Source organism: Varibaculum vaginae (assembly GCF_900604285.1).
Lineage (GTDB): Bacteria > Actinomycetota > Actinomycetes > Actinomycetales > Actinomycetaceae > Varibaculum > Varibaculum vaginae.
On the sequence record NZ_UWNY01000002.1, the window covers coordinates 288,358 to 403,700 of the forward strand.

At 51.2% G+C, this 115,343-nt stretch carries 94 protein-coding genes, 1 tRNA gene and 3 pseudogenes (2 of these 98 only partly in view); 77 read left to right on the forward strand and 21 right to left on the reverse strand.

The genetic code is table 11. From position 1 onward, the window contains the following. The 12 genes from EFB02_RS07075 to EFB02_RS07130 all read left to right on the forward strand — a co-directional run. Positions 1 to 532, forward strand: the 3' portion of a protein-coding gene (locus EFB02_RS07075) for a phosphatidate cytidylyltransferase (RefSeq protein WP_147471052.1). Its footprint begins 314 nt before the window's first position; the window shows 532 of its 846 coding nt (coding positions 315–846); the start codon falls outside the window, past its left edge; the stop codon is at positions 530 to 532. A gap of 112 nt (positions 533 to 644) precedes the next feature. Then, positions 645 to 1,850: a dual-specificity RNA methyltransferase RlmN gene (gene rlmN, locus EFB02_RS07080; protein ID WP_122821047.1), complete on the forward strand. Its 1,206-nt coding sequence runs from the start codon at positions 645 to 647 to the stop codon at positions 1,848 to 1,850. Further along, positions 1,847 to 2,398: a DivIVA domain-containing protein gene (locus EFB02_RS07085; protein ID WP_122820891.1), complete on the forward strand. Its 552-nt coding sequence runs from the start codon at positions 1,847 to 1,849 to the stop codon at positions 2,396 to 2,398. Before rlmN ends, EFB02_RS07085 begins: the two co-directional genes overlap by 4 nt. A gap of 52 nt (positions 2,399 to 2,450) precedes the next feature. Beyond that, entirely contained in the window at positions 2,451 to 3,668 is a 1,218-nt protein-coding gene (gene dxr, locus EFB02_RS07090) for a 1-deoxy-D-xylulose-5-phosphate reductoisomerase (RefSeq protein WP_122821048.1), read from the forward strand. Between the two features lie 9 nt (positions 3,669 to 3,677). Further along, complete coding sequence (locus tag EFB02_RS07095; RefSeq protein WP_122820892.1) at positions 3,678 to 4,967, forward strand: M50 family metallopeptidase; 1,290 nt, start codon at positions 3,678 to 3,680, stop codon at positions 4,965 to 4,967. Positions 4,968 to 5,120: 153 nt separating this feature from the next. Next, positions 5,121 to 6,251 (forward strand): flavodoxin-dependent (E)-4-hydroxy-3-methylbut-2-enyl-diphosphate synthase, encoded by a 1,131-nt coding sequence (ispG, locus tag EFB02_RS07100; RefSeq protein ID WP_122820893.1) that lies wholly within the window; start codon positions 5,121 to 5,123, stop codon positions 6,249 to 6,251. Positions 6,252 to 6,488: 237 nt separating this feature from the next. Next, positions 6,489 to 8,372 (forward strand): proline--tRNA ligase, encoded by a 1,884-nt coding sequence (locus tag EFB02_RS07105; RefSeq protein WP_122820894.1) that lies wholly within the window; start codon positions 6,489 to 6,491, stop codon positions 8,370 to 8,372. 2 nt (positions 8,373 to 8,374) lie between these two features. Next, entirely contained in the window at positions 8,375 to 8,866 is a 492-nt protein-coding gene (def, locus tag EFB02_RS07110; protein ID WP_122820895.1) for a peptide deformylase, read from the forward strand. A gap of 445 nt (positions 8,867 to 9,311) precedes the next feature. Next, positions 9,312 to 9,809 carry a DUF3145 domain-containing protein gene (locus EFB02_RS07115; protein ID WP_122820896.1) on the forward strand — a complete coding sequence of 166 codons (498 nt, stop codon included), beginning with the start codon at positions 9,312 to 9,314 and terminating at the stop codon, positions 9,807 to 9,809. Position 9,810: 1 nt separating this feature from the next. Next, entirely contained in the window at positions 9,811 to 10,239 is a 429-nt protein-coding gene (locus tag EFB02_RS07120) for an acyl carrier protein (RefSeq protein WP_160115396.1), read from the forward strand. A gap of 425 nt (positions 10,240 to 10,664) precedes the next feature. Further along, positions 10,665 to 11,252 (forward strand): hypothetical protein, encoded by a 588-nt coding sequence (locus EFB02_RS07125; protein WP_122820898.1) that lies wholly within the window; start codon positions 10,665 to 10,667, stop codon positions 11,250 to 11,252. 244 nt (positions 11,253 to 11,496) lie between these two features. Further along, complete coding sequence (locus EFB02_RS07130; protein WP_122820899.1) at positions 11,497 to 12,405, forward strand: hypothetical protein; 909 nt, start codon at positions 11,497 to 11,499, stop codon at positions 12,403 to 12,405. Between the two features lie 68 nt (positions 12,406 to 12,473). Here EFB02_RS07130 and EFB02_RS07135 read toward each other — a convergent pair whose 3' ends face one another. After that, entirely contained in the window at positions 12,474 to 12,803 is a 330-nt protein-coding gene (locus tag EFB02_RS07135; protein ID WP_147471053.1) for a DUF4298 domain-containing protein, read from the reverse strand. Between the two features lie 184 nt (positions 12,804 to 12,987). Continuing rightward, on the reverse strand, positions 12,988 to 15,735 hold the full coding sequence (gene aceE / locus EFB02_RS07140) for a pyruvate dehydrogenase (acetyl-transferring), homodimeric type (RefSeq protein WP_122821049.1): 2,748 nt from the start codon (positions 15,733 to 15,735) through the stop codon (positions 12,988 to 12,990). A gap of 307 nt (positions 15,736 to 16,042) precedes the next feature. Between aceE and EFB02_RS07145 the strand changes: the two genes are divergently transcribed. Further along, positions 16,043 to 16,471, forward strand: a complete 429-nt coding sequence (locus tag EFB02_RS07145) for a DUF3052 domain-containing protein (protein WP_234992776.1) — start codon at positions 16,043 to 16,045, stop codon at positions 16,469 to 16,471. Positions 16,472 to 16,870: 399 nt separating this feature from the next. Here EFB02_RS07145 and EFB02_RS07150 read toward each other — a convergent pair. Continuing rightward, a tRNA-Val gene (locus EFB02_RS07150) sits at positions 16,871 to 16,944 on the reverse strand. 249 nt (positions 16,945 to 17,193) lie between these two features. Between EFB02_RS07150 and hflX the strand changes: the two genes are divergently transcribed. The 3 genes from hflX (at position 17,194) to EFB02_RS07165 (ending at position 21,824) form a co-directional block, all read left to right on the forward strand. Continuing rightward, positions 17,194 to 18,699 (forward strand): GTPase HflX, encoded by a 1,506-nt coding sequence (gene hflX, locus EFB02_RS07155; RefSeq protein WP_234992777.1) that lies wholly within the window; start codon positions 17,194 to 17,196, stop codon positions 18,697 to 18,699. Further along, positions 18,700 to 20,706, forward strand: coding sequence for an ATP-dependent DNA helicase (locus EFB02_RS07160; protein ID WP_122820902.1), 2,007 nt, complete (start codon positions 18,700 to 18,702; stop codon positions 20,704 to 20,706). Positions 20,707 to 20,831: 125 nt separating this feature from the next. Continuing rightward, a complete protein-coding gene (locus EFB02_RS07165) occupies positions 20,832 to 21,824 on the forward strand; it encodes an L-lactate dehydrogenase (protein WP_122820903.1) in 993 nt (330 codons plus the stop codon). Between the two features lie 22 nt (positions 21,825 to 21,846). On the opposite strand, the gene EFB02_RS07170 is transcribed toward EFB02_RS07165, so the two are convergent. From EFB02_RS07170 to EFB02_RS07190, 5 genes are all read right to left on the reverse strand, one after another. Further along, the gene (locus EFB02_RS07170) at positions 21,847 to 23,661 is read right to left on the reverse strand and encodes a GAF domain-containing sensor histidine kinase (protein WP_234992778.1); all 1,815 of its coding nucleotides are present in this window, start codon (positions 23,659 to 23,661) and stop codon (positions 21,847 to 21,849) included. Then, positions 23,651 to 25,462 carry a thiol reductant ABC exporter subunit CydC gene (gene cydC, locus EFB02_RS07175; protein ID WP_122820904.1) on the reverse strand — a complete coding sequence of 604 codons (1,812 nt, stop codon included), beginning with the start codon at positions 25,460 to 25,462 and terminating at the stop codon, positions 23,651 to 23,653. Before cydC ends, EFB02_RS07170 begins: the two co-directional genes overlap by 11 nt. 1 nt (position 25,463) lies before the next feature. Beyond that, complete coding sequence (gene cydD, locus EFB02_RS07180) at positions 25,464 to 27,245, reverse strand: thiol reductant ABC exporter subunit CydD (RefSeq protein WP_200831573.1); 1,782 nt, start codon at positions 27,243 to 27,245, stop codon at positions 25,464 to 25,466. A 556-nt stretch (positions 27,246 to 27,801) separates the two neighbouring features. Then, on the reverse strand, positions 27,802 to 28,938 hold the full coding sequence (cydB, locus tag EFB02_RS07185) for a cytochrome d ubiquinol oxidase subunit II (RefSeq protein ID WP_122820905.1): 1,137 nt from the start codon (positions 28,936 to 28,938) through the stop codon (positions 27,802 to 27,804). Positions 28,939 to 28,959: 21 nt separating this feature from the next. Then, on the reverse strand, positions 28,960 to 30,495 hold the full coding sequence (locus EFB02_RS07190; protein ID WP_122820906.1) for a cytochrome ubiquinol oxidase subunit I: 1,536 nt from the start codon (positions 30,493 to 30,495) through the stop codon (positions 28,960 to 28,962). Between the two features lie 360 nt (positions 30,496 to 30,855). Between EFB02_RS07190 and EFB02_RS07195 the strand changes: the two genes are divergently transcribed. The 3 genes from EFB02_RS07195 to EFB02_RS07205 all read left to right on the forward strand — a co-directional run bounded on the left by EFB02_RS07195 (position 30,856) and on the right by EFB02_RS07205 (position 35,312). Further along, positions 30,856 to 33,333 (forward strand): Rne/Rng family ribonuclease, encoded by a 2,478-nt coding sequence (locus EFB02_RS07195; RefSeq protein ID WP_438947139.1) that lies wholly within the window; start codon positions 30,856 to 30,858, stop codon positions 33,331 to 33,333. A gap of 183 nt (positions 33,334 to 33,516) precedes the next feature. Then, positions 33,517 to 35,088 (forward strand): sodium-dependent transporter, encoded by a 1,572-nt coding sequence (locus tag EFB02_RS07200; protein WP_122820907.1) that lies wholly within the window; start codon positions 33,517 to 33,519, stop codon positions 35,086 to 35,088. A gap of 2 nt (positions 35,089 to 35,090) precedes the next feature. Continuing rightward, entirely contained in the window at positions 35,091 to 35,312 is a 222-nt protein-coding gene (locus EFB02_RS07205) for a methionine/alanine import family NSS transporter small subunit (protein WP_122820908.1), read from the forward strand. A gap of 212 nt (positions 35,313 to 35,524) precedes the next feature. Here the strand turns inward: EFB02_RS07205 and EFB02_RS08900 are convergent. After that, positions 35,525 to 35,982 (reverse strand): annotated as a pseudogene (locus tag EFB02_RS08900) (TrmH family RNA methyltransferase); the annotation flags it as partial. 425 nt (positions 35,983 to 36,407) lie between these two features. Between EFB02_RS08900 and EFB02_RS07215 the strand changes: the two are divergent. Beyond that, entirely contained in the window at positions 36,408 to 37,040 is a 633-nt protein-coding gene (locus EFB02_RS07215) for a hypothetical protein (RefSeq protein WP_122820909.1), read from the forward strand. A 45-nt stretch (positions 37,041 to 37,085) separates the two neighbouring features. Then, positions 37,086 to 38,207 carry a quinone-dependent dihydroorotate dehydrogenase gene (locus EFB02_RS07220; protein ID WP_234992779.1) on the forward strand — a complete coding sequence of 374 codons (1,122 nt, stop codon included), beginning with the start codon at positions 37,086 to 37,088 and terminating at the stop codon, positions 38,205 to 38,207. A gap of 6 nt (positions 38,208 to 38,213) precedes the next feature. On the opposite strand, the gene EFB02_RS07225 is transcribed toward EFB02_RS07220, so the two are convergent. After that, the gene (locus tag EFB02_RS07225) at positions 38,214 to 38,843 is read right to left on the reverse strand and encodes a DUF3043 domain-containing protein (RefSeq protein ID WP_122820911.1); all 630 of its coding nucleotides are present in this window, start codon (positions 38,841 to 38,843) and stop codon (positions 38,214 to 38,216) included. 116 nt (positions 38,844 to 38,959) lie between these two features. On the opposite strand from EFB02_RS07225, the gene EFB02_RS07230 reads away from it, so the two are divergent. From EFB02_RS07230 to EFB02_RS07250, 5 genes are all read left to right on the forward strand, one after another. Further along, a complete protein-coding gene (locus EFB02_RS07230; protein WP_122820912.1) occupies positions 38,960 to 40,309 on the forward strand; it encodes a M20/M25/M40 family metallo-hydrolase in 1,350 nt (449 codons plus the stop codon). Beyond that, the gene (locus EFB02_RS07235; RefSeq protein WP_122820913.1) at positions 40,310 to 41,308 is read left to right on the forward strand and encodes a glycerate kinase; all 999 of its coding nucleotides are present in this window, start codon (positions 40,310 to 40,312) and stop codon (positions 41,306 to 41,308) included. A 71-nt stretch (positions 41,309 to 41,379) separates the two neighbouring features. Continuing rightward, the gene (locus tag EFB02_RS07240) at positions 41,380 to 41,739 is read left to right on the forward strand and encodes a HesB/IscA family protein (RefSeq protein WP_122820914.1); all 360 of its coding nucleotides are present in this window, start codon (positions 41,380 to 41,382) and stop codon (positions 41,737 to 41,739) included. 21 nt (positions 41,740 to 41,760) lie between these two features. Then, positions 41,761 to 42,645 (forward strand): FKBP-type peptidyl-prolyl cis-trans isomerase, encoded by an 885-nt coding sequence (locus tag EFB02_RS07245; protein WP_200831574.1) that lies wholly within the window; start codon positions 41,761 to 41,763, stop codon positions 42,643 to 42,645. A 20-nt stretch (positions 42,646 to 42,665) separates the two neighbouring features. Next, positions 42,666 to 43,652 carry an FKBP-type peptidyl-prolyl cis-trans isomerase gene (locus EFB02_RS07250; RefSeq protein WP_122820915.1) on the forward strand — a complete coding sequence of 329 codons (987 nt, stop codon included), beginning with the start codon at positions 42,666 to 42,668 and terminating at the stop codon, positions 43,650 to 43,652. Between the two features lie 290 nt (positions 43,653 to 43,942). On the opposite strand, the gene EFB02_RS07255 is transcribed toward EFB02_RS07250, so the two are convergent. Further along, positions 43,943 to 44,569 (reverse strand): superoxide dismutase, encoded by a 627-nt coding sequence (locus tag EFB02_RS07255; RefSeq protein WP_122820916.1) that lies wholly within the window; start codon positions 44,567 to 44,569, stop codon positions 43,943 to 43,945. A 264-nt stretch (positions 44,570 to 44,833) separates the two neighbouring features. Here EFB02_RS07255 and EFB02_RS07260 point away from each other — a divergent pair, with 264 nt between their 5' ends. Then, positions 44,834 to 45,223: a response regulator gene (locus tag EFB02_RS07260; protein WP_122820917.1), complete on the forward strand. Its 390-nt coding sequence runs from the start codon at positions 44,834 to 44,836 to the stop codon at positions 45,221 to 45,223. Positions 45,224 to 45,271: 48 nt separating this feature from the next. Here EFB02_RS07260 and EFB02_RS07265 read toward each other — a convergent pair whose 3' ends face one another. Both EFB02_RS07265 and EFB02_RS07270 read right to left on the reverse strand, forming a co-directional pair. Beyond that, positions 45,272 to 47,092, reverse strand: coding sequence for a DEDD exonuclease domain-containing protein (locus EFB02_RS07265; protein ID WP_122820918.1), 1,821 nt, complete (start codon positions 47,090 to 47,092; stop codon positions 45,272 to 45,274). Next, positions 47,089 to 47,490 (reverse strand): hypothetical protein, encoded by a 402-nt coding sequence (locus EFB02_RS07270; RefSeq protein ID WP_122820919.1) that lies wholly within the window; start codon positions 47,488 to 47,490, stop codon positions 47,089 to 47,091. Before EFB02_RS07270 ends, EFB02_RS07265 begins: the two co-directional genes overlap by 4 nt. Positions 47,491 to 47,552: 62 nt before the next feature. Between EFB02_RS07270 and EFB02_RS07275 the strand changes: the two genes are divergently transcribed. From EFB02_RS07275 to EFB02_RS07285, 3 genes are all read left to right on the forward strand, one after another. Then, entirely contained in the window at positions 47,553 to 48,359 is an 807-nt protein-coding gene (locus tag EFB02_RS07275) for a lysophospholipid acyltransferase family protein (RefSeq protein WP_122820920.1), read from the forward strand. A gap of 214 nt (positions 48,360 to 48,573) precedes the next feature. Further along, complete coding sequence (locus EFB02_RS07280) at positions 48,574 to 49,785, forward strand: pyrophosphate--fructose-6-phosphate 1-phosphotransferase (RefSeq protein ID WP_122820921.1); 1,212 nt, start codon at positions 48,574 to 48,576, stop codon at positions 49,783 to 49,785. Between the two features lie 273 nt (positions 49,786 to 50,058). After that, positions 50,059 to 51,456, forward strand: a complete 1,398-nt coding sequence (locus EFB02_RS07285) for a class II 3-deoxy-7-phosphoheptulonate synthase (RefSeq protein ID WP_234992780.1) — start codon at positions 50,059 to 50,061, stop codon at positions 51,454 to 51,456. Between the two features lie 70 nt (positions 51,457 to 51,526). Here the strand turns inward: EFB02_RS07285 and pknB are convergent, their stop codons facing one another. Next, a complete protein-coding gene (gene pknB, locus EFB02_RS07290) occupies positions 51,527 to 53,650 on the reverse strand; it encodes a Stk1 family PASTA domain-containing Ser/Thr kinase (protein WP_122820923.1) in 2,124 nt (707 codons plus the stop codon). 84 nt (positions 53,651 to 53,734) lie between these two features. On the opposite strand from pknB, the gene EFB02_RS07295 reads away from it, so the two are divergent. Continuing rightward, entirely contained in the window at positions 53,735 to 54,076 is a 342-nt protein-coding gene (locus EFB02_RS07295; RefSeq protein ID WP_122820924.1) for an Rv2175c family DNA-binding protein, read from the forward strand. 10 nt (positions 54,077 to 54,086) lie between these two features. On the opposite strand, the gene EFB02_RS07300 is transcribed toward EFB02_RS07295, so the two are convergent. Further along, a complete protein-coding gene (locus EFB02_RS07300) occupies positions 54,087 to 55,157 on the reverse strand; it encodes a polyprenyl synthetase family protein (RefSeq protein ID WP_122820925.1) in 1,071 nt (356 codons plus the stop codon). Positions 55,158 to 55,290: 133 nt separating this feature from the next. On the opposite strand from EFB02_RS07300, the gene EFB02_RS07305 reads away from it, so the two are divergent. The 5 genes from EFB02_RS07305 (at position 55,291) to EFB02_RS07325 (ending at position 61,937) form a co-directional block, all read left to right on the forward strand. After that, positions 55,291 to 57,177: an RNA polymerase sigma factor gene (locus tag EFB02_RS07305; protein WP_438947140.1), complete on the forward strand. Its 1,887-nt coding sequence runs from the start codon at positions 55,291 to 55,293 to the stop codon at positions 57,175 to 57,177. A 127-nt stretch (positions 57,178 to 57,304) separates the two neighbouring features. Further along, on the forward strand, positions 57,305 to 57,538 hold the full coding sequence (locus EFB02_RS07310) for a DUF7455 domain-containing protein (RefSeq protein WP_122820926.1): 234 nt from the start codon (positions 57,305 to 57,307) through the stop codon (positions 57,536 to 57,538). A gap of 139 nt (positions 57,539 to 57,677) precedes the next feature. Further along, positions 57,678 to 59,804 (forward strand): DNA gyrase/topoisomerase IV subunit B, encoded by a 2,127-nt coding sequence (locus tag EFB02_RS07315; protein WP_122820927.1) that lies wholly within the window; start codon positions 57,678 to 57,680, stop codon positions 59,802 to 59,804. Positions 59,805 to 59,844: 40 nt separating this feature from the next. Then, entirely contained in the window at positions 59,845 to 60,933 is a 1,089-nt protein-coding gene (locus EFB02_RS07320; RefSeq protein WP_122820928.1) for a GNAT family N-acetyltransferase, read from the forward strand. Next, entirely contained in the window at positions 60,933 to 61,937 is a 1,005-nt protein-coding gene (locus tag EFB02_RS07325; RefSeq protein WP_122820929.1) for a hypothetical protein, read from the forward strand. The genes EFB02_RS07320 and EFB02_RS07325 overlap by 1 nt, the downstream gene beginning before the upstream one ends. A gap of 36 nt (positions 61,938 to 61,973) precedes the next feature. On the opposite strand, the gene EFB02_RS07330 is transcribed toward EFB02_RS07325, so the two are convergent. Next, positions 61,974 to 64,343, reverse strand: coding sequence for a DNA gyrase/topoisomerase IV subunit A (locus EFB02_RS07330; RefSeq protein WP_234992794.1), 2,370 nt, complete (start codon positions 64,341 to 64,343; stop codon positions 61,974 to 61,976). Positions 64,344 to 64,620: 277 nt separating this feature from the next. Between EFB02_RS07330 and EFB02_RS07335 the strand changes: the two genes are divergently transcribed. Next, positions 64,621 to 65,790 (forward strand): alkaline phosphatase family protein, encoded by a 1,170-nt coding sequence (locus EFB02_RS07335; RefSeq protein WP_122820930.1) that lies wholly within the window; start codon positions 64,621 to 64,623, stop codon positions 65,788 to 65,790. A 24-nt stretch (positions 65,791 to 65,814) separates the two neighbouring features. Here EFB02_RS07335 and sepH read toward each other — a convergent pair whose 3' ends face one another. Further along, positions 65,815 to 67,035: a septation protein SepH gene (sepH, locus tag EFB02_RS07340; RefSeq protein ID WP_122820931.1), complete on the reverse strand. Its 1,221-nt coding sequence runs from the start codon at positions 67,033 to 67,035 to the stop codon at positions 65,815 to 65,817. A gap of 168 nt (positions 67,036 to 67,203) precedes the next feature. On the opposite strand from sepH, the gene EFB02_RS07345 reads away from it, so the two are divergent. The 4 genes from EFB02_RS07345 to EFB02_RS07360 are packed head-to-tail and all read left to right on the forward strand — an operon-like array spanning position 67,204 to position 69,330. After that, complete coding sequence (locus tag EFB02_RS07345) at positions 67,204 to 67,506, forward strand: DUF4193 domain-containing protein (RefSeq protein ID WP_122820932.1); 303 nt, start codon at positions 67,204 to 67,206, stop codon at positions 67,504 to 67,506. A 9-nt stretch (positions 67,507 to 67,515) separates the two neighbouring features. Then, the gene (locus EFB02_RS07350) at positions 67,516 to 68,247 is read left to right on the forward strand and encodes a DUF3710 domain-containing protein (RefSeq protein WP_122820933.1); all 732 of its coding nucleotides are present in this window, start codon (positions 67,516 to 67,518) and stop codon (positions 68,245 to 68,247) included. Continuing rightward, entirely contained in the window at positions 68,247 to 68,603 is a 357-nt protein-coding gene (locus EFB02_RS07355) for a single stranded DNA-binding domain-containing protein (protein WP_122820934.1), read from the forward strand. Before EFB02_RS07350 ends, EFB02_RS07355 begins: the two co-directional genes overlap by 1 nt. Continuing rightward, complete coding sequence (locus EFB02_RS07360; RefSeq protein WP_122820935.1) at positions 68,593 to 69,330, forward strand: DUF3159 domain-containing protein; 738 nt, start codon at positions 68,593 to 68,595, stop codon at positions 69,328 to 69,330. The genes EFB02_RS07355 and EFB02_RS07360 overlap by 11 nt, the downstream gene beginning before the upstream one ends. A gap of 12 nt (positions 69,331 to 69,342) precedes the next feature. On the opposite strand, the gene EFB02_RS07365 is transcribed toward EFB02_RS07360, so the two are convergent. Together EFB02_RS07365 and EFB02_RS07370 are read right to left on the reverse strand one after the other, a co-directional pair. Continuing rightward, a complete protein-coding gene (locus tag EFB02_RS07365) occupies positions 69,343 to 70,044 on the reverse strand; it encodes a potassium channel family protein (RefSeq protein ID WP_122820936.1) in 702 nt (233 codons plus the stop codon). Continuing rightward, positions 70,045 to 70,710: a potassium channel family protein gene (locus EFB02_RS07370; RefSeq protein WP_122820937.1), complete on the reverse strand. Its 666-nt coding sequence runs from the start codon at positions 70,708 to 70,710 to the stop codon at positions 70,045 to 70,047. It abuts the gene before it with no gap. Between the two features lie 90 nt (positions 70,711 to 70,800). Here EFB02_RS07370 and EFB02_RS07375 point away from each other — a divergent pair, with 90 nt between their 5' ends. The 4 genes from EFB02_RS07375 to EFB02_RS07385 all read left to right on the forward strand — a co-directional run bounded on the left by EFB02_RS07375 (position 70,801) and on the right by EFB02_RS07385 (position 74,961). Beyond that, positions 70,801 to 72,969 carry an APC family permease gene (locus EFB02_RS07375; protein WP_122820938.1) on the forward strand — a complete coding sequence of 723 codons (2,169 nt, stop codon included), beginning with the start codon at positions 70,801 to 70,803 and terminating at the stop codon, positions 72,967 to 72,969. 17 nt (positions 72,970 to 72,986) lie between these two features. Further along, positions 72,987 to 74,456 carry a class I SAM-dependent RNA methyltransferase gene (locus EFB02_RS07380; RefSeq protein ID WP_122820939.1) on the forward strand — a complete coding sequence of 490 codons (1,470 nt, stop codon included), beginning with the start codon at positions 72,987 to 72,989 and terminating at the stop codon, positions 74,454 to 74,456. A gap of 152 nt (positions 74,457 to 74,608) precedes the next feature. Continuing rightward, a complete protein-coding gene (locus tag EFB02_RS08725; RefSeq protein ID WP_160115397.1) occupies positions 74,609 to 74,776 on the forward strand; it encodes a hypothetical protein in 168 nt (55 codons plus the stop codon). A 5-nt stretch (positions 74,777 to 74,781) separates the two neighbouring features. Then, positions 74,782 to 74,961 (forward strand): hypothetical protein, encoded by a 180-nt coding sequence (locus EFB02_RS07385; protein WP_122820940.1) that lies wholly within the window; start codon positions 74,782 to 74,784, stop codon positions 74,959 to 74,961. A 178-nt stretch (positions 74,962 to 75,139) separates the two neighbouring features. Here EFB02_RS07385 and EFB02_RS07390 read toward each other — a convergent pair. Further along, positions 75,140 to 75,988 (reverse strand): annotated as a pseudogene (locus EFB02_RS07390) (IS1249 family transposase); the annotation flags it as partial. 473 nt (positions 75,989 to 76,461) lie between these two features. Here EFB02_RS07390 and EFB02_RS07395 point away from each other — a divergent pair. The 10 genes from EFB02_RS07395 (at position 76,462) to acnA (ending at position 88,869) form a co-directional block, all read left to right on the forward strand. Continuing rightward, positions 76,462 to 77,094: a helix-turn-helix domain-containing protein gene (locus EFB02_RS07395; RefSeq protein WP_122820941.1), complete on the forward strand. Its 633-nt coding sequence runs from the start codon at positions 76,462 to 76,464 to the stop codon at positions 77,092 to 77,094. A 766-nt stretch (positions 77,095 to 77,860) separates the two neighbouring features. Continuing rightward, positions 77,861 to 78,208, forward strand: a complete 348-nt coding sequence (locus EFB02_RS07400; RefSeq protein ID WP_200831575.1) for an MBL fold metallo-hydrolase — start codon at positions 77,861 to 77,863, stop codon at positions 78,206 to 78,208. A gap of 86 nt (positions 78,209 to 78,294) precedes the next feature. After that, positions 78,295 to 79,233: an alpha/beta hydrolase gene (locus EFB02_RS07405; protein WP_122820942.1), complete on the forward strand. Its 939-nt coding sequence runs from the start codon at positions 78,295 to 78,297 to the stop codon at positions 79,231 to 79,233. Positions 79,234 to 80,362: 1,129 nt separating this feature from the next. Continuing rightward, the gene (locus EFB02_RS07415; protein ID WP_122820943.1) at positions 80,363 to 80,965 is read left to right on the forward strand and encodes a DUF4097 family beta strand repeat-containing protein; all 603 of its coding nucleotides are present in this window, start codon (positions 80,363 to 80,365) and stop codon (positions 80,963 to 80,965) included. A gap of 368 nt (positions 80,966 to 81,333) precedes the next feature. After that, entirely contained in the window at positions 81,334 to 81,813 is a 480-nt protein-coding gene (locus EFB02_RS07420; protein ID WP_122820944.1) for an ABC transporter permease, read from the forward strand. A 274-nt stretch (positions 81,814 to 82,087) separates the two neighbouring features. Next, the gene (locus EFB02_RS07425) at positions 82,088 to 83,038 is read left to right on the forward strand and encodes a metal ABC transporter substrate-binding protein (RefSeq protein ID WP_122820945.1); all 951 of its coding nucleotides are present in this window, start codon (positions 82,088 to 82,090) and stop codon (positions 83,036 to 83,038) included. After that, positions 83,031 to 83,696 (forward strand): metal ABC transporter ATP-binding protein, encoded by a 666-nt coding sequence (locus EFB02_RS07430; RefSeq protein WP_122820946.1) that lies wholly within the window; start codon positions 83,031 to 83,033, stop codon positions 83,694 to 83,696. Before EFB02_RS07425 ends, EFB02_RS07430 begins: the two co-directional genes overlap by 8 nt. Continuing rightward, the gene (locus EFB02_RS07435) at positions 83,693 to 84,484 is read left to right on the forward strand and encodes a metal ABC transporter permease (RefSeq protein ID WP_122820947.1); all 792 of its coding nucleotides are present in this window, start codon (positions 83,693 to 83,695) and stop codon (positions 84,482 to 84,484) included. Before EFB02_RS07430 ends, EFB02_RS07435 begins: the two co-directional genes overlap by 4 nt. 9 nt (positions 84,485 to 84,493) lie before the next feature. Continuing rightward, the gene (locus tag EFB02_RS07440) at positions 84,494 to 85,876 is read left to right on the forward strand and encodes a hypothetical protein (RefSeq protein WP_122820948.1); all 1,383 of its coding nucleotides are present in this window, start codon (positions 84,494 to 84,496) and stop codon (positions 85,874 to 85,876) included. Between the two features lie 290 nt (positions 85,877 to 86,166). Beyond that, positions 86,167 to 88,869 carry an aconitate hydratase AcnA gene (gene acnA, locus EFB02_RS07445; protein ID WP_122820949.1) on the forward strand — a complete coding sequence of 901 codons (2,703 nt, stop codon included), beginning with the start codon at positions 86,167 to 86,169 and terminating at the stop codon, positions 88,867 to 88,869. A 399-nt stretch (positions 88,870 to 89,268) separates the two neighbouring features. Here the strand turns inward: acnA and EFB02_RS07450 are convergent, their stop codons facing one another. Next, on the reverse strand, positions 89,269 to 91,068 hold the full coding sequence (locus EFB02_RS07450; RefSeq protein WP_122820950.1) for a chloride channel protein: 1,800 nt from the start codon (positions 91,066 to 91,068) through the stop codon (positions 89,269 to 89,271). A 96-nt stretch (positions 91,069 to 91,164) separates the two neighbouring features. On the opposite strand from EFB02_RS07450, the gene dxs reads away from it, so the two are divergent. From dxs to EFB02_RS07565, 22 genes and pseudogenes are all read left to right on the forward strand, one after another. After that, complete coding sequence (dxs, locus tag EFB02_RS07455) at positions 91,165 to 93,036, forward strand: 1-deoxy-D-xylulose-5-phosphate synthase (protein WP_234992781.1); 1,872 nt, start codon at positions 91,165 to 91,167, stop codon at positions 93,034 to 93,036. 204 nt (positions 93,037 to 93,240) lie between these two features. Further along, positions 93,241 to 95,712: an HAD-IIA family hydrolase gene (locus EFB02_RS08865; RefSeq protein ID WP_147471054.1), complete on the forward strand. Its 2,472-nt coding sequence runs from the start codon at positions 93,241 to 93,243 to the stop codon at positions 95,710 to 95,712. Continuing rightward, entirely contained in the window at positions 95,702 to 95,899 is a 198-nt protein-coding gene (locus tag EFB02_RS07470) for a hypothetical protein (RefSeq protein ID WP_122820954.1), read from the forward strand. The genes EFB02_RS08865 and EFB02_RS07470 overlap by 11 nt, the downstream gene beginning before the upstream one ends. A gap of 2 nt (positions 95,900 to 95,901) precedes the next feature. Then, positions 95,902 to 96,768: a TlyA family RNA methyltransferase gene (locus EFB02_RS07475; RefSeq protein WP_122820955.1), complete on the forward strand. Its 867-nt coding sequence runs from the start codon at positions 95,902 to 95,904 to the stop codon at positions 96,766 to 96,768. Then, on the forward strand, positions 96,761 to 97,594 hold the full coding sequence (locus EFB02_RS07480; protein ID WP_122820956.1) for an NAD kinase: 834 nt from the start codon (positions 96,761 to 96,763) through the stop codon (positions 97,592 to 97,594). Before EFB02_RS07475 ends, EFB02_RS07480 begins: the two co-directional genes overlap by 8 nt. A 3-nt stretch (positions 97,595 to 97,597) precedes the next feature. Beyond that, positions 97,598 to 99,283 carry a DNA repair protein RecN gene (recN, locus tag EFB02_RS07485; RefSeq protein WP_122820957.1) on the forward strand — a complete coding sequence of 562 codons (1,686 nt, stop codon included), beginning with the start codon at positions 97,598 to 97,600 and terminating at the stop codon, positions 99,281 to 99,283. Positions 99,284 to 99,292: 9 nt separating this feature from the next. Beyond that, positions 99,293 to 100,489: a putative cytokinetic ring protein SteA gene (gene steA, locus EFB02_RS07490; protein ID WP_122820958.1), complete on the forward strand. Its 1,197-nt coding sequence runs from the start codon at positions 99,293 to 99,295 to the stop codon at positions 100,487 to 100,489. 16 nt (positions 100,490 to 100,505) lie between these two features. Beyond that, entirely contained in the window at positions 100,506 to 101,429 is a 924-nt protein-coding gene (locus EFB02_RS07495) for a copper transporter (protein WP_122820959.1), read from the forward strand. 2 nt (positions 101,430 to 101,431) lie between these two features. Further along, positions 101,432 to 102,343, forward strand: a complete 912-nt coding sequence (locus EFB02_RS07500; protein ID WP_122820960.1) for a hypothetical protein — start codon at positions 101,432 to 101,434, stop codon at positions 102,341 to 102,343. Then, on the forward strand, positions 102,340 to 104,004 hold the full coding sequence (gene murJ / locus EFB02_RS07505; RefSeq protein WP_122820961.1) for a murein biosynthesis integral membrane protein MurJ: 1,665 nt from the start codon (positions 102,340 to 102,342) through the stop codon (positions 104,002 to 104,004). The genes EFB02_RS07500 and murJ overlap by 4 nt, the downstream gene beginning before the upstream one ends. A gap of 32 nt (positions 104,005 to 104,036) precedes the next feature. Further along, a complete protein-coding gene (locus tag EFB02_RS07510; RefSeq protein ID WP_122820962.1) occupies positions 104,037 to 104,705 on the forward strand; it encodes an NUDIX domain-containing protein in 669 nt (222 codons plus the stop codon). A gap of 188 nt (positions 104,706 to 104,893) precedes the next feature. Further along, entirely contained in the window at positions 104,894 to 105,586 is a 693-nt protein-coding gene (locus EFB02_RS07515; protein ID WP_234992782.1) for a helix-turn-helix transcriptional regulator, read from the forward strand. Between the two features lie 37 nt (positions 105,587 to 105,623). Then, the gene (gene sufB, locus EFB02_RS07520) at positions 105,624 to 107,078 is read left to right on the forward strand and encodes a Fe-S cluster assembly protein SufB (protein ID WP_122820964.1); all 1,455 of its coding nucleotides are present in this window, start codon (positions 105,624 to 105,626) and stop codon (positions 107,076 to 107,078) included. Next, positions 107,078 to 108,259, forward strand: a complete 1,182-nt coding sequence (gene sufD / locus EFB02_RS07525; protein WP_122820965.1) for a Fe-S cluster assembly protein SufD — start codon at positions 107,078 to 107,080, stop codon at positions 108,257 to 108,259. The genes sufB and sufD overlap by 1 nt, the downstream gene beginning before the upstream one ends. Next, complete coding sequence (locus EFB02_RS07530; protein WP_122820966.1) at positions 108,256 to 108,600, forward strand: non-heme iron oxygenase ferredoxin subunit; 345 nt, start codon at positions 108,256 to 108,258, stop codon at positions 108,598 to 108,600. The genes sufD and EFB02_RS07530 overlap by 4 nt, the downstream gene beginning before the upstream one ends. After that, a complete protein-coding gene (gene sufC / locus EFB02_RS07535; protein ID WP_122820967.1) occupies positions 108,601 to 109,347 on the forward strand; it encodes a Fe-S cluster assembly ATPase SufC in 747 nt (248 codons plus the stop codon). Between the two features lie 45 nt (positions 109,348 to 109,392). Then, positions 109,393 to 110,661, forward strand: a complete 1,269-nt coding sequence (locus EFB02_RS07540) for a SufS family cysteine desulfurase (RefSeq protein ID WP_122820968.1) — start codon at positions 109,393 to 109,395, stop codon at positions 110,659 to 110,661. Further along, entirely contained in the window at positions 110,661 to 111,122 is a 462-nt protein-coding gene (gene sufU / locus EFB02_RS07545) for a Fe-S cluster assembly sulfur transfer protein SufU (RefSeq protein ID WP_122820969.1), read from the forward strand. Before EFB02_RS07540 ends, sufU begins: the two co-directional genes overlap by 1 nt. A gap of 175 nt (positions 111,123 to 111,297) precedes the next feature. Beyond that, a pseudogene (locus EFB02_RS07550) lies at positions 111,298 to 111,669 on the forward strand (metal-sulfur cluster assembly factor); the annotation flags it as partial. Positions 111,670 to 111,712: 43 nt separating this feature from the next. Further along, positions 111,713 to 112,942 carry an arginine deiminase gene (locus EFB02_RS07555; protein WP_122820971.1) on the forward strand — a complete coding sequence of 410 codons (1,230 nt, stop codon included), beginning with the start codon at positions 111,713 to 111,715 and terminating at the stop codon, positions 112,940 to 112,942. A gap of 50 nt (positions 112,943 to 112,992) precedes the next feature. Then, positions 112,993 to 113,991: an ornithine carbamoyltransferase gene (gene argF, locus EFB02_RS07560; RefSeq protein ID WP_122820972.1), complete on the forward strand. Its 999-nt coding sequence runs from the start codon at positions 112,993 to 112,995 to the stop codon at positions 113,989 to 113,991. Positions 113,992 to 114,064: 73 nt separating this feature from the next. Next, positions 114,065 to 115,343: the 5' portion of a MurT ligase domain-containing protein gene (locus tag EFB02_RS07565; RefSeq protein ID WP_122820973.1), read on the forward strand. It continues 17 nt past the right edge of the window; 1,279 of the gene's 1,296 nt are visible here — the first part of the coding sequence; its start codon is at positions 114,065 to 114,067; the stop codon falls past the right edge of the window.

Genomic DNA, 115,343 nt, shown 5'->3' on the forward strand with positions numbered 1-115,343 from the left:
GATTACCTGCGCGATTTGGCGCTTAAGCGTGGGGCCGTCTAAGTTTGCTACCCGCGATCTTTTAGCTACCTGCTTTGTCGCTATCTATTTGCCGTTCTTAGCTTCTTTCGTAGTGATTATGCTGCATAATCCACATTATCCGGCGCCGATTATTCTCTGGATTGTGATCACTATATGTAATGATATAGGCGGTTATGTGGCGGGGGTGCTTAAAGGAAAGCACCCGATGGCTCCGGCAGTATCTCCCGCGAAAAGCTGGGAAGGGTTTGCAGGCTCCCTGGTGATGTGTACGTTGGCTGCTACTATCGCGGTATGGGCTACAGGAACTCCGCTGTGGGCAATTGCGGCGCTAGGGATATTAACCCCCATTCTTGCCACTTGCGGCGATCTGGGGGAGTCCCTGATTAAGCGAGATTTGCAGCTTAAAGATATGGGTCACTTGCTGCCTGGTCACGGCGGGGTAATGGATCGCTTAGATTCACTGCTGCTCACGGTGCCATTGTTCTTTGTAGTCTCACTATTTATCTTTTAAGGACGGGGCAAAAATGGCGAAACCACAAGCCCCGGAAGCGGAGAAAAATACGGTTAAAACTGGGGGAAAGGAATACTTCCTCCCCAAGAGTGCTGCCAGTGATAAAGAATTGATGCGCCGGGCTCGTCCTCGCCGCGATCCTGCCCAGGTAATGCCCACCGATCAAGTACCCGAGGGCGCCAGTAGCCCGGATGCACGTCCCGTACTGCGCTTTCAAGCAACTAGGCGGGTAAAACCGCAGGAACATTTGGCGGATTTTAATCTGGCGGGACGTAAACAACTGCTAAAAGATGCTGGCTTCCCAGCTTTTCGTGCTGACCAGTTATCCCGGCATTATTTCACTCATCTGACTACTGATCCGCAGCAAATGTCAGATTTACCCGCCAATGGACGAGAAAAGCTAACTGAACTGGCTTTCCCCTCTTTGGTTCAGCAAGTAATATCTCATAGCGGTGACCGGGGAATGACTCGCAAATACCTGTGGCGTCTATTTGATGGCGCTGAAGTAGAGTCGGTGTTGATGCGGTATCCTTCCCGCGCTACTCTCTGTATTTCTTGTGAAGTGGGATGCGGCATGGCCTGTCCGTTTTGCGCGACTGGGCAAATGGGGCTGACTCGTAACCTTTCCACCGCGGAAATCGTGGAACAGGTGCGTTTGGCACGAAAGGCCTGTCAGGAGGGCGAGCTTGGCGGAACTCCCTGTAACCTTTCCAACGTGGTGTTTATGGGAATGGGGGAACCCATGGTGAATTATCGCGCAGTTCTAGGCGCGGTACGCCGGTTAATCGCCGATCCTCCGGAGGGGTTTGGCATGTCGGCGCGGGGAATCACGGTTTCGACTGTGGGGCTGGTGCCGGGAATTAAGAAGCTGACGGAAGAAAAAATCCCTCTCACCTTGGCTATTTCTTTACATGCTCCCGATGACGAATTACGTGATCAGCTGATTCCTTTGAATTCTCGGTTCAAGGTCAGTGAACTCTTGGATGCCGCCTACCAGTATTTTCAAGTTACCGGCAGGCGCGTTTCCATTGAATATGCTCTGATTAAAAACATGAATGATCAAGTTTGGCGGGCGGGCTTGTTGGCGGATTTACTGAATGCTCGCGGGCGTGGTTGGGCGCATGTGAACCCGATTCCTCTAAATCCCACTCCGGGATCTATCTGGACGGCGAGTGAATCCCGCGCTCAAGCAGAATTTGTGGATACTCTGGAGAGTAAAGGTATAACTACCACTATCCGTGATACTCGCGGACAGGACATTGACGGAGCGTGTGGCCAATTGGCGACCAAATCTCGGAAGGAGAGGGCTGGCAAATGAGTGAGAACAGCTTTCCGCGAGCCGGTTATTTTACGCGGGGGTACGATCCAGCACAGGTTGACGAGTTTTTCACTAAGGCTCGTAAGGCCTACGAGGGTGGGGTGCCTGCGGAAAAATTCTCGGCTGCCCAGGTGCGGGGTGCCCATTTTGACCTGGTGCGGCGGGGCTATCAGACGAGCGCTATTGATCAAGCGATGGATCGTCTAGAGGCAGCGTTCGTGCGCCGTGACCGTGCGGATAACGTGGCGGTTAACGGTTCCCAAGCTTGGATGGAGCGGGTGGCGCAGCGGGCAACTACTCTGTATCCCCGGATGCTCCGTCCTCGGGGTAAACGTTTTGCCCATCCGGATGGAAAAGGCTATGACGCTGCTCAGGTGGATGAGCTTCTAGACCAGCTGGCACAGTATTTTGACTCTGATGAGGGGATGACTTCTGCTCAGATTCGTAGCGCCACTTTCAAGACCGCCAAGAATGAAAAAGCCTATAAAGAGGGCGTTGTTGATGCTTATCTTTCGCGGGCAGTAGAAGTATTGCTGGCGGTAGAATAGCCGCTGGTGGGCGCGCAGATACCGTCAAAATAATGCTGGTGATTTGGGAGGGATAGTGCGGGACGTTTTTATCTTGGGATCCACCGGATCTATCGGCACCCAAGCCTTAGCAGTAATTACTCAAAATCTGGAGCGTTTTCGCGTTCGCGGTTTGAGCGCTGGGGGATCTAACCTAGCTTTACTGGCGCGCCAAGCTGCGAGCTTCCGTCCACAGATAGTGGCAATTTCCCAAGATAAGAGGGAGGAATTCGCTGCTACACTAGCTGCGGAACTTCCTGGCGGTGAAAAATATAGTCCCGAGATTTTGTCTGGGGGAGATGCGAGTGCCCTCCTGGCGGGGAGAGCCAGTCACGAGGCGGTAGTGCTCAATGGAATTACCGGTGGGGTGGGTCTAGCTCCTACTTTGGCTGCTCTAGAAAGCGGAGCCACCTTAGCGCTGGCAAATAAGGAATCTTTGATTGTCGGCGGTGCCCTGGTGAAAGCTGCCTGCCGACGCCCTGGCCAGATTGTGCCGGTGGATTCAGAACACTCGGCGATTGCCCAGGCTTTGGCTTCTGGCGTGCATCATAAGGGACTGACCAGTGTAAACCAGGATGGGCGCAGTGAAGTTAGCCAGATTATTCTCACTGCCTCTGGCGGGCCGTTTCGGGGGCAGAAACGGGCAGACTTAGCAGAAGTTAACGCGCAGCAGGCTCTTAATCACCCCACCTGGTCGATGGGGCCAGTAGTCACTATTAATTCTTCAACTTTGGTGAACAAGGGGTTAGAGCTGATAGAGGCGCATTTGCTGTTTGATGTTGCTCCCGAAAATATTGTGCCGGTGATTCACCCCCAGTCGATTATTCATTCCGGGGTTACCTGGCGGGATGGGGCTACTATTTTGCAGGCCTCCCCACCGGATATGCGTCTACCGATTGCCTTGGGGTTAGATTGGCCGGTGCGCCTGGAAAAAACAGTCATGCCCCTGGATTTCACCAAGACCCAGCAGTGGCAGTTTGAGCCGGTAGATCATGAGACTTTCCCGGCGATAAAACTAGCGCGGCAGGCAGTGGCAGCTTCGGCTACTCACCCGGCGGTCTATAACGCCGCCAATGAAGTGTTCGTAGCGGCCTTCCTGAAAGGAAACCTACCTTACCTGAAAATAGTGGATTCTCTGGCGCAAGTATTATCTGAACATGTCGGTATTGATAATCCGGATTTAACGCAAATCATGAACGTACAAACTTGGGCGAAAACTAGGGCTCAGGAAATTGTCATAAACACTAGGTAGGCTACCCCCATGGCGTTTTTGCTGGGAATAATAATTTTGGTTATTGGGCTACTTATCTCTATTGGCCTGCACGAATGTGGGCATCTATTGCCCGCTAAGAAATTTGGGGCGCTAGTTCCCCAGTTCATGATTGGTTTTGGGCCCACCCTGTTTTCGCGCAAACGTGGGGAAACCGAGTACGGGGTAAAAGCCGTACTCCTGGGGGGTTACTGTCGGATCCTGGGAATGTATGGACCGGGTGACCCTGATCAATTTGGATACAAACTTGACGGCAAGAAACTCTCGGTACGCCAGGCACGTGCACTGGATCCGCAACAAGCAGACAGCTTGGTTCCTACTTGGTCGCAGGAAGCCCGGGATACCTCGCTAGCTGAAATTCCCCGGGAGCAACGTTCCCGAGCTTTTTATAACCTGCCGGTGCGCCACCGCCTGGTAGTTATGTTCGGCGGGCCAGTTATGAATCTATTCCTAGCGTTCGTACTGATGGGGGTAGCGATGCTGGGAATTGGGATTGCCACTCCCACCACCACCGTCGATAAAGCAGTGTGCCTAAAAGCCGGTCAAGTAGTCGATTGTTCCCAAACAGGAGCTCAGCCTTCTCCGGGAGCTAAAGCCGGGATTAAATCCGGGGATGTTCTACTTGCCTGGAACGGTAAGAAAATCAACAGTTGGGAAGACCTGCGAAAATATGCGCAGGCTACTCGGGGAGATGCTACCGTTTCGGTGCGGCGCGGAGGAGAAGTAATTGACCTTCAGCTTTCCGGGGTGGAGGGGAAAGCCGGCCTCTATGCGCGTTCGGAGCGTCAAAGCACTGGACTTGCCACCTATGGGCAAACCATGTGGCAAATGTTTTACCAAACCGCAGCAGTAGTATTAAAACTACCGGTTGCCGTATGGGACGTAGGGGTTGCGGTATTTACCGACTCCCCGCGAGATAGCTCTGGGATTATGTCGGTGCTAGGGGTAGGGCGCATCGCCGGGGAAATCGGTTCCGCTCCGGCTACCCAAATAACTCTAGCTGACCGCGCGGGAGGAATGCTTTCTCTGCTGGCTTCGTTAAATATGGCGCTGTTTGTATTTAATCTGATTCCGCTACCGCCCTTAGATGGGGGACATATTGCCGGTGCCTGTTGGCAAGGAATCAAGAATGGCTATGCGCGGCTGCGTTCTCGCCCTGCGCCGGGGCCAATCGATGCTGCGAAAGCTGTACCACTCACCTATGTGGTGGCAGGACTGTTGATTGCGATGACAGTGCTGCTGATGGTCGCAGATATCGTTGATCCGATTAGCTTGCCATAGCCTCTTGCGATATTGCTAGGGTTTTTGATCCTAGCTGCATCCAGATGCCCTATAAAGACCGTGGTATTAGCGCAGGTAGAGGGGGAAGGGTTGGGGAAAGTAGGGGTTTAGCGGCTCAGGCGTCATAATAGGAACGTGAGTGTTGAACTAGGAATGCCGGAAGTAAAACCGATGGGTTTCCCGCGGAAAAAAACCCGCAAGATTCATTGCGGAAACGTAGCCATCGGGGGAGATGCCCCAATCAGTGTGCAGTCCATGTGCACCACCAAAACCACCGATATTGGTGCCACCTTACAGCAGATTGCGGCGTTAACGGCGGCCGGTTGCGATATTGTCCGGGTGGCCTGTCCCAGTGCCGATGATGCCCAGGCGCTGCCGATAATCGCCGAAAAATCTACTATTCCGGTGGTTGCTGACATTCATTTTCAACCCAAATATGTGTTTGCCGCGATTGAAGGCGGGTGCGCCGGCGTGCGGGTTAACCCCGGAAATATCCGCAAATTCGATGACCAAGTTGAAGAAATCACCAAATGTGCCCGTAAACATGGCACCGCTCTGCGGATTGGAATTAATGCGGGTTCGCTCGATCCGCGGGTAATGGCGCGTCACGGAAAAGCTACCCCGGAAGCGTTAGCAGAATCTGCGGTTAACGAGGCACGCCTATTCGAGCAATACGATTTTCATGATTTTGCAATTTCAGTAAAACATCATGACCCGATAACCATGATTCGTGCCTATGAAATACTCAGTGAAATGGGGGATTGGCCGCTGCACCTCGGGGTTACTGAAGCCGGGCCCCAATTCCAAGGCACTATCAAATCAGCGACCGCTTTCGGTGCCTTGCTACGTCAAGGAATCGGGGATACCATCCGGGTTTCCCTGTCTGCCGATCCGGTGGAAGAAATAAAAGTTGGCGTTGAAATTTTGCAGTCGATGGGGCTAAAAGAACGCACCCTGGAGATTGTTTCCTGTCCCTCTTGTGGGCGATCACAGGTAGACGTTTGTACCCTAGCCAATCAGGTTACAGATGCCCTTAAAGACGAAATCAAAGTACCGTTGCGAGTAGCGGTCATGGGATGCATTGTAAATGGCCCTGGTGAGGCGCGTGAGGCTGATCTCGGGGTAGCCAGTGGTAACGGCAAAGGCAAGATTTTTATCAAAGGCAAAGTGATAAAGACGGTTCCCGAGGAGGAAATCGTGTCCACCCTGATTGCGGAGGCACATCGCCAAGCCGAGCTGCTAGGTCTAGAAGAAGGCTCCGGCGAAGTCGAGGTAACCGTATAGTCTCGTTAGGCAGGAGCGGGAAAGCCTAAGGGTTCAGTAATGCGCGTGAGCAGATTTTGCCTCACGCCCCGAAATCCGGAAAATGCCTTGGCATTTTCACGGATTTAACGCCCGGAGCCTTCCCCTCGGCATAAATCTGCTCACGCGCTTAATAGCATTCCCCTCTCGTGTCTTTTCCCACTCCTGTAGGGACGGCGCGGTTTAGGTTCCTTTGGATCATCTACTAAACTGGCAAACGTGGCTTACAATATGTCGACTTATTTTGTTAGGACTTTGCGGGAAGATCCGGTAGACGCCGAGGTGGATTCCCATAAACTACTGGTGCGCGCGGGCTATATTCGCCGTGCCGCGCCCGGGATTTACACCTGGACCCCGTTGGGATTGCGCACGATTCGGCGGGTAGAAGCGGTGGTGCGCGAAGAAATGGATCGGATTGGAGCCCTAGAAGTGGCTTTCCCGGTACTTTTGCCACGCGAACCTTATGAAGCGACCAACCGTTGGGAAGAGTTCGGGTCTTCCCTGTTTAAACTGCAAGACCGCAAGGGGGCTGACTATCTGTTAGCACCCACTCACGAAGAAATGTTCACCCTTTTGGTGAAAGACTTTTATTCTTCTTACAAGGATTTGCCGGTCGTCCTTTACCAGATTAAGGAAAAATATCGGGACGAGGCGCGTCCTCGGGCAGGCCTGATTCGCGGACGCGAATTCATTATGAAGGATGCCTATTCTTTCAATATCGACGATGAAGGGCTAGAGGCTTCCTATCAGCAACAGCGTCGCGCTTATCAGCGGATTTACTCGCGGCTGGGGCTCGAGTTTGTGATTTGTTCCGCGATGGCGGGTGCTATGGGAGGCTCCCGCTCGGAAGAATTTATTTTCCCCTGCGCCATTGGGGAAGATACTTTTGTGCGTTCGGAAGGTGGCTATGCCGCCAATGTGGAGGCCGTGACCACCATTGCTCCGGAGCCGCAAGATTATTCGCAGGTTCCCGCCGCAATTGAACGTAAAACCCCCGGTGCACACACTATTGAAGCGGTAGTAGATTACTCGAATGAGCATTTTCCGCGCGAAGATGGTCGCGCCTGGACTAAAGCGGATACTTTGAAAGCCTTCATGGTTGCCGCCACCTATGCGGATGGCAAACGAGAAGTACTGCTGCTGGGAGTACCCGGGGATCGTGAAATCGATATGCGCCGTCTCGAGGCCTCTTTGGGAGCTGACGTAGAGATGGCTACCCCGGAAGATATGGCTGCTTACCCCAATATTGTTCCCGGATTTACTGGCCCGACCTGCGCCGGCCCCGACCATCCCGATAGGAAACTAGACGAGGACGGAAATATCTCCGGAAGCCCCCGCCTGCTCCTGGATCCGCGAGTAGTGGAAGGCACTGAATGGATCGCGGGTGCCGGCAAAGAAGACACCCACCTTTATCACCTGGTGGCCGGTAGAGATTTCCATGCCGACGGGTTTATTGAAGCCGCCGAAGTTCGGGATGGGGATCCGGCTCCCGATGGTTCTGGAACTCTACAGACTGCCCGGGGAATCGAAATTGGGCATATATTCGCCCTCGGAAAGAAATACTCTAAAGCCCTGGGGCTTAACGTGCTGGATCAAAATGGGAAATCCCAAGTAGTGACCATGGGATCCTATGGGATTGGGGTCTCCCGGGTAATGGCGGCCATTGCCGAAGAATATCATGATGAGCTTGGGCTAAAATGGCCAACCAATGTGGCTCCCTTCCAGGTACACGTATTGGTAACCGGTAAAGGGGCAGAACTTTTTGAGGCTGCGCAGACGCTGGGAGACCAGCTCACCGCGGCTGGGGTCGATACTTTGATTGATGACCGCAAGAAAGTATCTGCCGGGGTAAAATTCAAGGACGCGGAACTACTTGGTATGCCCTGGTTGGTAGTAATCGGGCGGGGAATGCAATCTGGAACCGTGGAAGTTCGTTGCCGTGCCACTGGTGAGCGTCAAGAAATCGCCTTTGCGGACGCCTTCCAATTCCTAAGCGACAAGGTGCGCAGAGATCTTGAGGAAGCAGATGCGCGGGCAGAAGCATTTTCACCCGCCAGCTTGGTGGCAGGCGATTCTGATCAGCTGGTGCGTGGAGAGGAATAAAAGTGGCTTTTAGAGATATCAGAGTAATTGGTGACCCGATATTACGTACCCCCTGCGAACCGGTGGGTGAAATCGATGAACATATAAAACAGCTAGTAGAAGATCTGCTGGAAACTGTGGATGCCGATGGACGCGCCGGGCTTGCCGCCAACCAAATTGGGGTGGGGCTACGCGCTTTCTCCTGGAACATTGACGGGGAAATTGACTATATTTTGAATCCGCGTTTAGTGGCGGTATCAGAGGACGAATATCAAGACGGTGATGAAGGCTGTCTGTCGGTGCCGGGATTCTACTTCCCTTGCCAGCGTGCCTGGTATGCGCGTGCCGAAGGAATTGACTTGGATGGCAAGCCGAAGGTGGTTGAGGGCGAAGAGCTGATGGGACGTTGCATCCAGCATGAATGTGATCACTTGGATGGGCATCTCTACCTTGATCGCCTGGATCGGTTAACGCGTCGGAAAGCTTTCAAAAAGATCCGCGAAAAAGGCCTGTAGCTACTTAAAGTTCAGTTTCCTTTTGGGTCGAGGTCGGGGAAAGTACTCGGGGGACCCCGGTGAGCCTTGCTGCGCTCGTCTCAAGCCCCCTCTCGCATCTTTCCCCGACCTCGCCCATGCTAAGAGCCTGGTGGTTTTAAGTTAGCGCGAGGGCTGGGTTTATCCTCCTGCCCAAAACTCGAAAAATACCCGAGCCTTTTCGAGTTTTACGCCCGCCTAGCCTGCTCGGACAAATATAGCCCCCACGCCTTGGACATCCCCTCCTCACAAAACAACAGATGTAACATTAGCCTCAGTGGTCACAACATTGCCGGTCAGGGGCTTTTAGGCTTGTTGAAACTCGCTATCGAGGGCAAAATGGATAGTGAGACACCGCGTGTCATCACTCTTTGAGGCGCATAGGCCGTTGGGGAAGACGAACCTTGCGAACACTAAAGGAGAAGCGATGAACAAGGATTACACCCGCGGTGTACTTTTCGTACACTCATGCCCTCGTGCGCTTTCTAGTCACGTGGAATGGGCAGTTGGCGCAGTTCTAGATCAACGCGTCAACTTAGAGTGGACAGAACAACCTGCGCAACCGGGAATGTTCCGCTCGGAATTATCCTGGGTCGGGCAGATTGGTACTGGCGCAAAACTCGCCTCCGCCTTGCGCGGCTGGGAACACTTGCGTTTCGAGGTAACTGAGGACGCCTCGGTGAACAATAACGGGGGACGCTGGTCATATACCCCCGATCTGGGAATCTTCCATGCCCAGACTGATGTGGTGGGAAATGTGGTGGTGCCCGAGGATCGGGTGCGTGCTGCCCTTGCTCAAGGAAGCCAAGAAGAGCTGCGACGTTTGCTGGACTTGGCGCTGGGAACCGCCTGGGATGAGGAGCTCGAGCCTTTCCGCTACGCGGGAGCGGGCGCGCCAGTGCGCTGGTTGCACCGGGTGGGATGAGATGGCTTTAGATGCTGATGCGCTAGCCGCGCTCGCTGATTTTGGTAAAAACCTGCCTGGTGGCTTGGAGGGCGAAAGTGGGGGAGAGGGCGAATGTGCTCCTGCCTCGGAATCTGAGGCGGTTTCTGAGGAAAGTGGGGATAGTGACGCAGGTGCGTCCTCGGGAGAAATTCCTTTCGCCTGGGAAAACTTTAGCGGCGACCCGGCAGTTATAGTCTGTCTTTTAGAGGCTGTTGCCTCGGAGATTGAATGCGACCCTGAGAGTTTGCTGCCAGAGACGGAGCTGAGAGCGCAGCTAGATTTCGATGATCTGTCACTATATGCGGTAGTGGCGCGGCTCGAGGGGGAGCTGGGCGAAAAACGCTCCGACACCCAGATCACGGAATGTAAAACTTTGGGTGAGTTGGCGCGCCTTTATCAAAATCAATAAAAACAAAACTGTGAATTCGGTGCCGGGAATTTATTACTTTTTTAAATGAATAAAATTTGGCATTTGGGCGTGTCGGAGCTTTAATGTGGATAAATCTGAGCTAATTTTAAAAATACAATAACCTAACATCCTTCCGGCGAGAGGAAAGATTTTCCTCTCGCCGGATTATTTTTTGTATTTCTCGCTTTGTTTTTAAGGCTTACGTTTTGCCCCAGTCTTCCCCCCCCCTAGATTCTCGGGCTGTTAGTTGGCGGTGGTGGTAGCTAACTATTGCTGCGCATAATTGCTAGTAATATCATTCTTAGAGCTATATAATAAATACGTGTATCTTTTGTCTGGGGGTATCACTTCGTACCTGGCATTTCACCGATGCGCCACATATAGGAAAGTGAGAAGTTCATTGACTACAAGTGAAAGGAAAGATGATGAATACTCACAAGGTTTTGATTGCTGTTGCTAGCCTAGGTTTGGCGTTTGGTATGTCCGGGTGTGCCTCTAGTGCTCCTAAGGCGGCGGGTGCTCCGGTACACAAGATGCCCACTGTTTCTCAGATGGATAAGGAGCATCAGGTGTTGCTTTCTGAGCGGCGTTCTAAGGCGGCTAAGTCGTATGCGGCCAAGGTGAAGGCGGAAAAGGAGGCTGCGGCTAAGGCTGAGTCCGGTGAGGGAGAAGCCGGGGCTGGTCCCTCTGCTGGCACTCAGGCAAGCGGTGGCTACCAAGCTGGCGGTGGATATTCTGGCGGTGGATATTCTGGTGGCGGATACTCTGGTGGCGGATACTCTGGCGGTGGTTACTCTGGCGGGGGATACTCTGGCGGGGGGTATTCCGGCGGAGGATACTCTGGCGGGAGATATTCCGGCGGGGGTTACTCCGGCGGGGGTGGCGGAGGTGCCTGGGATTGGGCGTCAAGCTACGACCCCTGGTTTGACGATGTGAAACGCAACGAAGCAAATACTCCCCCTGATAGGCCGGGGACTTGCACCATGATTGGTGACGAGGTGTTCTGCAAATAGTTCTAACTTAATGTTTAATGCTTTCAGCCCTAGCAATCTGCTAGGGCTGAAAGCATATTTGCGGGTTGCATAACCAAGGCCTGCAGCCGCGAACCGTCGCCACAGGGGGGGCTTGGTACGCGAGCTATTCTTTTCTCTGCCTTGGCAACCTCTAACTGCTCTTTTGTGCGAAAAGACCCGTGTACGCATAGCAAGTATTGGAGGAAGGTCCTCCGGAAAGATTGCGTTAAGAAAGAGGGTAGTAATGGCTAAAAAGAAAGTCATTAATTCTTTACTGACGGGCGCTCTTGCGGCTACGGTGGGGCTTTGTTCCCTGGCGGCTCCGGGAGCTGCGTTTGCTGGCGACCCGGAAACTGGTGGTGGCACCGGTGCTCTAGATGGTAAGGGCGGGGATGCTTCCGCCTATGTGCTAGTCGCCGGGGACAACTATGCTCGGAGAGAAGACCCGATGCAGGGTTGGGGGCAGGCCTCCACTAACTATTGGGTTGACCAGATCGCTGGCCGTTTGGGCGGGTCGATGAACCGGGCGGATGTGCAAAAATACGCCGATACAGCCTGCAACACCGCTATGAGTAAGGCGATTGCGCGTTCTAATGGTCAGGCTAAGAAAGCCCGCGTAGTCGGCCTCTATATGACTCTTGGTAAGGCCGGGGGGCAATGGATTTCTTGGAACGTTGCCGGGTCTTTGTTTGTTGACCGTTGGGACCCCACCTGGAATAAGGCTAACGCTTGGAACAAATTCACCGGTTACACGAGTAAATATCTTAACAAGGTTTATGATGCGGGTTTGACTGAAGCGAAGAGAGTTGCGGCAGCTAGCCCGTTGGGGGCTAGGTCGGTTTGTATCGCGTTAAACGAGTTCGAGCCGGAAGGATACAAGCTGAAAGTTGCTACCGCCGCCCAGGGGGCGCCAGGGGTTGCAGGAGGCACCCAGGGGCTTTATGACCAGGTTCGTACCACTGCGGAAGGGTCTGGGCCGGTCGAAGACCTGAAAGCCTCGCTGGTGCTTAACTGGGATGGATTCTATGGGGGCAAACCCAAATCCGTCACCAAAACGATGGATATTAAGAGCGTGGGCACCGCTAACAGCCCCACTTTCACCCCGAAAGACTTCGGCTGGAACAGCTGGGCAGCAGGCAATACGCTTCGCTAAATTAAATAAATGTAGGAACGGCTAGGAACTATCCATCGGTACTGATACGTCAAGGTGGATAGCTATCTTTAATCAGCTTTTATCTGCTCAGAATGCACCATTTCTGATAAACGCTCGCGGAGGGCTTCGGCGTCGCCGAGGGCGTCGTAGACGGCGTCCTCGGAAAGGACGCCGCGCGGCAAATCTTCCGGCAAAAGCCCCTGGTTGTCGGCTTCTAAATCCTCCCACCAGTCTTTCCCGGAATAATACTTATCTAAGGCGCGATAATCATCCCACATCTGCTCGTAGGTATCGAGGGCGCCCTCGACAGTTGCAATCGCGTCATTTAGGCGCACCAGCGCCGCCTCCATCTGAGAAACCCGTTTCCCTGTCTTTGCAGAAGCTTCGGCTTTTTCCATAGCGTTATCCTCCCACACCCTGCCGCTTCCTGCTTATTGAGACTCATACGGGATGGTGGTACCAGTGCATCAGAAACAAGGAGTAAGTCGCAGAAAACCGGGGTTGTTCATGTCGGTAAAATAGCAAAAAGTTGGGGGTGCTCACCGTGCGGTGAGCACCCCCGGATGCGATTGGTGTCAGCTATTACTGTTCGCCAGAAGAACCGGCATTCGGATTCAACAGGTCATAGCGCTTTACTGCTTGAGAAACCACTGAACGATCCGGGAGAATCCCGTCCTCATTCAAAGCCTCCAAAGCCTGAACCACCAGGGACTCCGCGTCGATCAAGAAGTGGCGACGTGCGGCGGCACGCGTATCGGAATACCCGAAATCAGAGGCACCCAAGACCTTATAGCGTCCCGGTACCCAAGGGCGAATCATATCGGGAACCAGATGGTCATAATCTGAAGTCGCAACAACCGGCGCGTTCGCATGGCGCAGCCGCTGAGTAACGTAGGGTAGGTGATAGTCTTCATCCGCATGAATCAGGTTATGGCGATCGCATTCCATGCCATTTCGGCGCAGCTCATGCCAGCTGGTCACCGACCAGACCGCAGCATCAACCCCCCAATCCTGCAACAAAAGATTTTGCGCCTGCAACGCCCAAGGAACCGAAATCCCTGAAGCCAGTAACTCTACCTTCGGGCCGCCATTTTCATAGTGGCCAGTCAAGGCATACATGCCACGCAAAATTCCCTCAACATCAACTCCCTCGGGTTCTGCCGGCTGTTGAATCGCCTCGTTATAAACCGTCAGATAGTACATGACGTTCTGGTCACGGCCATCGGAGCCATCCCCATACATTCGTTGTAGCCCGTCACGAATAATATGCCGCAGTTCGTAAGCGTAAGCCGGATCATATTGCACAAATGCCGGGTTAGTAGCAGCAATAACCGGGGAATGTCCATCAGCATGCTGCAAACCCTCACCGGTCAAAGTGGTACGTCCCGCGGTTCCACCAATGACAAAACCCCGCGCCAGTTGATCTCCTGCCGCCCAGAACTGGTCACCCGTCCTCTGGAAACCAAACATCGAATAGAACAGGTAGAAGGGAATCATCGGTTCCCCGTTAGACATATAGGAAGTACCCGCAACCTGGAAAGCAGCCGCCGCACCAGCCTCGTTAATCCCGGGATGTAGAATCTGGCCATCCCGCCCCTCCGAATAATGCAGCATCAAATTTTCATCGACAGCGGTGTAATTCATGCCCAGGGTGTTATAAATCTTCGCCGAGGGGAACATCGAGTCCATCCCGAAAGTGCGCGCTTCGTCCGGAACAATCGGTACAATCCGTTTGCCGAACTCCTCATCTTTCAAAAACTCTTTCATTAGGCGCACCAGCGCCATGGTGGTAGCAACTTTCTGCTTGCCGGAACCGCCTTTGAGTACGTCATAAACTGTAGGATCAGGCAAAGAAATCTGCATCTGATTGCGTTCTTTAGGACGCGAAGGTAAGAACCCGCCCAACTTTTCCCGCCGTTCAAACATATATTGCAAAGAAGGATGATCCTGTGGGGGACGGTAATAGGGAGGTAGCTGCGGATCTTTCTCCAGTTCCTCATCTGTAATTGGAATATGCAACCGATCCCGCAGCGCCTTCAAATCTTTCAAAGTCAGCTTCTTCATCTGGTGAGTAGAGTTGCGCCCCGCGAAAGTCTCACCCAGCACATACCCCTTAATAGTGTGCGCCAAGATTACAGTCGGCTGCCCCTTATGCGTCATCGCTGCATGATAGGCAGCATAAACCTTGCGGTAATCGTGACCGCCTCGCCGCAAATCCCAAATCTCTTCGTCGGTCCAATCCTCCACCATTTTCGCGGTGCGGGGATCGCGTCCGAAGAAATGTTTGCGTACGTAAGCGCCATCATTGGCTTTGAAAGTCTGGTAGTCGCCATCCAGGCATTCAGTCATAACTTTCAGTAGTGCATGGTCGTGATCCTTGGCCAGCAAGCGATCCCAACCGCGCCCCCAAATCACTTTGATAACGTTCCATCCGGCGCCCCGGAAAAATGACTCTAGTTCTTGAATGATCTGTCCATTACCGCGCACCGGGCCATCCAAACGCTGCAGGTTGCAGTTGACCACAAAAGTAAGATTGTCGAGCTTTTGCTGTCCCGCCAGCTGCAGCATCCCCCGCGATTCTGGTTCATCCATTTCCCCATCACCCAGGAAAGCCCAAGTGTGCTGGTCAGAGCAGTCTTTTATGCCTCGGTTAGTTAGATAAGTATCAAACCAAGCTTGAGTAATCGCCTCGGCCGGTCCTAACCCCATCGAAACCGTGGGGTATTCCCAAAACTCTGGCAGGTGGCGAGGATGCGGATAAGAAGGAAGGCCGTGCGGTGCCTGCGATAGTTCCTGGCGGAAACCATCCATATCTTCCTCAGATAGACGTCCCTCTAAAAATGCACGGGCGTAAATACCAGGGGAGGCATGGCCTTGGAAGAAAATGTGGTCGCCCCCACCTGGGTGCGACTTACCTCGGAAGAAATGGTTAAAACCCACTTCGTAAAGAGTGGAAATCGAGGCATAGGAAGAAATATGGCCCCCCACGTGAACCCCTGGGCGTTGCGCTCGAGTCACCTGTACTGCCGCATTCCAACGCATCCAGCGGCGATAGTCGCGTTCGATACGTTCATCGCCAGGGAAAGTCGGTTCATCATGCGGCTTAATTGTGTTAGTAAAAGGTGTATTCAGGTTAGCTGGCACTGCCACGTTTTGCTCACCCGCAGCAGACAGCATCCGAAACAAAAGATCACGAGTGCGCTCCGGACCGCGTTCTTTAATCAGATAATCCAATGAATCCAGCCATTCGCGGGTTTCTTGGGGATCAGGATCCGGTAGGGCAGTAGCTAACTGGTGTATAGAATCCAGTGATGCTTTATTTTCGCTCATAGGTTTCGTTGCTCCTCCAACAGAAAAGACCATACGCACCCAATTGTTATCTATTTCCGTCGCTTTCGCTACTGTTCCCCACAAACGCAAATAACATCCCTGGCGCCAAGCCTGCAGGAAATAAAGGCGTGACAGGGTTCCCATTTGCCACTAATCCGCTTCAAATTTCTTCTACCAGAGAAAATAGGGGATGGGAGGGATGGGGAAAGAATAAGAAAATAGAAAAAATAGGTAGATCAGAGCGCATTTATCTCAAACGTAGCCTACGCGTTTCCTCCTATTGCTGGAATCATGTAACTTAGAGAGCGTGGAAACCACGCGCGAAAGGCATGAGAGTTCCCTATCCGTTTCAGAGATGGGGTTTAAGAAAGAACAAGTCATTCAGGAATTTGGTTGGGACGAGGATGTCGATGAAGATCTTCGCCAAGCCGTAATGGATCAAATCGACGATGATCTCCAAGATGAAGATTTCACCGCGATGACTGATGGCGCCCTGATCTGGTGGCGCGATGACGATGGCGATGCTGATGATCTCTCCGATGCGTTGATGGACGCGATGGGCAATATGGATCAAGGAGGATTGATCTGGGTGCTCAGCCCGATTGCTTCCGATCCCGGTGCTGTTGACCCGCGTCTAATCGAAGAGGCCGCAAAAACAGCAGGGATGAATCCCACCACCTCTGATGTGATTTCTGCACATTGGGCGGGCACCCAAATAGTTTCTCGCGGTCGCTAAGCGGCAGAGATTTCCTCCGGTAACTTCAATAATCAAACGTCACCCCAGGCGGAGGCGGTTTAGCTAATCCCTGATGGGATTGCGTGCCGTTTCCTCTCTCTCACTGACAAGCTAGCTTGCCGTTCGAGTTCTTCTGGTGTTAGTAATCCCTGGCGGGATTACACACAATTTCGTCGCCCTCACTAATACGAAAACCCGAACGGTTTTCGTACCGTTCGGGTTCCTCATTGTGCTCACAACACTTCGTGCTGCGTGCCGTTTCCTCTCTCTCACTGACAAGCTAGCTTGCCGTTCGAGTTCTTCTGGTGTTAGTAATCCCTGGCGGGATTACACACAATTTCGTCGCCCTCACTAATACGAAAACCCGAACGGTTTTCGTACCGTTCGGGTTCCTCATTGTGGGCCCAGAGGGACTCGAACCCCCGACATCCACGGTGTAAACGTGACGCTCTAACCAACTGAGCTATAGGCCCTAGACCTGTTAAAGAATACCTAATAGCGCGGGATAAACAAACTTCTTGGACTGTGAGATGTGTCGAACCTGGTCAGCCAAGTCCCCAGAGAGATTCCACTGCCCACATTTTTCAGCGGCCTTTTGCAGCTAACGCAAGGTCATGGGAAAATGAAGTAAGCCCAGAGCACCAAGGGAGGCGGCACAAATACCTGCGAAAACCGAAGTAAGCAAACAAGACCTGGACAGAGCCTATGACCTGGTGCGCCGCGTGCGTGACCGCAGTTTGAGTCAATATCAAACTGATGGCTACCAGGGAACCGTCCCCGAAAAATCCGCACGGTACTATCCGGAATCAAACACCCCTAAAGAAGGCCTCGAGCTGCTGGATTGGGCCAGTACTGCCCTGACAAAACAAAGCTCTCACGGTGGGGATTTCTCCCGAAAATTACGTGAAGAATTTCAACGGACAAATGCCTCGGATCTGGATATATCCGAGGTTGAGTATCGGCGGGTACAGTTAGAAAAAGTTTTCTTAGTCGGTATCTATGATTCGGATCGCGCCGCTGCTCAACAGTCCCTGACCGAACTAGCGGCGCTCGCCCAAACTGCAGGGGCACAGCTGGTAGGTGCGGCCTTACAGCGACGCAGCGCCCCAGACGCCGCAACTTTTGTAGGACGCGGGAAAGCTAAGCATTTAGCCGAACAGGTAGCGGTGCTCGGAGCCGATACCGTGATCGTAAATGCGCAACTACAACCTTCCCAGCGGCGGGGATTGGAAGACCAAGTCAAAGTAAAAGTGATTGACCGCACCGCCGTTATCCTGGATATTTTTGCCCAACACGCCTCCTCCCGGGAAGGTAAAGCCCAGGTGGAGCTGGCACAATTGCAATATCTGCTCCCTCGTCTTCGCGGTTGGGGACAGTCAATGTCACGCCAAGCCGGCGGGCGTGTATCCGGCGGCGCCGGAATCGGTGCGCGTGGACCGGGGGAAACGAAACTGGAAACTGACCGTCGGCGGATTACCAAGCGAATTGCAAAACTGCGCCGAGAAATCAAACAAATGAAAAAAGCCCGCGACACTAAACGTGAGGGGCGCCTCAGCAGTTCCTTGCCCTCAGTAGTAATCGTAGGATACACCAATGCCGGTAAATCCTCCCTACTAAATTCCCTGGTAGATGCAGATGTAATGGTGCAAGATGCCCTATTTGCTACCCTGGATCCCACCGTGCGACAAGCGGAAACTCCCGACGGGCGCACCTACACTTTGTCTGACACCGTAGGTTTTATTGACGAACTACCCCATGAACTGGTGGAAGCTTTCCGTTCCACCCTGGAAGAAGTTGAATACGCCGATGTAATCGTGCATGTGGTTGATGCTAGTCACCACAACCCCGTCCAACAGGTAGAAACCGTGCATGAAGTGCTCGCAGATCTGCCTCATGTCTCCCAAATCCCCGAAATAATCGTTCTGAATAAAGCCGATTTGGTAGATGCCCTGCACTTGCGGGCACTGCAATCCGTAATTGAGGGAGCAATCCCGCTATCTACCCGCACCGGGCAAGGGGTATGCCAGTTGCAGGCAGCCATCGGTGAGGTGCTTCCGCCACCCGCTAAACCCATTGACTACGTGATTCCCTACGAGCAATCCGCGCTGGTAGCCCGGTTGCACGAGGAAGGTATCGTGGACAAAGTGGAATACTTAGAAAACGGTACCCACGTAATCGGACGTGCCGAGCCCGCCCTCGCCCAAGCCATCCTCGAGGCGGCGACCTAGATGGCCGTGCCCGGATCTTCCCCGTTATTAGCCACCGCAGATACCGGCAAAGGCGGGGGAGTCAAAGACGCCCAGGCGGCGCGAAAAATCCTCAGTACCTGCATCAGTCAAATCGGCGGAAGTGAACGTGCCGAACAGGTGCAAATGTGCAATCTGGTAGCTCGTTCCTTTTCCTTGCCAGGTAGCCAGTTGGTAGGGGCGGGAACCGGTACCGGAAAATCCCTCGCCTACCTGGCAGCAGCTTTCCAGCAGGCGATTGAACATGGGAAGAGAGTAGTAATCTCCACTGCGACCCTCGCTTTGCAACGTCAGTTGCTCACCTGCGATATTCCTACCGTAGTTGGCGCCTGCCGAGAACTCGGATATCCTCCCCCTACGGTTGCAGTGTTAAAGGGCTGGTCAAATTATATTTGTCGCTGGAAGCTAGCGGCTCCAGAGGAAAGCGAAGGACTGTTTCCTAGCTACGAGGCGGTCGACTATTCTCCCAGCAATATTGGTAAACAGTTGCAGCGCCTGCGGGAATGGGCAGAAGAAACCGAAAGTGGGGATCGCGATGAACTTGAACGGGGAGTTTCCTTAACTGCCTGGCAGCAAGCTTCGATTTCCCCCAACCAGTGTCAAGGGAAAACTTGCCGATTTTTCACCGATTGTTTTCCCCGGGATGCCCGTCTGAAGGCAAAAGATGCCGATATCATCATCACCAACCATGCATTACTATCCATCGAGGCACTCACCAGCGCGGAATTATTGCCCGAGTTCGACCTCTTAATCGTGGATGAAGCCCACGAACTTCCCTCCCGCGCCCGCTCCCAAGCCTGCGTTAACTTGTCTGGTAGCGGGGTAGAAAAAGTGGCGCGCGGAGTGAGTAAACATTTTCACCTGCCGGTCACCGCCTTGGAGCAGGCAGCTAAAAATTTTTCGAAAGTCATAGAGGAAATGGGAGAGGGGGAACTTATTACACTACCCGAAGAACTAGAGAGAGCCTTGACAGCTCTCCAAATAGAATTATCCGACATAGCCGGGGAAGTCACCAGTAGCGCCGGAGAGGATGAAAAGCGAGTAAAGCAGCGCATCGTCCTCGCCCAGATAGAAGAGGCTCTAGATGCTTGTGAGATTATCGCGGCTTTCGATCCGGAAAAATCGGCAGCTTGGGTTGCGGAAGAAAAAACCGGGAACCATCGCCTGTACAGTGGTCCCCTAGATGTGGGCGGCGATTTGTATGCCCGCCTATTTAAAGGGCATTCATGCGTGCTGACCTCGGCAACTATGCAGCTTGGAGGCTCGTTTGCGGTAATTGCCACGCGTTTAGGTTTTCGGGACAGCCACAGTTGGCAAGGTAGTGACCTGGGAAGTCCTTTTAACTATCCTAAGCAAGGGATTTTATATGTCGCCGCCGATTTGCCGCGACCAGGCCAATCGGGATTGAGCGTTGAAGCCTTGGAAAGAAGCTTAGAACTGGCCAAAGCATCTGGGGGAGGGGTTCTAGGGTTATTTTCCTCCTATAGAGCCGCTGAACAAGCTGCTGACTATTTCGAGGAGGATGGGGACTTACAAATATTTCTGCAAGGACAAGCGCCGATAAATCAGCTGATAACTGACTTTGCTGCCAGCAAAAGATCCTGCCTCTTTGGTACCCTTTCCCTTTGGCAAGGAGTGGATTTACCTGGCGATAAATGTCGTCTGGTGCTTATCGATCGGATACCTTTTCCTCGTCCTAATGACCCTTATATTTCGGCGCGTACCCGGGCAGCCGAGGCCGCCGGACGTAGCGGATTTTCTGAAGTTTCCCTTTCTCATGCTGCCTTGCTCTTGGCACAGGGTGCCGGGCGGTTAATACGCACCCGCAGCGACAGGGGAGTAGTAGCAGTGTTAGATCAGCGCCTAGCTAGAGCCCGATATGCTAATTACCTGCTGAAATCGTTACCTCCGTTTTGGCGAACCACTGATTATCAGACCGTGCTGGGGGCGCTAAAGCGGCTCGAAACCTCAGAGACAGCAGAACAGTAAAAGCCACAAAAACTAGCCAAACGGCTAAGCTACCTAGCCAATTGAGTTGTTTGTCACCAAAAAATCCCGCTGTGAACCAGGTAGCTTTAGAAATAGCAGATAGATTTCAGCCGCAAGGAGAAACCATGTCCAAAGAACGTGCCAATTCTCTCTACCCCGCGTCGATGCTTACACGGCGTTCAAAAGTTGGGATTGTAGGTGCCGGATTCGTAGGAACCGCCCTCGCCTATGCTTGCCAAATCAAGGGGGCGGCGCGTGAAATCGCCCTCTTTGATATCAACAAAGCCAAAGTTGAGGCGGAGGCGCTCGACCTAGCGCATGGGATTCAGTTCACTCCCGCGGCTTCGATTTCCGGATCGGATGATGTGGAGGTACTTCGCGATTCGGATGTAATTGTGATTACCGCGGGTCCACAGCAAAAACCGGGGCAGTCGCGCCTGGACATGGTGCAGGCGATGGTAAACATCATGAACTCTATCTTGCCGAAGGTGCTAAAAGTCGCCCCTGACGCCATCTATATTCTGGTGTCCAATCCAGTAGATATTGCCACCTATATGGCTTTGAAAATGAGCGGATTACCCTCCCATCAGGTGTTTGGTTCCGGTACAGTACTGGATACTTCTCGGATGCGCTACTTAATCTCCCAAGAGACTGGGGTAGCAGTTCAAAATATTCATGCCTATATCGCCGGTGAGCACGGTGACTCGGAGGTACCTCTTTGGTCCAGTGCCGAGATCGGCAATGTGCCCCTGTCCCGTTGGGGAGCGACGATAAATGGGGGGATCTTTGATGACAAGCTGCAAAAACGTATCTCGAAAGATGTAGTGGAATCCGCCTATCGGATCATTGAAGGCAAAGGAGTCACTAACTTTGCGATCGGACTTTCCGTCACCAATATTATTTCTGCAGTTATGCGCGATGAAGACAGAGTGTTGACGGTATCTTCCCTGCTCGATAACTGGAATGGGATTTCCGGGGTATGTATGGCGGCTCCTACTTTGGTAGGACGCTCCGGAGTCGGGCGAGTATTAGATCCCCCAATTACCCTGGATGAGCGTGATGCTCTCACTCGTAGTGCCCAGAAACTTGCTGCGGTCGCTAAATCAGTTGGGCTCTAAGCAGAGGGAGTTGAAAGAGGCTTTAAGAAAGGGGAACTTCCCAGATAACTTTTAACCCTCGGGGTGAGGCCGGCTGGATCATACAGATTCCGCCATGACGGCGCGCACGACTTTTTAGATTATCTAACCCCGAACGTCTGGTAACTGTGGGGTCAAGACCATGTCCATCATCGGTTACCTCTACGCGAATAGAACCATTAGTACCCATCCCACTAATGGTCACCACTACTTGCGCTGAAGATGCACCCGCGTGACGCGCGGTATTGGATAATGTTTCACGCACTACCGCCACCACATCGTCGGAAATATCATGCCCTACCCGCTGATCGGTCTCTTCAATCAGGATTTCTTCGTGGGTGGGATCGTTAGCAGACAGGGTCTCGCCATCAATATTTAAAACAAAAGACGGGGCGAATCCCAGCAGGCGCCGTGCCAGTGAGGCTTCTCGACGTAGACGTTCCACTAAATCTACTGCCGCATCCGGTTCCCGCAAATTGTGCACGATGGCGCGGATCTGTTTCACCGAGTCGTCGACGCTGGCAAGAGCATCTTGCATTAAAGACTCTGCACGTGCCGAATCAAGATTAGCGCCACTGGCAAACGCTGCGCGAATACGTTCCAATTGCATACCGGTGGCAAATAGTTGCTGAATTGCCAGGTCGTGAAGATCTTCACCAATTTTTGCGCGTTCATCCAGCAAAGTAGCGATATCGGCCGCATGCTTGGCTCCGGCAATTTCTAAAGCCAAAGCCGCCTGGGTCGCAACCTGTTCAGCCATTTCTAATACTGCAGGATCAAACTCGGGTTTTCCCGGCCGCCGCAGTAGTAACAAAACTCCGATGGCATGGGAGCCGGCCAGGAGGGGAGCATACAGTGCCGCCCCGAATTTGGCTAACTCCGGTACCCGCATAGTGGTTGCCCTTGCTAAGGAATCAACGAGTAGGCCTTGGCCTTCTGCCAATACCGTGCGTGCCCGTCCGTGGGGAGGAAAGGTTACCCCGATTAGGTCGGAGGCCGCGTATCCAGAAGCAATTTCACACACCCAAGAATCGCCCACGGAAGGTAGCACCAGGAGGGCAGTGTCTGCATCTGCTACCTCTCGTACTGATTGGGCAATGAACTGTAAGGCATCCTCTTCATCAGTTCCCTCTAATAAAATCGTGGTTAGCTGTTGCGATACCCTGGTCCAGCGTTCACGGGAACGTGAAACTTCGTAAAGACGAGAATTTTCTACTGCCACCGCCGCTAGGGTAGCTAGCGCTGACACAAAAGCTAAGTCTTGTTCGCTGTAGCCGTCAGGACGGTTGCACAGATAGAGGCGGCCATAAACCTGTTCATGGATACGCAGCGGCACCCCCAGGAAAGAAATCATTTCCGGATGGGCAGGTGGGTATCCGGTGAAACGGGGATCAGAGTGCAAATCATTACAGATAATGCCGTTGTCCACGGGGATCTCCCCGATTATTCCGCGACCGATGGGGGGATGTCCCAGAGATTCGCACTCAGAGACGCTAAGCCCGTGGATATAAAAAGCGCTGGTTTCCCCACGTGATCCCAAGATAGATAACGCCCCATAGGGGGAGGAGGTGACCGCGCAAGCCTGGTCGACGAAAGCCTGTAAAACTTTATCCTGTTCCAGGTTTCCCATCAGCTGCAGTACTGAGGAAATCAGTTGCGTGCTATCTGCTGGCAGCGGAGAATGCTGCCCCGATTCATTATTTAATACGGGAGGGATATCCAGTGGGGAAGACGCATCAGAATTTTTGTTTCCACCACCAAAAGAAGCAAAAATAGCGGAGTTATTGCCAACTGGAGTTGGTTGGTTACTAAAAGACATCAACTTGCTCCTGTCGCAGACTCCAAGCATATCCTTGGTGACTTTCCAACAGTTCCCTGTGGGTACCTTGGGCTACGAAAGTTGCCGGCTCATCCGGGCTGCCATGTGGTTTATCCATGATAAACACTCTATCCGCCTGGTCGAGGGGGGTTAGACGGTGAGTTACTAGAATGACTCCGCGCTGATGTTCCGAGCTACCTGCACTTAATAAATCACGTAGTAGAGCATCAGCAGTTTCTGGATCCAAGTGCTCGCCCGGCTCATCCAGAGCTAGCAACGGAGCTTTAGCTGCTAAGGCACGAGCCAGCAGGATACGGCGGCGTTCCCCACCAGAGATAGTGGTTGCTCCCGAGCCTAACTCGGTTTCGATACCGTCTGGTAGCGAGGAAAGCCACTGGCCTAAACCGGCTTCTTTCAGGAGTTCTTCGCTCTCGGAGACTGAAAGTTGTCCGTTAGCCACCCGCAGATTCTCTAGAATACTGGTTTCAAAAATATGAGCGTCCTCGGGAGTAATCACGAAACTAGCAGCAGCCTGCGTACGTGGTAGAGAAGAAATATCTACTCCGTCAATTTTTACGCTCCCAGAAACTGGTTTTAGCAGACCGGAGAGAGTGTAGAGTAGGGTAGTTTTCCCAATACCGGATTGCCCCACAATCGCCAGGTGATCTCCGGGAGCAAGCCGCAGATTAATCCCCGCTGCCACCACTGGGCCACCCGGCCAGCCGATAGCTAAATCTTTGGCCTCTAAAATGCTCGGTCCGGTCGCTTGGAGATTTCCTGTCAGTATCTTTTCGGATTCTTCATCCGCTTTCACCTGTTCTTCCGGGGGTAACATGTTGATAATCCGCAGTGCCGAAGTCGCTGAAATTACCAGTTGCTGGGCGGCAGATCCCAACTGGGCGGTACCCTCAAAAGCGGAAAGAGGGGTAAGTGCAAGGACTGCTAACATGACCTCGGGGATTGATTGCTGATTAACTGCAAAAATCCCGAAATAAGCCGCCATAATCACCGACATCAGCATCCCAAACATGTCGATAGCCGCTGCCCAAGCTGCCGGTTTCGCAGTAGCATCTTTTGCTTCATAAAGTTGGTCTTCTAGATCGGATAAGCCGGCAAGTACCTGTTGGGTTTGCCCATCAACCGTGATTTGGGCAGCACCATCAACAATGGTCATCGCCACTTCCGAAATATGGGAACGGCTTTCAGTTTCCCGGCGCTGGGCAATCCGGGTAGAGCGGATAGTAAATAGTGGTCCTACTACTCCTGAGAGCAACAGTCCTAGAGCCAAAAATACTCCAGCACGCCAATCCACTAGGGAAATCCCAATTACGGTGATAATCCCGACGATAGTGGCCACCATTGCTGGTAGCAGGCTTTTAACCACGAAATCACCAATATTGTCAACATCGGTTCCCATCCGGTCGAGAATATCTCCGCGGCGCAAACTGGCGATACGGGCAGTATCCGAATGCGAAAGTGTCTTATATAGGTTAGTGCGCAGAGTGGTCATTCCCGAGACTCCCAACTTATGAGAGGCTAGGCGCTCTAAGTAACGAAATACTGCTTTGGAAATTCCAAAGAAACGCACCGAGACTACTGCTACCTCGAGGTAGAGGACGGGTGGCATTTGCGAGGCACGCGCAATCAACCAGGCGGCGGTAGCACCCAGGGCGATCGAAGCTCCCAATCCCGCGACACCCAAAAAACAAGCGAGGAATAAAGTTGTTGGTTTTAGTGCTAAAAGTTTTATTGCCCGCTTTAAAGCCTGACGTTCCTCAGCAGTAATGAACCAAGTTTTCATGCTATGCCAACCCCCGGGTAGAGCCTAAGAATTCAGGAATCTTCGCTTCACTGGCTCTGGCGGCCTGTGGCTGGCTATCTTTATATTTCTCGGCTTCTTCGGCGGTGAAAGGAAGCGAGGAAATCGGTATTACCTGGTCAGCTAACTGAGCCAGTTCCTGGCGGTGAGCAATTAAAACCACGGTTTTCCCCGTTTCTTTCAACTGCTGGACTACCTGTGCCACTTGCGCCACCAAATGAGCATCTAAATGAGCGGAAGGTTCATCGAGTACGATCAACTGTTTGGTAGAAAGCAAAGCTCGCACCAGGGCGAGACGTTGCCGCTGACCTCCTGAAATACCTTCCCCACCTGCTCGTAAAAAGGTATTCCAGCCGTCCGGTAGCTTTGCTACTACCTCCTCAAAACCAGCTAGACGCGCTGCTTTACGAACTTTTTCTCCGACATTTCCCTGGGGGAAAAGCTCGTTTAGATGGGAGGGGCTTTCGGCAATGTTTTGCGCCAAAGTTCCGGGTAATAGTAGCGGCATTTGCGGTAGCCAAGAAGTTTGCTCCCACCAAGAATCTGGAGAAACCTCATCTAAATTCCTGGTTTTACCGGAGGCGTCGGTTAGGGTAATGCTGCCACGGTCGCTCGAGAGTTGTTTTAACAGAGTCATAACCGTAGTAGTTTTGCCTTCCCCGGATTTCCCAATCAGGGCGGTGATAGTGGCTGGTTTAATCTCCATTTTAACGGCATTAGGCGCCCAAGCTCCCCGCGCACGCATTCCTAGATCCGTGATAGTAATAGTGGTTTCTTTTAAGTTAGGAGCTGGTTTATCTCCACTGGTAGCCGGAGCGGTTTCCAGAATTTCAAAGGCAGATTGCGAAGCCGAAAGCCCATCAGCGGAGGCATGGAAGAATTTGCCGACTTGTCTTACGGGTGCATATACCTCGGGAGCTAGCATGATTGCGATTAGGCCGGTATAGAGATCGAGGCCGCCAGCCACCATCCGCAAGCCGACGGTAACCGCCACAATTGCTACCGAAAGAATCGAGATGAACTCTAGGACGGCGCCTGATAGGAAGGCGATTCGTAAAGTAGCCATAGTGGTTTGGGTATAAGTTTTACCGATGGAGGAAATCTGTTTTTCCGGCCCCCGGTGTCTGCCCAGGCTCTTTAAAGTTGCTAACCCGGCAACTAAATCTAGAAGTTGCCTTCCCAGATGCTGCATAGTGGCCAGACGGCGATCTGATGCACTCTGGGTCATCAGCCCGATAATCACCATGAATATTGGAATCAGAGGAATAGTTATGATTGCCACGAGTGCCGACCAAAAATCCATAATCGCCATCACTAACAGTACTAGGGGAGTGACTGTGACTGCCAAGATTAATTGCGGAATATAGTCCACAAAATACGGTCCCAGTTTTTCTAGGCCACGGGTAGCTAGGGTAACCGTGTCAGTCCCCTTACGTGCTAACCAGCGCGGTCCGAGTTTTAAACAATGTGCCAGCACTTGGCCTCGTAGTTCCCTAATCGCTTTTTTTGCGGCTTTATGCTGATGATTGGAGCGGAAATAAGTAAGAGCTACCCGCGCCAAAGATATAGCGGCCAGCCAAAAAGCAAAATGGGCGACTTGGTCCCAGGGCTGGCGCAACGATATCACCGGAGAAATTAATGCCGAGATTAAAAAGCATTGGGCAACTACTAGTCCTGCTTGCATAATGCCGGTTATTGCGGTGATAGCAATGGCTAAACGCGCCGACCGGGCATATTTAAGCAGTCTCGGATCAAGTGGTTTCAAAACAAGTGTCCTCCCTGCAATTTATGGGACTATTTTCCCACACGAACCTGAAAACTCTAAACGCGCAACCCTAGCTAGTTACTAAGCGCGGGAGAGGGATTTCTCCTCCCACGCTCATTCCGGGTCTGGGTGGAAAAAGCACTCAGTACGAAGGTGCGGGGACTGGGGTAGAAAAAGTACTCGTGGGATCCCGGTGACCCTCGCTTGCGCTCGGCTCAAGCCCCCTCTCGCATCTTTTTCTACCCCAGTCCGGTTACTCCGGCTGTGGGCGGGGGGGGGGTAGGTTTTATCCGAGTGGGCGCGGTGGGCATAAGAATTCGGAAAACGTCGCTACGTTTTCCGAATCTTGGGCGGGAGGAAAAACCTAGCCCCCGCATCCTTGTTCCGAGGCATCCTTGTTCCGAGTGATTTTCGGCTTCGGACCTGTAGTGGGAGCAATAGTCGCGGGGTAAAAATAGTGTTGGCCTTGGCTATTTCAGCCAAGGCCAACACTATTTATTTAGTTTTATCGTTCGGTACCTAGTCGGAAGTTACCTGATAGGTGCCGATTATTTGCCTAGCTTTCCGCGAGGAAAGAAGCACCTTGACGGATCTTGTCCCAGGGAACACCGGGGTTCTCGTCCAGATCCTCCAGGGTGATCTTCAGTGGCATCCGCGTGTAGCTCCAGTAGGTGTACCCCAAAACAATGGGAACCACTATCAGCGCGATCACTAGCATAATCGCCAACGTGGACTGCGAGGAGGAAGCATCCCAAATGGTCAGAGAGAACTCTGGCTTAATGGAAGACTTCATCGCATTGGGTGCCATTGCGGTAAAGATCCACGCCACGGCTCCGGCGATTCCAACGGAGTGGGCGAGCAAGGTACCCCATTCAGATCCGCGCATAGCCATCAAAACTGCGGCAACGAACGCCAAAGCTGCGATGATAAGCGGGATCCACGCCATAGCTTGCATGGCGTAAAGGAACTGCCCCCAAAGCGCAGCTACTGCAACTAAAACTGTATCCGCAATCGCGAACTTACCGAGCAGGTTCTTAGCGCGGTTTTGCACCTCGCCAGTGGTGCGCAGAGCCAAGTAAGCCAAGCCCTGAGTAGCGAAAACCAACGCTAGCATGACCCCACCTGCAATGGTGTAGGGGGTAAGCAGCGAGAGGAATACGCTACCGGCAGGGGCCCCCTGAGAAGTGAAGTTGTGGACGTGCTTGCTGAGATCAGCAGCTCCCGCCACGGCTTCACCGGGGGTGTTGTACTGGGTAATCGCAATATTCATGCCCTGAACCAGGTTAGCGAAGGCCACCCCGAACAGAATTGGAACTAGCCATACAACAATGGTCTGCCAGCTGTCCCAGCGACCCCGCCAAGCAGCCGAGGCTACCTTGGTGCGCCACTCAATCGCGCAGATGCGGATAATTAGGCAGAACAGAATCAGGAACAGTGCCAGGTACATTCCAGAGAACATGGTTGCGTACCATTCCGGGAAGGCGGCGAAAGTCGCGCCTCCGGCGGTCAGCAACCAAACCTCGTTACCATCCCAAACCGGGCCGAAGGTCTTTTGAACCTGAGAGCGTTCGCGGTCGGTCTTGGCTACCAGTGGCATTACCATGCCGGCGCCTACCCCGAACCCTTCCAGTACCAGATAGCCAGTCCAGAGGACGGCGATCAGGATGAACCAAATAACTTGTAGAATAGTCATCTCTTCGATCTCCTATCTGACCTAGTAAGCAAAGCTTAGGTTCTTGCCAGCATCCTCGCCATGCACTGCCTTTTCATTGGCATTGACGTGGATACCTTCCTTAACGTAACGCTTAATCAACAGGAACCAGACAATGCCTAGTGCCAGGTAAATTAGCGTGAAGCCCAACATGGTAATCAGAACCTGCCAGGCGGGGACTGCAAACGAAAGCCCATGGGCGGTAAGCATAAATACCGAGGATCCATCGACTTGCATATCCACTGGGTGCACGATAAATGGCTGACGACCCCATTCGGTGAATAGCCAGCCGAAGGTGATAGCCAGGTAGGGCATCGGCAAGCACCAAATGGCGAACTTGCCCAAGCCGGTGGACTTAGAAATCTTGCCACCCTTGGTAGCAACCAGACCCCAAATAGCCAGGATTGCCGAGAAAATACCGAAGATCATCATTAGTCGGAAGCTCCAGAAGCTGAAGATGATATTCGGGCTGAAGTCAACCGGCTGTGACTGCATATCGTAGCCGCGCTGGCTGAGAATCTCCGAGAACATCGAGCCGTATTGCTGGTTCAAAGTATCCAGGCCTTCGACCTTTCCGGTGAAGGAATTGGTGGCCATGAAGGAGTAAACGCCGGGTACCTCGCCAATCTTGGAGATCTGGTCGCAGCTAGCGTTGAGTGGTCCGAAAGCAGCGATTGTGAAGGGGGCGCCTTCCCCGGCTTTCGGGGTCTGGCATAGGGCTTCAGCTGCCGCCATCTTGGCTGGCTGGTGCTGAGCAACTAGTTGACCTTGCACGTGTCCAGTGACTGCGGTTAGCAGGCCGCCAATAATCATGACGAGCATGCCGAAGCGAGCAATTGGGCGCCAAATGTCACGGGCTTCGGTTTCGGCGCCGGCGTTGGCAGAGCGAACCATCCACCAAATAGCGATACCGGCAACGAAGGTGCCGACCAGCAGCCAAGAAGTGGTTAGAACGTGGGTATAGGCCGCCCACAATACTGGGTTGAGTAATACCTGGAAGAAGCCAGCTAGACCGTCCAACTGTGCACGGCCGGTTTCCGGATCAAAGGTTGCCCCTACCGGGTGCTGCATCCAGGAGTTTGCCCCGATAATCCAGAGAGCCGAAGTGTTAACCCCGACAAAGACCAGCCAAGCGCACGTGAGGTGTACTTTCTTAGATAGCCGACCCCAGCCGAAAATCCATAGCCCCAGGAAGGTGGACTCCATGAAGAAAGAAATAAGAGCCTCGCACGCTAGCGGGGCTCCGAAGATGTCGCCCACGAAGCGGGAGTATTCTGACCAGTTCATGCCGAACTGGAATTCTTGCACGATACCGGTGGCTACACCGAGTGCAAAGTTAATTAGGAACAGTTTTCCGAAGAACCGTGTCGCCTTCAGCCAATATTCCTCGCCGGTTTTGTGCCATTTAGTTTGCATAATGGCAACTAGGAGGGACATGCCGATGGTGAACGGAACCAGGATGAAATGGTAGACGGTGGTAATACCGAACTGCCATCGCGCCAACATGGTGGCATCTAATGCTGTTGCAGCAATAGTCATTCTGCTCGCCTTTCCGTTTCTAGTCGGTTTAGAAGTCGCTGCCCACCAGGAGCTTGCTCGGGCAAAGTCCATAGTGACAACGTTGTCACTTAGAGTAGCTTGTTTTTCAGGTAGTCGCTAAGCAATTCCCAGGATTCCCTAAGAATTAGCCCTGTTTTACGACAGAATTAAGAAATGTGGAATAATGATCATGGATGGTTTCCACCGGCGCACTACGGAGGAAGTCAACCCAGAGGGACTATTTTCCTAGGAAAACTTTCTGGCGTGGGGCGAATATGCTCGCGTAACCAAGGGCTTCCGTCCCAGGGGGACGGCGTAATATAGGGGACTCGCCAGTGCGGGCGTGTCCAGGTGAGATCAGTGGTGAAAAACCCAAATAATAACGAAACAGATTTTAATCAAAATAGTGGCGGTGCACTTTTTTCGGGGCTGGCTTTTTCGGCCCCCAAGAACATAGCGTCTACGCCAACAGCTCCCGCTCAGATTTCTGCGGTTCCGGCTTTTGGGGCTCCTATGTTTGCGGCTGCTCCTGTTCCGGAAGTAAACGTTGAAGTGGATACCGATAGCGATCAAGACTTGCCTTCCAGGCGTAAGAGCAGGAAAAAGAGCGAGGCTAATAGCGAAAAGAAGACTAAGTCCGGTAAAGGTAAAAGCGAGAAGAAGATTCGCAATGCTAAGAACTCCCGTAAAGGTGAGGAGGCTTCCGGTGAGGAGGTTTCCAGCGATAACGGGAAACCGGCACGTTCCAAAGAAACTGCCAAGAATGCTAGGGCAGAGGATAACGGTTCAGAGGTAGCTCGGGGAGCACAAGAAGAAACCGAAACCAGCAGTAGTCACCGTAGGCGTCGGCGGCGCACTCGTGGCAGCATTGAGGCGATCGACCAGATTGAACAGGTTAAGGGCTCAACTCGTCTAGAAGCTAAGAAACAGCGTCGCCGGGAGGGACGCCGGGAGGGACGCCGTCCGAAGGTTATCACTGAATCTGAATATTTGGCACGGCGCGAAGCCGTAGATCGCACCATGCTAATTCGCTCTAAGGATGGACTAAACCAGATTGCAGTCCTCGAAGATAAGGTATTGGTAGAACACTACGTTTCTCGACATACCCAAACCACTATGGTGGGTTCAGTTTATCGGGGTAAGGTACAAAATGTTTTGCCCTCGATGGAGGCAGCTTTCGTTGATTTAGGACGCGGACGTAATGCGGTGCTTTACGCCGGGGAGGTCAACTGGGATGTCGCCGGAATGAAGGGCAGACCGCGGCGCATCGAAGAGGCCTTGAAATCGGGCGATTCGATTACCGTACAGGTAACCAAAGATCCGATCGGACACAAGGGGGCGCGACTAACTTCGCAAGTGACCTTGCCAGGACGTTTCTTAGTGTTGGTGCCGGGGGGATCGATGACCGGTATTTCCCGAAAGCTTCCCGAGGGCGAGCGTCGCCGCCTGAAGAAGCTGTTAAAGGTGATTGTTCCCAAGGACTTCGGGGTAATCATTAGGACAGCGGCCGAGGGTGCTAGTGAAGAGCAATTGCGTCAAGATGTGCAGCGCTTGCAAAGACAGTGGGAGAAAATCGAAAAGAACGCGGCATCTTCCAAATCTGCTCCCTACTTATTGCATGGGGAACCCGAACTGGCTTTGCGGGTGGTACGTGATGTTTTCAATGAAGATTTTCAAAAGCTGATTGTGCAAGGTAGGGAAACTTTTCGCCAAGTTGATTCCTATGTAAAAGAGTTTGCTCCTGATCTACTCGATCGGGTTGAACAATGGGTAGGTCCGGATGATATTTTCGTTGCTCACCGTGTGGATGAGCAATTAGCAAAGGGGATGGATCGTAAGGTTTGGTTACCGTCGGGTGGTTACCTGATTATTGATCGTACCGAGGCTATGACCGTTATCGATGTGAATACCGGTAAATATACTGGTTCTGGCGGTACTCTAGAAGAAACCGTCACTCGTAATAACCTGGAATCTGCGGAAGAAATCGTACGTCAATTGCGGCTGCGTGATATCGGGGGCATTGTAGTAATTGACTTCGTGGATATGGTGCTGGAATCTAACCGCGATCTGGTGTTACGTCGCTTGGTGGAATGTCTGGGGCGGGATCGTACTCGTCATCAGGTAACTGAAGTTACTTCTCTTGGTTTAGTGCAGATGACCCGCAAGCGGGTAGGGGAAGGGTTGGTAGAAGCGTTTTCGACTCCTTGCGAGCATTGCGAGGGGCGCGGATTTATCGTGCATTCTCACCCGGTAGAAAACGGCGCTAATAGCGATGAAAATCTGCGTTCTCAGGGGCACAAGCGCGATTCCAGGAAGGAGAAACGTTCTCGTACGAGTTCTAAGAACCGGGCTTCGATGGCGAAAGTGGCGGCGGCAGCCAGTAAAGCTCATGACGAGAACCCTCAGGATGAAGAGGCAAAGGATGAACAGTTGCCTATTGCCAAGGAAATAGCGATCACCGAGGCAGAAGCAGGGTGGGAAGAATCTACTCCTAGCCTAGGAGAAAACATAGAAACCCAGCAGAGTACAGCTGGGTCTACCGAGCGAGATAGGGCAGTAGACTCTGCTGTCCAGTTAACTGAGCCTGCTGATTCTGAAGAAGGGAATCGTAGCCGTGAGGAGGGTGTCTCCAAGGCTCATCCTCGCGTGGCCGCGACCTCAGGTACGGTTACGCACTCTAGTGAGAGCGCAGTGATGACTATCCAGAGCTCAGGTACTGCCAAAGCAGTGAGCTTAGAACAGTTAGGGGCGGGTGCTCCTACCTGGGAGAAGAAGGCTGAATCAGGTAAAGGTGAAGATGGGGGAACTCCGCGTCATCACGCTGCAGTAACCGCATAAATCCCTAGTTTTTCTCCCGCTGCCTCACCTTTGGTTAGCGGGAGAAAAATAATTTTAGACACCGCTTTTCTCAAAAGAATCTCACAATGTGGGTATTTTTGTCCGGCAAGTGGTAGGTGGGAATAGTTTAGCTCTACGCAATTGCGCTTCGACAATTGTTCATCCCATCTATAAGGAGTTGAGATGTCTGAAAAACTTTCGCATCCTACTGCGTCTAAAAAGACCAGCCGGCAGTCATGGGGTACACAATACGGATTCCTGATTGCAGCCATTGGATCTGCAATCGGTTTGGGAAATATTTGGCGGTTCCCGGGTGTTGCCTATACCAATGGCGGTGGTGCTTTTATCGTTCCTTATCTGATCGCATTACTGGCTATCGGGTTACCGATGCTGATGCTAGATTATGCGATTGGTCATAAGTTTCGGGGGTCACCCCCGCTTGCTCTTGCCAGGGTAAACCGGCGTACCGAAGCCGTAGGGTGGTGGCAGGTTGGCGTATGCTTCTTCATCGTCGTCTACTATGCTGCCATTATTGCTTGGGCACTGCGTTATACAGTGTTTTCCTTTACGCGAGCCTGGGGAAAAGACCCGGCAAAATTTTTCTCCGATAAGTTCTTGCAGGCGCAAGACACCACCACAATCTCGTTAACCCCAGTCTGGGGAATCGCAATCCCCCTAATCATCGTCTGGGTGGTCACTATCGTTCTAATTGCCTTAGGGGTTTCCCGGGGCATCGAATGGATTACTAAAATCTGTATTCCGCTATTGGTAGTGCTCTTCATAGCTATGGTAATCAAGGCATTAACGTTGCCGGGTGCAACCGATGGGTTAAACAAGTTCTTTACCCCAGATTGGAGTGCGCTATGGAATGGGAAAGTATGGATTGCAGCGGTGGCGCAGATTTTCTATTCACTGTCAGTGGGCTTCGGGATTATGATGACCTACGCCTCCTACTTGAAGAAACGTTCTAACTTGACTGGTACCGGCCTAGTTGCAGGCTTTGCGAACTCCTCTTTTGAAGTGCTGGCCGGCATTGGAGTCTTTGCCACCTTGGGGTACATGGCACATTTGCAACATACTTCGGTTGACAAATTGGAAAACATTTCTGGGGTTTCACTGTCTTTTATCACTTTCCCGCAAATCATTAACGAGATGCCCGGAGGTTCCGTCTTCGGGGCGCTATTCTTTGCGTCCCTGGTGTTGGCTGGGGTGACTTCTATGGTGTCTTTAGTGCAGGTAGTAGCGGGAGCTTTCCAAGACAAGATTGGCTGGAGCTCTAAACAGGCTTCGGTAATCCTGGGGGTCGTCCTGGCAGTTATCTCAGTGTTCTTCTTTGGTACTACCACCGGGCTAGCGGCTCTGGATACGGTTGATAACTACATCAACACCATCGGGGTGGTAGGTGCAGCACTGTCGTTGTGCGTGATTGTTACAGTAGTGACTCCCTCGCTGCGTTCTTTGCGGGTTCATTTGAACGTGACCTCCGCGGTCAAAGCCGGTAAATGGTGGGAGGCACTTATCGGATTCGTAATCCCGGTACTCCTGGTATTCATGTTGGTGCCAAACCTGGTGGATCTGATTTCGCATGGTTACGGTGATTATCCGCGCTGGTGGACAAATACTTTCGGATGGGGAATGTTGGGGATGCTCCTGGTGTTCTCAGCGGTAATGCCCCGTCTGAAATGGCATAAGAGCGCCGAGATTTCGCCTTCGTTTGACCTAGAAAACGTGGACTGGAACAAGGAGGAAGACTAGCTATGACCGGTGAAGCAATCTTGATGATGCTGGTAGCCATCCTGGTAATCTGGGGCGGCCTAGTAGGGTCGGTAGTCGCACTGCGGCGGATGGATCCGCCCTATCAAAAAGGTGAGGATTATTCGCGAACCGACTTTAACCCGCATCCGGGTCTCACGGAGGCTGACTTTATAGAAAAGGAAGCTAAAAAGAGTGAGGAAACAGTTAAGGTCAGTAAACAATAGCCTGCTCGATTTTTAAGGCAGGGGGTCAGTGAGCTATTTCTCTGACCTCCTGCCTTTTTTATTGCTCGGCTTTTAAATACAGCTATTAACTTCGAGTAGATTAATAAACCCTAGTCATATTGACTAGTACTTCCTAATGCTTGACTAACCGCGTAGCATGCGACGGCGCCAGCCGCGGCCACGTTCAAAGAATCCACTCCGTGACTCATTGGGATTTTAACCAGCTGATCACAGCTTGCTTACTCATTCCTGGCCCTTCGGTGCCTAGTACTAAGGCAACTTTGGGATGTTTCCCCTGCAGCACTTGTGACTGCAAGGAAAAACAAAATTCGGGAAGGGAAACTGCCTGATCGGTAAGTGCTAATCCCGCAACTATAAATCCCTGATTCCTCAAAATGGTGGTATCAGGCCAATCTTTAATCCGAGTCCAGGGTAGAGAAAATACAGTTCCCATTGAAACCCGTACTGCCCGGCGATAAAGGGGGTCAGCGCAATGCGGGCTGGTCAAAATAGCATCGAAGCCCATCGCTGCTGCTGAGCGGATAGCGGCACCCACGTTAGTATGGTCGACCAGATCCTCTAAAATCAGAACCGCTCGTGCCTCAGCAAGCACTTCGTCCAATTCTGGCAGGATAGGTCGTTCCATAGCGGCGATAGCACCCCGGTGCATACTAAACCCCGTAAGTCTGGTTAGCTGTTCCTCCGCAGCAATAAAAATAGGAATATTGGCAGCCTGCGACCCCAAAGTTTCTTGCAGACGCCCTAACCAATGTTGATTCGTCAAAATGGAGCGGGGCTTATGGCCTGCCGCCAGGGCGCGGGAAATCACCGAAAAACTTTCCGCTAAATATAGGCCGTGTTCCGCCTCCAAACTTTTTCGTAGGTTCACGTCTTTTAACTGGGTGAAGTCACGCACCCGGGGATCCGATAAATCGTTGAGCGGAATAAACACCCATCTATCTTATGGCTTAGAGAGTAAATAGATTTCCACAGATTCCAGGGGGGTAGTTTTCCCGGTTTTCTTATCCGCTATTTTCGACCGCGACTGGGTAACTACCAGAGTAAAGAAAAGCGAAAATACTTTAAGGAGTCACTATGGCAACTACCTCAATACCGGCATTTCCATCCGCAAAATCTAACTTAGGAGTGCATCTTCATGACAGTGATCTCTTTTCCCTTTCAACCCCGGAATTCCTAGGAGAGGAAGGGGACAGAATCCTATTAGAGATGCTGGAAGATGACCCAGATTTGCCTTCCGGTCTTTATGGGCCGATGGGCTGGATGAAGGAAACCAAAATCCCGCAAATCCTTAAAGAGTATCTAGCTGCCGGGCAAGGAATAGGGGATTACCAGCGTTTCCACGGACTCGATGCCGAGGGGGCGCAAAAAGTGTTAACAGCCCTACCGCGGGTAGCCCTGGCTGATAGGCAAAATGATGCGCCCAGTTTACTAGCATTCCTGAATGCATGTATCGCCAATCCGGGGCGGGTATATCTGTCTGGGTATGTAATTGGATCTTCGCGTTGGGATGAACGAGTCAGTGTGGACACCATGTTCGTAGTTGAAAGTTCCGCCGAGGGAGCACCAGAACCCTCTGCTCGCCAGGCGCGAAAAATTTGGCAGACCTATCAGAATAAACTTGCTTTGGGGCAGGGATCTGCACCGGATGAACTCTATAGTGCTGACCCCAAATGGGCGTGTCCAGGCTGGTGTTTGTGGTGGGACTAGCCTGTCTAAAGCTCCTGAACCATCAATAGATCCCGAAACTGCTCGGTGGCTATTAAGTACCGGCTTCAGCTTTTAAGTACAATCGAGGGCGTGCTATACCGATTCTTATTCAAACAGGTGATTTCGCATATAGATGCGGAGAAATGTCACGACGCCACGATGAAAACCCTCTATCTGATTTCCCGGATTCCTGGTTTAACCGGGCTGATTAGAATGTTTTTCTCCGGATCAGTGGGAACCTTGAAAGGTGGTTGGGTAGGTGATGAGCGCGGACTGAAATCACTCGCCCGGCCAGTTCCTGGTTACTTGGGGCTGGCAGCTGGGATGGACAAAGATGCTTTAGTTCCTCTTCAGTTCGGTGCATTCGGGTTTGCGTTTGTAGAGGTAGGGACGGTAACTCCCCGTCCACAACCCGGGAATGAGAAGCCGCGACTTTGGCGGATATTGCCGCTACGAGCCGTTCGTAACCGGATGGGTTTCAACAATCAGGGAGCTACAGAAATGGCGCGGAGGTTACGCCAGCTAAGAAGTACCCGTCAGGGGCGTTCCCTAGTTTTGGGGGTGAACCTGGGGAAGAACAAGACTACTGACCTTGCCCAGGCGGCAGATGATTACCGCGCCAGTGCGCTGCTGCTGGCAAAATACGCAGACTACCTGGTAATTAATGTTTCTTCTCCCAACACTCCCGGGCTCCGCAGCCTGCAATCTAGCGCCCAGCTGCGCGAAATCGCCGAAGCGGTTAAAACGGCAGCTCAGGAAAGTGCAGGTAGAGAGGTTCCGGTGTTGGTAAAGCTGGCTCCTGACCTGGAAGATTCGCAACTGGTTGAACTAGCGCAAATGGTTAAAGAAGCAGGACTAGCGGGGGTAATCGCCACTAACACCACCATTAACCATGATTTTGGGGAGGGGGGACTCTCGGGGGCTCCCCTTAAAGAACGCGCCTTAGAAGTCGTGCGCCTTTTACGCTCCCACTTAAACGAGGAGCACCTCATCATCGGGTGTGGAGGAATCGAGGACGCCGCAACTGCGCGCCAATTCCTTCAGGCGGGAGCCGATCTTTTAGAGGCATTAACCGCCCTCATCTATCAAGGGCCTACCTTCGCTGGGAAAATAAACAAGCAGCTCAGTGCAGATCTTCCCGCCCTACCGTTACGTTATAACCAGTAAAAACTACTAAGGACGGGAAAGCATATACGCGCGAATATCGCTGGCGTACTCGTTAATATCGGGACGTGAACCCCGAGGGGAGTTAGGGCGGGGGCGCCGCATCCTGCGCGGACTGGCTAAACGCATTAAAATGTAACGGCCATTGCCCTGTTTTACCCGTTTATCGCCATCAGTTACCTTCATTAGCAAACGGTTAACAATCACCGTGAGAATAATGGATTCGATTAACGCTAGTAATAACAATCCCCACATGCTGAATAGCAAAATCGAATTCAACTGTCGGTTGCGGGAAAACGCAATCGATAAAATCAAGAAAGCCAGTACAATCGGCATAAACAACTCGCCGATAGCGAAACGGGCATCCACGAAATCGCGAATGTAGCGGCGAAGAGGTCCCTGATCGTTAACGGGAAGATAACGCTCATCACCCGTGCCATCTAGTGCCTCTCGCTGTTTTTTATAAATCTCGTCGCGTTGTTCACGACGCCGTCTACGCGCCTCTTTCCTGTCCGCTACCAGTGGCCGGCGATTACGTGCCTCGGCATCCTTGCGTTTAGGGGTAGGGCGACCTTTGCCCGCACCCTTATCCTCAACCGTAGTGGAATCTTCTTCTTTACTGCGTCCAAAAAGTTTCACTCACCCAGGTTATCTAGCCAAGGCGGGGTTAGGAAATCTGCATTACCTGAGGTTCTTAGCTGAAGTAGGAATGTTCCCTTTCCCTAAGCGGATACTATCGGGGTAATCTGGCAATCATGAGTGATATTTCTAAAGTAAAAGCAGCTTCAGAGAGCATCTTTAAAGACGTACAAAGTGAACTAACAAAATTAGTGGCGATTCCCTCCGTTTCTTCAGATTCACGTGAAGAAGTGGAAAAATCTGCGCGCCACCTGGCAGAACTATTTTCTAACCTGGGGATGGAAACCATGGTGAAAACCGCTCCTACTCCTACGGGGGAAGAAGGTATGCCCGCGGTTATCGCTCGGAAAATAGTTGATCCGCAGGCCAAAACAGTTTTGCTTTACGCCCACCATGATGTGCAACCTGCCGGTCCCCGGGAACGATGGGATACTGAACCCTTCGTGGCTACCGAAAAAGATGGTCGCCTTTATGGGCGGGGCACCTCGGATGACGGGGCAGGGGTTATGGTGCACTATGGGGCGCTACTTGCCCTGGCAGATAGCTGCCCGGTTAACGTGACCTGCTTTATCGAGGGTGAAGAAGAAATTGGCTCGCCCTCTTTCCGTAATTTCATTGAAAAGTATCGGGAAGATTTGGCCGCTGATGTCATTATTGTTTGCGACTCCGATAACTGGCGGGTAGGAGAACCGGCGCTGACCGCAACCTTGCGGGGAGTTGCCAGCATGGATGTGAAAGTTAAAGTAATGGAAACCGCCCTGCATTCAGGAGCCTACGGCGGTCCGGTACTAGATGCAGTCACTATCGCCAGCCTTTTGTTGGCCAAATGCTTCGACCCTGATGGCAGTTTGGCAATACCTGGGCTTGGTGGCTCTACCAGTGCAGACGTGCATTATCCGGAAGAATTATTTAAGTCAGATGCCCAGGTCGTAGACAGCTTCCAATTGGCTGGGAAAGGCGAGTTGGCCTCGCGGCTGTGGAATCAGCCGTCACTTTGTGTCGTTGGCTGGGATCAGCGTTCCCGCGCTGAAAGCGCTAATGCCCTGGTTCCGGAAACCTGTTTGCGGTTGTCCCTGCGAACTGCTCCGGGAACCGACACAGCCGAATGCGCCCAGGCGTTGAGCGATTTCTTGCAAGAAAACGCACCGTTCGGAGCCGAAGTGGAAACCGAAGTTCTTGAATGTGGTCCTTCATATCAAGCCGAGTCATCGGAAGCAGAAAAGGATATGAAGTGGGCGTTGTCTAGCGCTTGGGAAAAGGACGCGGTAGACATTGGGTGCGGAGGAGCAATCCCAATGACTGCTGACCTGGCGCAAGTATTTCCCGAGGCCGATATCCTGATCACCGGGGTAGAAGATCCGGCTACCAACGCTCATTCGGAAAATGAATCCCAAGATTTAGGCGACTTGCAGAACGCGATTACCGCGGAGGCGTTATTCCTCACCCGGCTAGGTGGACAGCTTTAAGTGCAAATTGTTCTGGCAGTCACCAGTACGGCCTCCGCTAGTGCGCAGGAGCTAGGGGAGGCTTTTAGGGCAGGATGGCTCCGACATCAAAACCAAGATAAACTGCAGGTTACCCCCTATTCGTACGGTTTTAGTGAGGTGGCGGCGAACTTTCCGCTAGTAGATATTTTCGCTGGTGCAGTTGACCCGGAGCGGGCTGGTCTACGCCTGCCCGCGCTATTGCAAGCGGGAAAAGCTCTCTATCTTCCCCCCTGCAATCTGGGAGAGTCTTTGCAAAGCGAATATCTGTCACCGGGGGCAGTATCTCTGGGAAAGTTAGAAGAACTACCGGATTTCCCCGGAGCTTTTATGCGAGGAGTGGCACGAGCATATGGGCAAAAGCTTCCAGACGCGCAAATCTGGGAAAATCTGGGGCGCGCCCTCTCGCATACGATGGTAGTTACCGGCAGTAAAAAACCGTTATTTTCTACCTCCGGAATATTGGCTGCGGTGGCAAAATCCCAACCGGCAATTGCACAAAAAGCCAAAGAAAATTGGGAGACAGTGTTTTGCCAGATCGAGGGATATGGCAGCTGCCGCTACCTTAATATTTCGGGTGGAGCTACCTCTGGCCTGAGAGGAGGGGGAAACGCCAGCTTGCCGGGAGGGGGATGTGCCTGGGGGATCGGAGAACTTTTAGGTAGGCTAGGAGCCCGTCTGGATTTTGCGGCAGATTTATTAGATCAGCGCACTCGCCTGCCCCAGATCTTAGCGGATGCAGATTTGCTAGTGGCGAATACCTCCGAGCTTTCCCCTTGGAATCTTTCCGGTTCCCCCCTGGAACATCTATGTCAGATTTCCGCCCCCAGCGGAATCCCGATAGTGGTGATTACCGGTGAAAATAATCTAAGCAGGGCAGAAATATCTAAGATGGGAATCGATGGTGTATACCGGTTTCCCGCTGATATTTCGGGAATGAACCAGGCTGGTCTTCGCTTAGCGCGTACCTGGTCGCGATAGCCAGTAGGGGTCGGCTTGGACTAGGCTAAGGACTAACTTATTTAATTAAAATCATTGTTATAGGGAGAGACATGAGTGAAGAACAGGCTGAAAAGTCAGCTACCCACAAAGTTACTTTGACCGAAGCTGCTACAAAGAAAGTAAAGTCGCTGTTAGAGCAGGAAGGACGCGATGACTTGCGGCTGCGAATTGCGGTTCAACCGGGCGGCTGTTCGGGGCTTATTTACCAGCTATATTTTGATGAGCGCCTGTTGGAGGGCGACGCGGTCGTAGAGTTCGCTCCGGGAGTAGCGGTAGTAGTAGATAAAATGTCCAACCCCTATTTAGAGGGCGCCTCTATTGATTTCTCCGATACCATCGAACGGCAAGGCTTTACCATTGATAATCCGAATGCGGTAGGTTCTTGCGCCTGCGGCCAGTCATTCCACTAAATACAGTCAGGATTTATAACCGTGAAACGTAGACTTTCATCTTCTGTTGCTGCCCTTGCTCTGATGGGAGCGTTAATCGGCAGCGCCCTCACCGCTTGCAGTAGCAATGATTCCGGGGTGAAAGTTGAGGGCGACTACGGTAAGGCTCCCAAGGTAAGTGCCGGAGAGGGGACGCCGCCTAAGGATCTGAAAGTTGTCACCCTTAAAGAAGGAGAAGGCAAAGCCTGTGGCACTGGTGCGGTGGTTGAAGTTAACTATCACGGGCAATTATGGAATGGGAAAAAATTCGATTCCAGCTTTGATCGCGGAAAGCCTGCTGTCTTTTCCTTAAACCAGGTAGTTCCCGGCTGGGGACAGGGGCTTAAAGATGCCAAACCGGCTTCACGCACCTTGTTGGTGATTCCTCCCGAACTGGGGTACGGCAATCAGGCAACCGGCGATATTCCCGCCGGCTCTACCCTGGTATTTGTAGTGGATACTTTGAAATGTTTCTCGGCTTCCCAGATGAAAAAAGGCAATGATGAACTGAGGAAAGCAAAAGTAACCGGAGAATCTTTGCCCGGCCTGGAAGTTAGCGGCAAGCTTGGAGCTAAGCCGATATTGAAGGCAACCCCAGATCAGTTAGCCAAAGAACGTAAGGTAGTAGTGCTGGCGAAAGGAAAAGGAGCACCGCTGAAAGCCAAAGATGTAGTTATAGTGCATCAAAGCTGGGTTGATCAAGAGGGGAAGACTAGCTCCACCTGGGATAGTGCTACTCCAATGCCGTTGCAAGGGGAAAAGACGCTTGCAGAGTTGGGGCTAGATAAAGAACTTGCTGGTAAAGCCGTAGGGTCACGTCTAGCGTTAAGCTCCACGCAAAATGGGCAAGCCGTTGCATTCGTGATGGATATTATTGGCACGCTCTAGAAAACTGTAGCGGCTCAGTTATGCATACTTTTAACGCGTTGCAACCTGTAGGTAAGGTGCTGAAAACTCAGGTATTAGTACTTCTACTATTAGCTGTTCTATGCCTGTCTTGCCTCGTGGGGTGTTCCCCGAGTGGATTCGATGCTTCCGCTCCCGAAGTAAAGGGGAAATTTCCGGCGGTCTCTGGCGAGTTAGGAAAAGCCCCTGAAGTAGAGGCTGGTTCCGGAAAAGCTCCTACCAGTTTGCAGGTGCGAGTACTTCACCAGGGGGACGGACGTAAAGTTACTGCCCAAGACCAGGTACTGATGGACACCTTAGGTAACCTGTGGGATGGAAAGACTGTAATGACCACTTTCAGAATTGGTGACTCTGCCCAAGGCTATGCCATGAGCGAAGTCATCGCTGGGTGGAAACAAGGGCTGATTGGCAAGAAACTTGGCTCGCGGGTGCAGCTGACTGTTCCTCCGAACCTAGGGTTTCAAGGGGAAGCTGCCAAAAGGATACCTGCGGATTCCACTATGGTTTTTGTGATTGATTTGATTAGCGCTATGAATCTCAGTGATATTTCGGCGCTGAAACAGGCAAAGAAAATAGACCAGTCATTCAAGAAGCTCCCTAAGGGAGTAAAGATTACTGGGGCTCCCGGTAGTAAGCCCCAGCTGAGCATAGACCCCGATATGCCCGCTCCGCAGCTAAAACAGGTTATTATGCTCTACCAAGGCAAGGGGGCGAAACTAGAGCCAGATGATTTTCCGGGCGTGCATTTGACTGCTGCTAGCTATCAGCGGGGGGAATGGACAAAAGTATCCAGTTCCTGGCCGAGCGGGAAAATGGTTTCCACCCCTGCTACCGTGCAAACCACCCCGCAGTTCTTGGGGGTGCCGGTTGGTTCCCGAATGGTGATGATAGAGCCGGCAGAGGGTGCGCGCCAAGGGGCGAAGGCACATCCGGCACGCATCGCTATCTACGACATCGGAGCCCGCCAAACTAGTGCTCGCCTCGGGTGACAGTTCCTGGATCTTGCACGCGGGGAAAGTTTTTCCTCGTCAAAGGTGATGCGCGGGGGATAGATTTTTCCTCCCGCCCAAAATCTAAAAAGGCGTTGCCTTTTTAGATTTGCGCCCGCTTAGCCGACTCGGATAAAACTTTTTCCCCGCTTTTCACTTATCCGGGAAGGTATAAATACGTGGGGGAGCGGTTTTCCCGAGTGGGTGCGGTGGGCATAAAAATTCGGGAAGCGCCTGTGCGCTCCCCGAATTTTTGGGCAGGAGGGGAAATCGCTCCCCCGCGTTAGTTACTAGACCAGGTTGATTAGGGACTTGAAGTTCTTCTCGGCGTTTTCAAAACGAGCAGCAACGTTTTCCCAATTAACCACGTTCCACCAGGCCTTCACGTAATCGGCTTTCACATTCTGGTAGTCCAAGTAGAATGCGTGTTCCCACATATCCAGCATGAGTAGGGGGGTTACCCCCACCGGTACGTTTCCTTGCTGATCGAAGAGCTGGAAAATGATCAAGCGGGAAGAAATGGAATCCCAAGCCAGTACTGCCCAGCCAGAACCTTGTAGACCGGTGGCAGCTGCCGAGAAATGCTTCTTGAAAGCATCAAACGAGCCAAAGTTTTCACTAATGGCCGCAGCTAATTCGCCTTCGGGCTCGCCGCCACAATCAGGTCCCATATTGGTCCAGAAAACCGAGTGGTTAGTATGTCCACCTAAGTTGAATGCCAGGTCTTTTGAGTACTGGTTAACCGCTGCTAAGTCACCGGATTCACGGGCTCCCGCCAGTTTTTCTAAGGCGGTATTTGCTCCGTTTACATAGGTATTATGGTGCTTGTCGTGGTGAAGTTCCATGATCTTGCCAGAAATATGTGGCTCTAAAGCGGCGTAATCATAGGGCAGTTCCGGAAGTGTGTATTTCTCCATGTAAATGGGTCTCCTTTTGTGTTTTTATTCGCCACCTAACTTCCCTCTGGTCAGGTGGGTCTATTTTCTAGTCTAGGCGCTAAGTCCCATTTTTGCAGCGTTGGGATTTGTAGTGCAGTTAAAAATAGGTTGTCATGTCGGTCTGGGCTGGGGGAATCAAAGTAGTGAGGAGGTCGAATAGGGTAGAGGGCATCGCAAGGGGCTGAACGTCGGTTACAATGAGAGCCAAAAGTCTTTATAAATCTTGACCTAAGGAAGCAGACTATGGCGGAAGCGGAAAATAACCTACAGATTTTGTTGTACAGCGATGACCGTGAGGTGCGCCGGCAAGTAATCACTGGGGTAGGGATTAAACCAGCGGCAGATTTGCCAAAAATAAACTGGGATGAAACCGCAACCGCCACCATTACTCAGGACAAGGTGCGCAATAATCGTTATGATCTTCTGATTCTTGATGGGGAAGCGACTAAGATTTCCGGGATTTCGGTAGCGAAATCTCTTGCAGAGGAAGATGACAATTTGCCACCGATTCTGATCTTGACTGCCCGCCCACAAGATGAATGGCTGGCTGGCTGGGCGGGAGCTGCTAAAGCGGTGGAGCGTCCTCTTACTCCCTTAAAGCTGCAGGAGGCAGTTTCCGAACTTCTGCGCTAAGTAAAAACTTTTTTGCTTTTTCGGGATTCTTTGTGGTGCAGGTTACCATTAATGCTTTCCTAGATGGAAAGTAAACGGTTTTCGCGCCTGATTCAAGGTCTGTCGTAGTTGGGTGCGAGAGAGCATACCTCGGATAGGCCACGCGAAGTTTTCTTTTCCGTGTATTTTTACTATCCGAGTTCCCGGTTGATAAAGCTGTTGCGCCAAAAGGTGTAGCTGTTCCCAAAGAACGTCTTGGGCAAGAAATTGTGGGGAAGAGACCGGGAATACCTCCGCTAGTGCCGCAAGGGTTTTGTCTACCGCAATTTTTGGAGCATTACTACAGGTAAATGCGGTTCCCACTATTTTTCCGTAGGCGATAGCTAGGTATACCCATCCTCCATGTGCTGCGGGTAGGGCGAAAATTAGCTCTGCTGCCCCTAGAATCGGTGCTAGTAATTCTTGTTCTGCTCCCGCACGCACTAGTGAAGAAAGTTGTTCGCGAATTAATGCCGCCTGTTCGTATTCTTCGCTATCCGCCAAATTATGTATTTTAGTTAGCAGTGTATCGACTGCATCCAGTTCTGCGGCTGGTTTATTAGCTGCTAGTTCTACTACGCGCTGAGTGTAACGTGCCTGTTTTTGTGGATGACAGGGGGCGCTACAGGCTCCTAGTTCTTCCAGATAACAATTATCCGCAGGGATCCCAGGTGAAATCTCTTGAGTGCAGATACGTAGCCGCCACTGCTGGGAGAGTGTCCGCCGGACTTGCTCCGCGCTTTTGTGGGAAGGAAAAGGCCCCAGGATGCGGGAGTGCTTGTCATATTTCACCCGTTTAGAAAGCTTCAAGCGTGGGAAATCCTCACTGGTGAGCTCGATTAGCCAGTACTTGTCAGGTCGGGTGCTGGCGCGATTGAAGGGAGGGTTCAGTTGTGCGATTAGTTCCAATTCTTTTAGCCGAGCCAGCAGGACATGAGGAAAACATAGATGCCTAATGCGACATGCTGCGGCGAGCATTTCCCGCATTTGGCGACGTTTTTCGCCCATAGTGGTGTAACTGCCTACTCGTGTCCGTAGGTTGGAAGCCGACCCTACATAGAGCGGTTGTCCCTTAGCATCCTCAAAAATGTAAACTCCCGGACGTTCCGGCAGCTTAGCTCCCAGAACTTTTTTTGCCCGCACTTGGCGAGGAACTTTTTTCAAAACCTGAAAATCTTGGGTATGAGTTAGTCCTGCTCCTTCGCCTAGATCTAATAGTCCCTGCAGTACGGTGACGGTAGCCAAAACATCATCGAGAGCGCGGTGGGTAGGTTTTTCTGCGCCAAAATAGGTGGCTAGAGTGGCTAGGCGGTGATTGGCTACGAAAGGGCGCGGCAGAAGCAGACGGGCAATCGCCAAAGTGTCTACGGTGAGGACGCTAGGAAGGGGAGTGTCTAGTCGCTTAGCGGCGCGGCGCAAAAATCCCGTGTCGAAACTAGCGTTGTGAGCCACTAGGGCATTTACCGGGGGAGAATCGGGACAGTGGGCTCTCCAAAAAGAAAGAAAACGTGGAAAAACCTCTTCCAGGGAGTCGGCGGCAAGTATCATAGAGTTAGTGATTCCGGTCAGCGCCACTATTTTGGGGGGAATAGGGCGGCGAGTTTGCACTAGAGAACGGAAAGTTCCGCACAGGCGTCGCTTATAGTAGCGCGCAGCCGCAATTTCCGTGATTTCTGCTTCTGAGCCCATTCCCGTGGTTTCCAGATCCACTACTAGGAAACAACAATCGGACAGGGGAGATCCTAACTGTGAAAATTCTCCTTGGGGGCCAGTTTCGTTGGTGGCAGGTAGCAAAGCGTTTAGGTGAGCGCGTAGAGCGCGTGAGGGCGGGCCGAAAAACTGTGCGCTCACACCCTCGCCCCGTTGTCATCTCCCCATTTATCGGTCAAAGCGCTGCGGCCGCGAGGACGCAGGTAGATCAGGAGTGCGCAAAAAACCGATAAATCTAAGAAGCCCAGCATATGAAGCCAAAACGGCAGCGTGATTCCCGCAATATAGGTGGCCACCCAGGCTATGAGCACCACGATGGTGATTGCTAAAACGCGCACTGCCCTGCGAGGATGAGGGGTAGCAGGCAATATGGGAGGTTGAAACCGGTCATCTGGTTCGGCTAATTCGTAATCTCGCGGTCCAGGCGAGAAAATATCGGTATCATCTAACCTAGATGTAATATCCAAAAATTCATCATCTACACGACGTTGACTTGGGTTGCGGCGGCGATGCGCCCCCCACTTCTTGGGGAGTTTCATAGTCGTTAGTCTAGCCGGTCTTTAAGGATCAGCCAGTTAGCCTGGGCGGGAAGGAAGCTTACGTGTTTTACCGGATGCTGAAAGTAATCCTGGGACCGATTCTGAAGGTTCTGTACCGACCCTGGATCAAAGGAGCAGAGAATATTCCCGCGACTGGGGCAGCTATTTTGGCCTCCAACCACCTGGCGGTGATCGATTCGTTCTTCTTGCCACTAATGATTGACCGGGAAGTAGTCTTCGTTGGTAAAGCTGATTATTTCACCGGTAAAGGCCTAAAAGGGGCTTTCGTAAAGTGGTTTATGACTCAGGTAGGAACGATTCCTATCGACCGATCTGGAGGGAAGAAATCCCAGGTAGCTCTACAAAAAGGATTGGCGCGTCTGCAAGAGGGGGAGCTATTTGGCATCTATCCCGAGGGGACTCGTAGCCCAGATGGGCGACTTTATCGTGGTAAAACCGGGTTGGCGCGGCTATCGCTACGTTCTGGCGCACCAGTGATTCCGGTAGCTATGGTAGGTACTAATATTGCCCAGCCGATTGGCACCCGGATTCCGCGTCTGCATCGAATCGGGGTCGTGGTGGGGGAGCCTCTAGACTTCTCTCGTTATCAAGGAATGGAAGATGACCGCTACGTCTTGCGGGCGATTACCGACGAAATCATGTATGCCTTGATGAGCTTGTCAGGGCAAGAATATGTGGATATGTATGCGGCGGATGTGAAAAAAGCGCTGGCCGCCAAGAAAAAAGAGGAAGATCTGCTAGTCTCCGAGCCGAAAGTAGCGGCTCCCGGAGGCAGAACGGCTCCCAAAACCGAGGTGCCGGAGCCACCCGAAGAAGCTATCGGGGCAGGGGAAGAACCGAAAGAATAAAACCTCAGCTAAGGAAACTTAGGATATTTTCTTCCTGAAAACGGATGTTACAACCAGGTGCAGTTTGCTTTAGGAGTTGTTGCGCAAAGGAGGCAATATCTCTTGAATAGCTGGGCACACCCTGCCCCCTTGTCCTAGAGCCGTCTGTAAGTTATCGAGTAGACTAAGTGAATGTCGGGGCCAAAACTGGCCAAACAAGTCTTTTGGAGGAGATATGACCATTAAACGGGTAGCACTACTAACTGCAGGCGGCTTTGCGCCCTGTCTTTCATCAGCGGTTGGTGGATTGATTGAACGTTATACCGAATTGGCTCCGGAAGTTGAAATCATTGCCTATAAATATGGCTACCACGGGTTGCTATCCAAGAATTTTATTGTGGTCGACGAAGAGGCACGTAAAAATGCTGGTCTGCTGCATCAATACGGTGGCTCTCCGATTGGGAACTCCCGGGTAAAACTCACTAACACTGAAGATTTGGTTAAACGCGGTCTGGTTCAAGAGGGCGTTAATCCCCTAGAATTTGCGGCTAATCGCCTGGTAGAGGACGGGGTGGATGTGTTACACACCATCGGAGGGGATGACACTAACACCACCGCTGCTGACCTTGCCCATTACCTGCATGAACATGACTATGAACTGACCGTCGTGGGGCTGCCCAAGACCATTGACAACGACATTATTCCGATTCGGCAGTCTCTGGGGGCATGGACGGCAGCCGATAGTGGAGCACTGTTTGCGGAGCACGTAATCGGGGAATGTCAGGCCAATCCGCGTGAACTGATTATTCATGAAGTAATGGGGCGTAACTGTGGTTATCTGACGGCTGCTACCGCTCGTTCCTACCGTAAGCTTTTGGAAAATAAACAGTGGTTGCCTTCTATGGGACTCACCCGTGAGTCTCGCGATATTCACGCGATTTTTATTCCCGAGGTACATATCGACATTGAGGCAGAGTCTATCCGTCTCCGCAAAGTTATGGATGAGGTAGGTAACGTCAATATCTTCCTGTCTGAGGGTGCTGGGGTCAGTGAAATCGTGGAACAAATGGAACAGGCGGGAGAGACCGTACCCCGTGATCCCTTTGGCCATGTGCAGCTAGACAAGATTAATCCCGGTCAATGGTTTGCTCGGCAGTTCGCTGAGCGAATCGGGGCAGAAAAAGTCATGGTACAAAAGTCTGGTTACTTCTCGCGGGCCTCAGCTGCGGGAGCAGAAGATTTGCGTCTAATTAAATCTATGACCGATTATGCGGTACAGTGCGCATTTGCAGGGAAAGCTGGTTTGATTGGGCACGATGAAGAAAACGGTGACATTTTGAGTTCGATTGCCTTCTCTCGGATCAAAGGTGGTAAAGCCTTCGATATTGCTACTCCTTGGTTCCAGGAGATGATGAAGGAAGTCGGACAGGAGGTAAAGCCCGCCTAGTTTCCCCAGCTTCCTCTTAACGGTTTATATCAGTCGAGGAAGCATTTAAGATATTCCTTTACTCAAGGCTTCTTTGGCTCTCGCCGCATGCGGCGAGAGCCAAAGAAATTTTTAACCTCAGTTTTGCTAATAAATTTTTAGTTTCTAGTGGTGGCCTAGTAGATAAACAAAGCAGCTAAAAAATAGCAGTTACCTGGGAAAATAAAACAGAGAAATAAGTCCATCTCCCGGACTTATTCGTCTTAATTTCTAAAACTAACTAGGGTGGACTCTGTGGACGAGAAAATAAATAAGGCTTTAAATTCCTGGCGGGGCTGCCCTGCAACCCAGCAGCCCAACTATCCAGATCAGAGTAAGTTGCAGGCAAAGCTGGCTGATCTATGTACTCGCCCTCCTTTGGTATTCGCTGGGGAAGTAGATGCCTTGAAAGAACTTTTGGCAGAGACTAGCCGGGGACGTGCCTTTGTGCTCACTGGAGGGGATTGCGCGGAAACCTTTGCGGAATCAACCGCTAATCGAGTAAGACTGAAAATCCAGACCATTTTGCAGATGGCAATCGTGCTTACCTATGGGGCGTCCTTGCCGATCGTAAAAATGGGGAGGATGGCTGGGCAATACGCTAAACCTCGCTCTAGTGATACTGAAACTCGCGAGGGAGTTACCTTGCCTTCCTATCGCGGAGATGCGGTCAACTCCTTCGAGTTTACTCCTGAGGCTCGCCGTCCAGATCCGGGCCGCCTGCTAGATACCTATACCCGTTCGGGTACCACTTTGAACCTGATTCGCGCGTTTACCCAAGGTGGTTATGCGGACTTACATCGGGTACATGAATGGAATCGCGGTTTTACCTCTAATCCGGCCTATAAACGTTTTGATGCTCTCGCGGGGGATATTGATCGTGCAATCTCCTTTATGGACGCTGCCGGGGTGAGTTCTGATGAACTGCGCACCGTGGACTTTTATAGCGCCCATGAATCTTTACTTTTAGAGTACGAACAGGCTATGACCAGGGTAGATTCTCGTACTGGTAATCTCTACGATACCTCTGCGCATTTCTTGTGGATCGGGGAGCGTACCCGTCAAATCGATGGTGCGCATGTGGAGCAACTCTCCCAAGTCTCCAATCCGATCGGGGTGAAAATCGGTCCGGATGCCAGTGGCGATGATTTAGCTAGACTGCAAGATAAACTTAATCCTGAGGCCGAGCCGGGGCGTCTATCCTTCATCACTCGAATGGGTGCCAAGGCATTAAAATCTTCCCTCCCCGCACTGTTAGAAGCCCAAAAGCATGATGGCAGGCCGGTTACCTGGATGTGCGATCCCATGCACGGAAACACGATTCAATCTTCTTCTGGTTATAAGACTCGCAGTTTCGAACGTATCCTCGAGGAAGTAGCTAGTTTCTTTGCTGCTCATCAAGAAGCGGGCACTATTCCGGGGGGAATCCACGTGGAATTGACCGGGGATGATGTCACCGAGGTAATCGGTGGTAGTGAACGACTGACAGAAGAATCTTTAAAGAACCGCTATGAAACCCGGGTAGATCCCCGCTTAAATCACCAGCAGTCCTTAGAACTCGCTTTCCAGGTGGCAGAAATGCTGCAAAAACGCCACGATACCTTGGGTAACCCTCTGCGTGAACCCTTAGAACCCTGGGGATATACGGTTTAGGCCAGTTCGCGGAGATAATCTTAATGTATACGGGAAGATTAACCCCGCATCCTGCTCCCAGCTTGCCCGCCTATACGTAGGTTAAAGTAACCGTAGATCCACTTTTTAGCTTGGTGCCTCCCCCCGGGGATTGGGAATAAACCCGGTTGGGGGCAATTCCTAGAAGCTGTTTTTGGACATTCACCTGGAAGCCTAGATCTGTCAATCTTTGTTTCGCTTCCTCCATAGACATAGCAGTCACATTAGGGACTTCCACCATTTCTGGGCCTTGGGAAATTCGCACTTTTATCCGGTCATGGTGGTAAACGGTAGTTTCTGCCCCTGGTTCCTGCCCAATGACTTTCCCGCGCGGAACCGAATCGGAAAACTCGGTGGTTTTTTCTATTTCCAGCTTGAGATTGCTGAGAAGCTCTGTGACTTCATCTTCTGTTTTACCTGTTAAATCCGGCAATTTAACTGGTTCTTTTCCTTTTGAAACCGTTACTTTTATCGGACTGTGATGGCGTAAAGTTGTGCCGGCCTTTGGGTTAGTAGCAATGATTTTACCTTTTTCGACCTCATCGGAATACTCTTTAGTGGTACCGGCGAGTTTCAGCTTCGCCCCTTTTAGTAACTTAGCAGCCTGACTACCATCTTTACCTGCCAAATCAGGCACTTTTACGTACTCGATTCCCCGCGAAATATACAGATTCACCTGGGAGTTTTTCCACGCCTTTGCACCCGCTTTGGGATCGGTGCGGGTCGCCATGTTAGGGGAGATAGTATCGGAGTATTCGCGGTTAATTTTAACTTTTAGCTGCGATTTTGCCAGGATAGATTTGGCCTGCACGACGGTTTTCCCTTCCACATTGGGAATTGCTACTCGCCCTCCTGGTCCCAGAGTGAAATACCAACCTACGGTAGCCCCAGCTATCAGCAAAATAGCAGCGGTAATCGCAGCTATCCAGCGTTTTTTACTGTTGTCCTTTTTCGGTGTATCTGTGGTATTTGTTTCTTCTCTAACGTTCTGAGTCTGCGTCGCTGCTGGTTTTTTCGGGTCTTCCGAGCTGGTTAGCGAGTTGGAAGTATCGAAGGGGGCAGCGTCGCGAAGTCTGACTGGAGCGGAAGGTAGCTGCGGGGAGGAGGCAGGCAAAACCGGCAATACGGCGGTGCCGCCTCTTCCTAAGGGGGTACGTTCCGTTTCTGTTTCTTGTGGAGTGCTCAGCGCTCTCTTAGCTTGCCGCGTGCTCAGCTCGGGACTAAGACAATCTGATACCGCCTTTACCAGATGCAGAGCGGCGCCGGCATCAATGGGACGATTTTGGGGCTTACGGGCAGTGAGTGCCGCAATCAGATCGTCGACCTCGCTGGGAATCCAAGGCACCGTGTTAGAAAGAGGTGGTACATCCTCGCTTACATGCTGCCAGGCGGTACGAATCGCGGTATCACCTTGGAAAGGAGGTACTCCGCTTATCAGCTCATATGCCATGATTCCCACCGAATAGACATCGCAACGAGCATCGGAGGTAGTTTGGGAAATAAGTTCCGGTGCCAGATAGGTGACTGTTCCCATCACTGATCCGGTAGTGGTGCCGGTAGCTTGATTAACTGCGTGGGCGAGACCGAAATCCGCTACTTTTACCTTCCCTGAAGGAGCTAGCAAAATATTTTCCGGTTTAATATCGCGGTGAATAATCTGCATCCCATGGGCGACCTGCAATGCTTCTAGAACCTGTTCGGTGATTTCTAGGGCGCGACCCAAAGGCAAAGGACCTTCTTTAGTCAATACTTGGCGCAGGTTCGGGCCGTTAATAAACTCCATCACCAAGTAGGGGCGGCGCCGCCAAGTTCCCTGATCGAAAATTTGCACAATCTCCGGATGCATTAAACGGGCAGCTGAACGTGCTTCTGATTCAAAACGTTCCACTAACGAGGCGGTATTAGCTAGGTGGGGATGCATAATTTTAAGTGCCACATCGCGTCCCAGCCGTTCGTCATGGGCGCGGTAAACGCTGGCCATTCCACCGGTATCGATGAGGCTTAAAATGCGGTAGCGTTCATCAATCAGCCGCTTCAACATATGATCTTCGTCGGAAATGATTGATGGTGCTCCCAGAATTTGCCCGGCATCTGCATCTTTAATGTTAGGGCGGGGGATAGATGAATCCTGCGGGGGGTTGCTAGGGTGTCCTCTATCTTCCCGATCAATACTCATAAAGCCATCCTAGCGGCAGCTTAGCGCAATGCCGGTAAGCGGCGCGGGTAGGAACTGGCTTGCTCCCTCAGATAGGCTTAGAACATGGAAATGATCAGTTTCGCGGAAGCCGCCGCACGCCTGGGGGTAAAAGTTACTCGCGCCCACCGCCTCCTGAAGGAGCATCGTCTGTTGGCTCTACCGGATGAACAGGGAAAGCTACAGATTGTAACGGACAGCTTGCTGGAAACCTCTGAAGGCTGGACTTTGGTTGAGCGCCTGCCCGGAACTATGTTGACCCTAATAGATGGGGGTTTCAGTGTTCAAGAGGCAACCGAGTGGGTGCTTGCCGCACAACCGTTACTAGGTGGGCAGCGTCCCTTGGATTTATTGCGTGCCGGAAGCCACACCAAGGTTAATTCGGTGGCTGCCATGCAGGCGCTTTAAATAAAGGACTTTAGGACTCCCGTTCAACCAATGACCGCCCTAGCTTCAAAAGTGCCTTGCGACCCGCGCTATCGAAGTCACCGCTGTCCACTAGGGCATCGCCTTTAGCAGCATATTCGGTGATTAGTTCGCGGTGTCGGTTTTTTACTCCCTGTGCAATTAAAGCGGCAGTTACTTCGGAAATTTGTTGGGTGGTGGCTGTTCGATTTCCAAATACGGAATGCAGCTTCTCCCGCGCAGAATCGTCAAGCATCTGTTCCGCTAGGAACCACAGTACGGTTTTCTTCCCTTCAGTCAGGTCTCCGCCCGCAGGTTTTCCGGTTTGGCTGGGGTCGCCGAATACTCCGAGTTCGTCATCGCAAAGCTGAAAGGCAATTCCCCAGTATTCCCCGATAGCAAATAAAGTTTTTAGTTGGTCGCTATTGGCATCAGCTAGGCGCGCTCCCAAGGTGAGCGGATGGGCAACCGAATAATGCCCTGACTTGTGGCGAACCACCGTTAAAATTTGCTCCTGTGCCGCATCCGGATCCAGCTCATCGGTTTCGAGTCGCAGGTCTAGGTACTGGCCGAGAGCTACTTCCCGGGTCATCTCACTCCAGTTGCTGAAAAAGGCATCGGCATCTTTGCAAGCAGAGGCTACTTCAAAAGCGCATTGATCGGCTACTGCTAGCAGTAGATCTCCCAGTAGAATCGCCGCAAAACTGCCGTACTCTTCTGACTCGCCTTGACGTTTCCCATGGAGATGATATTTGGTAAAACTGATATGAGCGGCATCTTTACCCCGCCGTAGGGGAGAGTTGTCAATAATATCGTCATGCACGAGAGCACTCGCTTGGTAAATCTCTAATGCCACCCCCAAGTCAAGAATCTGTTTTGGAGGACGTGAGTGGTTTCCGCTGACTGCCTCCCATCCGGTACGGGCGAGACGAGCGCGGGTGCGCTTGCCGCCAGAAAGTGCGGTAAGTCCCACTTTAAATAGCTCTTCCACTCCTTCGAGGTCGCGCCAGGATTTAATCCCAGTCTGCCACATCCTCGTTAATAGTTCGTCAATCTGGGCGGAGAATTCCTGGTCAGTGGGCATTAACTACTCCTTTTTTCTTCTGTTGTCTACTCTAGTCGCGAAATTTCTCTGGATATGTGCTAGAAAGTGTGGTATTGAATTATAATTGTTGAGCATTCTCTGTGAAAACGTTTAGAAATCAGGAAAGGTCGCCGTGACTACTAAACCTGCTCAATCTGAATCTAGCGCGAAAACTTCTTCGAAAGCTAGTACCACCGCTAAGACCAAGGCTAAGAAGACCGCTACGAAGAAGACAACCGTGGCAAAGAAAACTGCCACCGCTAAAAAGACCGCTGTAACTAAGAAAGATGAGGTTGCAGCAAAAACCAGTAGCGTAGCTAAAACAAAGGCCGCCGCCGTATCGACTAAATCAACGGCCGCAAAGACTGGTACCACCAAGAAGGCTGCGTCCAAAACAGCAGCAAAGAAAACTACTGCTGCAAAAAAGGCTACTACTACAAAAAAGACTGCCGCAGCCAGTAAGGACAGCGCGAAGAAGGATGCTGTTAAGACCAGTAAGACTGCGGCCGCCAAGAAGGCAACTGGGGCAAAGGCGACTAGTGCTGCTAAGACCGCGGCAAATGCTAAAAAAGCTTCTAAGAATGTTGCCAAGAGTAGTTCTAAGTCTGCAGCAAAGGCTGCAGAAACCAAGAAGAAAGCAACAGGTACCAAGAAAACATCCGGAAAGAAAGCTACTGCTACCAGCAAAACTGGTACGGCCAAGAAGGTGGCAGCTAAGAAAACTGCTGCTAAGAAAACCAGTTCTAAAGAAAAAGACATTGAGAATCCCTCTTCGGTTGAAGAACAAGAGCTTATGCCCTCAGATATAGACGTAGATGAGGACACAGTTGAACCAGGAGACGAGGATCTAAGCGACGAAGAAGAAATCGACATCGAATCGGAGCTGGCAGATAGTGACGAGGACGAAGACGATGAAAAGCATGGTGAAGATCGTGAACCCGAAGAAGATGAAGACGAGGACGATGATGCTCCCGCTGCTACTGACGGTTTAAGTAAGGCGATTGCTCAGGCAAAAGCGAATGCCAAGGGGCAAAAGAAAGGTAATTCCTTCACCGTCTCTGATTCTGATGAAACTGATGAACCGGCACAGCGAGTCACGGTCGCAGGCGCTACTGCCGATCCGGTTAAGGACTACCTGAAACAGATCGGTAAAGTTGCGCTCCTCAATGCCGCAGAAGAGGTAGATTTGGCGCGGCGTATTGAAGCTGGTCTTTATGCTCAGCACAAGTTAGAAACCGAATCGGAAAATCTGACTTCTAAGATGCGGCGGGATTTACATTCCTTAGCTATTGATGGTCAGCATGCCAAGAATCACCTGCTAGAAGCGAATCTTCGCTTGGTGGTGTCACTGGCGAAACGCTATACCGGGCGGGGGATGCTGTTCTTGGATCTGATTCAAGAAGGGAATCTGGGGCTAATCCGAGCAGTAGAAAAGTTTGACTACACCAAGGGATATAAGTTCTCGACTTATGCGACTTGGTGGATTCGGCAGGCAATTACCCGAGCAATGGCCGATCAGGCGCGCACTATCCGCATCCCCGTCCACATGGTTGAGGTCATCAATAAGCTGGCACGGGTACAACGGCAGATGCTACAGGATCTTGGGCGGGAACCTACCCCCGAGGAACTAGCTAAAGAACTGGATATGACGCCTGAAAAAGTAGTGGAAGTGCAAAAATATGGGCGGGAGCCGATTTCCTTGCATACGCCTTTGGGTGAGGATGGCGACAGCGAATTCGGGGATTTAATTGAAGATTCTGAGGCAGTAGTACCTGCTGATGCAGTCAGCTTTACTTTGTTGCAAGAACAGTTGCGCAGCGTCCTTGACACTTTATCCGAACGAGAAGCTGGGGTGGTGTCAATGCGTTTCGGTTTAGGCGATGGTCAAGCCAAGACCTTAGACGAGATTGGCAAAGTTTACGGGGTTACCCGTGAACGTATCCGCCAGATTGAATCGAAAACTATGTCGAAGTTGCGTCACCCATCCCGCAGTCAGGTCTTGCGTGACTACCTAGACTAGAGCTGCCGCCAAACTTATAGTTTTCCGCCGTCCTTGCGACTTGCAAGGACGGCGGATTAGTTTTGCCAGACGCGAAAGCGGGAACGGTGGGCGTGACTTCCTTAGGTGCGCAGTAGACAATAAAAACATGAGTGAGCAAACCTATGATTTTGACGCAACTGACCGTTGCGATACCTGCGGAGCGCAGGCGTGGGTTCTTGCCCGCCTAGAGGCTGGCAATCTGTTTTTCTGCGCCCATCACGCCCAGGCTCTAGTGCCAGCGTTGCGTGAAAGTGGGGCTGAAATCGTGGATAATACCGCGCAATTGCATTTAGAGGAAGCTAAAAAAGCCCCGCTAACCTCGCTGTCTCGTGCCCGCTAGGGTACCTATCTTTTTCTGCCGGAGCGAAAACTATCCTCAGGGTATTGATAGTGTCCCCCGCTGCGGGGAGTGCCTCACAAAAGGGCGCCTTCGGAAAGCCGATAGCTACCTGGAAAGGATGACCCCCTAAACTAGGGGGGTGGCACTTAAGACGAAATCGGATTACACCGCCCGGCACCTGTCGGTACTAGAAGGGCTCGACGCAGTTCGCAAGCGTCCCGGTATGTATATCGGATCCACCGACCACCGTGGGCTGATGCACTGCCTCTGGGAAATTATCGACAACTCGGTCGATGAGGCTCTGGAGGGCTATTGTGACCAGATTGAGGTCACTATCGGCGATGACCATTCGGTATCAGTTTCAGACAATGGTCGCGGTATCCCAGTAGATGAAGTCCCCGGGGTGGGGTTATCTGGGGTGGAGGTCGTCTATACCAAGTTGCATGCGGGCGGAAAGTTCGGCACCGGCTCCTATGGGGCAGCGGGCGGCCTACATGGGGTGGGAGCCTCGGTAGTAAATGCTCTTTCTGCCCGCCTAGATGTGCAGGTAGATCGGGGCGGGAAAACTTATCAAATGTCTTTTCTGCGCGGAGAACCGGGGGAATTTGATGACAGCAAATCCCGTACCCCTACCTCGCCGTTTAAGCCCTTCACCAAAGAATCCAAACTAAAAGTGGTAGGGAAAGCCCCTCAGAAAAAGACCGGGACTCGGGTGCGTTTTTGGGCTGATTTTCAGATTTTCCCCAAAAGTGCGTCCACCGGATTCTCTTGGGAACATCTACTAGAGCGGGCACGCCAAACCGCATTCTTAGTGCCGGGACTAACCATTATTTGTCGCGATGAACGTCCTGATCAGCCCCTAGAAGAATCTTTCAAAGCCGAGGGCGGAACCGAAGACTTCGTAGATTTCCTCGCCCCCGATCAAGCAATCGTAGACACCTGGTGTATCCGTGACCAGCGCACCTACAGTGAAACCGTACAACAGCTAGACCAGAAAACTGGACATTTACGTCCGGTTGAAGTGGAACGTACCTGCGATATTGATATTGCTCTGCGTTGGGGTAACGGTTATGAAACCGTCGAACGGTCTTTTGTGAATATCGTGGCTACCCCCATGGGAGGCACCCACATAATGGGTTTCGAAAACGCCTTGGTGCGGGTGCTGCGCAGCCAGATTGATAAAAATAAGAAATCGAAGCGCCTGAAGCTTAGCCAAAAAGAAGCCAAGATCAGAATCGAAAAAGAGGACGTGATGGCGGGGCTGACCGCGGTGGTGACTGTGCGGCTGCCTGAACCCCAATTCGAGGGACAGACTAAGGAAGTGTTAGGGACTCCCCAAGTGCGCCAGGCAGTCTCTAGTGCCGTCGCCAAATGGCTGGAAAAGAAGTTTTCTTCCTCGAAACGTGACGACAAACAGCAAGTATTCTCCCTGATGGAAAAGGTAGTAGGGGAGATGCGGGCGCGAGTGAGTGCCCGCCATCAAAAAGAGATTTCTCGGCGGAAGAATGCTCTGGAAACCTCCTCACTGCCGGCAAAACTAGCAGATTGTCGCTCCAATAAAGTTGAGGATTGCGAATTATTTATTGTGGAGGGTGACTCGGCACTAGGCACCGCCAAACAGGCGCGCTCCGCAGATTTTCAGGCGCTACTGCCGATTCGTGGAAAAATTTTGAACACTCAAAAGGCATCGACATCCGATATGCTTTCTAACGCCGAATGCGCGGCGATTATTCAAGTTATTGGAGCAGGCTCGGGACGTAGTTTCGATCTGGATTCTGCCCGGTACGGCAAAGTAATTATGATGACCGATGCCGATGTTGATGGCGCTCATATTCGCACCTTGCTGCTCACCTTGTTCTTCCGCTATATGCGTCCCCTAATCGCTGCCGGGAGGGTCTATGCGGCAGTCCCTCCGCTGCATCGGATTGAAATTCCCGCGCAAGGGCGGAAAAATAAAGAAATCATTTACACCTATTCCGAAGATGAGCTACATGAGCGCCTCCGTGCTCTGGCTAAAAGCGGACGCAAATACAAAGAGCCTATTCAGCGTTATAAGGGTTTGGGAGAGATGGATGCCTCGCAGTTGGCAGAAACTACGATGCAGCGCGGAAAACGCACTCTGCGGCAAATAACTTTTGCCGACGAGGCCGCGTTACAGCAGGCCGAAAATATTTTCGAATTGCTGATGGGGTCGACGGTCGCTCCCCGCCGGGAGTTTATCGTGGCTGGTGCTGACCAGCTGGCAGCCGAACAAATAGATGCTTAGCGGTTTCAGTTTGCCGCTTTGCCCCCATTAAGATAAAGATATGTCAACTCTGCGCGAACGGTTAGGAAGCCTACCAGCTGCCCCGGTACCCCCGGTTCATCTCGGGTTGTATTGGCGTCCTTCGCGTGAAACTGACTCCTGGAAAATCCGGGAACTGATTCATTTAACTGAACAGCATTCCCATCCTGCACGCCCCACTTCTGAGGGGGAAATTACTCGCTTAACCCAGGCGCTTAGCGATCCGGAACTGCAAGATTGTTTGATTGGACTAGATTCGCGGGGAAATTTGGCGGCTTTTGGGTCGGTCACTTTGCAGCCGGATGAAAAAAACTATGCCCGCGCAGATCTCTTCGCAGTTACTGCCGAGCATTGGCGGGGACGTGGAATTGGTCGTGCTCTGCTGGCCTGGCAGGATGTACGTGCCCGGGAACTAATGTTGGGGTACTACGGAAAGGATTATGACCGTCCTGCCCAAATCCGTAATGTGGTGGATGAGCGTGCCGGGGATCGGCGAAGGCTCTACGTGGCTGCTGGATTTTCAGCTCAGCGCACCATTAAGGTTTTTTCTCACCGCCTAGATTCTGCTGATATTGCTGTCTTGGAAACAAAAGTTCCCACCAAAGATGTGCGGGTTATATCTGCCCGCCGTCTCTCTCCCGATCAGTGGGAAGAGATTAAAGCCTTACACGTTGCCAATTCTGCTCGCCTATATGCTGATAAAGGGGATGCGTCGCGCTGGTGGGGGCGGGTGCTGTCAAACTTGGCTCCTGACTTGTCCTTTGTAGCTGTATCCATGAACTCTGGTCGGGTACTTGCCTATTGCCTGGTGGTTTATCGGGATCTATGTCAAAGTAGTTGCCTGGAAAGCGAGGGGGCATCCGAAGAAATAATTACCACAGTAGCGGTAGATATTTTTGGGGATGATCGCCGCAATGCAGATGAGCACGGTGTAGATTTTGCAGTATTAAAGCAGGTGCTTTCGCAGGTGCTCGTGGCTTGTGCGCGTTCAGGTTATGAACAGGTATTTGCCGAAGATAACTATCCAACACTGGGGGATCTCTCTAAAGTATGTGGAGACTGCGGTTTTAAACTGGCGGGCGCACGCATGATTTATACGGTGGAACTGTAATGAGCGGGCAGGAATGGTCGCTGCCAGAGGACACTGGAAAATATACCTGGCGTAATCTGGGGCCTGATAACGTGCCGGAAATGGGGAGCCTAATCCACCGGATTGAAGAATTTGACAATCCCCCCTTTAGAACCGCGATTTCTGAGGTTGAAGAGTTTTTTGCGGCACCGTCGCGCTGGCGCACCATTGGGGCTTTTGGCTCGGAAAATAACCTGGTTGCTTATGCTCAGGTTCGTCCGCGTCTGCTGGTGAACGAAGTGGTCTGCGAAGGTGGGGTGGATCCGCGTTATCGTGGCCAGGGATTAGGGCGAACCTCGATTGCTTGGCAGCGTGATCAGGCGCGTGCTCTCTTAGATCATGCTCGTCCTGGACGCGTCCTATTCTATGTGGAAGATATTGCCCCGGATGTCTCAGCGTTATTGCTGGAAGCCGGATATCAGCAAACTGCCTCTTTCGTGGATGTTTCCCGGGATTTGAATGATCCGATAAAACTACCGGAGCTGCCGTACCCCTTTCAAATTGTGGCCTGGAACCAGGAATTAGATGAAATGCTGCGGCATACTTTGAATCGGATTCTGCAAGATCGCAATCCCGATCCTGGATACAGCGCGGAAGATTGGGCTACTCGCCGGGGAGCTTTTACCCCAGATTGTTCTTTTGTGGCGTTAGATAAAACTACTGATCGTTCGCAGATTGCCGGTTTTGCGCTTTCTTCTATATATCGCCAAGACTGGAAAGCGGTGGGAAATCGCCAAGGTTATATTGACCTGCTGGGGTTATTGCCTGGGTGGGAAAATGCCGCCATCCTTCAGTCATTAATTGCTGCGGTATTGAAAGCATTTAATAAGCGGGGGTTCGCCACCACCGGAGCGCTCCTACCAGAGGCAGCTGATGCTTTTACCCGGCGTCTATTCTTGGAGGCCGGATTTAAAGTTACCGGAACTTCAACCCAATATGCGATTGAGACTCCCGTATCTCTAACGGGCAATAACCACCTTGACTAGGGGCTCTGCTGATTCCTAGCCGAAGCAATAGCGTCCCTATCCTAGGTAATAAATCTGTCGCTTTAGCGTACTACCAGAAGCATCCCGCTTATCAGTTTGCTCAGGTAATGACAGGGGAGATCCATCTTTGGTGAGGGCGCGTGGCGGGTTAGCGGTAATGGCCGCTAGGGACAGTCTACTTTCACCTTTTAGGAAGCGTTGACAGCGTACTCCCTGTCCGGCGCGTCCCTTCTGGGGGTATTGCAGCAAAGGAGTGACTTTCGCACTGGTCTGTCCGCTACCTGGTTCAGAAGAAGAAATACCAGCAACCGTTACTACCAGGGAAGACTCTAGGTTTTCAGCATCAACCAAAGCGGCCGCAATTATCTGATCCTCGGAGCCAAGTTTCATCCCACAAATTCCCTGACCAGAGCGGCCTTGAGGACGTACCTTATCAGCCGGGGTGCGTAGCAGTTGCGCGGCCGAAGAAATCAGCACGAAAGTGCTGTCATCGCTGCCGCTGCCGGCTGCTACTACCTTGTCACCAGCTTCCAAAGTGATTATCGGATAAGAATCTTGAGTAGCCAGCACCTGGGGACGAATCCGTTTAATTACCCCGTCTGCGGTTGCTGCCCACCAAATGGGTCCGTCCTCATCCAGGGGAACTAGTCCTATGACTTCCTCGCCCTCGTCTAGATTGAGCAGTCGCGAGATTGGGGGAGTACCCCGCAATGAGGGAGCTGCCGCCGAGCGCACCAACGCTGGTACTTCCAGGGCGGTGAGTTTATATAGCATTCCCCGGGAGCTAATTGCACCCACCTGGCCACGAGCGGTGGTGGGAGCAGTGGAAATAATCGTATCCCAAGGTTCACGCCCTCCCTCGGTAGTTAAAGGCTCGTGTCCAGCAAACCGTGCCACCAGGCCACCCGCCCCTAAAGTGACGGTTGCCGGCTCATCGGGAATCTCCAGCGGTGCATCTTGTTCTGCCGCCAACTGCGCGGCTCCTTCTTCCGCTAGCAGCAGCGTACGCCGCGAATCCGAACGTTTTTGCGCCACTTCCCGCAACTCGCTAACGACCAGCTCTTGGCGTTTTTCTCGGGAGGCAATTAATGCTTCCAACTCCGCGATTTCTTCGGTTAATCGGTCGCGTTCTGTCTCTAATTCCAGGCGAGAAAACTTAGTTAACCTGCGCAGTTGTAGGGATAAAATATGTTCAGATTGTACTTCATCTAAGTCGAAGGCCTCTATTAAGCGCGCTTTCGCTTGGGTGGCATCCTCGGAGGCACGAATAATCTGAATAACGTCATCAATATCGAGAACAGCGATTAGCAGTCCTTGCACCAAATGCAAGCGTTCTTGTCGTTTGCGTAGGCGATACTGGCTGCGGCGCATCACGATTTCCATTCGGTGATCCAGGAACACCTGCAGCATTTCTTTTAAACCTAAGGTGCGCGGCTGTCCATTGACCAGAGCCACCGCGTTAATCCCGAAAGAATCCTCCATCGGGGTGTGCTTAAAGAGAGCGGCGCGCACAGCCTCGGGATTAAAACCGGATTTCACCTCAATTACTAGACGCATATCGTGGTCTCGGTCTGTTAAGTTAGTGACCGCAGAAATGCCTTTTATCCTGCCCTTTTGAACCCCGTCTTTGATTTTTTCAATCACTTTTTCGGGGCCAATCATATAGGGTAGTTCGGTAACTACAATCCCCATTTTGCGGGCAGTAACCCGCTCAATCGAAGTTTTGGCGCGAGTGCGGAAGATTCCCCTTCCGGTTTCATAGGCTTGGCGAATACCATCCAAGCCCACAATGATTCCGCCTCCCGGCAAATCAGGACCGGGTATAAAACGCATTAAATCTTCTACAGTGGCCTCGGGGTTTTCTAGCAGATGAATCGCTCCCGCCACCGTTTCCCCCAAGTTATGAGGAGGAATATAGGTCGCCATACCCACCGCAATCCCATTAGCGCCATTAACTAACAGGTTAGGGAACGCGCCCGGAAGCACCGCCGGCTGCATGAACTGATTATCGTAGTTAGGGACAAAATCTACTACGTCCTCATCTAGATTTGAGACCATATCTTGCGCAGCAGGAGCCATCCGCACTTCCGTATAGCGCGCCGCCGCCGGGCCGTCATCTAGGGAACCAAAGTTTCCGTGTCCATCCACCAGCGGCATTCGCAGATTAAAGTCTTGTGCCAGGCGCACAATTGCGTCATAGATAGCACTATCTCCGTGGGGGTGGAGCTTACCCATGACTTCCCCGACAACGCGTGAGCTTTTTACATGCCCTTTGTTCGGCCAAAGTCCCATTTCGCTCATCATATAGACGATGCGCCGTTGCACCGGCTTGAGACCGTCTCGGGCATCCGGCAACGCACGCGCATAAATTACCGAATAGGCGTATTCCAGGAAGGAAGTGCGCATCTCTTCTGAGACGTCGATATGGGTGATGTGTTCTTGGGGAATTTCATTTTCCGAAGGTCTCGGATTTTTCCTTTTGGGGCTCGCAGAAACCTTTACCGTGGCAGTACTTGCACCTTCGTTCATAGCTTTCGGTTGGTCGACTTCGCCACTAGCAGGAATAGCTGTAGAAAACAGGTCAGGCTGACGGGGTTCATTCGACTTTTTACTCACCTTCTTATCAAAGCAAAAAACTTAGCTCTAGTCAGATTCGGCTCGCGGATATGAGAACATAAGAGGTATGAGTCACCGGGAAAAAACATTGTCTGGAATGCGAATTTGGGATATTTTACCCACCGCTTTTGGGGCGCTTCATTGGCAGGAGGAGACTAAGTTTTCTTCAATATTTCGCCAACTAATGGGGGAAGGTAAGCGGCGGTTATGCCTAGTGGCGATAGATGGTATGGGGCAGCAGTTGCTTATGTCTAGGCGGGGGCATATTCCTTTTATGCGTCCTTACCTGAAGCAGGCAGAGGACGCCTGGGGACAACCAGTTAGAACCTGCGTGCCTTCCACCACGGTGGCTGCTCTCTCTAGTCTGCATACGGGACTTTCCCCCGCCGAAACTGGGATGTTGGGATATCAGTGTTGGGATCCGGTGGCTAGACGTGTCCTCAACCTGATTACTTTTGAGGGTTTTAGCCGCTCGACGCGTTCCTGGAGTGACCAGCCCACTTATTTTACTCGTGCCCGTCAGCGAGATCTTAAAACCCAGGCATTGGTTCCTCCCGATTTTGTGGGCTCTAGACTTAGCGAAATTACTTTACGAGATGCCAGCCTTAAGATATCCACGGAACTTGCCCAGCGTTGTTCTCACGCCCTACAGGCCTTTAAGCAAGGTGCCGATTATGTTTATTTATACTGGTCGCAGCTTGATCACTGGGGGCATAATCACGGCTGGTCGCATCCCTTATGGTTGCAAGAATTAGAGACTGTTGACCGGGCATTATCTGAGTTACGTGCCCGGTTACCAAAAGATGTTGTCCTGGTGATAACCGCAGATCACGGGATGGTAAACGTTACTTCGGAAACCACTATAGATTTGGCTGCCTCTAAGCTTTCCTCCCAGGTAGCTACAGTTTCAGGGGAGCCGCGTGCCCTCCAGGTTCATCTTAAAGAGCAGTATCTAGGGGAGGAGCCTGCCGGCAATCGCACCCGAAATCTTCCTAAAGCTCAGGTGCTTGCTATGTGGAAAAAACTGGTTGCTGAACGTGGCCAGGTAATAGCAGACTACCGCCGGGTTTACGGGGAAATTTGCGATCCTAATCGCATCGGCGATTTCACTATTTTCGCAAAAGAAAACTACCAGTTCGTGGATTCCCGCTTTCAGAGCCACGGGGTTTTAAAAATGGTGGGGGTACATGGTTCTTTAACCAAGGCAGAGATGGAAATCCCCTTGATTATTGTCTAGAGAGAGCGTACCGCCGGTTTAGCGCTAGCGCGGTTTGGTTCCAAATACGATATCATCCCAGCTGGGAATGGATTTTCGTCCAGATCTGCGATGCTTGCCCTTGGATTTAGAAACGTTATCCCGCGAGGCAAGGACAGTTTTATCGTTGTCCTCAACATTTTCCATCCCGGGCAAGACTGGCGCACTGTTAATTTCTTCTCCAGCTGGAGGCGGGGGTGCTGGGCGAGAAGGGGGATCCGGTTCATTCGTACTGTCAATAGGGGTTCGTCGAGTCAAATCCAGATTTAGCGCTTCGGTTTCGGACAATGTACCGGTAAAGGTAGGTTCAGGGGAGTCCCAGATTTCGTCGGAAGAGTGCTCAGCTAACCCGGGGTGGTAAGGAGATTCAGAGGTAACCGGAATCCTGCTATCGGGTTTGCCATGTAAGGAAACTATTTCTGCCTGCTTTTTTAAGGTATCTTCCGGCAGGGAATCGCTGAACTTTCCCTCCTCAAAACTGGCAAGTTCTTCCAGCTCATCAGGGTCTTCCGTAAGTTGCATATCAGGAGTTGCGTCCCTTTTTCCTCGCGCAGCTGCCAGTGCATCTAAGAGCGCATCGGTACCGGTATCTGGCTTTTCCGGAGGGGTGGGTTGTGGTGAAGGAAGAGGGAAAAACTCTTCAAAACTAGATACTTTGGAGGCTGGTTGGGAAGATTCGGTTAGCCAGATAGCTTCTTGGTCAAGTGCACTAACCGTGGAGGCTCCTGGCTCCATATTCCAGCGAGCAGTAAGATCCCGGGCGTCCTGGGTGAAAGTCAGAATAATTTCCCAAGGGCCTTTCCCTCCGCGAACCGCGTCCCAACGCAGAGAATCTGCGGAAACTCCACGTGCTGCTAGACGGTCAATAACTAATTCACCCAAGTGAGGAGAATCTGATTCCCCTCCCACCTGGCAGGCTTGCGCCAAGTTTGCGGCGTGGCGACGCTCGGCCAAAATCGGGGTTGCATAGCGGCTTACCTTGTCTTCTGGAATCTCGAACTTGTCTGCGATTTCACTGATAGTGCTGCCAGCGCGTAATAGGGCTTGAATCTTGCGAGGTGGAACTGTTTTTTTAGGAGTTTGAATCGCCTCTAGATTGGGGCGCTCGGGACGTACAGCATCACGTAACTCCTGGGTAATTGCCAAGGCATAGCGGGTGCCTTCCTCGTCGTTGAGAATCAGCTGATTACCATCTGGGTGCAATCCCAACAGCTCTAGGTCTTTCATATTCCTCCGTTCCCTTGCTTCGAGATTGCCACGTTAGCGGTGAATTTTTGACTATTAGCCGCGGTGTGTCTGTCGTATCTAGCATTTTAGGGCTTGAAGTGTTAATATCCCCGCGTCTATTGTTTATTTAACCGAAGACCAAATTATCGCTTTAAGAAGGGACGAACCGTGGCAACAGATTATGACGCCCCCCGTAAAAATGAAGAGGAAGTCGAACAGGATTCTCTAGAAGAGCTGAAGGCTCGTCGTGCGGAGGCCAGTGGATCCTCCGAAGTCGATGAGGACGAAAATGCAGCTGCAGAGGATTTTGAGCTTCCCGGAGCCGATTTATCCGGTGAGGAACTTTCTGTTCAGGTGATTCCGGCACAAGATGATGAATTCACTTGCTCGGTTTGTTTCCTAGTTCAGCACCGCTCTCGCCTGGCGGGAGCAGTTGACGGCAAACCGGTTTGCCGCGACTGCGCCGAATAGATTGGCGTTATGAAATTCTTTCCTCCGCGTCGCAAACGCGTCCTTCAGAGTGATTCCTCTCAGGAGGGGGCAGGCTTGCGTAATCCTAGTAGACTGGTTGAATCGTTCCCTGCTGTGGCATTTATCCCACAGGATCAGGCGGTTTCACCAGCGGATAGATCCGCGGCGTCCAGCGAGGGATCCTCAGAAAAGCTCGGCCCTTATAACGAGGGGGAGTCTCCGGAAGGTAGTGAATTCCTGGATTTGGGAGCCATTCGGGTTCCGCTGATTACCGGCTTGCAAATATTCCCGGTTCAAGATGAGCATGAGCATATTTTGGCAATCGAAATAGTGGCGGGAACTGCGCAAATGCAGCTTTCTGCTTTCGCGATGCAACGCTCGGGAGGACTTTGGGATCAGATTCGCGAAGAGCTGGCGGAACAGCTTAAGTCTCAGGAATATCAGATTTTCCCGCTACCAGGTCCTTTTGGGGAAGCTATCCTGGCGCGTCCGATTCCAGAAGGGAGATCGGCCGGAGAGGGGGCTTTGCCTCTGCTTTTATGGGGAGTTGAGGGGCAGCGTTGGCTGTTGCGGGTAATTGTGCGCGGCCTGGCTGCTGAAGATGAAAATAGTCGACAGCAGCTATTGGAAGTGTTGCATGGCCTAGAGGTGGTGCGTGGGACTGAGGCACGAGTTCCCGGTGAGCTATTGCCAATCGTGCTTCCTCAACAGGTGCGGGAACAACTGGAAGCAGGCGAGTAGTGAATAGCGAGATGGCCACCACCGGTGGGCAAGCGAGCAAAGTCATGCCAGCGACAAACGCTAAAGTTCCGGTAGCCTCTAAAGTCTGTGACGTAGCTGAGCGGCAAAAAGCCTCTCTATATGGGGTTTTACGTTCGGTTACTTTCCCGCCGCGTACCGCGGCGGGTTCTTTCACCGCTACCCTGTTTGACGGTACCGGTTCGATAGAAGTGCTTTGGCTAGGACGAAAAAGCGTTCCTGGCATTAAAGCCGGAATCCGCTTAGCGGTGCAGGGAATGGTTATTTCTCGTTCCAATGGACTGTGCGTCATTAATCCAACTTTCCAGATTGAGCCGGTTATAGCTGATGAACATTAATCCTTTAGAGGCGGCGGGCGTGGAATCGGATAATTCCAATGATTCCTCTTTACCGGGCAACAACTCGACAATTGCCTCGGGACAGGTTAGCGGATTGAGGGCACAAATTGGCTCGCAACATTTCTCCATCCGGGAGGCAATTGGCGGGCCTTGGGGGGCGTTAGAGGCTACCTTGCCCACCATCTTGGTGGTGGTAATCTATCCCCTTACCCAATCCTTGCTTGAGCCGGTGGTGCTGGCACTGACAGCGACCCTGATTTTTGGGGTTATTCGCTTGCTACGCCACCAGAGTTTGCGGCAGGTGCTTGCTGGTCTGGCAGGTACCCTGATTAGTGTGTTTTGGGCTTGGCGCAGCGGGCAAGTCGAAAACTTTTTTGCCTTTGGTTTTTGGATAAACGGGGTTTATTCCGCGGTTTTGTTGCTAACTATCCTGGCTCGCCGGCCTGCAATCGGCTGGCTGTTAGCCGGAGCGATCGGCAAACTGGATGGTTGGCGTAAGAAAGATGCCAAGAATTTTTATAAACTTTCCAGGATTTGTACCTGGCTGTGGATAGGGCTTTTTACCCTGCGTCTAGCGGTGGAACTTCCGCTTTACTATGCGAATCTGTTGGTACCCCTAGGGGCGGCACGTCTAATCCTGGGCTTGCCCGCATTCGCCCTCATAGGCTATTTCAATTGGGTGTTAATGCGCGCTGAGACCAGCCGTCTACGCGTAGAAAATGCCTAATCTGTGCCCTAGCTAGTCTTCTTGCGCGGGGTCGGTTACTTCTTCGGCAGGGGGAGCAAATAGTGCGCTTATTTGCTCTAAATCTTCCTTAGTTTCGGAACTAAACAGTATCAGCAGTTCGTCAAAGCCTTGTAGCAGAGTATCTGAGCGCGGAGAAAGTGGACGCGAATCACGCAATACCGCTGCTAGCACCACCGAGGGTGGCAGATTGAGGGCGGAGAGCGGCCTTCCGGTTAGAGGAGAATCCTCCGGTACTGTCAGGGAATACATATTGGTATCGGAAGTGTGGAAGCGGAATAGATGAACAGGAATCCCTACGGAAACTACTTCTTCTACCAGGGAAGTCATTACTCTGGGAGTTGACACTGCCACATCAACCCCCCAGGCATCATCAAATAGCCACTCGTTCTTCGCGTTATTAACTCGCGCCACCGTTTTCGGTACCCCGAACTCAGTTTTCGCCAGCAGGCAAACTACCAAGTTAACTTTGTCATTGCCGGTAGCGCAGACCACTACGTCAGCTTGGCTAATCTCGGCTTTTGAGAGAGTCTCCAAGGAACAGGCATCACCTAACACCCAATCTGCTTGGGGGATCGAGGCTACTTCCATCCGCGCAGAATGGTTATCAATCAAGGTCACTTCATAACCATTAGTGACTAGTTCGCGGGCGATGGAGCGCCCCACGGAGCCGGCTCCGGCGATTACGATTCGCATTTAAACCTCCTGTTTCGGGGGGCGTTTAAAAGCCCGTTCGATTTGCGTGGCCCGCTGGGAAGGAACGGTACAAATAAGCTCGTCGCCATCTTGAATTACCAAGGATGAAAGGTTGAAATAGGGTTCGCCATCGCGCCCAATATAGGCAACCTTAATATCTAGCAGTTTCTGCGTTTTTTGCAGGGACACTCCCACCCAATGCTCACTGGGGATAATCCGCAGTACCTTCACTTGGTAAACGGAATCAGAGTAGGCTACCTGGGTATCATCCGGAAGCATCTGGCGCAGCATTTCTGATGCTGTCCAAGATACTGGGGAAGTAGTGTTGATTCCCAGTTTTCGATAAATTTCGGCGCGGCGAATATCGTAGATTCGGGCTACTACCCGGTCAATCCCAAAGGTTTCCCGGGCTATGCGTGCCGCCAAGATATTGGTGTTGTCGCCGTTAGAAATAGCCGCAAAAGCATAGGCCTCTTCGATGTTGGCGCGCTCTAATACTTCCCGGTCAAATCCCATCCCGGAAACTTTTTGTCCGGTAAAGTTAGCGGGTAATTTTCGGAAGGCCTCGGGATTGGAATCAATAATGGCCACCGAGTGCCCCTGCTCATCTAGGGCTTGCGCGACTCGGGCGCCTACTCGTCCTGAGCCTAAAACTACGAAGTGCATGCAAGTAGCGTAAACCTTTTTGCTGCTATTTTCAGCTTACTTTTAGCTTTGAAACTATCGATTTTAGCTAGATAGTGGGATGATCGGGATGTGAAGGACGTGAAAGATCGCTTTGAGACCCCAGTTATTCGCGAACGTCATCGCTCGCGAACCGGGTTGCCGAAACGCTATGCGCTGCCGGTTTTTGCCTCCAATGCGCTTTCTTCGGTTTCCTATGCTCCCGACCAAATCCTCTTGACTTTAGGGCTGGGAGGTATCGTTGCCTCCGGGATTTCCCTATGGGTGGGTGTAGCAGTTTTTGCGGTCATGACGGTGATAATTATTTCCTATCGTCAGGTGGTGCTGGCCTATCCTCGGGGAGGCGGAGACTATGAGGTAGCACGGCAAAACTTAGGGCAAGCTGCGTCGCTGGTGACCGTGAGTGCCCTGCTTGTTGATTATTCGTTAACTATCGCGGTGTCTACTTCGGTGTGTGCTAGCTATGTGGCAGCACTGTTCCCCGCACTGAGCCTTCATCAGGTGTGGGTGTCGTTAGTGGTAATCGCAGTATTGACCTTGTTGAACCTGTCAGGATTGCGCGAGTCGGCACAGCTATTTGCTATTCCCGCCTACCTTTTCATGGCCGTAATTGCCGTCCTGGCTATTTTTGGCTTTGTCCAAGAAGCGCTCGGTTCCTTGGGGCAAGCGGACACTGCAGCTATGCAACTTTTACCCGCAGAGCCATATGAAGTTGGAATTACGGGTCTGGGGGGATTTTTACTGCTCTTGCGGGCGTTCTCGGGAGGGTGCGTAGCTTTGAGCGGGGTAGAAGGAATCAGTAACGGGGTACCTGCTTTTATGAAGCCACGTCCCAAAAATGCTCGAATAACGCTTGCTTTATTTGCAGTAATTAGCGCGGTAATGATGCTTTCAGTGCTACACCTGGCGAAAGTAACTGGGGTAAAAATTCCCGCTTTTGATTATCAATTATTGTCCGGTGATCGCTCACTGGCTGCCTATGAGGTTCCCCCGGTAATCGCGCAAATTGCACATACGGTATTCGCGGCTTATCCTTTCATGGCCTATCTGGTGACTGCAGTAACTGCTGTTATCCTAGTATTTGCTGCTCATAGTGCTTTTAACTGGTTCTCACAATTGACTCAGGTGCTTTCTCGGGACGGGTTCTTACCACCGCAGATTTATCGGCGTTCCGATAGGCGTTCTTTATCGCCAGTTATTTGCATTCCGGCATTGATAGCGGCAATCTTGATTACTTTGACGGGAGCAGAATCTCCTCGGCTAATCCAGATGTATATCGTAGGGGTTTTCATTTCTTTAACCCTGTCTCAAGCGGGCATGCTGCGATATTGGAACACGAAACTGCGGATGCACACTTTTAAAACCAATCGGAAAATATTACGACGACGGTGGGTAGTCAATGCGATTGGTTTTATCTTTACCGCTACTGTACTGGTAGTGGTGACCGTTTCTCGGATTACGCAAGGCACGTGGGCTGCCTTGGTAATGATGATAGTAATGTTTGGATTGCTGCGAGCAATTGGGAAATACTATAGAGCCACTGCCTCGCAGACCCGGGTAAGTGATTTTGCAACTGAACGCTTCCTGCCCTCTCGGGTGCAGAGCCTAGTGTTGGTATCGAGCCTGGACAAACCTACTATGCGAGCCATTGCCTATGCGCGTGCCTGTCACCCGGCCTCGCTATCGCTAGTACATATAGAGATTGAACCTGATGACTTCGAACGTTTAAAGCAAAGTTGGATAAAGAGCGGGGTGGAAGTGCCGTTGACGGTTTTAGCTTCACCTTTCCGCGATATTACCGGGCCTTTGATTCAGCATGTGCGGTCGGTGCGTCATCGCTCGCCCCGGGATCTAGTAATAGTTTATATTCCCTGCTATTTGGCTAAACATCCGTGGCAAAAATTCTTGCATAACCGTTCTGTTTACCGCATTCGTCGCCAGTTGCGAGAGCTACCAGGGGTGTTGGTGGTACTGGTGCCGTGGAATTTCTCTCATAGCCAGGCGCGTGCTGATCGTCTGGCGGGGATAGAACCGCTGCGCCCTCCCGAAGAATATCGCAGTTCAAATCAGATTTTCAGAGGAAGATCTCAAGATATAACGCGAGGTGCTTTTATAGGTGAAGATGCTCATCTTCCCTGGTTTGATAACGTCCATGGTGGCTGGGGGATTGACCCGCCCTCGTTAGGGGAGAAAACTCAAAGTAAAGAAGAGATTCAACCCGATTTTTCCTCTGATTTTTAAATATCGAGAAGTAATTGATGAGCGAAGTTTTATTGAAACTATTGCGTCCCGTCCACGGCGGTTACTGTCTGGCACATCGGGATGGTCAAACCTATATGGTGCGTTTCGGGCTGCCGGGGGAACAGGTAAAAGCCGTCCCGGTTGCTAAAAAAGGCAAAGTTATTTTTGCCGAAGTCAGCGAAGTTCTTCAGGCTTCTGAGCAACGGCAAGTACCGGTGTGGGCTCTGGGTGGCCCGGCAGGAACTGGCGGGGCAGATCTTTGCCACGTGAAGCTGGCGTTCCAACGCACCTGGAAAGCGCAGGTGTTGGCGGATTGTCTGCGGCGCCTGGGAGGAGAGGACGTTTACGCGCAAGCGTTGACTGCTAGTGGGGGCGAGCTGCGCTGTGAGGGTGTAAACGCTGCGCACGCGGGCACGGGTCATCGGTGCAGAGATTCAGCTACAGGTGCCACCTGCGGTGAGGGTACGGATAACGCTAGCAGCGACGATGGTTTAGGTTACCGTTTGCGCGCTGATTTTGAGATTAGTACTGCCAAGCATCTGGCGATGACTAAGTTCCGCGGGGAAGAACTGGTAGAGATTACTAGTTTTCCCCTGGCGGATCCGATGATTAGTGACTCGTCTTTATTTAGCAACCCCGACAGCTGGAGCAAAGTTTTAAAGCCGGGAGGGCGGATTCGTACTTGGGCGAGCGCTGATGGGCTGCGGGTATGGAATGGGCACGCCCTCTTTGACGAATCGGCTCATCCGGTCGCAGAAAGGAATGTGCGTTTAACGGTTCCCGGTTTCGGAGACTACCTGGTGGCTCCGAGTGGTTTCTGGCAGGCGCATCGCCAAGCGGCACAGGTTTTGTGTGAGCAGGTAATAGCAGCAGCTACTAGTGCCCGCGTAATGAATAGAGACGCACTTTCGCCTTCAGGTAAGGGCGTAAGAAATGGTGGATCCGGTGAGTTTGTCGATAGCAACGAGGCGAGCGGGAGTATCAAGACTATCGGGAGTAATGACCGTCTGCTGATACCAGGTAACCGGCGCTGGGAAGAAATCCTGGAACTGTACTCAGGTGCCGGGCTGTTTTCGCGTCCTCTAGCCAAGATTTTGGACAGGGGAGGACGGCTATCTACTTTGGAGGGGTCGAAGCCGGCAGTAAAAATGGCGCGCAAGAATCTTTCTGGAGCGCCTGGGCACCTGCAGATCCACGCTGGGCGGGTAGATGCCCGGGCGCTCGCGGATTATGCCGACAAGATGAAGGCACCACCCCTAGTGGTAATGGATCCTCCACGCAGCGGCGCGGGACAAAAAGTGATGGCAGCGCTGGCAAGCCTAGAGCCAGAGCGGATTATTTACGTCGCCTGCGATCCGGCAGCCCTAGCCCGCGACCTAAAAGTTGCCGTATCCCACGGCTACCAGATTGCGTCCTTACAGGCCTACGACCTCTTCCCCCACACCCACCACGTCGAGTGTGTTGTATTGATGTCAAAAGTGGATTAGCAGCTGTTGTTGCGCGCTTGGATCCTTGCGCTTGTCGATTCTGATATGCGCTTGGCAACAAATGCGTTGTTACAGGCGTTTTAGGGTTCTCTCCATTCCAGATTGATTACAATAAACTAGATCAATATATTTACGAGAAAGCTTGGAATAAGGTGGCGGATTTGCTAAAGAAATACGCCGAGAAAGAGTTTAAGAAAAAAGCAGGAGATGTTGTTCTGAAGCAGATTATCAAATCTACTCCTGCGGGTTTTGCAGCTTGGCTAGGCGTCTACGTGGTCGGATGCGCAGCTAAAGAAGCTTGGCACTGGTGGAGAGGTTAAGGATAATGGACAAGGTCGTTCGTTTTTGCCGTGAAGTGGCGATATTCGGCTTGACGGTTGCCTTAATCGCGATGCTGATTGCCTTAATATGGGATGGCACACTTGCTATTAGAATTGGTTTTACCTCTTTTGTTGTTGGTGTCACAGTGATCTCGCTTAAGACTGTCCTTCGAAAGACTGATTGAATTTTGTTTGGTTCAAGTCAATAGTTGAATATCTCACGTTGGGTGGCTATTACTGATCTCTGTCAGTAACAGTCACTTCTTTTTATGAATCTTAAAGTCAGGCTCAATGTCCGTCCTGTTTAGCCGGTGATTAGTTAGGGTAATCGGCCAAAAAGTGTGTCTATTGGTCGGCGTGTCGTTAACGCATAGTCCCTTTTCTGATTGAAATATCTGGATGATAGTCAGCTTTATATAAGTCAAATTCAGTGTCTAAATGAGCTGGTCCAATTGGATTATCATCAATAATAATTTTTTTAGTTTTTGGTTTAAAACATTCAGAAGTTATAAATTGTTTAGAATTTGAAGGATTTTCACTATTGAAGTAACACCACCATTCTATAGCTCTACGCATGTGATCTTCAGATAATCCTTTATGAACACTTACCAATTTCTTTATCTGTGAATTTATGCAACCTTCTAAAGTATTCGTAGTACTAGGAATAGGAACACTCGTTTTCTCTAATAGTAAAGGATCAAGAAAAGTAAACAGAGTACCATTTTTAACTTGTCTAGCAAGCAGATTATAAGCTTTTCTTGCAGTCTGATGTGTATACCACCATTGTTGATTACTTCTTACCCAAGAAGGAATATTTTCTTCAGAAACATTCCTACGGAACGTTTTTTGGTTAAGCCGATCTTTCCACTGGTTATAAGATTTCTGTAGTAAATTAACCCATAAATCAGATTCTTTCAACGTTCTGATTTTGACTAACTTTTTAGCTAAACCCCACAAAGCCTTATGTGATTGCAGCCTAGGTTTGCTTGTAGTTAATACGCGTATATTACGTTTAATATGTACTAAACAGCGTTGTACTCGAGTCTCTGGCCAAACTTGTTTAATAGCGCTCAACGCGCCAGCGTTCCCGTCAGTAATAACAACAGTAGGAGGTAATAAATTATTAAGTAAACTCTTATATGTTTCAGTATTTTCTCTATTGCACCATTGCAAAGCAATAACTTTACCCTTGCTTACAGCGGTTAATAAACACTACCCACGTCGAGACTATAGTATTGATGTCAAAGCTGGATTGGCAGCTGTTGTTGCGCGCTTGGATCCTTGCGCTTGTCGATTCTGATATGCGCTTGGCAACAAACGTATGTTTCTGTTGCCTTATCCCGTACGTTCGTTGTTGGGGATTGGCATGAATGAGAGCAGAGCAATGAGGTGGATATCGGTCTTCGGTGCGTTGTGTTGTATGGCTCGTGCACCTTGGATTTTGTACGTTCTCTGGTAGTTTTATATAAAATTCTTTTGAAACAGCTATTTTCACATAAGTATGTGCGCGTGTGCTAAGAAAATGCCATGTTACGATTCGTAACGCTTGTGTTCTCGTTCGTTCCTTTTCTATTCATATGTTGCTCGTTAGCCTGTAATTACGCAGTGCGATTATTAATTGCATTACGAGCAAAACAAATAATCGTTAAGAACGAAAACTTATGGCCAATGAAAGGAGTTATACGATGTTGTTAAGAGAAAAAATCAGAAATGCGCGCGTGGAAGCGGGTTTAACTCAGGAAGAACTTGCTGAAATGATTATGGTTTCTCGTTCTGCGGTAGCTAAGTGGGAAGGTGGGCGCGGTCTGCCGGATGTTGCAAATTTGAAGGTGATTGCGGATGCGCTGGGTGTTACTGTCGACTATTTGTTGGATAAAGACAATGCTATTGATTTGTCAATCATTAAGAAGCCTATTGATTTAGCGAAGTATGGTCTTAATGCAAAATTGGGTGTTCGTAAGAAAATCAAGATGAAGGAACAAATTATTCGCGATGAATATGCAGATGCTGAAATTATTATGCTCACGGTGACGAAGTTTATTCCAAATTCGTCTGAAAAGTTTATGGATAATTTTATCGGGTGGATTACTACTTTGTTTGGTGGTATTCCTTTCTTTGATACGTTTGCATTCGGTAAAGCGGTAGAGAGTATTGGCAGTGAACAGTATTACTTGGTGAATAAAAAAGAAAAGCAATTTTTTGTGCTGGTAACGGATGAGCATATTATTAGCAGAATGATGCGATTAAAGTTCACCGATAAGAAGATGCGTATTGGGGATAAGGAATTTACACAAGTTGGTAAGTTGTGTGATAAGTAAGAACCGGTAGTTGGTTGGGAATTGGTCAGAAGAATGTGGTTTTCAGTTTTGATTTCCATATTCTCCTGATTTTTATTTTCCGCGTTCTGTACATGCTTTTAGTGTTTTTACGTGACAGTTGATCATAAGAAATGAAATTCGACTTTTACACACATATAAAAATGCATATTCTTTACATCTAGCTAGTCTACTGAAAATATTCGACCTATGCGTCAAAAAAGTTCATTGGCACCAAGTCGTGATATTGACCATATAAAACGTTACATTGGGCTTTTAGAAAGATATGTCATATATTGTCGAATGTTCATTATTTGTTGTTGGTAATATTTTCGATGTTTCTGCCTGCATAAAGATACGAAAGTGTGCACTCGAAAAAGGACTGACGTACTAGGAGTTCTCTCCACTCATTGTGAGTGTGTTGCTTTGCTATCGCGTACGTAATGGGTGGTGCGTTTTACTCATGTAACGCAGGGGTTTTCTGAGGGCAGGTTAAAAAGTTTGGTAGGCGGCGGCTTAGGATGATTCCCGGCGGCTTTTTTACGTGAGGTTTTTCTGTATGAGGAAACATAGCAACGATTTAAGGTCGAGTGCGCAGGATTTTAGCGTTAAAAGGTGCACCCACTTTGCACCCACCCTGCGAAGTGGGGGTTTATAATTCTTCATACTGAATTATTCTTTGCTTTTTTGAAATAATGGTGTTTAAAAAAGGAGACTTAAAATTATCAGATTGTTATATCTTTTCGATGATAAGATAAAGCCTCTTACCATGCGGGGTAAATATTATTGTAAGCCGGAAGAAACAGGTGTGCTACAAGAAGGACTAATCTGCATCCGAGAATATGATGTAAATTTTTGGTTTTATCCTAAAAATGGAAAAACGGTTGCATTTGACAGCGGTCATATTAACTATAAGGGTATTGACGAGGAATTTCAGAAAATAGATATTATGCCGGAAAACATTAAGCACTTGTTTTTAACGCGTTTTGATACCGATCATGCGGGCGGCATTGATAAAAGCGGGCGCAATATGTTTCCAAATGCCAAAGTTTATATGGGCGAGGAAGAAAACAAGTACTTTGTAAGCGCGCAAACTTCATCAGCCGACTTTCAATGAAGAATGCCGACCGGGGAAGAAGACGATGATCATGCGTCTGCGTCTATCAAAACTGTAAAGCCTTCATAGTCAAAGGAGTAAATAAAATGAGTTTGAATTATAAACTTGCGTCAGGAATAGTGAGACTATTAAATGTCAAAAAAATGTTTTTAAAGAACAAAGAAGAAATGCTTGAGTATGCAAAGGGAGAAAATGCAAAAGAAGTATTCAATTTAGAAAAGGCACTGAAGAGGGCAAAGAGAAAAAAGTATTATCTTTACGACAGAGATGTTATGGGATACAGGCTGATTTTATATCAAAAAAATAAGAGTCTGTCTCATGCGGCGGTTCTCTATCTCTTCGGCGGAGGAATGATTACACAACCGAATAAGTTGGATTTTCCTTTGGCAGAAAGAATCATGGAAAAGACGGGAAAAGATGTTTGGTTTTTATTTTATCCTCTTTGTTCGGAGGATGTAAAGGTTGATAAAACCTATGAAGTTTGTTTCGAAACCTATAAGTTAATGACGGAAACTTATAAGGCAGAAAATATCAGCGTCCTTGGATTCTCGTCGGGTGCGTGCCTATCTATCGGAATTTTTTTACATAATAATGCTTTAGGTAGACCTCTTAAAATGCCCGGCAAAATTATTTCAGTTTCTCCGGGCGGAATTCCCGATGTAAGTCTTGACAAAAATAAGGGAATATGGGAGAGGTTAAACGAACTTAATCATAGAGACATAATGATTGAACCTACATATATTAAAACTGCAAGAGAAATTTTAAAGGGAGATGAAGATTTACCGGAATATATGTTAGACGGAACGGTAGGAGATTTTACCGACTTTCCGAAAGCATATTTTTATTACGGCGAAAATGAATGCCTCTACGCCTTTGCGGGAGAATTTAGAAAAGCCATGGAAAAATACCATGCCCCCTATGAAATCGTTGTTGGTAAGGGAATGTGTCACTGCTATCCTATGGCGAGGTTTTTTAGAGAGGGAAGAGAGGCGCAGGATCAAATTGTTGAATTATTGAAATCGTAATCTAAAGATGAAGAAGAGGAATTTGGAAATGCGAGAAGTCGGAGTTCTTATTTATAGAAGGATAACTCAAGACAAATCGCCTGTTATGGATAATATGTCATCGGTGGAACGTGTGAAAAGAAGAGATTTGAAAATCTAACCTTGTAATTGAAACCGTCATTTTATGCTCTGCATTTTTTGCGCTCTGTTTTTTGGGGTACCGGCACGGACGAGAAAAATTTGAGAAATTACATGTCCTATCCTGACGAAATTCAAAAGCAAATCAAAGAGATTGAAGAGTATCAGGTAAATATAAGGAAACAGGCAGATTCGCCGCATGAATCGCGAATTTGTACTGTTTAGCGTTTTGTTTTAATTTTTGGAATTGTAATCATTCAGACGAACTTTATGCATAACTTTCTATGCTTGCTGATTTTAGGTGAGACGTTAAGTGCTTTTGGCCTTTTCGTTATTGATCTACTATGGTGGAGAAACGCAAAGAGGATTAGGTTATTAAAAATACCGCAAAAGGAACTCTACCAAAATCCTAAAAGCACATTGAAGCTTTTTTAAGAGCGCTGGTTTTGTATTTTTTGTCGCTGTGCTTGACGGATATCTATTGACTCTATTTTGACCAACAACCATTGTGAGAGTGATTTATGGATATCATACGAGCCGCTCTGGTCAGAATGACAATAGCTGTAATCTTTGATATTTGACCTCCACCATTATACGACATTCTCTTTGCCGGCTTCGATCCGGCAACGATAGTTAAGGCTCTTTTCTTGATGCTGGGTTATCATCGGGGTAGTCTTGATACATTTTGAGTCTGTTGCTTTGCTATCGCGTTCGTAATCTGTGCTGCATTTTTATTCATGCAGCGCAGGGGTTTTCCGAGGGCAGGGTAAAAAGTTTGTAGGCGGCGGCTTAGGATGATTCCCGGCGGGTTTTTTAAGTGCGGTTTTGCTGTATGCGGAAACTAGCAACGATTTAAGGTCGAGTGCGCAGTATTTTAGCGTTAAAAGATGCCCCCTTTGCATACAAGTTTTCAGGTTGGAAATGAGTTTTAGGCTTATTATCCTGGTGCGAAATTGGTGGTATGTTAGTTGAATAATTAGGGTAGGCGACTCATTAACAAGGTGGTGCTCAAGTGGCAAATATTAGCAAATTTGTGGCAAAAACGAGAGATATTAGCTTAACTGTTAGAAGAGCTGATTCTTTTAACATTAGCTATATTAATTGTGAAAAAGATATATTTGAGATAGAAGAAAATCAAGACGGAATAAAACTTGTTCAAACAGAAAAGGTTTCGGCTTTTTACTGGTTTAGGTGGCTAGTTAAAGGCAATCCAGAAGTCATTGTTACGTTGCCTGAGAATGTTGATGTTTGTGAGATTGAAGCTGAGTCTAATCAAGTATTAGTAACAGATATTAAAGCTAACAAGATTTATGCAGAAGTTCATAATGGCAAGGTGGAAGTAAGCAATGTTCAGGCGGATGATGTTTTTCTGAAGTGTCTTAATGGTTCCGCTGTGGCGCATAATGTTAAGGCGGTTGCTTCTTGTATGGTGGATACGTTAAATGGCACGAGTGTTTTAGAAGGCGAAATTACCAAGGATGCCTGTCTTGAAGTAGTTTGTGAGAATGGTATTACCGAGGTTTCTGATAAGAATAAGCTCAATCTTGGGTGCAAAACAGATGGATATATTCACTATGCTGTGCATTGCTTGAATGGAAAAGCTGTAGTGCAGTAATAAGATTGAGGCGTTTTCCTAAAAAGATATTAAGTCAAATCAAACCTTGTAGCGATAGCTTTTCCTATCGTTAAAATGTGCACCCAATATCCATGCTGTGTATCCAAAAAGTGGAGACGTATTACCTGAGCTCTTAATTAATTTTTTGAGTGTGTTGTTTTCTTACCATGTGCGTAATGGGAGGTTTATTTTTCTCATGGATTGCAGGGGATTCCCGGGAGTACCGTTAAATGTTTAATCCGTGGCGGTCAATACGGGCTTACTCGCAGTTTCTGAAGCCAGTTTTATTGTTGGTGGAAACAATCAACGCTATAAACTGACTCGTGCAGGTATGTTTACTTAGTCTGCTTCGGTGGTAGGGGACGCGTATGCTTTTTATCGAAACGGTTATTTTGTGTGTGGTGTTCTTTGGGGTCTGCTACTTAGGGACTGGCACGGATCAGAAAAATTTAAAATATTACAGTTCCTATCCGGATAAAGTTCAAAACCGCATCCAAGAGATTGCCGAGTATCGCGGAAAGTTTAAGGAAACAGGGAAAGTTCGTATCTGGGTAGCAAATTTTATCGTATTTACCCTCTTATTTTTGCTTTTGGGAATCCCTATTCGCCAGGAAAACTTCGCTTATAACTTTATATGTTTGCTGATTCTGGGGCAGACCTTAAATGTTTTCGACCTGCTCGTCATTGATCTGCTGTGGTGGAGGAATAGCGAGCGGATAAGATTATCGAAAATACCGCAAAAAGAGCTTTATAGAGATCCGAAAAAGCATATCGAGGCATTTATAAGAGCGCTGTTGCTCTACTTTTTCGTGGCGCTAGTTGACGGATGTCTATTAACTTTATTTTGACGAATAACTGTCAGAAGTGTTTTCTCTGGATGGGGAGTGAAAGCTGCTGACGTCCTTACAATCGCACGTGTCGAGGGAGTGTCCGCTAGTTTTGAAAGGTTTCATCCAATTAACAAATCTGTGTGCTGGTTGCAGTGGAAGAGGTATTTATAGCAAAACACGAAAAATGGTGAGCAGCCGCATAGTTACCTAAGTTGATAACAGTTCTCATTACTGTTAAGTTTTTTGAACGAAACAAGTAATTTGCTGAGCGAAACTCAAAACGGTTAGGAAAATGGTGCATAAAAATAGCTTGAAATCTCTTCTGGCATCGCTGATTGCTGCCCTGTTGGTGTTTTCCATAGCAGGGTGCACTACTCGCGCCCAGGGAGGGGTAAATGCGAAAAATGCTGGAGAAACAAATAAACCCCTGGTCTATGCGACTTTCTTCCCTGTGGCTGATCTGACCAGCAGGATAGTCGGCGACAAGATGGAAGTTAAAACCGTTATTAAAGGCTCCCAGGAGCCTCACGACTTTGAACTACAAACCAGCGATCGTGCTGAACTCTCAAAAGCCGATCTAATCATTTATAACGGTGCCGGAATGGAAGGTTTTATCGATGACCTCCGCGAGAGTCTCGGAGGAGATAGTAAATTCCTAGATCTATCGCAGGGGCTAACCCTATTAAGAAATAAGGATGCAGCCCGCACCGATACCACCGCAGTTAACCCCCATACTTGGCTCAGCGTTAAAAATGCCCAGGCAGAGCTGAAAACAATCTGTGAAAAAGTTAGTGCTATAGATCCTGAAAATGCTAGCTATTACCGCGAAAATCTGGAAAAATCCCAACAAAAATTCCGGGTGCTAGACAAAAAATTTGCCCGGGAAATCGCTAAAGTTCCCGCTGACAAACGTTATTTCGTTGCCTCCCATGCAGCTTTTAACTATTTGGCAGATGACTATGGACTCAAACAGGTGGCTGTCACCGGGATTTCTCCCGAGGACGAACCTTCGGCTAACCAATTGGCTACCATTGCTGATTTCGTGAAGAAACATCAGATCAGCACGATTTTTTTTGAGGGGAAAGCCACTCCGAAGGTTGCGGAAACTCTAGCGCGCACTACCGGAGCTAAAACTGGCACCCTCTACACCATGGAGCACTTAACCAAGGAGGAAGCAGCGCTGGGGTATCTAGGTTTGATGGAGAAAAACCTAACTAACTTGATGGAATCCTTCGGTGAATAAGATTCTGGAAGTAAATAAAGTAGCCTTTGCTTACGCAGATGAACTGGTGCTGCAGTCAGTGGATTTATCCCTTACTGCCGGAAAGTTTGTGGCGGTAAGTGGCGATAATGGGGCAGGAAAATCCACCCTGATGAATCTAATCCTAGGCAATTTGCGTCCCTCGCAAGGAGAAATTCGTCTTTTCGGAGACCTGGGAAGCTTAGACAACCACTATCGGGACCTCGCCTATCTGTCCCAAAATGCGGTAAGTGGCTACCGTAACTTTCCTACCACCGTGGCGGAGCTGGTGCGGATCCATCTGGCACATCTGAAAAGAAAAAGCGAAGTTTCCAGCCTGCTGGACACTGTGGGGTTAAGCGGGGTACGTAACCATCGCTTGCGTGAGCTGTCCGGTGGGCAGCTGCAGCGAGTGGGAGTCTTACTGGCGCTCATTAAGCAGGCGCGTCTGATTCTCTTGGATGAACCTACAGGTGGTATTGATCAAAAATTTTCGCTCGATCTTTACCACCTATTGCGTGAGCAATGTGACCAGGGGAAATCGGTTTTGATGGTTACTCATCAATTGGCAGAGGTATCTCCGTTCTTAGATAGTGCTTATCGCTTGTCCGCAGGAAAAATCTTTTCTCTTAAACTGGAAGAAAATGAGGCCGGCCGATGAGCCTATTTGCTTATGATTTCATGCAACGTGCCTTCCTGGTAGGAACGGTACTGGCAGTAATTTTGCCGCTGATCGGCTTGCCGATTGTGCTTAAACGTCTGTCGATGATGGGGGATACGCTATCGCATTCCTCGTTGGCAGGAGTGGCTGCTGGACTGGCTTTTGGTTTTAACCCATTATTGGGGTCGGTTATCGCCTGCGTAGTTGCTGCTCTTTGCGTGGAGGCGGTGCGGGTGCGTTTGCGAGCCTATCAAGAAATTTCTACGGTTATCGTGTTAGCAGCCTCGATCGGTCTCGCCGGGATTTTTACCAGTTTTTCCGGTGGTTCCACGGCCATCACTACCTATCTATTTGGTTCTATCGTTACTCTAAGTGACCTGGAGCTATATCTGGTGTTAGGGGTGGGGGTAATCGTGGCGGTGGTCTACGCTGCTATGTATCGCCGTCTTTTTTTGACCCTATTTGATTCCCCGGCGGCCAAGCTATTAGGGATTGATATTCGTATCCTCAATTTTGTGTTCGCGCTGTTGGTGGCACTGGCAGTGTCGGTGGCGGCAAAAACTATTGGGTCATTAATAGTTTCCTCGATCCTGGTTATCCCCTCGATTGCTGCTATGCAGTTCGCGCGTACTTATCGTGGCACGCTAATGCTGTCAGTAATCATGTCTTTATTTTTTGTTTACACGGGGCTGGCGATCTCGTTTTATCAAAACCTGCGCCCCGGCGCGGTAATCGTCCTCATATCGGTATTTGGGCTGCTGGCAGCCTTGGTCTTTCGGAAAAAATAAGGAGAAAACATGGCCAAAACTAAGCTAATGGTAGGGGCGGGGGTAGCTGCCGCTCTACTGCTGACCTCTAGTGCGCTGGCATTTGGAGGTGTTTTTGATAACGGTGAGGACGTCCTTGGCGGATCGGGGAAGATAGCCTCTTCTGCCGGGAAAGTGGCGGCTCGTCCTCAAGATACTAAGTTCAAACTAGATGAAACCACTCAGGTTTTGTTGGACGGAGAAGTAGCCAGCGACGAAATCGTGAAAGTAATAAAACACGGTGATCACTGGCATGTCTTTACTAAAGACGGGCGTGAAATTATTACCTACACCGACCCCACCAAGGCCAGGAGTGCTGGACAACTGCGTAGTACCGCGAAAGTGCTTTCTGCGGGACAATTGGGGCAGGTAGCATCGCATGGGGTAATAAAAATTTTAAAACATGGCGACCATTATCATATTTATACTGCTGACGGTCAGGAGTTTGTCACCTACTCGAATCCCAGCGCCCTTTACCCCGGGATCGCCATTGGTACTTATACCGGCAGCCACGGGGGTGGAGTAATTAGCGTCCCCAGCTACCAGCCGTGGCGTCCGCAGGTAAGCCCCGCGGGTGGTCAAACCATTCCTTGGCAAGCTCCGGGAGGGGGGACTAAGCCGCGTCCGAGTGTGAAACCGGTTCCTGGTGCAGGATTATCGCTGGTGCAGGTGGTTTCTCTGCAGCAGCTCGCCAAGTTGCCGATTGTGAAAATTTTGCAGCATGCGGATCACTATCATGCCTATACTCAGGCAGGTGTGGAATATATAACCTACGAAAATCCCGCTAAAGTTTTTCCGCAAATAAAGATAGGACAGTACTCTGGCTCGCATGGCGGGAATGGGGAGGCGCCGAAGCCGAAACCTGATAACCAACCTGGACAGCAAAAACCTGATGACTCCGAACGCGTCGTAAAAATTCAACGCCATGGAGACCATTGGCATCTACATTTTGCTGATGGCCATGAAGGAATCAGCTATACCGATCCTTCTGAGCTGTATCCAGATATCGAAATCACCGAATACGAAGAAGAGAAACCGCATGACACTACTGAGGTTCAAGAAGACGAAAAGTTTACCTACGACCAGGTGGAAGCGAAACTAATAGTCCCCTTGGAGTACATCACCTACGGAAACGTAACTCATGCCACCCGCTTTGACCAGGAAAATCAGCGTTTCGTGATTCCTCATTACGATCACTATCACTACATGACCTTGGATACGATTATCCAGTTCGCCCGCGGAGGTAAGGATAATATGTTCCACGGTTACAGTGCCCGGCAGGTAGTAGCTACTTTGAAGTATCTGGTTTTGCATCCAGAGGCGCGACCCAAAGGGGAAAACGGTTGGGGAAGTGCTGCGGACGTTGCCCCCTAAAAAGTTCTAGGAATGTTTGGCAGAAGGTAACGAAAAAGAAAATTAAGTAAGGAAATTCTTTTATAAATCCCCGGATTCTGGGTAAAGAATCTTATGTGCGGGCTGAGGAAGGGTGATGTCCTTTTCCTCAGTCCGCACTCCTGTATTTGCAGATAACAAGGGTTTTAGCTCTGTTGAGCCTCATTTTTATTTGCTGAAGAAAAGTAAAACTTTGGGGTACTGGCATTTGGGTGGTTCCCAAAGTATCTTGATATCAACAGAAAATATTTTTACTTCCGGCGGGAGGCGCAATGAGTTTAAACAGCTTCGGGGCGCAGGCACAACTAAGTGTTGGCGGTAAGAGCTATAAAATCTACGACCTAAAAGCGGTGCCGGGGATCGAAAAATTGCCCTACTCTTTAAAAGTCCTGGCAGAAAACCTACTGCGCAACGAGGATGGGGAGAACATCACCAAAGAGCAGATCGCGCAGCTAGCAAATTGGGATCCTGCTGCCCAGCCTAGCCAGGAAATTCAGTACAGTCCGGCGCGAGTCTTGATGCAAGACTTCACCGGTGTTCCCTGTGTGGTCGACCTGGCGACTATGCGTGACGCGGTGGTGAAGCTAGGAAAAGACCCTGACCTGATTAACCCGCAGGTACCGGCGGAGATGGTTATTGACCATTCGGTTCAAATTGACGTTTTCGGATCAAAAGATGCCGTTGAGAAAAACATGGATATCGAGTATCAGCGCAACCAGGAACGCTACCAGTTCCTACGCTGGGGGCAGGGCGCCTTCGAAAACTTCCGGGTAGTACCCCCGGGGACCGGAATCGTGCACCAGGTAAACATCGAATACTTGGCGCGGGTAGTTTTCGCCGATGAGGACGAGGATGGCGCGCTGGCGTACCCCGATACCTTGGTAGGTACCGACTCTCATACCACCATGGTTAACGGCCTCGGTGTCCTCGGCTGGGGAGTAGGCGGAATCGAGGCTGAAGCGGCCATGCTCGGCCAGCCAGTATCGATGCTGATTCCACGAGTAGTGGGCTTCAAGCTGACTGGGGAAATCGCGCCCGGCGCCACCGCTACCGATGTAGTCCTGACCATCACCCAGATGCTGCGTGACCACGGGGTAGTCGGTAAGTTTGTAGAGTTCTATGGCGAGGGCGTGGGAGCAGTTCCTCTGGCCAACCGCGCCACTATCGGCAATATGTCTCCCGAGTTCGGCTCGACCGCCGCCATCTTCCCGATCGATGACGTCACCATTGACTACCTGCACCTGACCGGACGCAGCGAAGAATCCTGTGCCCTCGTGCGGGAATATGCTAAGCGGCAAGGACTGTGGCATGATCCGGATCACGAGGCACGTTACAGCGAATATCTGGAACTGGATCTGTCCACCGTAGTGCCGTCGATTGCTGGTCCGAAGCGTCCCCAAGACCGCATCGAGCTGGCAATGGCCAAAGATTCTTTCAAGAAGATTCTGCCCGACTATGTGGCGGGCGATAATACTATTGATCCGAAACTGATGCGTCCTACCCGCCCTACCCAGGTGAAACTGGATAGCGGGGAAGAAGTAGTGATGGATCATGGCAATGTAGTGATTGCCTCCATTACTTCCTGCACTAACACCTCAAACCCCTCGGTGATGATGGCGGCTGGTTTACTCGCCAAGAACGCTGCCGAAAAGGGTCTCAAACCCAAACCATGGGTTAAAACTTCGCTGGCTCCCGGCTCTCAGGTAGTGCGTGACTACTACGAAAAGGCGGGTCTGATGCCTTATTTGTCGCAGTTAGGCTTCGATATTGTTGGATACGGCTGCGCCACCTGTATTGGAAACTCCGGTCCGCTGCCTCCGGAAGTTCACAACACGGTAGCGGAGGCGGACTTGACCGTCGTGTCAGTGCTTTCTGGTAACCGCAACTTTGAGGGGCGAATTAACCCAGATGTAAAGATGAACTACTTAGCATCCCCGCCGCTAGTGATTTCCTACGCGCTGGCCGGGACAATGGATTTTGATTTCGAAACCGAGGCGCTGGGTACAGATAACCGCGGGAATCCCGTTTATCTGCGTGATATTTGGCCAGCTGCCGATGAAGTAGAAAAAGTCATGGGGCAAGCCATTGACCGTGAAATGTATCTGCAGGATTACCAAAATGTATTCGCCGGTGATCATCGTTGGCAGTCGCTGCAGGTTTCCGATTCACCCACTTTTGCCTGGGATGCGGCCTCCACTTATGTACGCCGGGCTCCTTTCTTTGCGGGAATGCCGGAAAGCCCAGATCCGGTACAAGATATTTCCGGAGCCCGGGTGCTGTTGAAACTAGGGGATTCGGTAACCACCGATCATATATCCCCGGCGGGTGCGTTTGCTGCTAAGACTCCGGCGGGACAGTATCTCAGCTCCCACGGCGTGGAACGGCGTAACTTCAACTCTTACGGTTCGCGGCGAGGTAACCACGAAGTGATGATGCGCGGTACCTTCGCAAATATTCGTATCCGTAACCAGCTACTCGACAACGTTGAGGGCGGTTTCACCAAGGACTTCACCAAAGCTGACGCCCCAGTGGTGCCGGTTTACGATGCCTCAGTGTCCTACGCCCAGGCCGGGGTGCCACTGGTAGTACTAGGCGGCAAGGAGTACGGTACCGGGTCCTCGCGTGACTGGGCTGCTAAAGGAACTCTGCTGCTGGGCGTAAAAGCGGTTATCGCTCGTTCCTTCGAACGTATCCACCGCTCCAACCTGATCGGGATGGGGATTCTCCCGCTGCAGTTCCCCGAAGGCGAAAGCGCCGATTCCCTAGGGCTCGACGGGACTGAAACGTTCGACATCAGCGGTATTACGCAGCTGAATGAGGGAGTAACTCCGCAGACCATGAAGGTGAAAGCGACCAAGACCGATGGCTCCACCGTAGAGTTCGACGCCACCGTGCGGATCGACACTCCCGGTGAAGCTCAGTACTACCGCCACGGTGGGATCCTGCAGTACGTACTGCGCAACCTAGTTGCTTAGTTAATCGCTAGAAACTCGGCAGCCAGCCCACAGTATCCGGGGAGGCAAAAGCGCTCGGGGGACCCGGTGATTCTTGCAAGATATAAGACAAGGGCAAAATAGGAAACCATCTGGAGGAGAACGTATCCGATTCTGAAGGTAACGATTTATGTCCTGTCCCCTCTCGCATCTTTTACCGTGCCCAGAGTTTTGCTGCTATAGCGGATTTCATCACAGCGAATAATGTGTAAATCGCTATAAGTAGGTAGCAAGCCCATATTGTCCGGGGCGGCAAAAGCGCTCGGGGGATCCCGGTGAGCCTTGCTTCGCTCGGCTCAAGCCCCCTCTCGCATCTTTTGCCACCCCGGATTTTGCTGCCCCGGATCTTCGTTTGGTGCCGTATTTCTGAGAGTCACATCGTTAGCGGTGGCGGTAATCGGTCCAGCGTTTGCGGATGCGTTTGCCCAGGGAATCGCCCAGATCGCGTTGGCTAAGCGCGCGGGTTTGCTGACGATATAGCTTGACGATCAAGTCGCGTCCTCGTACATAACCCAAGACCTTTTGGGAGCGTCCCACTACCGGCAGGTTCGAAAGTGAGGACTCTGCCAGCTCCCTGAGGACCTGACTAGGGAGCTCTTTGGGAGTGCAAAATGCGGCGACCAAAGAGATCTGCGCCAAGGGAGTATCCGCGCCGCGTTTGTCTATCTCTTCCCCTAGCAGTAGGGCGCTTACGGAGCCGAGGAAAGCTCCGGATGAATCTACCACCGCTAAGGAAGTTTCTTCCGAGGTTTCCAGGGCTTTCTCGGCTTCTCCCAAAGTAATATCTGCGCTTAAAACATGCGGGGGCTGATGCATTAAATCTGCGGCCGTGCTGCGTCCCAATAAAGTAGCTGACACCGGGTCAGATAGCCGGTCACCGCGGCGGTGCAGCTTTTGAGTATAAATAGTCGAACGGGTCATAAATAGGGAAATCCCGGTAGCAATCGCTACCGCCAACATCATCGGAAGGATTAGAGAATATTGCCTAGTCATCTCGATAATAATAAACACCGCAGTTAGGGGAGCGCGGGATGCTGCCGCGAAAGCCGCGCCCATCCCGATTACTCCATAAATGGCGGTTGAAGAAGCCGACCAGGGCTGAACTAGCTCTCCCACGGCCATGCCTGCGCAGGCTCCCACAAAGAGGGTGGGGCCAAAGACTCCGCCGGCTCCCCCCATAGAAATCGTGAAAGCGGCACTCAAGGCACGCCCTAAAAGTAATGCAAGAATCATCCAGACTGGGAAATCACCTGAAAGTACCCGCAGCTGCACGCTTTCCCCAGTGCCGTATAGCAGTGGAAAACAGTAGAGAAAAATCCCCAACAATACTGAACCCGCGATGGGGCGAAACCAGGCTTTCCAGTGGTATACCCGGTCGATGCCGTCCCAAACCAGGTAGATAAGTTTAGAAAACCCGATTCCCGCCAGCGTTGCCACCAAAGCAGCCAGGGCTACCAGCAGGTAATCGGTGTGGGAAAACAGGTCAAGAGATTGGCTGAGAGGCACGCTGGCACGATCAGGGAGAAACTGTTGAGAAACCAGAGAAGCCGATACCGAGGCAAACACAATGAAAACAAAGTCTTCGGCGCTGAGGGTACCGAGTACTAATTCGACTGCGAAACAGGCTCCCGCCAGGGGAGCGTTAAAAGTAGCGGCAATCCCGGCGGCAGCCCCGCAAGCACACAGGAACATTAAGCGTTGTTTGCTGAGTCCCAGGCGCATCCCTATCCAAGAAGAAATCGCGGCTCCTATCATTACGATTGGACCTTCGCGCCCAGCGTTTCCTCCTCCTCCCAAAGTTAGAGAGGACGCAAAAAGTTTTACTAGGGCGTTGCGTCCGGGAATCCTTCCACCTTTGCGACGAACGGCGAACATTACTTCCGGGACGGCATGCCCGCGAGAACCAGGGGTGAAATATTCAACTACCGGTGCATAAAGCAAAGCAGAAAGCACTGGAACTGCAATGATAAACGCTGGTGCTAAACCGAAGAATCCGTGGGGGGCGCCTGCGTGAGCAGGATAGTCGGTATAACCGGTTACCAAATAACTCCAGCTCTCAATTAAATAGTAAAAACCTACCGAAACTAGGCCAACTAGCGCCCCGGTAGCGATGGAAAGAGCAGTCAGACCAGCTCGTGAGCTCGTAAAGGAGCCGGTAAACCCTGACCTCTTATTACCCATGGCTTTAGTTTGACGCCCTGAGGGTCGCTAATGCAAATAACCGCCGATAAATCCGTCTTCGCCCTTAAAAAATCAAAATATGACTAAACTGGCTGGGTGGTGAGAATTCTGGATCGGATAGATAACCCGGCAGATTTGAAAAATCTTTCCAGCTTGGAACTGAGTAAGCTGGCCGGTGAAATCCGGGCATTCCTAGTTGAGAATGTGGCGAAAACCGGTGGACATATGGGCCCCAACCTGGGGGTAGTGGAACTAACTATCGCGCTGCATCGCATGTTTTCTTCCCCCAGTGACACCATTATTTTTGATACCGGACACCAAGCCTACGTCCACAAGATTCTGACAGGACGCAAAAATTTTGCCCATCTGCGCACAGCGCAGGGACTTTCAGGTTATCCTTCCCGTACAGAATCCGTACATGATGTGGTAGAAAACTCCCATGCTTCAACTGCGCTGTCTTGGGCACAGGGAATCGCGGAAGCCAAAGCCCTAAAAGGTGACCGTTCCTATACGGTGGCAGTAATCGGTGATGGCGCCATGACCGGGGGAATGAGCTGGGAAGCGCTAAACAATATTTCTGAACGTCCCGATCTGCGTCTGATTATTGTGGTCAACGATAACGGGCGCTCCTATGAACCTACTATCGGGGGACTTGCCCATCACCTAGATGCCCTGCGAACCTCTCCTGCCTATGAACGCGCCTTGCGATGGGGAAAACAACACTTAAAATCTCGCGGCAAACCGGGGGAACTCACCTATGAAGCGTTGCATGGGATCAAACGAGGGATGGCCGATATGGTTTCTCCCGAGCAAGTAATGTTTTCTGACCTGGGAATTAAATATACCGGCCCGGTTAACGGACATGACATTGTGGCCACCGAGTTTGTGCTTGCCCGGGCGAAAGAATTCTCCGGACCAATAATTGTGCATGCCATCACGGAAAAAGGGCGCGGATATACTCCGGCAGAACAACATGATGCCGATCATTTCCATACCGTAGGGCCAATCCATCCCGAAACCGGGCTGCCGGTGAAGAAAGAACGTTTTGGCTGGACAGCGGTATTTGCTGAAGAGATCGTACAATTGGCTAAGCGCAACCCCAAGATTGTGGGAATATCGGCAGCAATGATGGAACCGGTTGGGTTAAAGCCGCTGCGAACCCAATTTCCACACCGAGTATTCGATGTTGGAATCGCCGAGCAACATGCGATGACTATGGCTGCCGGGTTATCTTTTGCTGGCTGTCATCCAGTGCTTGCCCTCTATGCCACCTTCCTAAACCGCGCCTTCGACCAGCTGTTAATGGATGCTGCCTTGCATAAGCAGGGAATAACTGTGGTTTTAGATCGTGCGGGTATTACTGGAGCTGATGGTGCCAGTCATAACGGGATGTGGGATTTGGCTATCGCGGCCATGATCCCGGGAATCAGAGTGGCCGCGCCTCGTGATGGGCGAACTTTACGCAAACTTCTGGGACAGGCGGTTTCAATCGAGGATGGCCCGACCATAGTGCGTTACCCCAAGGGGAGTGTGCCGCAAGATATTGAAGCGGAAACAAACATAGATGGTCTTGATGTTTTATTCCAGCACTCGGGTCAAGGTAAAAGCATTCTAGTGTTAGCAGTGGGAGCTATGGCGGGACAGGCAATCGTGTTGTCAAAAGAGCTTGCCGGGCGGGGGCACACGGTTAAATGCCTAGATCCTGGCTGGGTAATCCCCATTTCTGCCGCCCTCGTAACGCAGGTGGCTGCCGCTGATTTGACTATCACTATCGAGGACGGGGAAGTTACCAATGGAGTGGGGGCGCTGTTGCGCACTACCTGCGCCAGTAATAACTGTTTCACCCCGATTAAATCCTTTGGGATTCCCCGTGCTTTCCTGCCCACGGATTCTCGTGATCATCTGCTAGAAGATTCTGGGATGACAACGTCAACAATGTTAGATGAACTTGCGCCGCTGATTGACTAAATATTCATGGGGGCATAGCTGGCGTAGTGGCGACTAGTTTTCAACCGCACTAGTGAGAAAAGACGCGACTTTTTTAAAATCTACCTTTGCGGCCAGTAATAGTTGCGAAATAGTGAGGATAGACAACCTATGCAGGCAGCTTTACCGTTGCCTTTACGTTTAGAATAGAAGGCAGCAGACTAACGAACAGATAAGGATCTAGAGTTGAGTAATTTTAATCAGCAAGGCGGCAGACGCGAACCCCAATGGCGCAAGCGACGTTCTGAGTCGAGCAGCGGGGGGAATTTCTCTAATCAACGCGACCACTCTAACTCTAGAGGTCAGCGGCAGGGCGATTGGGATGGTTATCGCGGGCATGGAAAATCCGAGGACGGATACCGTAAAAATAACCGCTCAGGTGGCAAAGGACGGGATTGGAGAGGTGCTGGTTCCCGCAATGAGCGCAATAACCGTCGCGGATCCTACCGTGAAGACCAAGGATCCTATCGGGGACAACGCGAAGATAGGCGTGGGGATTGGCGTGAAAATTACGATGATCGCCGGGAATATCGCGGTAACGGAGAGCGCTTAGGGCGCTCATCCTTGGGCCGCGGAGAACGCGGAGGAAACCGGGGATTTAATCGGGGAGGAAACCGGTTTGATCGCGATAAACGTCGTGACAACCGGCGTGATGATCGCCGGGAGCGGGAATCGCAAGCGCCTCGGGAGGGTAAACATTCCTATGGGGTGCACGACTCTAGATACCGTGCAAAACAGTGGCGTCACGACAATGAACCTCAAATACCTGTGGGGGTAAAAGCCTCTGATCTTGATAGGGAATCTCGGGCGGCTTTATCTTCCCTAGATCCAAATAACGCGGAAATAGTGGCTCGTCACCTGGTAATGGCAGGATCTTTATTGGATGTGGATGCCGAGGAGGCCTATTTACATGCCAAGGCGGCAGTTAGTCGCGCAGGGAGGATCGGAGTAGTTCGCGAAGCTGCTGCCCTCGCCGCCTATGGGTGCGGGAAATATAGCGAAGCCCTGCGGGAGGTGCGAGCTGCCCGCCGTCTTACTGGAACCGATGGTTTGCGAGCTATCGAGGCTGACTGCGAGCGAGCCCTCGGAAAACCCGAAAAATCCCTAGAGATTATCGCCGAAACCGACACCTCTGACTTTGATTTATCTGACTTGGTGGAACTGGTGATAGTACAGGCGGGAGCCCGTCATGATCTAGGTGAATCAGATGCGGCACTTCTGCTAATCGATCAATTCTTAGAAAAACAGCCACTGGAAGATCCGGTGATGTTAGCGCGAATCCTTTCCTATAAGACCGATTTGTTGCGTGAACTCGGTAAAGATGAAGAAGCGGACAAAGTCGCTGCGGAAACCCCGGATATTCCGGACACGGTGGCCATTGTAGACCTGGAGGAAGTCCTCGAAGCTGACAACCCCTATGTTCCTTCTGACCTTCATGGTAGTCGTAAACCGCTCGTCGAAACTGCCGATGCGTTATTAATCGATTTAGACGGGGTGTGCTATGCCGGTAGCCGTGATATTCCCAACGCTGCTGCCGGTTTATCCGCAGCGCGCGAGAGTGGAATCAAATTTCAGTTCCTAACCAATAATGCTTCCCGCACTCCCGAAGAGGTAGTGGAAAAACTTAAAGGACATGGAATTGTCGCCAATCCGGCAGAGGTAATGACTGCGGCTATAGACACGGTGGAGATTCTCGCGCAAAAGATTGAGCCAGCATCAAAAGTTCTGGTAATTGGAACGCAGGCGCTCGTCGACACGGTTTCAAATGCCGGATTTGAAGTGGTGAGCAAGGCCAGTGAACATCCGGTGGCGGTTATTCAAGGCTACGGTCCGGAAGTTGGCTGGCGGCAGCTTTCAGAAGCTGCCTATGCGATTAACGATGGCGCTTTGTTCATGGCTACTAACCTAGACGCTACTTTGCCTACCGAGCATGGTTTTGCCCTGGGGAACGGTTCTCTGGTAGCGGCGGTAGAGCATGCCACAGGACAAAAGCCGTTCGCAGGTGGAAAACCATTTGCCGGGATTTACCGGAAGGCTGCTGCTCATGCGGGGGCAACTAAACCTCTGGCAGTAGGCGATCGCCTCGATACGGATATTGCCGGGGCAGTGGCTGCCGATATGCTCTGCATGCATGTCCTCACCGGAGTATCCGATGCTAAAGCGGTAGCACTCGCCTATCCCGAGCGACGTCCCTCGTATCTGGGATTGGATCTCACTGACTTAATGCGAGTACATCCCGGCCCGGTTCATCAACCTACCGGAGCCTGGACCAGTGGAGAATCGGCGGCTTTCCTGGTTGCCGAAGATGGGCGAGTGATGCGTGATGAGGAACCGGTGGATAACGGTCAGGTGCTTAGCCTAGAGGATTATCGTGCTCTGGTGGCAGCGGTTTGGGATGCCCGTGATCGAGGTGTGTTCGTGCATCTACCAGATTTGGAGGTAGTACGCGAGTTGGAAACCTCAGCCTCCAATTCCTCGAAGGATGACAGTGGAATTGCCGAGGAAGAACCGCAAGACTTGGTTGCGCCCAGTATGACACCAACTCCTAGCGATGGGGAGCCGGCAGCTGAGACGATAAGCGAAGAGGGAGCAGCTAGCGAAGCTCCGCAACCAGAGGCATTCCTTTCCAACGAGGGTGACACTGAAGATGCAGAATAACCTGCAGGATTCTCCGGAAGATCTTGAGCTAACGGCGCGAAAATCTGATATCGACCAGTTAATTGCCAGTTGGCCCTCGGACGGGAAGAGCGTCTACCCGCAGGTTACTTTAAGTGATATAGAGGTCGTCGCTAGTAAACTGTCCGCTACCCTGGATTCGCTGGATGCGCAGGTAGAAAGGAAATAGCTGTGGGGAGACTGCGGCGGCTAGATCGCGAACTGGTGCGTAGGCATCTAGCAACTTCTCGCGCTCATGCCACCCGGTTGATAACTGCTGGGAGAGTCAGTGTGGATGGTCGGGTAATGCCCAAGCCTGCTTCCCAGATAGATCCAGCGCAAGCGGTAGTGGTAACCAAAACCTCGGATGTGGAATACGCTTCCCGTGGTGGATATAAGCTGGCGGGCGCCCTCGATATCCTAGGGAAGGATGCCCCCGTTGTAAAAGGTAAACGTTGCCTAGATGCTGGCGCTTCCACCGGCGGATTTACTGATGTTTTATTGCGGCAGGGAGCTGCCTCAGTAATCGCGGTAGATGTGGGGTATGGTCAGCTACGTTGGAGCTTGCAGCAAGACCCACGTGTGGAAGTCCACGACCGCACCAATATTCGTTACCTTGATCCACAAACAATCGGGGAACCTGCCCAGCTGGTGGTAGGGGATTTATCTTTTATCTCCTTAAAGCTGGTCATTCCTGCCCTGGTACGGGCATCTACCGTTGACGCCGAATATTTACTGATGGTTAAGCCCCAATTTGAGATTGGACGTGAACATTTGGGATCTGGGGGAGTAGTACGCGACCCGGAAGACCATTTCCACACAGTGTTCGGAGTAATCGCGGCTGCGAAAGAAAACGGGTTAGGATTACAGAAAGTGGCAGCCTCACCGCTACCCGGTCCGGCAGGAAATGTTGAATACTTTGTATATCTAGTGCGCGGGGCAAAGATGCCGGCAGAGGAGGCAGTCGAACAGATGCTAAGAGAGGCGATTGCGGCAGGACCAGCGGGGAGAAAGCAAAGCGAGAGAACCGAGCAAGCAGAGGGAGAAACTCATGGGTGAGCGGCGGGTAATGGTAATCCGGCACCTTTCACGTCCCGATTTAGATAAAGCCGCTGATAATATGGCTTGTGAGCTGCGAAATCATGGAATAATCCCAGTAGATGAGAAATATTCCGGTGCGGTGGAAATTGTAATTGCTTTAGGCGGGGATGGAACCCTACTGGGAGCTGCCCGCTATGCTCGCGCCCAAGCAGTACCGCTAATTGGAATCAACCTGGGACACACCGGTTTCTTAACCGAAGTTGAACCCGATAAAATCTCGGAAGTTATTAATCATATTGTGGCTGGTTCCTATACTGTGCAATCCCGGATGACGGTAGATGTGACGGTTACTTTACCTGATGGCAGTGAAATCAGCGATTGGGCGCTTAATGAGGCTGCTATTTTATCCACTGATCGCGCTCACCCATCTCATCTGGGGTTAGGGATTGATCAACGTGGCATTACCACCTATGGGGCCGATGGTTTGATTGTGGCGACCCCAACTGGCTCTACTGCCTATAACTTTTCTGCCGGTGGACCGATTGTGTGGCCAGATGTTGAGGCGATAGTGGTTTCCCCATTGGGTGCGCACGCCTTGTTTACGCGTCCGCTAGTGGTATCCCCGGAATCTACGATGGAGATCTCGATACTACCCGATCAACGTACCCCTATGGAGCTGTGGCTAGATGGGCTGCGCTGTCACCAAGTACCGCCGGGATCTTCAATGCGGGCTACCAAAGGCAAAGCACCGGTACTGTTAGCCCGGATTTTAGACACTCCCTTCTCTGGGAGGCTGGTACATAAGTTCCAGTTGCCGGTTAAGGGGTGGCGTTCGCTGGGATAAATCATGATTGATCAGCTGTCTATCACGAATTTGGGGGTAATCCCTGAAGCGAGACTGAATTTTTCCCCGGGTTTAACTGTGCTTACCGGGGAAACCGGGGCGGGGAAAACCATGGTGCTTTCCTCGATAGGGCTGCTTCTGGGGCAAAAAGCCGATTCTGCCTTGGTGCGACACGGGGAAAAGGAACTGGCAGTAGAGGGAATTTTTATTAGCAAGCCTTCCTCGCCCGCTGCCGCAGCCGTTATAGATGCCGGCGGGATAGTCGAGGACGGTGAAATTATTTTGGCGCGTACCGTTCCTTTCCAGGGGCGCTCGCGTTGTCATGGGGGAGGGCGCACTATTCCCAGTGCGGTACTAACCAGGATTGGAACCGAGCTAGTTACTGTGCATGGCCAGTCTGAACAGCTCAGTCTGCGTACTTCCGGGCGGCAGCTGACCTTGTTGGACTCCTTCGGAACTGCCTCCCATTTAGCGCTAGTTAAACAGTTCCGAGAAAAATATCTTGCTTGGCGAGATCTAGGGATGCAGCTAGAGCAGTGGGAAAATCAGACTCAGGCGCGAGAGCAGGAAGTTTCCCGCCTGAGTGAAGGGGTAGCCTTGCTCGAAAAGTTGCAGCCTCAGACCGGTGAGGAAGACCAGCTGCTGCGTAAGATCGAACGCCTAGGGAATGTAGAGGATTTACGAGAAGCAGCCCAACAGGCTCATAGCTATCTATCCAGCGACTCCTTGGGCGATGGCAACGATGCATCTTCCCTGGTGAGCGCGGCCGTGCAGTCTTTAGAAAAAGGTGCGCAAAACGATGAAGAATTGGGAGAACTGGCGCAGGGTCTGCGGGATGCCTCCTCGATTATTTTGGATATTGCTGCTGAGACCGGGACCTATCTGGCAAACTTGGAGGCTGATCCGGCAGATTTGGAACGCAGCCAACGCCGCCTAGCGGAGCTGCGCCATGCCTATCGCCCATACGCAGAAGATTTAGATAGCTGGCATACCTGGGCTGAGAAGGCGCGAGAGAAAATCGCGTTACTTTCTGGACCTCAAAATCAGGGGCAGCAGGTAAAGGAAGACTTAGAGCATGTTCGGGTGGAAATGGAAATCTTAGGGGGAAAGCTCACGGAAGCCCGCCATGTCCTCGCCGCAGACTTAAAAAAGAAGGTTGCGGGAGAGCTTAGGGGTCTGCAAATGCCAGATGCCGGCTTTGAAATCCAGGTAGATACTTTGGAGGAACCCACCGCAAATGGATACGACCAGGTGACTTTTGGTTTACGGCTTGGTGAGGATGCGCCGGTACGCTCTCTGGCACAAGGAGCCTCCGGGGGTGAACTATCGCGGATTATGTTGGCGATAGAAGTCAGTCTAGCTACTCGCGATTTATCAGAAGGCACTCATACTTTTATTTTTGATGAGGTGGATGCAGGAATCGGGGGACAAACCGCGCTGGCAGTAGGCCAGCGTTTGGCACGATTAGCTAAGCATGCGCAAGTAATAGTGGTAACTCACCTTCCGCAAGTGGCAGCGTGGGCAGATAAACAATTGGTGGTAAGCAAGCAGGCCAATAAAGCGCAGGTCAATGAAGTTGCAGGTGGTGAGCGAGAGCGAGAGATCGCGCGGATGTTATCAGGCAAAGCTGAATCACAATCTGCCCTTGACCATGCTCGGGAGCTGATTGCAGCCTGCTGCGTGGGGTAATGTGGATTCGTGAGACTTTTTAAACGCCGTAAAGCAAACGCAGTGGTACCAGCCTCTAGCAGCCGGGTGCGCGTAGATAAGAAAACTAAGCATCTCACCCAGCGCCTGCAATCCGGCGAAATCGCAGTTATTAACCACGCTGATATAGACCGGATAGCAGCAGAAACGCTAGTGGCTGCGGGGCCGAGTGCGGTACTGAATGCTGCTAAATCAACCACCGGACGTTACCCAAATATGGGTCCCTCCATTATTGTGGATGCCGGAATTACCTTGATTGATGATCTAGGTGCCGGGATTATGAACCTGAAAGAAGGTAGTCGGGTAACGGTTGAGGGTAACAAAGTCCAGCAAGATGGCCAGGTTCTCGCCGAGGGCGTTTTGCAGACTCCCGCTACTATTGCATCTGACCTGGAAGAGGCACGCAAAGGAGTATCTACTCAGATAGAAGCATTCGCGGCCAACACTATGGAGTATTTGCGCCGCGAACGGGATTTGCTGTTAGACGGAGTGGGTGTACCCAAGGTTCAAACTAAATTCGCTGGTAAGCACGCCCTCATTGTGGTGCGTGGTTACCATTATCAAGAAGATCTCCGTTCTCTGCGTCCTTATATTCGTGAATACAAACCAGTCTTGGTGGGGGTAGACGGAGGAGCCGATGCCATCTTGGAACAGGGATACACCCCCGACATGATTATCGGAGATATGGATTCTGTCTCTGACCAGGCTTTACGTTGTGGAGCCGAAATTGTGGTTCATGCTTACCGTAATGGTAAAGCTCCCGGCACTGAACGGCTTAAACGAGAGGGGATTCCCTACGTACTTTTCCCAGCTACCGGCACTTCCGAGGATGTTGCGATGCTGCTGGCTGATGATAAGGATGCCGAAATGATTGTGGCGCTGGGAACTCACGCCACTTTGGTGGAGTTTTTAGATAAAGGGCGCTCGGGGATGGCCTCCACTTTCTTAACCCGATTGCGAGTGGGTTCCAAATTGGTGGACGCTAAAGGGGTTTCCCAACTCTACCAGCCGCGGGTATCTACCTGGCAGACTCTGCTACTCGCCCTAGTATGTGTAGGGGCAATAGCAGTGTCCCTGGCAGTGACACCGGTGGGGCAAACTTTTTATGGAATTTCCGGTATTTATCTAAATGATTTGATTGACTTTTTCCGACAATTATTCGGAGTTGCTCCTTCACTAAAGGGCTAACTAAGGCAGGAGAAAAATGATTGATTTTCGCTATCACTTAGTATCGTTGATGGCCGTACTGGTCGCCCTAACAATGGGGGTGGTGTTAGGCGCCGGTCCTTTGCAAGGCAAGATTTCTGATACCCTCACCGGGCAGGTATCACAGTTGTCTAAACAGCAGGCAGAATTACGCGAAACCAATGAAGAACTGGTAAAACAGGCTAATAGTAACGGTGAATATATCGGAGTTTTGGGAAGGAAACTAACTCCCGGGACTATGACTGATAAAAAAGTTGCGGTTATTAGGATGCCCGGAGTTAAGGACGAAGTTATGACCGGACTTAACACCCAGATTAAGGTGGCGGGAGCTGCAATAACCAATACTGTTACTGTAAAAGATGCCTGGTTTAGTGAAGACTCCAAATCTTACCGCGATAGCTTGGCGTCTACTTTGGCCAGCAAACTGGGCGATAAGGTCGACGCTAAAGTTTCTACGCAGCGGGTGCTATCAACCGCCCTTGCTGCTGGTTTAACCAGCGATGATACAGAGGTTCAGGCACTGGTAGCTAATCTTTCGGCAGGTGACGTACCTCTGGTTAAAGCCTCGACTGTTACTGATCCCGCTGAGTTCATCCTGGTAGTTAGCCCAGATAGCAACGAAAAGGACACTAAGGACTCCGTCTTGAAGCTGGATTTAGAGTTCGTAAAAGGCATTGATACGGTCTTGCCCAAAGGGACAGTGATTGTGGGCAGCGCCAAAGAAGAGAACAGCTACCTCACCCAGATTCGCGCCGAAAAATTGGCAGTTAGCACGGTTGATGGAGTGGGCTCGGTAATGAGCAAAGTCTCTACTCCCTTCGCGCTTTTGGCTGATCAAGCAGGGACCAATCAGGCATATGGTACGCAGCAGTATGCGACGCAACTGATTCCGCCGGTACCTACTCCCGCGAAGGAGGGCTAGCCATGTCCCGAGCAATCCAAGGGGCGCTAGTCTCAGGAGCGGGGTATTTAGCGGCCAGGAAGTATCTGCGGCGGCATCTTTCTTCTCGGGATTATCAGCGTTATCAGCGGCAAAACTTTCATGGGGAAACCGTGAGCCTGACCGGAGGGATAAAAGTAGCTGCCTCCTGCCTGGCATCTGGACTGTTGCTAGTGGGTAATCCCGCTGCCCAAATGGGGGCGATGTTGCCGGTAGCTGCGGGTGCCTCCCTCGGATATTTAGATGACACAAGAGCCGAAACTCCTGTTCACCAGGATAAAAAACTCGGCGGCTCACCGGATAAGAACCTAAATAAACCATCACTTTCAGGAGATAAAACTGACAAACCGGTTGTTGCTAAAGGGTTTCATGGGCATCTGCAGGCCTTAGCGGAGGGCGAAGTTACTACTGGTACCCTCAAAATTGTGGGGATTGGAACTGGGGCTGCGCTGGGAGCTATCGGGATTGGGCGTTCGAAAGGAAGCGGGCTGGCCGCCTGGGTGCTAGATACGGTTCTTATTGCAGGAAGTGCCAATCTTGCAAACCTTTTTGACCTGCGTCCTGGGCGCTGTTTGAAACTGGCAGTCTTGCTCGCATTGCCGCTTACTAACTCAAAGAGGGTGGAAGCTAGTTTAGCGGGCGGAGCCTTGGCTACCAGTCTGCTAGCTTTACCAGCTGATCTTGGGGAGCGGGAAATGTTAGGGGATACCGGGGCTAATGCGCTGGGGGCATTGCTAGGAAGTGCCTGGGCGCAAAAGACCGGTATAGTCGGAAAACTGCTGGGTGTCCTGGGAATTGTAGGGCTTACCCTAGCCAGCGAAAAAATATCGTTTTCACAGGTAATCACGAATACGCCGGGTCTGCGGGCTATCGATAATTTAGGGCGTCGGAGTTGAAAAAAGCGGGCTTAAGTAATCGGTTACCTGCCTTGGCTTCGGCTGTCGGGCTGATTTCTATTCTGACCTTACTATCCCGAATTTTTGGTTTTGGACGTTGGCTCACCCAATCAGCTTGGGTGGGCACTGGCGCCTTCGCGAATGCCTATTCCACCGCTAATCAGCTGCCTACTGTACTGTTCGAGGTGGTAGCTGGGGGAGCGCTGGCGGGAGTGACCATCCCTATTTTAGCTGGTCCTATCGCTGATAGAATACAGGATGAGGTTCAGCGGGTTTCATCCGCGCTAATTACCTGGGCGTTACTTCTTCTCACCCCTGTAGGGCTCGCAGTATTTTTATTGGCTCCTGGGATTGGGCAGGTGATGCCCTGTCCTCAGGGGGTGGATCCGCAGCAGCAAGCCCACTTGATCAGTGTTTTTTTACAGATGTTTGCCCTGCAGGTTCCGCTTTACGGGTTGTGTGTAGTGGGCACCGGCATCTTGCAAGCGCATGAAAAATTTTTGTTACCCGCTCTCGGTCCGCTATTAAATTCCCTGGTGGTAATTGCTACCTACGCGGTCTTTGGTTACCTTACTCCCTCGGTTTCCGATCCTGCCCAGGTGGCGCATAACGCCATTTTGATTCTGGGGTGGGGGACTACTGCTGGGGTAGCAGCGATGAGCTTGCCCCTGTTTATCCCTATCTATCGTTTAGGGATTCGCTGGCATCCCACTTTGCAATTAGGGGAAGGGCGCGGTCGCCAGGCGCTGCAGCTGGCAGGAGCAGGAGTAGGTTCTCTAATTGCCCAACAGTTCTCGGTGTTAGTAATCATTTTGGTAACCCGTGCTTATGGCGCAGAAGGTTCATTGCCTATTTATCAGTATTCTCAATCGGTATATATGTTGCCCTATGCGGTACTAGCAGTGCCAATCGCTACTGCAATGTTTCCGCGGCTGTCTAGTCTGCTGCATCGGGGCGGGAAAGCAGCCTTTAATCCCGAATGCGCGGCCTCGACCCGGCTGGTAACCGTGGTAGGAATGCTGGGATCAGCGTTCTTGGGTGCCTTGGCGCTTCCAGTCACTGATATTTTCACTCGTATCAATCCGGTACCGGGGATGCTCTGGGCCTTGGTGGCGATGGCGCCGGGAATCGTCGGATACGGGTTGGTCTATCATGTTTCGCGGGTGCTTTATGCGTTAGGAGGTGCCCGCCAAGCGGTGATTGCTGCCTCTGCCGGATGGGTAACCGTCGCTGCTTTCTCCTGGGGATTGGGAGCCACCCTTCCGGAACTATTTTCCAACCGGGCAGATGGAATCCTCTTAGCCCTGGGAATCGCGCAATCGGTAGGGATGAGTGTAGGGGCGCTGGGATTGTTGATTGGTTTGCGCCAATTGGCAGGACGACAGGCAGTTAGCGGACTCGCGTTCTCCGCCTTGAAAGCCGCGTTTTTGGCGTTGGTATCCGGAATAGCAGGCTGGTTTGTCTCCGGATATTTTATGGGCTTGTGGCCGAGCGTGATTGGTACTTTTGCTGCGGCCACGATTGCCGGGGTGGTGAGCGCCGCGATTATGAGTCCCCTATTGGTACAGGAAATTCGTCAACAAAAGCGAGGCGCGGCTCCCACGGCTGATTTTACTGGGGGAGAGGACGCGGCAAACCATCCGGGTAACCTCGTCGATTAACTACCATAATGACAAAGTCCTAAAGGAGAACCATGGAACTACGCGATGAGAAATACAGTTTCCCAGTAGAAGATCACCAGCTTATCTACCAGGGAAAAGTGTTTGATTTCGTTACCGATAGCGTGCGCCTCCATAGGGATGAGGAGGTCGTCCAGCGTGACTATCTTTCCCATCCGGGAGCTGTGGCGATTGCGGCCGTGCGTCCGGTAGCCGGGGCGGATTCCTCCTCCCGGGAGATCTCAGATTGGGAAATCTTATTGGTACGCCAATACCGGCACCCGGTGCGGGCCTTCCTGTGGGAGATACCTGCCGGACTTTTAGATCACCAAGGAGAAGATCGTTTGGGAGCTGCCAAACGGGAACTTTGGGAAGAAGCTAACTTAACTGCAGAAAACTGGAAGGTGCTGGTTGATTTCTTTACTTCTCCGGGAAGTAGCAGCGAACATTTGCGAGTTTATCTAGCGCGTAAAGTTTCCTCTGCCAGCGGCAAGTGTTTTGAGGCTAGTGAAGAAGAACGCGATATGATAACCGCCTGGTTTTCTTTGGAGCAGGCGCGCGATGCCTTGCTGGCAGGGAAGATACATAATCCTTCGGCGATGGCTGCCATCTTATCGGTGATTGAATCTTTACGTAAAGGATGGCGGGGACTGCGGGATGTGGATGTGCCCTTTGCTCCCGATCCTTTGGAAGAGAACCGCTAAGGGAAAATCTGCTAGACGCGAACACTCCTCGGGAAAAGTTGTCTCTTCGATACGCGCTTACTGCTGTTCATCTCCTCAACTCCCCCTGTATCACCCGCCACACTTGCTTGCTATCTGCTATTTTTGAAAGGAAGTTGTTACTAAAATGCGCTAGACTTAATAAGGTCTATTTTTTGAGGAGGGGAAACGTGAGCGATACGGAGCCGACTCGGCAAACAGTTTTGGACTTGATTGTCGAAAAAGGACCGGTTACCGCTGCCCACTTGGCAAAAATCCTCCGGTTGACCACGGCCGCTGTTCGACGACATATCACTGCTTTAGAGTCTGGGCAGATGATTACGGTGTATGAACCCGTTTCCCAAGCTAAACGGGGTAGAGGGCGACCGGCTCGTCACTATATTGCAACGGGGAAGGGTCGTGAAGGCCTCAGTGAAGATTACTCCAAGCTAGCTAGTCGGGCACTTGGGTTCATAGAGCAGGTCGCCGGGCCAGGAGGGATTGACACTTTCGCAGCCGCCCATTCCCGCGATATTGAGCGTAGATATGCTCCGCTTATCAGAGAAGCCGGCTCCGATCCTAAAGCTCGCGCCCGTGCCCTCGCCGATGCTTTAACTGCTGATGGCTATGCCGCGACGGTGCGGGAAGTGGGCAACGGTGGTTTCGCAGTGCAGCTATGTCAAGGGAATTGCCCGGTTCAGGAGGTAGCCGGCGAATTTCCACAGCTGTGTGAAGCTGAAACCCAAGCCTTTTCACGTCTTTTAAATGTCCATGTTCAAAGGCTGGCAACTTTGGCGGATGGCGAACATGTCTGCACCACCTCGGTGCCAATAGGTTTGCCTAACCCCAAAATTCCCCGTAAGCCGGTAAACATGGCAGAGTAGGGCAGGAAGTAACAACAAAAGAGGGACAATAACACAAATGACATCATCACCACCGGTGATTGCCACAAAAGAGCAGAAAGAGGCTGCTGACCAGCAGGTTATCGACTCAATTGGCACTCAATACGAGTATGGATGGCACGACTCAGATGCGGCGGGAGAAAGAGCTAAACGCGGTCTCGACGAGGACGTAGTGCGTTTTATCTCTGCCGAGAAAAACGAGCCCGAATGGATGCTTAAGCGCCGGTTGAAAGCACTGAAAATCTTTGAACGTAAACCCATGCCCAACTGGGGACCGGATTTATCAGATCTGGATATGGATCAGATCAAATATTTCGTGCGTTCTACTGACAAAGTGGCTGACTCCTGGGAAGATTTGCCCGAGGACATCAAGAAAACCTATGACCGGTTGGGGATTCCGGAAGCGGAGCGCGAAAGCCTGGTTTCCGGGGTAGCCGCGCAGTATGAATCGGAAGTAGTCTACAACCAAATTCGTGGTGACCTGGAAAAACAAGGGGTGGTGTTTTTAGATACCGACACTGCCTTACGTGAACACGAAGACCTTTTCAAACGGTTCTTCGGCAAAGCGGTACCAGCTGGGGATAATAAGTTCGCCGCCTTAAATACTGCGGTGTGGTCGGGGGGATCTTTTATCTACGTCCCCAAAGGGGTGCAGGTGGAAATTCCGCTGCAGGCCTATTTCCGAATTAACACCGAAAACATGGGACAGTTTGAACGCACCCTGATTATCGCCGACGAGGGATCCTACGTTCACTACGTAGAAGGCTGTACCGCGCCAATCTATAAATCTGATTCATTACACTCTGCAATTGTAGAGATTTTCTGCCTTAAAGATGCTCGGGTGCGCTATACCACCATTCAAAACTGGTCTACGAACGTCTATAACCTGGTTACCCAGCGGGCAATCTGCGAAGAAGGGGCCACTATGGAATGGGTAGATGGCAATATGGGGTCAAAAACTAATATGAAATACCCCTCGGTCTATTTGACTGGCAAGAACGCTCGTGGAGAGGCTCTGTCAGTTGCTTTCTCAGGTGAAGGGCAGAATCAGGATACCGGGGCAAAAATGCTACACCTGGCGCCTAATACCTCGTCTTCGATTGTTTCAAAATCTATTTCGCGGAACGGAGGGCGTTCTTCCTACCGGGGACTGGTACAAATTGCTCCCGAAGCTAAACATTCCAAGGCCTCGGTAGTATGTGATGCGTTACTAGTGGATCAGATTTCTCGGACTGATACCTATCCTTACGTGGATATTCAAACCGATGACGTAGAGATGGGACACGAGGCTACAGTGTCTAAAGTTAGTGCTGATCAGCTATTTTATCTGCAGAGCCGGGGGCTGAGTGAAACTGAAGCCATGGCGATGATCGTGCGCGGATTTATCGAACCCATTGCGCGCGAACTGCCCATGGAATACGCCTTGGAGCTTAATCGCTTGATTGAACTACAGATGGAAGGATCGGTGGGGTAATGGCCGAGATGGAAAAGCAAGCGGGTCATAAGGTAGTCGCGGCTCCCTCCCGGGCAGATCGCCCCACTTCGTTTAACCTTGCTGATATTTCTCTGCCTACCGGACGTGAGGAAGATTGGCGATTCACTCCCCTTGAGCGGATAAATATGCTGCTCACAGAAAATTTAGAGGGGGTGTCTCCCCGGGTTGAGGTTGCTGGACGGGTTCTAAGAAAGGATAACCGGATTAATCTGGGCACGTCCTCCTATGTGGAAATAGCTGCTGACAGTGATATTCACGGAAAAGTAGGAGCGCCGGGAGATCGCGCTGCCGTCGTTGAATGGAATAATCACCACGACCTGGTAAACGTAGTGATCGCGGAGCGGCTTAGCGAACCAGTGCGTATCAAGGTGATTGGGGAAAGTTCAGAGCCAGCTGCCCAGCACATATGTGTAGATGTGAAACCGGATGCTAAAGCATTGGTGATCCTGGAGCATACCGGGGATGCTCAGCTGAACCAGGGAATTGAAATAGATGTGGAAGCTGGGGCGCAGCTTGAATTTGTTTCTATTCAGGAATGGGATCGGAAAGCAGTTCACGCCAGTAATCACCGCATGAGTGTGGAAAAAGACGCGAAGCTGAAGCACATCGCTATTACGCTGGGTGGCGACCTGGTGCGGATTTGTCCTGATATTGATCTGGATAAACCGGGCGGGGAAGTAGAACTTCTCGGTGTTTATTTCACGGACACTTTGCAACATCATGAACATCGCTTATTCGTTAACCACAGTGCAGCAAACTGTCGCTCGGACGTGCACTACAAAGGGGCGCTCCAGGGACAGCAGGCGCACGCGGTTTGGATTGGCGACGTACTGATTGGCAAGCAGGCTTTCAATACTGATTCCTATGAGCAAAACCGCAATCTAGTGTTAAATGAGGGCGCCAAAGCAGATTCGGTACCCAACCTAGAGATTGAAAATGGGGATATTGCGGGAGCCGGTCATGCCTCCGCCACGGGACGCTTCGATGAAGAGCAACTGTTCTACTTGCTGTCTCGGGGTATCCCTGAAGATATTGCCCGCAAAATGGTAGTTCACGGTTTTTTTGCAGAGGTAATTCGCCAGATTGGGATTGATGAAATTGAAGACCATCTTTTAGCAGCGGTTGACGCCCGGCTAGAAAAAGGCCCAGATCCGCTATGAGCCTAGAAAAAGTTTGCGAGGTCAGCGCACTGGATCCCGCGCAGGCAATGCGCGCCGAAGTTACCGGTGAGCGGGGGGATAAAATCCCGATTGCGGTGGTGCGCGATGAAGATGGCGGATGGCATGCAATCGATGCCTTCTGCACTCATGGAGACGTAGCTCTAGACGAAGGTGATGTGGAAGGATGCGCAATCGAATGTTGGGGGCACGGCGCTCAATTCGATCTAAACACTGGGAAGCCGACTATGCCGGCCACCGAACCAGTTAACTGTTATCAGCTTGAAATCAAAGGGCAGGCGGTTTATGTTGACGCCTGCAGCCGCAGTAAAGGAAATGAGTAAATGGGGAAACTAGAAGTTAAAGACCTGAAAGTTTCAGTAGAAACTCCCGAAGGGGTAAAACAGATTCTAAAGGGTACTTCTCTAACGGTGAATTCGGGGGAAAAACACGCGATCATGGGACCGAATGGTTCGGGTAAATCTACCCTGGCCTATTCGATTGCTGGTCACCCCGGTTACCATATCGAGGGTGGGGAAGTACTGCTAGACGGGGTAAATATCCTGGAATCTTCTCCCGATGATCGGGCTCGTGCCGGCCTGTTCCTGGCGATGCAATACCCGGTAGAGGTTCCCGGGGTTACCGTATCTAATTTCTTGCGTACTGCCCGGACTGCGGTTGATGGTCAGGCGCCTCCGGTTCGTACCTGGGTTAAAGAACTTAAAGCCTCTATGGAAGATCTGCGGGTGGATCCGCAGTTCGCTAACCGCGATCTCAATGCCGGGTTTTCGGGTGGGGAAAAGAAACGTTTAGAGATTTTACAAATGCAGATTCTGCACCCGAAGTTCGCCATCCTGGATGAAACTGATTCTGGCTTGGATATTGATGCTTTGCGTACTGTTTCTGCCGGGGTTAACCATGCTCATGAAAAACTGGGGTGCGGACTGCTGGTAATCACACACTATTCCCGAATCTTGAACTACATTAAGCCTGACGTTGTACACGTATTCGCCAATGGACGGATCGTGGATTCGGGAGGCAGTGAATTGGCGGACAAACTGGAGGAAAGCGGGTACGACTCCTACCTGTAGGGGCAGTTTTCCCAGGAAGTTTTGGGGTTTTGAGAGGAAGAGCTATTGGATTCGCCATTTTCCGAGAGGGAGCTAACGCGCCTACGCGCTGATTTTCCGATTCTTTCCCGTGTCGGACGGGGAGGGAAACCGATTGTTTATTTAGACGCCGCGGCCACCTCTCAAAAACCACGTTGCGTTATTGATGCTGAAAGCTCCTTTTATGAGAAATCTAATGGGGCAGTCCACCGGGGTACGCATTTGCTGGCTGACGAGTCTAGCCAGTATTTTGAGGACGCGCGCTTAAAGCTCGCCACTTTCATCGGGGCATCACCGGAAGAAATTGTGTGGACCAAGAACGCGACTGAGGCGCTAAACCTGGTGGCTTACGCCCTATCTAATCCGGGGATTTCTGGCGGGGCTCCGCTCATTGGTAAGGGCGATCGGGTAGTCACTACCCGGGCTGAGCATCACGCCAACCTGGTTCCCTGGCAATTGCTCGCCCAGCGCACCGGGTGCGAGTTCGCCTATCTGGATCTAGATCCCGCGGGGCGGATTGACCTGGAAACCCTGGATGCGATTACCCCCAACACCAAGATAGTGGCGATAACTCACGCCTCTAACGTTTCTGGGGCGATTACCAATATTGCTCCTATTATCAGGGCGGCTCACTCGGTGGGAGCTTGGGTAGTACTTGACACCTGCCAATCTAGTGCCCACCTGCCGCTAGATATTAAAGCTATAGACGCAGATTTTGCTTGCTTCTCCGGACATAAAATGGCTGGGCCTACCGGTATTGGAGCCTTGTATGGTCGTCGGGAATTATTAGAGCAACTGCCGCCTTGCTTGGCCGGCGGTTCCATGATTGCCGATGTCACCATGGAAAAAACTACTTTCCAACCCTGTCCAGAGCGATTCGAAGCCGGTTCGCAGCCGGTCGCCCAGATTCATGGCTGGGCGGTGGCACTAGATTACCTACAGGAAGTGGGTATGGAACGGATCCATCGGCATGAACAGGCTTTGACGCAATACCTACTAGCAGGCTTGGCCACCGTGAAAGGTCTGCGGGTGCTCGGACCGGATGATTACCGGGAGCGGGTAGGACTGGTGGCTTTTGATTTTGCGGGGATCCATCCCCACGACGTTGGTCAGGTACTAGATGCCGAGGACGTGGCGATTAGGGTGGGGCATCACTGTGCTCTTCCACTGCATGCCCATTATGGTTTGCGGGCATCTTGCCGGGCATCGCTATCCCTGACTTCTTCACGTGACGATATCGACCGCCTAGTTGAAGGGTTAGAAGTAGTGCGTGGTTTCTTTTTGAGGGGGAAGTAATGGTTTCAGCTATTGACCAGCTATATCAGCAGGTGATTATGGATCATGCCGCGGAAAAGCATGGTAGCGGTCAGGTGGACAGTTCGGACACCTCCTCCTATCAAGTTAATCCCACCTGCGGTGATGAGGTAACTTTAGATGTGGAGTTGAAAGGGGATAAACTCACCCACTTGGCTTGGCAAGGGCAAGGATGTTCTATCTCTCAGGCTTCCCTGTCGATGATGAATGATCTAGTGGCGGGAAAATCTTTGGCAGAAATTGAACAGCTGTGGCATGATTTTGACCAAATGATGCATTCGCGGGGGCAAGAAGTTCCCGATGAGGTACTCGATCCTCTGGAAGATGCGGCCAGCCTACAGGGAACCTCCAAGTTTCCCAATCGGGTAAAATGTGCCCTGTTAGGGTGGATGGCACTGAGAGAATCAATCGCCAAAACGCAAGCGAGGCAAGAAAATGAGTGAAGAACGTCCCTGGGAAAATACTGCTGAGGTGCCCCAGCGCTTTCAGGAAGTGGCAGCTGGTAATGAAAATGCCGGTCCTTATCAACCTTCGAAGGTACATAATCATGCCGCAGGTTCCCGGGATTCACGCCCGCATAATGCAGCACTAAACGCTGATTCCCCGCAGGAGAACCGGGAAAAACGGCCAGCTACCCAAACCTTTTCTGAACCTTCCTCAGCGCTTACCCCCTCGGAAACGCAAGTGACTAAAGAGGACGTATTCGAAGCTCTAAAGGATGTTATCGACCCGGAATTGGGAATTAACATTGTGGATTTGGGGTTGGTCTATGGGGTAGAAATCCAAGCTGACGGAATAGTAACTCTAGAGATGACGCTGACTTCCGCAGCTTGCCCGCTCACCGATATGTTGGAAGAACAAACTCGCTGGGTATTGAGCTCTATGGCGACCAGTGTAGCTATTAACTGGGTGTGGATGCCGCCCTGGGGACCGGATCGGATTACAGAGGAAGGGCGCGAACAACTACGGGCTCTGGGCTTTAACGTTTAATGGGATAAAATAGACTTGCAGAAAAGCTAGCAAGGGGAAAACCATGGTGCGGGGAGTCTGGTCAGAGGTTGGGAAACTTAAAAAGGTTTTGGTACACCGCCCTGGAAAAGAACTTGACCGCCTGACTCCCTCTAATCGTGAAGATTTACTGTTTGACGATATTTTGTGGCTAGAGAAGGCACGGGAAGATCACGATAATTTCAGTGCTACCCTTACTTCTCAAGGTGCCGAGGTGGTGTACCTACAAGATCTTTTAGCCGAGACTTTGGATTTGGAATCGGCGCGAAAATGGCTACTGGAACGCACTATTGATGAGCGTTATTTTGGGGTGGCACTTAGCGCTCCACTGAAAGAATATTTGCTGGGGCAAGATAGCAATACTCTAGCTAAAATTTTTATTGGGGGACTTACCCGAGCCGAAATCGAAAAAGAGCTAGGGGCAGTTGCTTCGGCAGTTTTGGCACGTGTAGGCGAAGAGGACTTAATCTTGGATTCTCTGCCTAACCACCTATTTACCCGGGACACTTCCGCCTGGATCGGAAAGGGAGTAATGGTCTCGGCTATGAAAAAGAATGCACGCCGCCGTGAAACCCTGAACCTGCAGGCTATCTACCAGTTTCACCCGGAATTCAGCGACAATGTTACCCAGTTTGGTGCCGGGATGGCTGATAGTCCGGCAGCTTGCGAGGGTGGAGACGTGGAAATACTGTCTCCAACTTCGGTGCTGGTAGGGATGGGGGAACGCACCAGCCCAGCCGGTTTTGAACGCTTGGCGGCTCGTCTTTTAATGGATTCGTCCTCATCCGTAGAAATGGTTACCGGCCTGATCATGCCGATGGTGCGTGCGCAAATGCATCTAGATACCGTACTAACCATGATAAACCGGGATACCTTCTATAAATACAAGAATTTGGGGATGCTGCCCAGCGTTATCGCTCGCCGGAACGCGGAAGGGCAGATTACCTGGCGCCACTATCCCGCAGAACAAATGCATCAGGTCTTGGCACAGGCCAGCGGGGTAACATCGGTAAATATCCTGCAGACTCCGCAAACGGATAGTGGAGCCGAACGGGGACAGTGGAATGACGCCTGTAATCTGCTGGCACTGCGAGAAAACGTGGTCACTTCCTATGATCGTAACTGGCAGACCATTGATTACTTACGTTCGCAAGGAATCAAGGTTCTCGAAGTTCCCAGTGCGGAACTGGGGCGCGGGCGCGGCGGGCCCCGGTGTATGACTTGTCCCCTCGAGCGCGAGGCTATCGGAAACTAGCTTTAAACCCCGGTGAGGCAGGGGAAAGAAATAAAAAGAAAGGTTAAACTGTGGCATTACTATCTGGTCGCCATTTTCTTAAGGAACTCGATTTCACCGCCGAAGAGTGGCGGTACCTACTGGATTTGGCGGCGCAGTTAAAAGCAGCCAAATACGCTGGAACTGAACAGCCTTATCTAAAAGGGAAAAATATTGCCCTGATTTTTGAAAAAACTTCTACTCGCACTCGCTGTTCTTTTGAAGTAGCTGCCTATGATCAGGGCGCACACGTAACCTTTTTAGACCCGGTCGCCTCTCAGATTGGGCATAAGGAATCTATGGCGGACACCGCGCAAGTACTGGGACGTTTCTATGACGGGATTGAGTTCCGAGGACGTCGTCAAGAGGATGTAGAGACTTTGGCGCGTCTGTCTGGGGTGCCGGTTTGGAATGGACTCACTGACGAGTGGCATCCCACTCAAATGCTTTGCGACCAGCTAACTATGATGGAGCATTCTGGGCGAGACTTGCGCGATATTTCTTTTGCTTACCTGGGTGATGCCCGCAATAACATGTCGAATTCGCTACTGATTTCCGGGGCGATGATGGGTATGGATGTGCGGATTATCGGACCGAAACAGCTGTGGAATGAACAGTGCTGGATTGATAAAGCTCATGAAATTGCGGCTCAGACCGGCGCAAAAATCACCCATACCGATGACTCGGCTGCCGGGGTCAAAGACGCCGACTTCTTGTATACCGATGTTTGGGTCTCGATGGGAGAGCCGAAAGAAGTCTGGGACGAGCGGATTAAGCTGCTATTGCCCTATCAGGTGAATGCGCAGCTAATGGAGGCAGCGGGACCGCAGGCAAAATTCTTGCACTGCTTGCCGGCTTTCCATGACCGTGCCACTACTGTGGGAGAGGATATCTACCAAAAGACTGGTTTAGATGCCCTGGAAGTGACCGATGAGGTGTTCCGGGGGGAACGCTCAATTGTGTTTGATCAAGCAGAAAACCGCATGCACACTATTAAAGCGGTGATGGTGGCCACTTTAGGTAATCTGTAGGTAAAGAAATTCGTAAAGAATCTCACTAGCTTGCCGTAGCGGTACCGAGAAAAAATTCTTGTAGTCTTTAACCATGAATTTTGGATTGAAAGGATATATAGCAGTTACTGCTGGGAAAATTGCCGCTCTTACCTCCCGTACCCTGGGGAAAGGCTCTGGGGGAATGATCGGGGGGCGAGTGGCACAAAAAATTTGTCCCGATATTATGAGCCGACTGGCTGCCGGGAAAAAGGTAGCTTTGGTTACCGGCACTAATGGGAAATCTACCACTACAAAAATGCTAGTGAATGCCCTGCAACAGACAGGTAAATCAGTGGCAACCAATCGTGGCGGCGACAATATGGAAAATGGGGTAATCGCCGCGATGATGGATAATATTTCGGCTCCCTACGTGGTTTTAGAAGTTGATGAAATGCATGTTCCGCTGGTGGCAGCGGAAGTAAAACCTCAGGTGTTGTTGTATCTGAATCTTTCTCGTGACCAGCTAGATCGGGTGGGTGCGGTCGGACACGTGGAAGAACGTTTAAGGCAGGCAGTAGCAATCAGCCCGCAGGCTACGGTAGTAGCTAATTGTGATGATCCGATGGTTACTTCAGCAGCCTGGGACGGGAAAGAAAAGGTGTGGGTGAGTGTCGGTACTCGTTGGATTGACGACTCCCTGGTCTGCCCACGTTCGGGTAAAGAAATTAAACGCGAGGGCGAGGACTGGTTTTCTACTGGCGAACCGACTTTCCGCCGCCCGCAGCCGGCTTGGAGCTACCAGGTAGAGGAATCAGGTTTTGGCGCGGGCGAAGCAGTAATGGCGGGTAGCGCTATGGAAGTTTCTGCGCCACAAGGTAAGCAATCGGTAGTGGTTAATCTACCGGGAATGGTAAACCGGGGTAATGCACTCATGGCTTTGGCGGCAGCAAACGTGTTGGGAGCGCCGCTTGCAGCTGCCGCCCAGGGGATTCCTCTAGTTACTGAAGTTGCGGGACGCTATGCCTCCTGCCAGGTGGGGCAGGTTAAAGGACATTTGCTTTTGGCCAAGAACCCCGCTGGATGGCGAGAAGCCCTAACCATGCGTCACACCGGGGCAGCGGGAGCGATTTTAGCGGTCAATGCCCGTATCGGTGATGGAACCGACCCCTCTTGGGTGGAAGATATTGATTTCACGCCCCTTTGCGATACCCCGAAGGTTATTGTGTCCGGAGAATGTGCCGACAAGGTGCAAGCATGTTTGGAAAAGCAAGGGATAGCCTGCGAAGTTGAAAATAACGCCTACCGTGCTATCAGTCTGTTTGGTAGCGGGGAAATCGATATTTTAGCTAACTACACGGCATTCCAGGATTTGCGGGCAGAACTAGAGTCTA

What these genes read in the sequence shown, in the direction of transcription:
- EFB02_RS07135 (WP_147471053.1), bottom strand. Translation starts at nt 12,803, where the DNA reads ATGGAAAAAGCCGAAGCTTCTGCAAAGACAGGGAAACGGGTTTCTCAG.
- EFB02_RS07215 (WP_122820909.1), top strand. Translation starts at nt 36,408, where the DNA reads ATGGCAACTACCTCAATACCGGCATTTCCATCCGCAAAATCTAACTTA.
- ispG (WP_122820893.1), top strand. Translation starts at nt 5,121, where the DNA reads ATGCCGGAAGTAAAACCGATGGGTTTCCCGCGGAAAAAAACCCGCAAG.
- EFB02_RS07310 (WP_122820926.1), top strand. Translation starts at nt 57,305, where the DNA reads ATGAGTGAGCAAACCTATGATTTTGACGCAACTGACCGTTGCGATACC.
- EFB02_RS07440 (WP_122820948.1), top strand. Translation starts at nt 84,494, where the DNA reads ATGGCCAAAACTAAGCTAATGGTAGGGGCGGGGGTAGCTGCCGCTCTA.
- cydB (WP_122820905.1), bottom strand. Translation starts at nt 28,938, where the DNA reads ATGACTATTCTACAAGTTATTTGGTTCATCCTGATCGCCGTCCTCTGG.
- EFB02_RS07420 (WP_122820944.1), top strand. Translation starts at nt 81,334, where the DNA reads ATGCTTTTTATCGAAACGGTTATTTTGTGTGTGGTGTTCTTTGGGGTC.
- EFB02_RS07530 (WP_122820966.1), top strand. Translation starts at nt 108,256, where the DNA reads ATGAGCCTAGAAAAAGTTTGCGAGGTCAGCGCACTGGATCCCGCGCAG.
- EFB02_RS07555 (WP_122820971.1), top strand. Translation starts at nt 111,713, where the DNA reads ATGGTGCGGGGAGTCTGGTCAGAGGTTGGGAAACTTAAAAAGGTTTTG.
- EFB02_RS07270 (WP_122820919.1), bottom strand. Translation starts at nt 47,490, where the DNA reads ATGAAACTCCCCAAGAAGTGGGGGGCGCATCGCCGCCGCAACCCAAGT.
- aceE (WP_122821049.1), bottom strand. Translation starts at nt 15,735, where the DNA reads ATGAGCGAAAATAAAGCATCACTGGATTCTATACACCAGTTAGCTACT.
- EFB02_RS07450 (WP_122820950.1), bottom strand. Translation starts at nt 91,068, where the DNA reads ATGGGTAATAAGAGGTCAGGGTTTACCGGCTCCTTTACGAGCTCACGA.
- EFB02_RS07250 (WP_122820915.1), top strand. Translation starts at nt 42,666, where the DNA reads ATGCATACTTTTAACGCGTTGCAACCTGTAGGTAAGGTGCTGAAAACT.
- EFB02_RS07385 (WP_122820940.1), top strand. Translation starts at nt 74,782, where the DNA reads ATGGACAAGGTCGTTCGTTTTTGCCGTGAAGTGGCGATATTCGGCTTG.
- sufC (WP_122820967.1), top strand. Translation starts at nt 108,601, where the DNA reads ATGGGGAAACTAGAAGTTAAAGACCTGAAAGTTTCAGTAGAAACTCCC.
- EFB02_RS07400 (WP_200831575.1), top strand. Translation starts at nt 77,861, where the DNA reads ATGCGGGGTAAATATTATTGTAAGCCGGAAGAAACAGGTGTGCTACAA.
- EFB02_RS07165 (WP_122820903.1), top strand. Translation starts at nt 20,832, where the DNA reads ATGTCCAAAGAACGTGCCAATTCTCTCTACCCCGCGTCGATGCTTACA.
- sufD (WP_122820965.1), top strand. Translation starts at nt 107,078, where the DNA reads ATGGCCGAGATGGAAAAGCAAGCGGGTCATAAGGTAGTCGCGGCTCCC.
- EFB02_RS07365 (WP_122820936.1), bottom strand. Translation starts at nt 70,044, where the DNA reads ATGCGAATCGTAATCGCCGGAGCCGGCTCCGTGGGGCGCTCCATCGCC.
- EFB02_RS07370 (WP_122820937.1), bottom strand. Translation starts at nt 70,710, where the DNA reads ATGCACTTCGTAGTTTTAGGCTCAGGACGAGTAGGCGCCCGAGTCGCG.
- EFB02_RS07160 (WP_122820902.1), top strand. Translation starts at nt 18,700, where the DNA reads ATGGCCGTGCCCGGATCTTCCCCGTTATTAGCCACCGCAGATACCGGC.
- EFB02_RS07170 (WP_234992778.1), bottom strand. Translation starts at nt 23,661, where the DNA reads ATGTCTTTTAGTAACCAACCAACTCCAGTTGGCAATAACTCCGCTATT.
- EFB02_RS07435 (WP_122820947.1), top strand. Translation starts at nt 83,693, where the DNA reads ATGAGCCTATTTGCTTATGATTTCATGCAACGTGCCTTCCTGGTAGGA.
- EFB02_RS07495 (WP_122820959.1), top strand. Translation starts at nt 100,506, where the DNA reads ATGATTGATTTTCGCTATCACTTAGTATCGTTGATGGCCGTACTGGTC.
- EFB02_RS07360 (WP_122820935.1), top strand. Translation starts at nt 68,593, where the DNA reads ATGAACATTAATCCTTTAGAGGCGGCGGGCGTGGAATCGGATAATTCC.
- EFB02_RS07380 (WP_122820939.1), top strand. Translation starts at nt 72,987, where the DNA reads ATGAGCGAAGTTTTATTGAAACTATTGCGTCCCGTCCACGGCGGTTAC.
- EFB02_RS07320 (WP_122820928.1), top strand. Translation starts at nt 59,845, where the DNA reads ATGTCAACTCTGCGCGAACGGTTAGGAAGCCTACCAGCTGCCCCGGTA.
- EFB02_RS07500 (WP_122820960.1), top strand. Translation starts at nt 101,432, where the DNA reads ATGTCCCGAGCAATCCAAGGGGCGCTAGTCTCAGGAGCGGGGTATTTA.
- EFB02_RS07295 (WP_122820924.1), top strand. Translation starts at nt 53,735, where the DNA reads ATGGAAATGATCAGTTTCGCGGAAGCCGCCGCACGCCTGGGGGTAAAA.
- sufU (WP_122820969.1), top strand. Translation starts at nt 110,661, where the DNA reads ATGGTTTCAGCTATTGACCAGCTATATCAGCAGGTGATTATGGATCAT.
- EFB02_RS07260 (WP_122820917.1), top strand. Translation starts at nt 44,834, where the DNA reads ATGGCGGAAGCGGAAAATAACCTACAGATTTTGTTGTACAGCGATGAC.
- EFB02_RS07330 (WP_234992794.1), bottom strand. Translation starts at nt 64,343, where the DNA reads ATGCGCACTTCCTTCCTGGAATACGCCTATTCGGTAATTTATGCGCGT.
- EFB02_RS07395 (WP_122820941.1), top strand. Translation starts at nt 76,462, where the DNA reads ATGTTGTTAAGAGAAAAAATCAGAAATGCGCGCGTGGAAGCGGGTTTA.
- sufB (WP_122820964.1), top strand. Translation starts at nt 105,624, where the DNA reads ATGACATCATCACCACCGGTGATTGCCACAAAAGAGCAGAAAGAGGCT.
- EFB02_RS07325 (WP_122820929.1), top strand. Translation starts at nt 60,933, where the DNA reads ATGAGCGGGCAGGAATGGTCGCTGCCAGAGGACACTGGAAAATATACC.
- EFB02_RS07255 (WP_122820916.1), bottom strand. Translation starts at nt 44,569, where the DNA reads ATGGAGAAATACACACTTCCGGAACTGCCCTATGATTACGCCGCTTTA.
- EFB02_RS07190 (WP_122820906.1), bottom strand. Translation starts at nt 30,495, where the DNA reads ATGACTATTGCTGCAACAGCATTAGATGCCACCATGTTGGCGCGATGG.
- EFB02_RS07115 (WP_122820896.1), top strand. Translation starts at nt 9,312, where the DNA reads ATGAACAAGGATTACACCCGCGGTGTACTTTTCGTACACTCATGCCCT.
- sepH (WP_122820931.1), bottom strand. Translation starts at nt 67,035, where the DNA reads ATGAAAGACCTAGAGCTGTTGGGATTGCACCCAGATGGTAATCAGCTG.
- EFB02_RS07280 (WP_122820921.1), top strand. Translation starts at nt 48,574, where the DNA reads ATGACCATTAAACGGGTAGCACTACTAACTGCAGGCGGCTTTGCGCCC.
- EFB02_RS07425 (WP_122820945.1), top strand. Translation starts at nt 82,088, where the DNA reads ATGGTGCATAAAAATAGCTTGAAATCTCTTCTGGCATCGCTGATTGCT.
- EFB02_RS07405 (WP_122820942.1), top strand. Translation starts at nt 78,295, where the DNA reads ATGAGTTTGAATTATAAACTTGCGTCAGGAATAGTGAGACTATTAAAT.
- EFB02_RS07510 (WP_122820962.1), top strand. Translation starts at nt 104,037, where the DNA reads ATGGAACTACGCGATGAGAAATACAGTTTCCCAGTAGAAGATCACCAG.
- pknB (WP_122820923.1), bottom strand. Translation starts at nt 53,650, where the DNA reads ATGAGTATTGATCGGGAAGATAGAGGACACCCTAGCAACCCCCCGCAG.
- EFB02_RS07125 (WP_122820898.1), top strand. Translation starts at nt 10,665, where the DNA reads ATGAATACTCACAAGGTTTTGATTGCTGTTGCTAGCCTAGGTTTGGCG.
- EFB02_RS07095 (WP_122820892.1), top strand. Translation starts at nt 3,678, where the DNA reads ATGGCGTTTTTGCTGGGAATAATAATTTTGGTTATTGGGCTACTTATC.
- acnA (WP_122820949.1), top strand. Translation starts at nt 86,167, where the DNA reads ATGAGTTTAAACAGCTTCGGGGCGCAGGCACAACTAAGTGTTGGCGGT.
- EFB02_RS07470 (WP_122820954.1), top strand. Translation starts at nt 95,702, where the DNA reads ATGCAGAATAACCTGCAGGATTCTCCGGAAGATCTTGAGCTAACGGCG.
- EFB02_RS07230 (WP_122820912.1), top strand. Translation starts at nt 38,960, where the DNA reads ATGAGTGATATTTCTAAAGTAAAAGCAGCTTCAGAGAGCATCTTTAAA.
- EFB02_RS07350 (WP_122820933.1), top strand. Translation starts at nt 67,516, where the DNA reads ATGAAATTCTTTCCTCCGCGTCGCAAACGCGTCCTTCAGAGTGATTCC.
- EFB02_RS07300 (WP_122820925.1), bottom strand. Translation starts at nt 55,157, where the DNA reads ATGCCCACTGACCAGGAATTCTCCGCCCAGATTGACGAACTATTAACG.
- rlmN (WP_122821047.1), top strand. Translation starts at nt 645, where the DNA reads ATGCGCCGGGCTCGTCCTCGCCGCGATCCTGCCCAGGTAATGCCCACC.
- EFB02_RS07335 (WP_122820930.1), top strand. Translation starts at nt 64,621, where the DNA reads ATGAGTCACCGGGAAAAAACATTGTCTGGAATGCGAATTTGGGATATT.
- EFB02_RS07240 (WP_122820914.1), top strand. Translation starts at nt 41,380, where the DNA reads ATGAGTGAAGAACAGGCTGAAAAGTCAGCTACCCACAAAGTTACTTTG.
- EFB02_RS07120 (WP_160115396.1), top strand. Translation starts at nt 9,811, where the DNA reads ATGGCTTTAGATGCTGATGCGCTAGCCGCGCTCGCTGATTTTGGTAAA.
- cydC (WP_122820904.1), bottom strand. Translation starts at nt 25,462, where the DNA reads ATGAAAACTTGGTTCATTACTGCTGAGGAACGTCAGGCTTTAAAGCGG.
- recN (WP_122820957.1), top strand. Translation starts at nt 97,598, where the DNA reads ATGATTGATCAGCTGTCTATCACGAATTTGGGGGTAATCCCTGAAGCG.
- EFB02_RS07480 (WP_122820956.1), top strand. Translation starts at nt 96,761, where the DNA reads ATGGGTGAGCGGCGGGTAATGGTAATCCGGCACCTTTCACGTCCCGAT.
- EFB02_RS07130 (WP_122820899.1), top strand. Translation starts at nt 11,497, where the DNA reads ATGGCTAAAAAGAAAGTCATTAATTCTTTACTGACGGGCGCTCTTGCG.
- EFB02_RS07205 (WP_122820908.1), top strand. Translation starts at nt 35,091, where the DNA reads ATGACCGGTGAAGCAATCTTGATGATGCTGGTAGCCATCCTGGTAATC.
- EFB02_RS07085 (WP_122820891.1), top strand. Translation starts at nt 1,847, where the DNA reads ATGAGTGAGAACAGCTTTCCGCGAGCCGGTTATTTTACGCGGGGGTAC.
- EFB02_RS07200 (WP_122820907.1), top strand. Translation starts at nt 33,517, where the DNA reads ATGTCTGAAAAACTTTCGCATCCTACTGCGTCTAAAAAGACCAGCCGG.